This is a genomic window from Thioclava kandeliae, from assembly GCF_040297545.1.
In the GTDB taxonomy this organism is placed as follows: domain Bacteria; phylum Pseudomonadota; class Alphaproteobacteria; order Rhodobacterales; family Rhodobacteraceae; genus Thioclava; species Thioclava kandeliae.
The window spans coordinates 1-92,762 of record NZ_JAYWLC010000015.1 but is presented as its reverse complement, the minus strand read 5'-3'; the positions used below and the strand labels follow the sequence as shown (position 1 = coordinate 92,762).

At 61.7% G+C, this 92,762-nt stretch carries 87 protein-coding genes, 2 tRNA genes and 2 pseudogenes; 47 read left to right on the top strand and 44 right to left on the bottom strand.

All coding sequences use genetic code 11. From position 1 onward, the window contains the following. The 3 genes from lpxK to VSX56_RS15530 all read right to left on the bottom strand — a co-directional run. Window positions 1-539, bottom strand: a 539-nt coding sequence (gene lpxK, locus VSX56_RS15540; RefSeq protein WP_350938460.1) for a tetraacyldisaccharide 4'-kinase, incomplete at its 3' end; no start/stop codon positions are given. Next, on the bottom strand, window positions 539-1,726 hold the full coding sequence (locus tag VSX56_RS15535; protein WP_350938458.1) for a 3-deoxy-D-manno-octulosonic acid transferase: 1,188 nt from the start codon (window positions 1,724-1,726) through the stop codon (window positions 539-541). The genes lpxK and VSX56_RS15535, both read right to left, overlap by 1 nt. Window positions 1,727-1,735: 9 nt before the next feature. Next, window positions 1,736-1,993, bottom strand: coding sequence for a DUF4170 domain-containing protein (locus VSX56_RS15530; RefSeq protein ID WP_339113851.1), 258 nt, complete (start codon window positions 1,991-1,993; stop codon window positions 1,736-1,738). Between the two features lie 117 nt (window positions 1,994-2,110). Between VSX56_RS15530 and zapE the strand changes: the two genes are divergently transcribed. Continuing rightward, entirely contained in the window at window positions 2,111-3,208 is a 1,098-nt protein-coding gene (gene zapE / locus VSX56_RS15525) for a cell division protein ZapE (protein ID WP_350938456.1), read from the top strand. Window position 3,209: 1 nt separating this feature from the next. Then, complete coding sequence (locus tag VSX56_RS15520) at window positions 3,210-4,139, top strand: hypothetical protein (RefSeq protein WP_350938454.1); 930 nt, start codon at window positions 3,210-3,212, stop codon at window positions 4,137-4,139. On the opposite strand, the gene VSX56_RS15515 is transcribed toward VSX56_RS15520, so the two are convergent. The 4 genes from VSX56_RS15515 to VSX56_RS15500 all read right to left on the bottom strand — a co-directional run bounded on the left by VSX56_RS15515 (window position 4,136) and on the right by VSX56_RS15500 (window position 8,610). After that, window positions 4,136-5,173 (bottom strand): LLM class flavin-dependent oxidoreductase, encoded by a 1,038-nt coding sequence (locus tag VSX56_RS15515; RefSeq protein ID WP_350938452.1) that lies wholly within the window; start codon window positions 5,171-5,173, stop codon window positions 4,136-4,138. The genes VSX56_RS15520 and VSX56_RS15515 overlap by 4 nt on opposite strands. A 104-nt stretch (window positions 5,174-5,277) precedes the next feature. Beyond that, window positions 5,278-6,549 carry a bifunctional folylpolyglutamate synthase/dihydrofolate synthase gene (locus VSX56_RS15510; protein ID WP_350938449.1) on the bottom strand — a complete coding sequence of 424 codons (1,272 nt, stop codon included), beginning with the start codon at window positions 6,547-6,549 and terminating at the stop codon, window positions 5,278-5,280. Window positions 6,550-6,683: 134 nt separating this feature from the next. Then, window positions 6,684-7,652 (bottom strand): acetyl-CoA carboxylase, carboxyltransferase subunit beta, encoded by a 969-nt coding sequence (accD, locus tag VSX56_RS15505; protein WP_339113846.1) that lies wholly within the window; start codon window positions 7,650-7,652, stop codon window positions 6,684-6,686. Window positions 7,653-7,725: 73 nt separating this feature from the next. Continuing rightward, window positions 7,726-8,610, bottom strand: a complete 885-nt coding sequence (locus VSX56_RS15500; protein ID WP_350938446.1) for a CPBP family intramembrane glutamic endopeptidase — start codon at window positions 8,608-8,610, stop codon at window positions 7,726-7,728. 142 nt (window positions 8,611-8,752) lie between these two features. Between VSX56_RS15500 and VSX56_RS15495 the strand changes: the two genes are divergently transcribed. Then, on the top strand, window positions 8,753-9,511 hold the full coding sequence (locus tag VSX56_RS15495; protein WP_339113844.1) for a TSUP family transporter: 759 nt from the start codon (window positions 8,753-8,755) through the stop codon (window positions 9,509-9,511). On the opposite strand, the gene VSX56_RS15490 is transcribed toward VSX56_RS15495, so the two are convergent. Continuing rightward, a complete protein-coding gene (locus VSX56_RS15490; RefSeq protein WP_350938444.1) occupies window positions 9,512-11,395 on the bottom strand; it encodes an acyl-CoA synthetase in 1,884 nt (627 codons plus the stop codon). It lies immediately after the preceding gene. Between the two features lie 298 nt (window positions 11,396-11,693). Here VSX56_RS15490 and VSX56_RS15485 point away from each other — a divergent pair, with 298 nt between their 5' ends. Then, window positions 11,694-12,218: an invasion associated locus B family protein gene (locus VSX56_RS15485; RefSeq protein ID WP_339113842.1), complete on the top strand. Its 525-nt coding sequence runs from the start codon at window positions 11,694-11,696 to the stop codon at window positions 12,216-12,218. Here VSX56_RS15485 and VSX56_RS15480 read toward each other — a convergent pair. Then, complete coding sequence (locus VSX56_RS15480; protein WP_350938442.1) at window positions 12,178-13,278, bottom strand: Hint domain-containing protein; 1,101 nt, start codon at window positions 13,276-13,278, stop codon at window positions 12,178-12,180. The two genes, VSX56_RS15485 and VSX56_RS15480, sit on opposite strands and share 41 nt — an antisense overlap. Window positions 13,279-13,492: 214 nt before the next feature. Here VSX56_RS15480 and rlmN point away from each other — a divergent pair, with 214 nt between their 5' ends. The 4 genes from rlmN to VSX56_RS15460 all read left to right on the top strand — a co-directional run bounded on the left by rlmN (window position 13,493) and on the right by VSX56_RS15460 (window position 16,874). Beyond that, complete coding sequence (gene rlmN, locus VSX56_RS15475) at window positions 13,493-14,674, top strand: dual-specificity RNA methyltransferase RlmN (protein WP_350938440.1); 1,182 nt, start codon at window positions 13,493-13,495, stop codon at window positions 14,672-14,674. A gap of 119 nt (window positions 14,675-14,793) precedes the next feature. Beyond that, window positions 14,794-15,123, top strand: coding sequence for a DUF3140 domain-containing protein (locus tag VSX56_RS15470; protein ID WP_339113839.1), 330 nt, complete (start codon window positions 14,794-14,796; stop codon window positions 15,121-15,123). Between the two features lie 63 nt (window positions 15,124-15,186). After that, complete coding sequence (locus VSX56_RS15465; RefSeq protein ID WP_350938437.1) at window positions 15,187-16,161, top strand: amidoligase family protein; 975 nt, start codon at window positions 15,187-15,189, stop codon at window positions 16,159-16,161. Then, window positions 16,158-16,874 (top strand): gamma-glutamyl-gamma-aminobutyrate hydrolase family protein, encoded by a 717-nt coding sequence (locus VSX56_RS15460; protein ID WP_350938435.1) that lies wholly within the window; start codon window positions 16,158-16,160, stop codon window positions 16,872-16,874. The genes VSX56_RS15465 and VSX56_RS15460 overlap by 4 nt, the downstream gene beginning before the upstream one ends. 7 nt (window positions 16,875-16,881) lie before the next feature. On the opposite strand, the gene VSX56_RS15455 is transcribed toward VSX56_RS15460, so the two are convergent. Continuing rightward, window positions 16,882-17,730, bottom strand: a complete 849-nt coding sequence (locus VSX56_RS15455) for an LOG family protein (RefSeq protein WP_350938433.1) — start codon at window positions 17,728-17,730, stop codon at window positions 16,882-16,884. 140 nt (window positions 17,731-17,870) lie between these two features. On the opposite strand from VSX56_RS15455, the gene dapD reads away from it, so the two are divergent. Beyond that, complete coding sequence (gene dapD / locus VSX56_RS15450) at window positions 17,871-18,698, top strand: 2,3,4,5-tetrahydropyridine-2,6-dicarboxylate N-succinyltransferase (protein WP_350938431.1); 828 nt, start codon at window positions 17,871-17,873, stop codon at window positions 18,696-18,698. 75 nt (window positions 18,699-18,773) lie between these two features. Here dapD and VSX56_RS15445 read toward each other — a convergent pair whose 3' ends face one another. Next, window positions 18,774-19,382, bottom strand: coding sequence for a hypothetical protein (locus VSX56_RS15445; RefSeq protein WP_339113834.1), 609 nt, complete (start codon window positions 19,380-19,382; stop codon window positions 18,774-18,776). A gap of 194 nt (window positions 19,383-19,576) precedes the next feature. On the opposite strand from VSX56_RS15445, the gene VSX56_RS15440 reads away from it, so the two are divergent. From VSX56_RS15440 to VSX56_RS15425, 4 genes are all read left to right on the top strand, one after another. Beyond that, complete coding sequence (locus tag VSX56_RS15440) at window positions 19,577-19,828, top strand: GlsB/YeaQ/YmgE family stress response membrane protein (RefSeq protein WP_339113833.1); 252 nt, start codon at window positions 19,577-19,579, stop codon at window positions 19,826-19,828. Between the two features lie 105 nt (window positions 19,829-19,933). Then, complete coding sequence (locus tag VSX56_RS15435) at window positions 19,934-20,317, top strand: DUF8846 family protein (RefSeq protein WP_350938429.1); 384 nt, start codon at window positions 19,934-19,936, stop codon at window positions 20,315-20,317. A 170-nt stretch (window positions 20,318-20,487) separates the two neighbouring features. Beyond that, entirely contained in the window at window positions 20,488-21,720 is a 1,233-nt protein-coding gene (locus VSX56_RS15430; protein WP_339113831.1) for a lytic murein transglycosylase, read from the top strand. Window positions 21,721-21,755: 35 nt separating this feature from the next. After that, the gene (locus tag VSX56_RS15425) at window positions 21,756-22,331 is read left to right on the top strand and encodes a DUF4202 domain-containing protein (protein WP_339113830.1); all 576 of its coding nucleotides are present in this window, start codon (window positions 21,756-21,758) and stop codon (window positions 22,329-22,331) included. A 26-nt stretch (window positions 22,332-22,357) separates the two neighbouring features. Here VSX56_RS15425 and VSX56_RS15420 read toward each other — a convergent pair whose 3' ends face one another. The 4 genes from VSX56_RS15420 to ade all read right to left on the bottom strand — a co-directional run bounded on the left by VSX56_RS15420 (window position 22,358) and on the right by ade (window position 27,071). After that, complete coding sequence (locus tag VSX56_RS15420; protein WP_350938426.1) at window positions 22,358-23,269, bottom strand: DMT family transporter; 912 nt, start codon at window positions 23,267-23,269, stop codon at window positions 22,358-22,360. 76 nt (window positions 23,270-23,345) lie between these two features. Then, on the bottom strand, window positions 23,346-23,633 hold the full coding sequence (locus VSX56_RS15415; RefSeq protein ID WP_339113828.1) for an HU family DNA-binding protein: 288 nt from the start codon (window positions 23,631-23,633) through the stop codon (window positions 23,346-23,348). 172 nt (window positions 23,634-23,805) lie between these two features. Beyond that, window positions 23,806-25,281, bottom strand: coding sequence for an AMP nucleosidase (locus VSX56_RS15410; RefSeq protein ID WP_339113827.1), 1,476 nt, complete (start codon window positions 25,279-25,281; stop codon window positions 23,806-23,808). Next, window positions 25,278-27,071, bottom strand: a complete 1,794-nt coding sequence (gene ade, locus VSX56_RS15405; RefSeq protein WP_350938423.1) for an adenine deaminase — start codon at window positions 27,069-27,071, stop codon at window positions 25,278-25,280. Before ade ends, VSX56_RS15410 begins: the two co-directional genes overlap by 4 nt. Window positions 27,072-27,160: 89 nt before the next feature. On the opposite strand from ade, the gene VSX56_RS15400 reads away from it, so the two are divergent. The 4 genes from VSX56_RS15400 to VSX56_RS15385 all read left to right on the top strand — a co-directional run bounded on the left by VSX56_RS15400 (window position 27,161) and on the right by VSX56_RS15385 (window position 29,785). Next, window positions 27,161-27,463: an Rdx family protein gene (locus VSX56_RS15400; protein ID WP_339113825.1), complete on the top strand. Its 303-nt coding sequence runs from the start codon at window positions 27,161-27,163 to the stop codon at window positions 27,461-27,463. Then, window positions 27,460-28,335, top strand: a complete 876-nt coding sequence (locus tag VSX56_RS15395; RefSeq protein ID WP_339113824.1) for an SDR family oxidoreductase — start codon at window positions 27,460-27,462, stop codon at window positions 28,333-28,335. Before VSX56_RS15400 ends, VSX56_RS15395 begins: the two co-directional genes overlap by 4 nt. A gap of 76 nt (window positions 28,336-28,411) precedes the next feature. Continuing rightward, window positions 28,412-29,107: a phosphatase PAP2 family protein gene (locus tag VSX56_RS15390; RefSeq protein WP_350938421.1), complete on the top strand. Its 696-nt coding sequence runs from the start codon at window positions 28,412-28,414 to the stop codon at window positions 29,105-29,107. A gap of 3 nt (window positions 29,108-29,110) precedes the next feature. Continuing rightward, window positions 29,111-29,785, top strand: coding sequence for an outer membrane protein (locus VSX56_RS15385; RefSeq protein ID WP_350938419.1), 675 nt, complete (start codon window positions 29,111-29,113; stop codon window positions 29,783-29,785). A gap of 30 nt (window positions 29,786-29,815) precedes the next feature. On the opposite strand, the gene VSX56_RS15380 is transcribed toward VSX56_RS15385, so the two are convergent. The 6 genes from VSX56_RS15380 to VSX56_RS15355 all read right to left on the bottom strand — a co-directional run bounded on the left by VSX56_RS15380 (window position 29,816) and on the right by VSX56_RS15355 (window position 37,128). Beyond that, window positions 29,816-31,048 carry an MFS transporter gene (locus VSX56_RS15380; protein WP_339113821.1) on the bottom strand — a complete coding sequence of 411 codons (1,233 nt, stop codon included), beginning with the start codon at window positions 31,046-31,048 and terminating at the stop codon, window positions 29,816-29,818. Between the two features lie 128 nt (window positions 31,049-31,176). After that, window positions 31,177-32,352 (bottom strand): TIGR03862 family flavoprotein, encoded by a 1,176-nt coding sequence (locus tag VSX56_RS15375; RefSeq protein ID WP_350938415.1) that lies wholly within the window; start codon window positions 32,350-32,352, stop codon window positions 31,177-31,179. Continuing rightward, the gene (holA, locus tag VSX56_RS15370; RefSeq protein WP_350938413.1) at window positions 32,349-33,371 is read right to left on the bottom strand and encodes a DNA polymerase III subunit delta; all 1,023 of its coding nucleotides are present in this window, start codon (window positions 33,369-33,371) and stop codon (window positions 32,349-32,351) included. The genes VSX56_RS15375 and holA overlap by 4 nt, the downstream gene beginning before the upstream one ends. Before the next feature lie 30 nt (window positions 33,372-33,401). Beyond that, complete coding sequence (lptE, locus tag VSX56_RS15365) at window positions 33,402-33,899, bottom strand: LPS assembly lipoprotein LptE (RefSeq protein ID WP_339113818.1); 498 nt, start codon at window positions 33,897-33,899, stop codon at window positions 33,402-33,404. Beyond that, on the bottom strand, window positions 33,886-36,441 hold the full coding sequence (gene leuS / locus VSX56_RS15360) for a leucine--tRNA ligase (protein ID WP_350938411.1): 2,556 nt from the start codon (window positions 36,439-36,441) through the stop codon (window positions 33,886-33,888). Before leuS ends, lptE begins: the two co-directional genes overlap by 14 nt. A gap of 150 nt (window positions 36,442-36,591) precedes the next feature. Next, window positions 36,592-37,128 (bottom strand): DUF3576 domain-containing protein, encoded by a 537-nt coding sequence (locus VSX56_RS15355; RefSeq protein ID WP_339113816.1) that lies wholly within the window; start codon window positions 37,126-37,128, stop codon window positions 36,592-36,594. Window positions 37,129-37,454: 326 nt separating this feature from the next. Here VSX56_RS15355 and VSX56_RS15350 point away from each other — a divergent pair, with 326 nt between their 5' ends. Both VSX56_RS15350 and VSX56_RS15345 read left to right on the top strand, forming a co-directional pair. After that, entirely contained in the window at window positions 37,455-38,402 is a 948-nt protein-coding gene (locus VSX56_RS15350) for a porin (protein WP_350938408.1), read from the top strand. A gap of 127 nt (window positions 38,403-38,529) precedes the next feature. Further along, on the top strand, window positions 38,530-39,186 hold the full coding sequence (locus VSX56_RS15345; protein WP_350938406.1) for a YggS family pyridoxal phosphate-dependent enzyme: 657 nt from the start codon (window positions 38,530-38,532) through the stop codon (window positions 39,184-39,186). Here VSX56_RS15345 and VSX56_RS15340 read toward each other — a convergent pair. Beyond that, window positions 39,183-39,686 carry a L,D-transpeptidase family protein gene (locus VSX56_RS15340; RefSeq protein WP_434096045.1) on the bottom strand — a complete coding sequence of 168 codons (504 nt, stop codon included), beginning with the start codon at window positions 39,684-39,686 and terminating at the stop codon, window positions 39,183-39,185. The genes VSX56_RS15345 and VSX56_RS15340 overlap by 4 nt on opposite strands. A gap of 26 nt (window positions 39,687-39,712) precedes the next feature. Next, window positions 39,713-40,786 carry a GTP cyclohydrolase II gene (gene ribA / locus VSX56_RS15335; RefSeq protein ID WP_339113812.1) on the bottom strand — a complete coding sequence of 358 codons (1,074 nt, stop codon included), beginning with the start codon at window positions 40,784-40,786 and terminating at the stop codon, window positions 39,713-39,715. Window positions 40,787-40,970: 184 nt separating this feature from the next. Here ribA and VSX56_RS15330 point away from each other — a divergent pair, with 184 nt between their 5' ends. Beyond that, window positions 40,971-41,657 (top strand): response regulator transcription factor, encoded by a 687-nt coding sequence (locus tag VSX56_RS15330; protein WP_339113811.1) that lies wholly within the window; start codon window positions 40,971-40,973, stop codon window positions 41,655-41,657. Between the two features lie 84 nt (window positions 41,658-41,741). Here VSX56_RS15330 and VSX56_RS15325 read toward each other — a convergent pair whose 3' ends face one another. The 12 genes from VSX56_RS15325 to VSX56_RS15270 form a co-directional block, all read right to left on the bottom strand. Then, a complete protein-coding gene (locus tag VSX56_RS15325; protein WP_350938401.1) occupies window positions 41,742-42,704 on the bottom strand; it encodes a hypothetical protein in 963 nt (320 codons plus the stop codon). Window positions 42,705-42,827: 123 nt separating this feature from the next. Beyond that, window positions 42,828-43,172 carry a DUF3775 domain-containing protein gene (locus VSX56_RS15320; RefSeq protein WP_339113809.1) on the bottom strand — a complete coding sequence of 115 codons (345 nt, stop codon included), beginning with the start codon at window positions 43,170-43,172 and terminating at the stop codon, window positions 42,828-42,830. Window positions 43,173-43,241: 69 nt separating this feature from the next. Continuing rightward, a complete protein-coding gene (locus VSX56_RS15315) occupies window positions 43,242-44,660 on the bottom strand; it encodes a DNA recombination protein RmuC (RefSeq protein WP_350938399.1) in 1,419 nt (472 codons plus the stop codon). A 44-nt stretch (window positions 44,661-44,704) separates the two neighbouring features. Further along, window positions 44,705-46,657 carry a DNA mismatch repair endonuclease MutL gene (gene mutL / locus VSX56_RS15310; RefSeq protein WP_350938396.1) on the bottom strand — a complete coding sequence of 651 codons (1,953 nt, stop codon included), beginning with the start codon at window positions 46,655-46,657 and terminating at the stop codon, window positions 44,705-44,707. An 86-nt stretch (window positions 46,658-46,743) separates the two neighbouring features. Then, window positions 46,744-48,045 carry a M16 family metallopeptidase gene (locus VSX56_RS15305; RefSeq protein WP_350938394.1) on the bottom strand — a complete coding sequence of 434 codons (1,302 nt, stop codon included), beginning with the start codon at window positions 48,043-48,045 and terminating at the stop codon, window positions 46,744-46,746. After that, window positions 48,042-49,382: a M16 family metallopeptidase gene (locus tag VSX56_RS15300; protein WP_339113805.1), complete on the bottom strand. Its 1,341-nt coding sequence runs from the start codon at window positions 49,380-49,382 to the stop codon at window positions 48,042-48,044. Before VSX56_RS15300 ends, VSX56_RS15305 begins: the two co-directional genes overlap by 4 nt. A 126-nt stretch (window positions 49,383-49,508) precedes the next feature. After that, window positions 49,509-50,036: a DUF3035 domain-containing protein gene (locus VSX56_RS15295; protein WP_339113804.1), complete on the bottom strand. Its 528-nt coding sequence runs from the start codon at window positions 50,034-50,036 to the stop codon at window positions 49,509-49,511. Window positions 50,037-50,088: 52 nt separating this feature from the next. After that, on the bottom strand, window positions 50,089-50,583 hold the full coding sequence (lspA, locus tag VSX56_RS15290) for a signal peptidase II (RefSeq protein ID WP_350938391.1): 495 nt from the start codon (window positions 50,581-50,583) through the stop codon (window positions 50,089-50,091). Between the two features lie 91 nt (window positions 50,584-50,674). After that, window positions 50,675-50,917 carry a hypothetical protein gene (locus tag VSX56_RS15285; RefSeq protein WP_350938389.1) on the bottom strand — a complete coding sequence of 81 codons (243 nt, stop codon included), beginning with the start codon at window positions 50,915-50,917 and terminating at the stop codon, window positions 50,675-50,677. A gap of 61 nt (window positions 50,918-50,978) precedes the next feature. Then, complete coding sequence (purH, locus tag VSX56_RS15280) at window positions 50,979-52,565, bottom strand: bifunctional phosphoribosylaminoimidazolecarboxamide formyltransferase/IMP cyclohydrolase (RefSeq protein ID WP_339113801.1); 1,587 nt, start codon at window positions 52,563-52,565, stop codon at window positions 50,979-50,981. Between the two features lie 16 nt (window positions 52,566-52,581). Continuing rightward, complete coding sequence (locus VSX56_RS15275; RefSeq protein ID WP_350938387.1) at window positions 52,582-54,378, bottom strand: heparinase II/III family protein; 1,797 nt, start codon at window positions 54,376-54,378, stop codon at window positions 52,582-52,584. A gap of 134 nt (window positions 54,379-54,512) precedes the next feature. After that, a complete protein-coding gene (locus VSX56_RS15270; protein ID WP_350938385.1) occupies window positions 54,513-55,787 on the bottom strand; it encodes an RsmB/NOP family class I SAM-dependent RNA methyltransferase in 1,275 nt (424 codons plus the stop codon). A gap of 84 nt (window positions 55,788-55,871) precedes the next feature. Between VSX56_RS15270 and VSX56_RS15265 the strand changes: the two genes are divergently transcribed. The 3 genes from VSX56_RS15265 to VSX56_RS15255 all read left to right on the top strand — a co-directional run bounded on the left by VSX56_RS15265 (window position 55,872) and on the right by VSX56_RS15255 (window position 57,808). After that, on the top strand, window positions 55,872-56,141 hold the full coding sequence (locus VSX56_RS15265; protein ID WP_434096044.1) for a DUF1674 domain-containing protein: 270 nt from the start codon (window positions 55,872-55,874) through the stop codon (window positions 56,139-56,141). Between the two features lie 66 nt (window positions 56,142-56,207). Next, the gene (locus VSX56_RS15260) at window positions 56,208-57,320 is read left to right on the top strand and encodes a pyridoxal phosphate-dependent aminotransferase (RefSeq protein ID WP_350938383.1); all 1,113 of its coding nucleotides are present in this window, start codon (window positions 56,208-56,210) and stop codon (window positions 57,318-57,320) included. Between the two features lie 95 nt (window positions 57,321-57,415). Next, window positions 57,416-57,808 (top strand): DUF305 domain-containing protein, encoded by a 393-nt coding sequence (locus VSX56_RS15255; protein WP_339113797.1) that lies wholly within the window; start codon window positions 57,416-57,418, stop codon window positions 57,806-57,808. 5 nt (window positions 57,809-57,813) lie between these two features. On the opposite strand, the gene VSX56_RS15250 is transcribed toward VSX56_RS15255, so the two are convergent. Beyond that, window positions 57,814-59,019, bottom strand: a complete 1,206-nt coding sequence (locus VSX56_RS15250) for a pyridoxal-phosphate-dependent aminotransferase family protein (protein WP_339113796.1) — start codon at window positions 59,017-59,019, stop codon at window positions 57,814-57,816. Between the two features lie 185 nt (window positions 59,020-59,204). Here VSX56_RS15250 and VSX56_RS15245 point away from each other — a divergent pair, with 185 nt between their 5' ends. From VSX56_RS15245 to VSX56_RS15220, 6 genes are all read left to right on the top strand, one after another. After that, window positions 59,205-60,947, top strand: a complete 1,743-nt coding sequence (locus VSX56_RS15245) for an ABC transporter ATP-binding protein (protein ID WP_350938379.1) — start codon at window positions 59,205-59,207, stop codon at window positions 60,945-60,947. A 53-nt stretch (window positions 60,948-61,000) separates the two neighbouring features. After that, complete coding sequence (gene ygfZ, locus VSX56_RS15240; RefSeq protein ID WP_350938377.1) at window positions 61,001-61,735, top strand: CAF17-like 4Fe-4S cluster assembly/insertion protein YgfZ; 735 nt, start codon at window positions 61,001-61,003, stop codon at window positions 61,733-61,735. 316 nt (window positions 61,736-62,051) lie between these two features. Further along, the gene (locus VSX56_RS15235) at window positions 62,052-62,372 is read left to right on the top strand and encodes a DUF6280 family protein (RefSeq protein WP_339113793.1); all 321 of its coding nucleotides are present in this window, start codon (window positions 62,052-62,054) and stop codon (window positions 62,370-62,372) included. A gap of 179 nt (window positions 62,373-62,551) precedes the next feature. After that, window positions 62,552-63,544, top strand: a complete 993-nt coding sequence (locus VSX56_RS15230; RefSeq protein WP_350938374.1) for a DMT family transporter — start codon at window positions 62,552-62,554, stop codon at window positions 63,542-63,544. 70 nt (window positions 63,545-63,614) lie between these two features. Then, window positions 63,615-63,691, top strand: a tRNA-Pro gene (locus VSX56_RS15225). A gap of 348 nt (window positions 63,692-64,039) precedes the next feature. Continuing rightward, entirely contained in the window at window positions 64,040-66,829 is a 2,790-nt protein-coding gene (locus VSX56_RS15220) for a bifunctional aconitate hydratase 2/2-methylisocitrate dehydratase (protein ID WP_350938372.1), read from the top strand. A 135-nt stretch (window positions 66,830-66,964) separates the two neighbouring features. On the opposite strand, the gene VSX56_RS15215 is transcribed toward VSX56_RS15220, so the two are convergent. Further along, window positions 66,965-67,041, bottom strand: a tRNA-Arg gene (locus VSX56_RS15215). Window positions 67,042-67,343: 302 nt separating this feature from the next. Here VSX56_RS15215 and VSX56_RS15210 point away from each other — a divergent pair. After that, on the top strand, window positions 67,344-68,381 hold the full coding sequence (locus tag VSX56_RS15210) for a LacI family DNA-binding transcriptional regulator (protein WP_350938370.1): 1,038 nt from the start codon (window positions 67,344-67,346) through the stop codon (window positions 68,379-68,381). Here VSX56_RS15210 and VSX56_RS15205 read toward each other — a convergent pair whose 3' ends face one another. Both VSX56_RS15205 and VSX56_RS15200 read right to left on the bottom strand, forming a co-directional pair. Beyond that, window positions 68,382-68,966: an HD domain-containing protein gene (locus VSX56_RS15205; RefSeq protein WP_339113778.1), complete on the bottom strand. Its 585-nt coding sequence runs from the start codon at window positions 68,964-68,966 to the stop codon at window positions 68,382-68,384. Next, on the bottom strand, window positions 68,963-69,928 hold the full coding sequence (locus VSX56_RS15200) for a glycosyltransferase family 8 protein (protein WP_350938368.1): 966 nt from the start codon (window positions 69,926-69,928) through the stop codon (window positions 68,963-68,965). The genes VSX56_RS15205 and VSX56_RS15200 overlap by 4 nt, the downstream gene beginning before the upstream one ends. Before the next feature lie 286 nt (window positions 69,929-70,214). Between VSX56_RS15200 and VSX56_RS15195 the strand changes: the two genes are divergently transcribed. The 11 genes from VSX56_RS15195 to VSX56_RS15145 all read left to right on the top strand — a co-directional run bounded on the left by VSX56_RS15195 (window position 70,215) and on the right by VSX56_RS15145 (window position 81,841). After that, window positions 70,215-70,787 (top strand): hypothetical protein, encoded by a 573-nt coding sequence (locus VSX56_RS15195; RefSeq protein ID WP_350938366.1) that lies wholly within the window; start codon window positions 70,215-70,217, stop codon window positions 70,785-70,787. A gap of 88 nt (window positions 70,788-70,875) precedes the next feature. Beyond that, a complete protein-coding gene (ahcY, locus tag VSX56_RS15190; RefSeq protein ID WP_339113775.1) occupies window positions 70,876-72,261 on the top strand; it encodes an adenosylhomocysteinase in 1,386 nt (461 codons plus the stop codon). Between the two features lie 169 nt (window positions 72,262-72,430). Next, on the top strand, window positions 72,431-73,930 hold the full coding sequence (locus tag VSX56_RS15185; RefSeq protein ID WP_350938364.1) for a DUF2125 domain-containing protein: 1,500 nt from the start codon (window positions 72,431-72,433) through the stop codon (window positions 73,928-73,930). A gap of 69 nt (window positions 73,931-73,999) precedes the next feature. Then, entirely contained in the window at window positions 74,000-75,349 is a 1,350-nt protein-coding gene (locus VSX56_RS15180; RefSeq protein ID WP_350938361.1) for a TldD/PmbA family protein, read from the top strand. Beyond that, window positions 75,336-76,124, top strand: a complete 789-nt coding sequence (locus VSX56_RS15175) for a 3'(2'),5'-bisphosphate nucleotidase CysQ (RefSeq protein ID WP_434096043.1) — start codon at window positions 75,336-75,338, stop codon at window positions 76,122-76,124. Before VSX56_RS15180 ends, VSX56_RS15175 begins: the two co-directional genes overlap by 14 nt. A 99-nt stretch (window positions 76,125-76,223) precedes the next feature. Next, the gene (locus VSX56_RS15170; protein ID WP_339113771.1) at window positions 76,224-76,622 is read left to right on the top strand and encodes a hypothetical protein; all 399 of its coding nucleotides are present in this window, start codon (window positions 76,224-76,226) and stop codon (window positions 76,620-76,622) included. A 53-nt stretch (window positions 76,623-76,675) separates the two neighbouring features. Then, window positions 76,676-78,700, top strand: coding sequence for a flagellar biosynthesis protein FlhA (gene flhA, locus VSX56_RS15165; protein ID WP_434096046.1), 2,025 nt, complete (start codon window positions 76,676-76,678; stop codon window positions 78,698-78,700). Further along, entirely contained in the window at window positions 78,697-79,467 is a 771-nt protein-coding gene (locus VSX56_RS15160; RefSeq protein WP_350938355.1) for a flagellar biosynthetic protein FliR, read from the top strand. The genes flhA and VSX56_RS15160 overlap by 4 nt, the downstream gene beginning before the upstream one ends. Further along, window positions 79,464-80,552: a flagellar type III secretion system protein FlhB gene (gene flhB, locus VSX56_RS15155; RefSeq protein WP_339113768.1), complete on the top strand. Its 1,089-nt coding sequence runs from the start codon at window positions 79,464-79,466 to the stop codon at window positions 80,550-80,552. The genes VSX56_RS15160 and flhB overlap by 4 nt, the downstream gene beginning before the upstream one ends. Continuing rightward, window positions 80,549-80,923, top strand: coding sequence for a hypothetical protein (locus VSX56_RS15150; RefSeq protein ID WP_339113767.1), 375 nt, complete (start codon window positions 80,549-80,551; stop codon window positions 80,921-80,923). Before flhB ends, VSX56_RS15150 begins: the two co-directional genes overlap by 4 nt. 366 nt (window positions 80,924-81,289) lie before the next feature. Beyond that, window positions 81,290-81,841: a flavin reductase family protein gene (locus VSX56_RS15145; RefSeq protein WP_350938353.1), complete on the top strand. Its 552-nt coding sequence runs from the start codon at window positions 81,290-81,292 to the stop codon at window positions 81,839-81,841. 52 nt (window positions 81,842-81,893) lie between these two features. Here VSX56_RS15145 and VSX56_RS15140 read toward each other — a convergent pair whose 3' ends face one another. Genes VSX56_RS15140 through VSX56_RS15125 form a run of 4 tightly spaced genes read right to left on the bottom strand, consistent with a single transcriptional unit; the run spans window position 81,894 to window position 85,754 of the window. Then, window positions 81,894-82,481: a PqiC family protein gene (locus tag VSX56_RS15140; protein WP_339113765.1), complete on the bottom strand. Its 588-nt coding sequence runs from the start codon at window positions 82,479-82,481 to the stop codon at window positions 81,894-81,896. Between the two features lie 11 nt (window positions 82,482-82,492). Next, a complete protein-coding gene (locus tag VSX56_RS15135; protein ID WP_339113764.1) occupies window positions 82,493-84,514 on the bottom strand; it encodes a PqiB family protein in 2,022 nt (673 codons plus the stop codon). Beyond that, on the bottom strand, window positions 84,511-85,164 hold the full coding sequence (locus VSX56_RS15130; protein WP_350938350.1) for a paraquat-inducible protein A: 654 nt from the start codon (window positions 85,162-85,164) through the stop codon (window positions 84,511-84,513). The genes VSX56_RS15135 and VSX56_RS15130 overlap by 4 nt, the downstream gene beginning before the upstream one ends. Further along, window positions 85,140-85,754: a paraquat-inducible protein A gene (locus VSX56_RS15125; RefSeq protein ID WP_339113762.1), complete on the bottom strand. Its 615-nt coding sequence runs from the start codon at window positions 85,752-85,754 to the stop codon at window positions 85,140-85,142. Before VSX56_RS15125 ends, VSX56_RS15130 begins: the two co-directional genes overlap by 25 nt. Before the next feature lie 144 nt (window positions 85,755-85,898). Between VSX56_RS15125 and VSX56_RS15120 the strand changes: the two genes are divergently transcribed. The 5 genes from VSX56_RS15120 to VSX56_RS15100 all read left to right on the top strand — a co-directional run bounded on the left by VSX56_RS15120 (window position 85,899) and on the right by VSX56_RS15100 (window position 91,794). Next, the gene (locus VSX56_RS15120) at window positions 85,899-86,741 is read left to right on the top strand and encodes a flagellar motor protein MotB (RefSeq protein WP_339113761.1); all 843 of its coding nucleotides are present in this window, start codon (window positions 85,899-85,901) and stop codon (window positions 86,739-86,741) included. Window positions 86,742-86,868: 127 nt separating this feature from the next. Then, entirely contained in the window at window positions 86,869-88,194 is a 1,326-nt protein-coding gene (locus tag VSX56_RS15115; protein ID WP_339113760.1) for a flagellar hook protein FlgE, read from the top strand. A 33-nt stretch (window positions 88,195-88,227) separates the two neighbouring features. Continuing rightward, window positions 88,228-89,682 (top strand): flagellar hook-associated protein FlgK, encoded by a 1,455-nt coding sequence (gene flgK / locus VSX56_RS15110; protein WP_350938347.1) that lies wholly within the window; start codon window positions 88,228-88,230, stop codon window positions 89,680-89,682. A gap of 1 nt (window position 89,683) precedes the next feature. Further along, window positions 89,684-90,697: a flagellin family protein gene (locus tag VSX56_RS15105; protein ID WP_350938345.1), complete on the top strand. Its 1,014-nt coding sequence runs from the start codon at window positions 89,684-89,686 to the stop codon at window positions 90,695-90,697. Then, window positions 90,697-91,794 (top strand): flagellar basal body P-ring protein FlgI, encoded by a 1,098-nt coding sequence (locus VSX56_RS15100; protein WP_350938343.1) that lies wholly within the window; start codon window positions 90,697-90,699, stop codon window positions 91,792-91,794. Before VSX56_RS15105 ends, VSX56_RS15100 begins: the two co-directional genes overlap by 1 nt. A 69-nt stretch (window positions 91,795-91,863) precedes the next feature. Here the strand turns inward: VSX56_RS15100 and VSX56_RS15095 are convergent. After that, window positions 91,864-92,040 (bottom strand): annotated as a pseudogene (locus VSX56_RS15095) (IS3 family transposase); the annotation flags it as partial. 563 nt (window positions 92,041-92,603) lie between these two features. Here VSX56_RS15095 and VSX56_RS15085 point away from each other — a divergent pair. Next, a pseudogene (locus VSX56_RS15085) lies at window positions 92,604-92,762 on the top strand (IS256 family transposase); the annotation flags it as partial.

Here is a 92,762-nt window from a genome sequence, read left to right as displayed (position 1 = left end):
CCCGCAGATACAGGCTCCCGCAAAGGACCCGCTGGAAGGCAAAGCCCGTTCCCAAAACCTCGACCCGCATCCACGACCACAATGCTCAGATCCTTCACAAGCGCAGGGTTCTGGTGACCGTCATCAAGCACAATCACATCCGCCCCCGCAGCACAGGCCGCAACACCGCCCGCCGCACGGTCCTTCGACACCCAGACAGGCGCGAAGGACGACAACAAAAGGGGCTCATCCCCGACAGCCGATGCATCATGCACACGCGCATCAACCCGCACAGGACCAATCAACCGCCCACCATGCCCGCGAGAAACAATATGCGGTGCGTGACCGAGCGCCTGAAGGAGCTGCACAACCGCCATAACCGTCGGCGTCTTCCCCGTCCCGCCCGCATTGATGTTACCAACGCAGATAACCGGAATATTCAAACGCAACCCCTCACGACAAACGCGACGAGAAGTCGCATAGGCCGTCAGGCAGCCGAGCGGGGACAAAGCAAGTGACAAGACAGAGAGCCTAGACCCCCAGAATAACGGAGCACGCATCAAGGCGATTTCAGACACTGGCACAATGAGGACACAAGATCCTCGAAGGCCCCCGCGCCCGCGGTTTCGATATCCCACGCATTATAGCTCAGGAATGCGGAGCGGTGGGGCGCAAGAAATTCGGTCACCGCTTCGGGGAGATCCTCGGGCTGCTGGAGCCGTTTACTTCCTTGGACTGCCTGCAACGACTGGTAGAGCGCCGGGTATCGCCCCGCCTCCGGCCCGTGTAGAATAGCCGAACCGAGAGACGCCGCCTCGTAGGGCGAGCGCGCACAGCCCGCAGCGGCAAAGCTCCCCCCGAAATAGGTCACCGGCGCAAGGCGGTACCATAGCCCGTAATCCTCAGCGTCATCGGCGATGAAAATCTGCGTATGCTGGTCCGGCTCGCCCTCGAGAGAGCGTCGCGCCACATGCCAGCCCTCCTCCGTGAGACGCTGCGCGAGATCGATCGCGTCGCCGCTGGCTTCGGGAGCAAGGATCAGCAGCAGACGGTGGGCCTGACGTAAAGCCTGTCGATGGGCCGTCAGAACAATCTGCAGCTCGCTTTCGGGAACCGAGGCCGCAAACCATGTCGGACGGTTCTGCAACAGGCCGCCCATCGCCGCAAGTTCCGCCCCAGAACAGGGCAGAGGCGCGGGCGGCAGGGTCAGCGGGCCGCTCGTGATCAGGCGGTTGGGGGGCGCGCCACGCGCGATCAGGCGCAATGTCTCGGGGCGGTCCTGTGCCAGAATAGTATGGAAAAGACGCAACAGACGGCCCGCATAGGGCGCATCCTCGGCACCTGTGCAGGCGGCAAGCATCACCGGAATGCCTGCAGCTTGCGCGCCGGAGATCAATCCGGGCGGCAAGGCACGCCCCAGAAGCAGCACGAGCGCTGGCTTCCACACTCCAAGCGCTGCGTGAATATCGCTGGCGGTATCGGCGGGATCAGGCAGCGGGTGGCAATCGCGCGGGAGCGCCAGGCGCTCGACCAGTGCGGCCGGACCCGTCACCACGAAAGGATGCTCGGGCAGGCGGGTGCTCAGAAGCTGCAGGACAGTTTCGATATCATGCTCGGGGGCGGCCTCCGAGACGCGGATCCAGATCGGCGCTGCCGGGCGGTCTGCGATGGGCGGCAGACGTTCCGGCAGGGCAGAGGGCCGGTTCAGCCCCGATAATTTCAGGTGCAACCAGAGCGGAACCGGCATGATAGGCGATCAGAATCCCAGTTCAGCGGTGGGGGCCGCTTCCATTTCCTCGTCGCGCAGACGGTGAAGATGCGCGATGAAATACCGCATATGGGCGTTGTCCACGGTGCGTTGCGCTTCGGATTTCCAGGCGTTGAAGGCTTCCGCATAATTGGGATAGATCCCGACGATGTGGATATCTTTGACGTCGCGGAATACGGTCTTCTGCGGGTCGATGAGTTCGCCGCCGAAGACGAGATGCAGACGTTGCGTCGGAGATTTGGGCATTTCGATGAACCTCTCTTGTGAGAATGTCGCGACCCTATGCCACATGGCGGGGTTTCTCAAGCTATGGGTTGCATTTGGCCGCTTTTCAAATGCGTGAGCAGGGGCTACCTAATTGGCATGACACAGACACTTACCCAGATCTACGAGGCCCGCGTGGCCGAGGGCGCTCTGCGTGGCGATGACGCGCAGCGGGCCGTTTTGCCGCTTCTGGAGCGCGTTCGCCGCGATCTGGAAACCCCTGCCGCCGCACCGCAGAAAACCGGTTTTTTTGCGAAATTCGCCAAGAAAGCCACGCCCGAGCGGATCAAGGGGCTTTATCTTTGGGGTGGCGTCGGGCGCGGGAAATCCATGCTGATGGATCTCTTCTGCGAGGCGGTAACGGTCCCCAAGCGGCGCGTCCATTTCCATGCCTTCATGCAGGAAGTGCAGAACGATATCGAGAAAGCCCGCAAGGCCAAGGTCGAGGATGCCATCCAGCCGGTCGCGAAACGAATCGCATCCGAGCTGAAGCTGCTGTGTTTCGATGAGATGCAGATCACTGATATTGCAGATGCGATGATCGTGGGGCGCCTGTTCGAGCTGTTGTTTGAGGCCGGTGTCGTCGTGGTGACCACCTCCAACCGCGTGCCCGAAGATCTTTATAAAGATGGCCTCAACCGTCAGCTTTTCCTACCCTTTATCGCGATTTTGCGTGACAGACTGGAAGTTCACGAAATCATCTCGGTCAATGATTACCGTCAGAACCGTCTCTCCGGGAGCCAGGTCTATTTCACGCCCGCAGACCGCGAGGCGAAGGCGCAGATAGATGCGCTCTGGGATGAGCTGACCGGCGGCAATGATGAGCCGCTATCGCTGGCCTATAAGGGGCGCGAAATCACGTTGCCGCATTACCACAATGGTGTGGCGCGCGCGTCCTTCTGGGATCTCTGTGCCGCAAATTTAGGCGCTGGAGATTACCTCGCAATTGCCGAAAATGTTCGTGTTTTGTTTCTTGACGCGATTCCGCGTCTGGATTCATCGAACTTTAACGAGGCTAAGCGTTTTGTAACCATGATCGATGCACTCTACGAGGCAAAGGTCCGGTTGATCGCTTCTGCGGCAACCGAGCCGGAGCACCTCTATAACGAGGGCACCGGCAGTTTCGAATTTGAACGCACCGCCTCCCGTTTGCGCGAAATGCAGGCCGAGGATTGGGGGAAAACCGACGGAGACTGACATGCAGGCCCTAGAGCGCGATATTTCACAGATCGAAGAGATCGAAGCGGTTGCCCGTGATCTGAAACGCGCTCTGGAGCAGTTGCCCGGCTGGGCGGGTACCCGTGTGGAAGAGGTGCTGCGCCTGACGCCCGAACGGGCCGTGGTGGTCATCCGTCGTCGCGACGAATATTTCGTGCTCAAGCAGTTCTTCGGGGAGAAAGGTCCCGCAAGGGCGACGCTGATGGCCGAGGCGCTGGGGCATGCCGCGCATATGCAGGACGGCGCGTATCGGGTCGTGCCGCTGGTGGCCTCATATGCCACACAGGGCATTGTTATCATGGCCCGCACGCCGGGGCTACGGATGGACCGTATTCTGGCGGATGCCGTGTCCGAGACGCGGCTGCGGCTGGTGGGGGCGGCAGGTCACTGGCTGGCGCGCTATACCGAGCCCACCCGTGCCGAGGGGCGCTTCTATGCGACCTTCTGGCTGCGCCAGATCGAGGATCTGCCGCATCGCCATATGCAGGGCGATGCGCGCGAGTTGTCCTTCCAGATCCTCGACAAGATGGCGCGCATGGCACCCGATCTGAACGGGCGCGCGGTAATTCGCGCCCGCAGCCATGGCGATTTCGTTGTCCGTAACCTGAACGTTGCTCCCGATGGCGAAACACTCTGGGGTTTTGATATCGACCGCTATCCGCTGCAACCTGTGGCGCGGGACGCGGCGCGCTTCCTCACTTGGCGGGCGACCGACGGGGTCGGGCATCCAGCAAAAGCAGGGCTGCCCAGGGACGAGGTATCCGCGATGGCCGCAACCGATCTGCTGCCGCAGGAAGAATGGCACGATATCGTGCCATTCTTTGCAGGCGAGACCCTGATCCGGCGTTTTGCCGACCGCATGAGCGACATGGACCGGCTGGTTCCTGTCGCCCGTGCATGGCTGGCTTAAGCGGGCATGTCGGCGAGGATCTCGCGCACGCGCGGGATCACCTGCGTGCCATAAAGCTCGACATTGCGCAGGATGGCCGAGGCTTTCTGCGGACCCGAGCTGTATTTCAGCTGGAACCGGCCCAGCCCGAGCGTAGCAACCGTTGAGGCGATCTTGGAGGCAACAGTTTCGGGGGAGCCCACATAGAGCGAGCCATGCTCGATCTCGCGCAGATAATCCTCGCGCCGCAGCGGCGGCCAGCCGCGCGAGGCGCCGATGGCGGCATGCATCTTCTGATAGCCTTCGAAATAGGTCTCGCGAGCGATCTCGTCGGTTTCGGCCACAAAGCCCGGGCTATGCACACCCACCTCTTTTGGTGTGGTGCCCATTTGCGCATGCGCGCGGCGATAGAGGTCCACAAGCGGTGCAAACCGCGCGGGCGAGCCGCCGATAATCGCGATCAGCAGCGGCAGGTCATGCGCCGCCGCCGAGATGATGCTATCCGGCGAGCCGCCCACACCGCGCCATGTGCGGATCGGCATCTCGGGGCGCGGATGGACCGTGGCGTTCTTCAGGTTCGGACGGAAGCGGCTCTCGAAGCTCACTTTCTCGTCACGGATCAGCTTCACGAACTGCTCGAACTTCTCCTCGAACAGCGCCTCGTAATCATCGAGCGCGAAGCCGAAGAGCGGGAAGCTCTCGGTGAAGGAGCCACGGCCGAGGGTGACCTCGGCGCGGCCCTGCCCGAAGGCGTTCATCGTGGCAAAGCGCTGGAACAGGCGGATCGGGTCATCCGAGCTCAGCACCGTGACCGAGGTCCCGACCCTGATGCGCGAGGTCTGCGCCAGAATGGCGGACATGATCGGCTCGGGGCTCGAGATCGCGAAATCGGGGCGGTGATGTTCGCCCAGACCGATGAAATCCGCGCCTGTTTCTTCGGCCAGAATGCCCTCGGTAACAGTATTGCGGATCACTTGCGCGGGCGACAGGCGCGCGCCGGTATCGTCGGTGGTGATGTCCCCGAAAGTGTCGAGGCCGAGTTCGAGATGGGTCATGGGTTGGCTCCTTCGCTTGGCCGCAATCTATGCAAAAAAGGGGCCGGTCTCCTAGCCCCTCCCAGCGCACAAGCCCTGTTCGGCCCGAGAGATCAGCCGAGAGATCAGCCGTTCTCGCGCAGGATATTGCCCGCCAGATAGAGCGAGCCGCAGATCAGCACGCGGGCCTGCGGGTCTTTGGCGACAATATCTGTCAGGGCCTGCGCCACATTGTCTGCCTCGGCCACATGGCCGAACCCCGCCCGTGTCGCGGCCTCTGCGGTGGCCTGCGAGGGCAGTGTGTTCGCCTCATTGGGGATCGACACGGCGGTCAGGCTTTCGGCGCGCTTGGCCAATGGGCGCAGATAGCCCACAATATCCTTGGTGTTGAGCATGCCGCAGATCAGGTGCGTCGGGCGATTGCCCATCCGGTCGAGCGTCGCAGCGATCATCTCTCCGGCGGCAGGGTTGTGCCCGCCATCGAGCCACAGCTCCGCATCCTGTGCAGCCTCGACCAGCGGGCCGGTCTTCAGGCGTTGCATCCGCGCGGGCCATTCGGCACGGGTGACAGCCGCCTCGCAGGCCGCCTCGTCACAGCCAAGGAACCGCAGCGCTGCCAGAACGGCACCGGCGTTCATCACCTGATGGGGGCCGGGCAGATTGGGCAGCGGCAGATCCAGAAGGCCGGTCTCGTCCTGATAGACGAGCCTGCCGGCTTCCTCGCGCACATGCCAGTGCTGGCCATAGGCCAGAACCGGCGCACCCAGACGCGCCGCGCGGGCCTCGATCACCTCCAGCGCCTCGTCATGCTGCGGGCCTACGATCACCGGCACCCCGCGCTTGATGATACCCGCTTTCTCGCCCGCAATCTCTGCCAGAGTCTCGCCCAGATACTGCTGGTGATCGAGATCCACCGGCGTGATGATCGACAGCGCGGGCGTGATCACATTGGTCGCATCGAGCCGCCCGCCGAGCCCCACCTCCAGCAAGGTGTAATCGGCCTGATGGCGCGAGAAGGCCAGAAACCCCGCGCAGGTGGTGATCTCGAAGAAAGTGATGTTCTCGCCGTTATTCTTGGCCTCGCATTCATCGAGCATGGCCGACAGCTCCGCCTCGGAGATCAGCTCTCCGGCCAGACGGATGCGTTCGTGGAAACGTGCCAGATGCGGCGAGGTATAGGCATGGACGGATTTGCCCGCCGCCTCGAGCCCCGCGCGGATCATGGCCTGGGTGGAGCCCTTGCCATTGGTGCCTGCGATATGGATCGCTGGCGGGATCTTGGTCTGCGGCTCGCCAAGCGCGGTCAGCAGACGCTCCATCCGGTCCAATGTCAGGTCGATGATCTTGGGATGCAGCCCCATCAGACGCTGCAGGATGATATCGGACGTGTCACTCATGGAAGCCCCCTAAGGCATAGGCAATCAGGGTGCGCCAATGGCGCATCCCTGCGCGGGGGCGGGGGCTCGATGCCCGCGGCGCCGCGACCCGCCGATATCGTCACAACTGTGCCGCGTCGCTACGGCACGAACCCTCAGCTTTTGGCTGCGGCTTTGGCAGGTGTCTCGGCAGGGGCCGCCGCTGCAGGCGCGGGCGCCGCCTCGGGGATGTCGGCCTTGATCTCGGGCGCGGGCAGGTCGGCTGCCACAGCAGGCGGCATGTTCATCATCATGCGGATGATGGTGATCAGCTCCTCGCGCAGTTCCTTGCGCGGCGTCACGCGGTCAAGCATGCCGTGATCCAGCAGATATTCGGCGCGCTGGAAGCCCTCGGGCAGCTTCTCGCGGATTGTCTGCTCGATCACGCGGGGACCGGCAAAGCAGATCAGCGCATTGGGTTCGGCAATCTGCACATCGCCCAGCATCGCATAGGAGGCGGTCACACCGCCGGTTGTGGGATGGGTCAGCACGACGATATAGGGCAGGCCCGCCTCGCGCAGCATATCCACGGCCACGGTCGTGCGCGGCATCTGCATCAGCGACAGGATCCCTTCCTGCATCCGCGCGCCACCGGCGGCCGAGAACAGCACCAGCGGGCGGCCCAGTTTCACCGCGCGCTCGGCGGCGGCCACGATGGCATTGCCGACATACATCGACATCGAGCCACCGATGAAGCTGAAATCCTGACCGGCAGCCACAATAGGCGTGCGGCCGATCTCGCCCTCGACGACCAGCATGGCTTCTTTCTCGCCGGTCTTCTTCTGGGCAGATTTCATCCGCTCGGGATATTTCTTCTGGTCCTTGAAATGCAGCGGATCGACGATCGGCTCGGGGACTTTCACCTCGGTGAAGATACCGCCATCAAACAGCGCCTCGAACCGCTTGCGCGGGCTGATCGCCATATGGTGGTTGCAATTCGTGCAGACATTCAGGTTCTGAGCCAGTTCGCGGTGAAACAGCATCGACCCGCATTCCGGACATTTGGTCCAGAGATTTTCCGGCGTGTCCCTACGCGAGAAAAGCGAGTTGATCTTCGGGCGGACGTAGTTCGAGATCCAGTTCATGTCTTTGCGGCCCCTTTGGCTCCTATTGCGGTCCAGATAAGACGGGTCGAACAGAAATGCAATCAACGAGCGTTCAAACCCGCAGGCTGAGCCGGATCAAAAGCCAAGAAACCGTAATTGACGCACCATCGACCAACATAAGCGGGGCGATTGTGTTAAAATCTTGGAGATTTGCGACCACACTGAACAGCGAGATCCCGTCGAGATGGCCGTAATAGCTGATCAGCAGGATCGCCGAGAGGTTATTGACGAAATGGAAGGCCAGCGCTGCCCCCAGATTTCCGGTGCGCGCTGTCAGATCGGCCGCCAGCAGCCCGTAGAACGCCGCCCAGACCACCGGCCAGAAGGACATCGCGCCAAAAGTCGTCCCGTCATAATGAAGCGCCCCGAACAGCAGCGAGGGCAGGCCCATCGTGATCCACAGATTATTGCCCGACCACGCGCCCAGCTGCTGCATCAGATAGCCGCGGAACAGCACTTCCTCGGCGCCGATCTGGAGGAAGACCAGCGGGATGATAAGCGGCCACCAGGGTAATGCCGCCGAAAGCGCTGTGGAATGGCCGACATCGGGGGCCATCGAGGTGAACCATGCCAGAATGATGGTGAGCGCGAGAAGCGGCCAGAAGGCACGACGGAAATCCGACCCCGTGCCCTTACCCAGAAGGCTGCGGGGCGTGCGTTTGCCCAGATATTGCGTGACGGTCATCACGCCCGCCACCAGCGGCAGGAAGCTGCCCAGCAACACTGCCACACCAAAGGGGCTCGAGCCGTTCGCGATCTCCTGCAGCCGGAACATCCGCGCCAGCCCGCTGGTGTGGGCGAGGCTCGTCCCCACCAGTATCGAGGCACCCAGCCCGTAGATCACCACGATCGCGATCAGCCCGATCAGCGTCCGCCACAGGGCACAATGGGCACGGGCCGGTGCAGTGAAGCGGTCAAGAAGCGGGTAATGCGGCACGGTCTATCCGTTCGGTTGAGGTCGTGGCCCAAGCTAAGGGCTGCGCGGGCGGTTGTCACGCTGATCGGTGTGGGGCTTTCTCTTTACATTTACGCGGGTCGGGCAGATGGTCGCGTTCTCGTTACTGCCCTCAGGAGGTCCCATGTTTGAAGTGTCACTCGATCTGGCCATGCTGCTTCTGGGGGCGGCCTTCTTTGCGGGGTTTGTCGATGCCATTGCGGGCGGGGGCGGGCTGATCACCGTGCCGATCCTGATCATGGCGGGGGCCTCGCCGCTTCAGGCGCTCTCCACCAACAAGGTGCAGGGTGTGTTCGGTGCGGCGACCTCGGCGCTTTCCTATGCGGGTTCGGGCCATGTGGACCTGCGCAAACAGTGGAAGGCGGCGCTCCTGTCAGGGGTCGCGGGGCTCGCGGGCGCTATTCTGGTCTCGAAAATTCCGACCGATGGTCTGCGCTATGCGCTGCCGGTGGTGCTGATCGCGATCGCGGCCTTCTTCGCCTTCCGTCCGGGGCTGGGCGACGAGGACCGTGTCGAGCGTATCCGCCCCGCAGCCTTCACCGCCTTTGTCGTGCCGCTGGTCGGTTTCTATGACGGGTTGATCGGTCCGGGGACAGGCAGCTTCTTCATGATCGGGTTCGTCATGCTGGCGGGCTATGGTGTGCTCAAGGCCACAGCCCATACCAAACTGCTCAATTTCGCCTCCAATGTCGGCGGTCTGATCGGCTTTGCCGCGATGGGCGCGCCGTGGTGGGTGATGGGCCTGTCGATGGGCGTGGCACAGATCTTCGGGGCGCGGCTCGGCTCGCACATGGCCATGAAGAATGGCGCGAAACTGATCCGTCCGCTGCTGGTCGCGACCTCGAGCATTCTGGCGCTGAAGCTGATCTGGGATCTCCTCTGATCAGCCCCGATCAAAGGCCATATCATAGGGGAGCGCGAATTCCTCTAGCGTCTGGCGCAGGGCCTCGCGGTCACATCCTGCCTCCGCACGGATGACGGCCACCAGTCCGCGCGTGCGGTCCTGACGCACCTCTGTCACCTTCGCGGCCAATCCGCGCTCGGTCAGCGCGCCCGACAGCACCCGCCCGATCGCCCGACGGCGCAGCTCGGGTTTGTAGATCTTGCCGACAGCGGTCTTGGGCAGTTCGGGCAGGATCTCGATATGTTTCGGGATCGCGGCACGTTCGTGGACATTTGCGCGCAGATAGTCGAGCAACTGCTCCTCGCGGACCTGATGGCCCTCGCAGAGTTCCACATAGACGCAGGGCAACTCGCCCGCAAAGGCATCGGGCTGGCCGATGGCCCCCGCATTGGCGATGGCCGGATGGCGCGCCAGTGGCTCCTCGATCACGGCGGGGTCGATATTATGGCCACCACGGATGATCAGATCCTTGGCGCGACCGGTGATCCACAGATAGCCATCGGCATCGACGCGGCCCAGATCGCCGGTGCGCAGGAAGCCGTCCTCGGTATGATGGGCCTCGCCATTGGGGCAGGTATCGCGCGCGACACCCGGACTGCGCACACAGATCTCGCCGATCTCGTCCACCGCGCATTCGATGATGTCGCCGAATTCCTGACGGCGGATGGAGACATCGGTATAGGGCATCGGGATGCCGATCGAGCCGATCTTCTTCACCCCGTCCGGCGGGTTGACTGACACGAGGCAGGTGGCTTCGGTCAGCCCGTAGCCCTCGGTGATTTCCACGCCGGTGGCGGCGGTGAAACGGTGATACAACTCGCGCGGCATCGGCGCAGAGCCCGAGATCGCAATTCTGAGCGAGGAGATATCGGCATCCACCTTGCGCTGCATCAGCGCCGAGGAGGCCGTGGGCACGGTGATCAGGAAGGTTACCTTCCAGCGCGCGATCAGTTTCCAGAAATTGTCGAAAACGCCTTCGCCACGATAGCCCGCAGGCGTGGGATAAACGATATGCGCCCCGCTCGCGATGGCCGACATCAGCACCGGATAGGCGGCGAAGACATGGAACATCGGCAGCGGGCACAGGAGCACATCCTGCTCGTTGAACAGCATATGCCCGCCCAGCCAGCCGTTATAGACCATCCCCGAGACCCGATGCCGCGCGATCTTGGGTGTGCCGGTGGTGCCGCCCGTGTGGAAGATCGCAGCGATCCGGTCCTCGGACGGGTCCTCGAACTGCAGCGTCGTGGCTTGGTCCGCGCAGGCCGCGTGGAAATCGTGATAGGTCCGGCCTTCGAGCCGCGGCACCTTGGGGCGGATCATCGGCACGACGAGCCGTTTGAACCCGCGCAGATAGCGTGTCAGATCGACCTCGATGATATCGGTCACCTCGGGCGCGTCCTTCAGGGCTTGCGCCACTTTCTGCGCGATATCGGTCTTGGGGAAGGCGCGCAGGGTGATCACCGCGCGGGCGCCCGTCTCGCGCAGCAGGCTCGCGATATGCGCGGGATCAAGGAGCGGGTTGATCGGGAAAACGGTCGCGGCCACGGTGCCTGCCAGAAAGCTGACCACCGCCTCGTTACAATTGGGCAGGATATAGGCCACGCGGTCTTCGGGCCCGAGCCCGCGCGCGCGTAGCAGATTGGCCAGACGGGTGACCTGAGCGTGCAGGCCGGCCCAATCGAGCGTCTCGGCCGGTGCATCGGCCCCGGAGAATAGCTGGAAGGAGATCGCCGGACGGGCGGGATGCGCCTGTGCCGTCTGCGACAGGAAGCGGTAGATGGTGGAAGGTGTCGGGCGCGCCTGCCATGGCATTTCGGCCTCGATCGCGATCCGGTCCTCTATCGTTCTGAAATGTTTCATATCGCGGGGTCCTGCTTGTCGCGCGGAATCTGGGGCCTGAGCCTGAGTGGCGTTGCACCATATGTAGACAATCCGGCGCGGCAAATCCATGATCTCTCGCATCGGCGGGAGAGGCGCATCGAGGGGGATTTGCGGGAGATTTCCAACAATGATGTGAAATCCGGTAACAGGGGCTTTCCTGTCAGGTCAATTCTGCGCTATTATCGCCAGATCGAGTTCAATTACGTTTCGCGCTGAGAATAAAGAGCATAAGCCGTTCTGGCGGAACCGAGGCACCAAGCAGCTGGAGGCTGTATCTATGATGAATTCCGTTCTGCGCAGCACTGTTGCCGCCGCGATGACCTGCGCAGCCATGAGCCTGCCCGCCGTCGCGCAAGAGACGACCAACCGTGTTGCCGCCGAAACCGACTGGAGCGTCTTTGTCGAGGGCAATCCAAAGGAATGCTGGGGCGTGTCTGCCCCCAAGACGACCGTCAACAGCAAGGATGGCCAGCCGGTGCAGGTGCGCCGCGGTGATATCCTCCTGTTCGTGACCTACCGTCCGGGCAAACAGCCCGAGATCTCCTTCATGGGCGGCTACCCGTTCGAGGGCGGCTCGACCGTTGATATGGATGTGGGCGGCAAGAAGTTCACGTTGTTCACCGATGGCGAAGGCGCATGGGCGGGCTCCGCTGATGAGGATAAAAAGATCATCGCTGCGCTGAAAGCCGGTGCCGATGTCACGCTGACCGGCCACTCGGGTCGCGGCACGCAGACCAAGGATACCTTCTCGCTGATGGGCTTTACCGCTGCGATGGGCGAAGCGGAGAGCCGCTGCAAATAAGCGGTTGCTGACTGTGATTTGAAACGGGCCCGTCGAGGCCCGTTTTTTCATGCGCGGTGTCAGGGGCGGCCTTGCTGGCAGCGGGCTGACCTTTGCGTGACTGGCGAAGCAGTCTGCGCGCCTCTCCCGGACGGAGCACGGGGAGGGCGGGCTGCGGAACGGACATGCCGTGCAGCTCGGGATGGGTCTTGATCACTTCTGCGCCCGGAAACAGGCTTTCTACCGTCGCACCATTCACGAAAAGGATGCTGTGTTTCGGTAACAGGATATTCCGCATTTCGACTGCTTTGGCCGTCGAGGTCGCACGGATCTTCTGGTCGGTCCGGCCGGCGTTGCACGCGCGACGGTGGGCACAGTCGCGCAGGGCGCAGATATCGGGATGGCAGCCATGTTTGGCGGCGGTCAGGAAATGCGGCAGATCGGGGTGCGGACCGCTGAGGGCCAGCCTGTGCTGCGGCGAGAGATGGAGCGGATGATAGGGACGATGCGTATCGAAATGGTGTCGCGGCACCCTGACGACCGGATCGCGCCTCGGTCGGAGCAGGCTGGTGCCGATCCAGAGGACCCTTTGCGGCCCGTTATCTTGTGTATCGACCAGATCACCTACGCGTAGGGATGCAATCGGACGGTCCCGCCCGCCCGCACGGATAAAGGCATGACTGTCGATACACAAAATGCTCTGGCTTTGAATATTGTAGCCGACCGGCGCCGCATCGACCACGAGTGCAATGGCGCCGGTCAGATTGGGGGCACCGTCGGGATAGATGAAATAGATTTGTCCGCCCGCATCCTGCGCGATGATCAGATCGACAGCTGTGCCTGTCGGTATGATGACACTCATGAAACTGACGCCGGGCTGGGCCAGCCCCGAACCGATCATGGTCAATGTCTTGCCGCCGGAGATGAAGGTCTCGCCAACGGTCAGCAAATGGTCCTCGTCCGTAAGGGTTTGACCGGTCTGTAGTGCGCCGAAATTGCCCAGAAGGATTGTCTGGTTCGAGCTCATCAGATCATTCAGGACGAGCCCGCCATTATAGGTCTGTTGGGAAACTGTTGGCATCGGTGAGTGATGAACGTCAGGGTTGATGTGGCGTAGGTGAGTCTTCCTTGGGTTGATAATCTTCCTACAAAGATAATGAATGGTTTATGATGCTCGGATACTTTTGCATGTGGCACAGGGCGGCCTTGTAGGGAGCGGGACGCCGCGGCTGCCTTTGGTATTTGTTTTTTTCTGCGAATCCTGTATAGGGGCCACTCATTTTCAGGAAATCGCCATGACCGACGCATCCGCACCGATCACGCAGGACGTGCTGACGATCCCGCGCAAAGACCTCCAATCCGACAAGATCAATCTTGTCGGTCTGACCCGCCCGCAGCTGCGCGCGGCGCTGATCGAGGCTGGCACGCCCGAGAAGCAGGCGAAGATGCGTGAGGGCCAGATCTGGCAATGGGTTTATTACTGGGGTGTGCGCGATTTCCACGCCATGACCAATCTGGCCAAAGCCTATCGCGAGATGCTGGAGGCAAAGTTCGAGATCCGTCTGCCCGAGGTGGTCACGCGCCAGATCTCGGAAGACGGCACCCGTAAATATCTGCTGCGCATTCAGGGCGGGCATGAGGTCGAGGCCGTCTATATCCCCGAAGAGGGCCGCGGCACGCTCTGCGTGTCAAGCCAGGTGGGCTGCACGCTGACCTGCTCGTTCTGCCATACCGGCACGCAGAAACTGGTGCGCAACCTGACTGCAGGCGAGATTGTGGGCCAGCTGATGCTGGTGCGCGATGATCTGGGCGAATGGCCCGAGCAGAACTCGCCGAAAAACGAGCAGCGCCTTGTGTCGAATGTCGTGCTGATGGGCATGGGCGAGCCTCTGTATAACTTCGACAATGTCCGCGATGCGATGAAGGTCGTGATGGATGGTGAGGGGCTCTCGCTCTCGCGCCGCCGGATCACCCTCTCGACCTCGGGTGTGGTGCCGGAGATTGCCAAGACCGCCGAGGAAATCGGCTGTCTTCTGGCGATCAGTTTCCATGCCACCACCGACGAGGTGCGCAACAAGCTGGTGCCGATCAACAAGCGCTGGAATATCGAGACGCTTCTGGATGCGCTGCGGGAGTATCCACGCCTGTCCAATTCGGAACGCATCACCTTCGAATATGTGATGCTGAAGGATGTGAACGATACCGATGCGGATGCGCGCCGTCTGGTGAATCTGATCAAGGGCATTCCTGCCAAGATCAACCTGATCCCGTTCAACGAATGGCCCGGTGCGCCCTATCAACGCTCGGATTGGGAGCGGATCGAGCGTTTTGCCGATATCATCTACAAGGCGGGCTATGCCTCGCCGATCCGAACGCCGCGTGGCGAGGATATCATGGCCGCCTGTGGCCAGCTGAAATCCGCGACCGAGCGGGCCCGCAAATCCCGCAAGGAAATCGAGTCCGAAGCAGGGCTTTGAGCAAAAGGCCGCCCATCGGGGCGGCCTTTTCCGTTCTGTATGAGGGTTGTGTGAACCTGTCAGGAACCGCGCGCGGCAACGCAGCGTTTTGGCCCCATCAATAATGGATGGAGCGGACAATGACGCGGACCGAACAGCGCGATATTCTCGACGATTGGCATGATCTGATGAACATGAGCCCCGCCGAGCTGGAGGCGTGGCTCGAGACCGAGGAAAGCCGCAGTGCCTGTGCGATGGTGGGCCGGAACAGCCAGTTGACCGCGTTGAAGGTGCTGGAGCTGGCACGGTTGAAACCCACCGACCTGACCGCAGCCGAATGGGCCAAGATGCGCGAGATCACCTTCGATATCGAGCGGTCACTTGCCGCAGGCCGCCCTTCGGACGCTGCCGCCCAAACCGCATGGCGTTATGCGCTGATGAATTACGGACATGATCCTCTGCGCTATTGAGGCGTCACATCGGGGGAACATTCCCGTGATCCGCTGCGTTGGCAGTCCATGACGGAGACCCCCATGACCGATGTGACCATTGCCGCCCCCGAACCGTTTGCCCTTTTACCGCAGATGCGGACGCCGGATGGCAAAGCCCGCCGGATCGGGGTGGAGATCGAGTTCTCGGGCCTCGACGAGGCCCGCACCGCGAAACTTGCCGCCGAGTTTTTTGGTGGCGAGGCGCATCAAACGGATGGTGCGGATTGGGACGTGCGTGGCAGCCGGATCGGGGATCTCGAGATCTATCTTGATATCGCTCTGCGCAAAACGCTCTCCGGCCCGTTGCGCGATCTGGGGATGAAGATCGGGCGCGAGGTGGTGCCTGTCGAGATCGTGACCCAGCCGCTGAAGCTCGACCAGATGGCCGAGTTATCGGAGTTCATGTCCATGCTGCGCGAACATGGGGCGCTGGGCAGCGAGGCGAGCGCAGTCTACGGGTTCGGGATCCATTTCAACCCGGCAATTGCCGGGCCAGATCAGGTGGTGCGTCCGCTCCTGGCCTATGCGCTTCTGGAGCCGTGGATGCGCCGCGCCCTGCCGATCGAGACGACGCGGCAGGCGTTGCCCTTTACCGACCGCTATCCCGAAAAACTGGTGCGCCATTTGGTGGAGCTGGGCATGGATGCCAGTCTGCCCGATGTAGTGCGCGCCTATCGTGAGGCCACTCTGTCGCGTAATCACGGGCTGGATATGCTGCCGGTCTTCGTGGAGCTCCATCCCGAGATCATCGCGGCGACGGATGGCAAGGGCGGCACGGTGAAACCGCGCCCCGCCTTCCATTTCCGTCTGCCCGATTGCCGCATTTCCGACCCAGACTGGTCGCTGGATTACGAATGGCGCCGCTGGTGGCTGGTGGAGACGGTGGCCGGTAATGATGCCGTGATGCGCCGGTTGTGCCGTGATTGGGAGAAGGAGCATTCGGGGATGAATTTCCTCGGACTTGGCTGGCCCGAACGGGTTGGCGCGATTTTGCGCGGGGCGGGCCTGATTGCATGAGACGACCGCTGATCGGCGTGACGACCTCGGTGAAAACCGGCTGGCGTGTGTTCCCCTTCATTGCCTTCGGCGTGTGGCTGGCCGGTGGCCGCTCCATCCGCTGGAGCGCGGGCGACGAGGCCGATGCGGCATCGGTGGACGGCGTTATCGTGGGGGGCGGCGATGATATTTCGCCCGAGCTTTACGGGGGCGAGCTGGTCACCACCGCTGTGCTGGATCCTGCGCGCGATGCGCTGGAGGCGGGGCTTGTGGCGCAGGCTTTCGGGCTGGGAAAGCCTGTGCTGGGGATCTGTCGCGGCTCGCAGATGCTGAATGTGGCTCTGGGTGGCAACCTGCATCAGGACGCCTATAGCCATTACGGCGCGCGCAAACATTCGACCCTTCTGCCCAAGAAAGACGTGCAGGTGGTGGACAACACCCGCCTTGCGCAGCTGGCTGGCACGGCGCCGATGCGGGTCAATGCGCTCCATTCCCAAGCGGTAGACCGCTTGGGCGAGGGGCTGGTGGTGGCCGCACGCGACCCCTCGGGCATGGTGCAGGCGATCGAGCGGGTGTCCGAACCCTTTGCCTTGGGTGTGCAGTGGCACCCCGAATACCTTACCTATGCCCGCCGCCAGCGGGCGCTGTTCCGCGCGCTGGTGGCGGCGGCCCGCGCCTGCTGCGAGGACCGCGCCCAGCTCGAGGAGGTCAGCGCCGAGGCGCTGAAACCCTAAGCGGCCATCAGCACTCGCAATCGGGCTGGAACCCGTCAAGCGCCGCCATCGCCTCTTCGGCGGTTTCCACGAAAGTGATCAGATCCAGATCGTCGCGCGCGATGGTGCCGGCCTCGGCCAGCGCCTCCCAGTTGATGATCTTTTTCCAGAACTCCTCGCCAAAGAGGATGAAGGGCACCCGCTTCATGCGTTTGGTCTGGATCAGGGTCAGCGTCTCGAACATCTCGTCGAGCGTGCCGAAACCACCGGGGAAGACGACCACCGCTGCCGCCCGCATCAGGAAATGCATCTTGCGGATCGCGAAATAGTGGAAGTTGAACGAGAGCGAGGGCGTGACATAGGCATTGGGGGCCTGTTCATGCGGTAAGAGGATATTGAGGCCGATGGATTCGCCCCCTGCCTTATGCGCGCCCTTGTTACCGGCCTCCATCACCCCCGGACCGCCGCCGGTGCAGACCACCAGCTCGCGGCCATAGGCCGCCAGCGAGCGGGCGGTGACCAGCTCGGCAAAACGTTCGGCCTCGGCGTAATATTTCGTGAGCTCACCCAGGTAGGGCGTCTTGGCGGTATCCTTCTTCTCGGGCGAGGGGATGCGCGCGCCGCCGAACATTACCACCGTCGAGGTGATCCCGCGCTCGTCCATGACAAGTTCGGGCTTGAGAAGCTCGAGCTGCAGCCGCACGGGGCGCAACTCCTCGCGCATGAGGAAGTCCTTGTCGGTAAAGGCGAGTTTATAGGCAGGCGAGCGTGTCTGCGGCGTGTCCGGCACCCGCTCGGCAAAGTGCGCATCCTCGGCGCTGTCGCGCAGCGTCGAGTTATGGGGCTCTGGAAAGTCGGGGTTGTAATCGGTGGCCATGGGGAACTCCTGTCACTGGTTGCACTGAATCTAGGCGGTTTATGAAGGCTTCGCCAGTGTCGCAGGATAACGGTTTGGCATTGAGAATTTCCAAAACCGCTGGCATTACGTGACCCGAACAGAAATGCTTGGAGAAGACCATGTCGAATGCACAGCTTGAAGCGGCGATCGAAGCCGCTTGGGAGACCCGCGACACGATCACGCCCGCAACCACCGGCGAGACCCGTGAAGCCATCACCGATACCCTCAACGCTCTCGATTCCGGCGCGCTGCGCGTGGCCGAGAAACAGGCAGATGGTAGCTGGCATGTGAACCAGTGGGCGAAGAAAGCCGTGCTGCTGGGCTTCCGTCTGAAAGACATGGAAATCCACGAAGGCGGCCCGCAAGGTGGCACCTGGTGGGACAAGGTCGACAGCAAGTTCAAGGGCTGGGGCGAGGACGAGTTCCGCTCGGCAGGCTTCCGCGCGGTGCCGAACTGTGTCGTGCGCCGCTCGGCCTATATCGCCAAGGGCGTGGTCCTGATGCCCTCCTTCGTGAACCTCGGCGCCTATGTCGATGAAGGCACCATGGTCGACACCTGGGCCACCGTCGGCTCCTGCGCCCAGATCGGGAAAGGCGTGCACCTGTCGGGCGGCGTCGGTATCGGTGGCGTGCTCGAGCCCATGCAGGCCGGCCCGACCATCATCGAGGATAACTGCTTCATCGGTGCGCGGTCCGAGGTTGTCGAGGGCGTGATCGTCCGCGAAGGCTCGGTTCTGGGCATGGGTGTCTATATCGGCCAGTCGACCAAGATCGTGGATCGCGAGACCGGCGAAGTGATGTATGGCGAAGTGCCGCCCTATTCGGTGGTCGTGTCGGGTTCGATGCCGTCGAAAAACGGCGTGCATCTCTACTGCGCGGTTATCGTGAAGCGCGTGGACGAGAAGACCCGCTCGAAAACCGGTGTGAACGAACTGCTGCGCGACTGATCGCGGGACAGCTAACAGAAAAAGGGCTGCTCTGCGGAGCGGCCCTTTTTTAGTGCGGTCGGGGCAGGCAGGCGTTTATTGCGCGCAGCTCCCGATGATCTGGCGCAGACGGATCAGCGCTTCCTCGGCCTTTTGGGCAGAGTCTTCCAGCCCCGCGGCGATATTCTCTTTCAACGACTCGTCCAGCGCTCCGTTCCGGCGCAGCATTTTGGCACCGCATCCGATCACGGTGGTGATATTGGCAAGCGTATGGGCGATCTCTTGCAGATCCTGCTGCGGATCGGGAAGGCTTTCTGCGGTCAGGCGGGTGGCGCATACGAGGATATTGGAGACCGTCTCCTCGCGGTTTTTCAGCGGGATCAGGGTGATGGACCATGAGGTCTCATAGCCCGGACCCTGCCAGACCGTCTCGAACGCGCAGCGCTGGCCCGAGAAGGCCAGATCCACACAGTTGCGGGCCATCTCGCCATCAACGCCCATCAAGACATCACGCCATGCGCGGGAACATTTCTCGACAAAGCCATGGTCGGGCAGGGCCAGACCCTGCCGGTGGGCGGCCACGACCTGCCTCTCGCGGTCGATGATGATCGCACTGGTCAGTGCTGTTTCGGTGGGCAGTGCCTGCAGATGGCCTGACAGTGCCGGAAGAGCCTGATTTTGCGTGAATTCTTCCGTGAAAAGCATATGAGCTTCTCCAATATCGATCATCTCTTGGCCGACAGTATCATTAGAATAGGTCAATCATGCAAGATTTTTGTATATTATAAAGGAGCCCGGGAACGACGCATGCCGATAGTTACAGGTTTTTACGATTTCACGGAACCCGATCTCGGTATGCGGTGTTGTGCCTCCAAACGCATTAAGCATGGAGTAAACACATGGCCGGACTTGGTTGGATTGCCGCAATTATCGTGGGTGGCCTTGCAGGGTGGATCGCTGAGAAGTTGATGCATTCGGATATGGGCCTGCTGATGAACATCGTTCTGGGGATCGTCGGCGCTGTCGTGCTCAACTTCATCCTCGTCGCGATCGTCGGTACCACGCTGGGTGGTTGGATCGGTCAGCTGATCGTGGGTGTCATCGGTGCCTGCATCCTGATCGGCGGTTACCGCATGATCCGCCGCGCATAACCTGCGCCGCACCTCATTGTCTCGGAAGAGCCTGCCCCTCGGGGCAGGTTTTTTCGTTTGACGGCAGGGCGCGCGCTTTCTAAGCGGGAGCAAAGGAGCGCCATCATGCCAGATACCCCCGCCGACAAGCCTGCCGAGAAGCCCGCCGACAAAGCCGGGATCAAAAAGCCCAAACGCCCGCAGGAGGTCTATACTCTGGTCGTCGAGGTCGGGCGCTGTGCCAATGACGGGCTGCCCAAAGGGGCTACCGGCGGCGCACTGATGTGCTTTGCGTCCGGCGTGGACGAGGCCGAGGCGGTGCGTGAAACCGTCGCCATCCTGAAGCAGGCCGAGCTGGCACCGCTTGATGTCAACAGCTATGGAACGCTGGCCGAGCGCGAGGCACAGGGCCATGAGGTGAGCGAGGACGAGCGCGCTCTGATGCAGCGGGCGCTTGACGAGAATTCGGTCATCGTGGCGCAGATGACACCGTTCTACAAAGACAGCTGAGGCGGCGGAAAGCTGCTGGGCTCGAGGAAATTCACACTCGATCACAGCGGCTTCATTGCAACCTATCGGCGGCCTGCTACACTGTAGGGAAGGCGGCGCGAAGCCGCATTTCCGAGCAGATAAAAGGGACGCCCATGTATCGCGCCGCTAAAGTGACTTTGATTTCCCTGATGGCTTTTTCCAGCCTCTCGGCCTGTGCGGGGCCGGTCGAGGTCTCGCCCCGCCCGCTGATGCGCGGGGCCGATCCGGTCGCCGATCCGGTGCCAGATACCGATCCTGCGACACAGGCCCGTTTCGAAGCATGGGTGAACAACTTCCGCGCGCGCGCCCTTTCGAACGGGATCTCGGCCGGGACATGGGATCGCGCCACCCGGGGTATCAAATATAACCCCAAGGTGATCGAGCGCGACCGCTACCAGTCCGAGTTCACCAAGTCGATCTGGGATTATCTCGACAGTGCCGTCTCTGACACCCGTGTGAGCAATGGCCGTGCCGTGCTTTCGGAAAACCGCGCGGCCCTGACCCAGATCGAGGCGCGCTATGGTGTGCCCAAAGAGGTGGTCGTGGCCGTCTGGGGGATGGAATCCAATTATGGCGCCAATCGTGGCAAGATGGCGGTGATCCCGTCTCTGGCGACGCTCGCCTATGACGGGCGCCGCGGCGAGTTCTTTGCCAAGCAGCTGATCGCCGCGCTCCAGATTATCGATGCGGGCGATATCGATGCCGCGCATATGACCGGCTCGTGGGCGGGGGCGATGGGGCATACCCAGTTCATCCCGACCTCCTATCTGACCTATGCGGTCGATTTTACCGGCGATGGCCGCCGCGATATCTGGTCGAGCGATCCCACCGATGCGCTGGCCTCCACCGCCTCCTATCTGGCGAAATCGGGCTGGCAGCGGGGCGTGGAATGGGGGCGCGAAGTGGTTCTGCCCGCAGGCTTCAATTACGGTCTGACCGGCAAGGGCACCCGTAAATCGGCGTCCGAATGGGCGGCGCTGGGTGTGCGTGATGCGAATGGCCGCAGCCTGCCCGATATGGGGCCGACATCGATCATCGTGCCGGCGGGGGCCAAAGGGCCGGCCTTCCTGATCTCGGGCAATTTCCGCGCGATCCTGCGCTACAACAACGCCGATAGCTACGCGCTGGGCGTGAGCCATCTTGCCGACCGTATCGCGGGCAAGGGGCCGTTTGTGCAGGACTGGCCGCGCACCGGCAAACCCCTGACGCAGGCGCAGAAAGTCGAACTGCAGGAGCGCCTGACCGCACGCGGTTTCGATACGCAGGGGACCGATGGCAAGATCGGGGCCAATACCACCGAGGCGATCGTGGCCTATCAACGCTCGGCGGGGCTGTCGCCTGATGGCTATCCCACGCTCGAGCTCTTGCAGACGCTGCGCTAACGCGCTTTCATGGCGGGACCAATCAGGAGCCCGCCATGACATCCTCGCCCGTGACTGCCCCGCTACAGACGGCCTTTGCTGCCATTGATGCCGCGAATGCCCAAGACCCCACCCTTGAGGACGGCCAGCCTGCAGCGTTGCTATATGGCCAGCGCATGAGCGCCGAGCAGGAGGGGCTGTTCCCCGACGCCTCCGACCGTCTGAAGATCGCGGCCCGTGGCCAGCATATCGAGCGCTGGACCCTGCCGCGCAGCGATTATCCCGAAGGCCGCGCCGGATATCTGGAATGGCGCCGCGAGCAGGGCCGCCGCCATGCGGCGCGCGTGGGCGGCATCATGGCCGATGCAGGCTATGGCGAGGAGGATGTGGCGCAGGTCGAGAAGATGCTGCGCAAGGAAGGTCTCAAGCGCGATGCGGAGGTGCAGGCGCTGGAGGATATCATCTGCTTCACCTTCATCCGCCATTATCTGGGCGATTTCGCACAGACGCAGGAGGCCGACCAGCTTCTGTCTATTGTGCAGAAGACCGCCCGCAAGATGTCTCCCGAGGCAAGGGAGAAGGCTCTGGCGGCCTTCGAGATGCCGCCAGCCTTTGCCGAGGCTTTTATATGAAAACCCCGACCGAGCGGACGGCTGCCTCAGGCAGCCGTTTTTTCCTCGATGGTGGGGGTCAGTTTCAGCTGTGACGGGCTGCGCTTGGAATATTGCACCGCAATGATGCCGAGGGTGATGATGATCACCCCGATGAAATCGCTCACGCCCAGCGGCTCGTGCAGGACCACGGCCGCAATGGCCACCCCGAAGAACGGGTTGAGGAAATGGAAGGTCGCGGCCTTCACGGCCCCCATACGCTCCACCAGCAGGAACCAGACGAAGGTCGCGAGCACCCCTGGCACCAGCGCCGTATAGAGGAAGGCCACCACAAGCTGCGGCGTATAGGTGATGACATGCGGCTCGAAGAGCGCCGAGAGGAATGCCAGAGGCACCGCACCCACGAACATCTGTAGCCCCACTGTCATCAGCACATTGCCGCCCGAGGTTGCCCCGCGCACGGCGAGCGTGGCCACGGCGAGCGCCATCGCGCCCGCAAAGCACAAAGCGACGCCCATCGGGCTGACCCCGCCCGAAAGACGCGCCCCCATGATGATGGCAACGCCCGCGATCCCGAGGATCAGACCGGCAAGGCCCAGAGGTTTCATCCGGTCGCGCAGAACGATCCAGCTGAGCCCCGCCACGATCAGCGGCATGGTCGAGGCGATGATCGAGGCGACAGAGGCGCCCACCCATTGCATGGCAATGAAATTGAGCCCCAGATAGATCGCATTCTGGCACAGGCCGAAGATGATGACGCCGCGCCATTGGACCGCCGTCAGCTTCATGCTCTGTCCCATCAGCAGGGCGATGCCGCAGCCCACCACCCCAGACACGAGGAACCGGGCGGCCAGCGCCGCCATCGGGGGCGCTTCGGTGACAATTATCCGCGCCGAGGTAAAGGCCGAGGACCACATCAGGGCAAAAGCCAGCCCCATCAGAATTGCCCGAATATCCATGCTCTATCCATTCCAAACAGAAAGGGGGCCGCGCGATAACCGGCGACCCCCTTCGAGATGTCGTTTATCGACCCGATCAGACGTTGACCGAATCCTTCAGCGCTTTCGCGATGGTGACTTTAACCTGACGGTCAGCCGCTTTGGTCATGGTCTCGCCGGTTGCGGGATTGCGGACCTGACGCTCGGGGCGGTCTTTGCACATGAACTTGCCCAGACCCGGAAGGGTAACTGCACCACCTTCGGAAACTTCTTTGGTCACGATTTCGCTGATCGCGTCCAGAGCTGCCGATGCAGTTTTCTTATCCGCACCCATGGTTTCTGCCAGCGCGGTTACCAGCTGGGTTTTGGTCATCGGTTTCGACATCAAATATTCCTCTTTGTCGCCCCGCTTTTGCGGGATCAATTATCAGGCGCGAAAATCGCTCGTGGGCCTTGTAACACACGGTTTTCAGGCCGCCTGCAAGAGGTTTTCGGATCCCGCGCGCGAAAAATCGCGCGCGGGCCATGAATTTTGCATGATCGAAGGCAGGGCCGCTTCAGAGGAAGGCGGTTTCCTCGAAACTGCGCAATTTCCGGCTATGGATACGCGAGAGCGGCATATCCGAGATCAGTTCCATTGCGCGCACCCCGATCTGCAGGTGGTTGGCCACCTGTGTGCGGTAGAATTCGGTCGCCATCCCGGGCAGTTTCAGCTCGCCATGCAGCGGCTTGTCGGAGACGCATAGAAGCGTGCCATAGGGCACACGGAAGCGGAACCCGTTGGCGGCGATCGTGGCGCTTTCCATGTCGAGCGCCACCGCGCGGGACTGGCTGAGCCTTTGTACGGGGCCGGTCTGGTCACGCAGCTCCCAGTTACGGTTGTCGATGCTCGCCACGGTGCCGGTGCGCATGATACGCTTCAGCTCGTAGCCTTCGAGCTTGGTCACCTCGGCCACCGCATCCTGTAGCGCAACCTGTATTTCTGCCAGCGGCGGGATCGGCACCCAGAGCGGGAGATCGTCATCAAGGACGTGATCCTCGCGCAGATAGGCATGGGCCAATACGAAATCGCCCAGTTTCTGCGAGTTGCGCAGCCCCGCGCAATGGCCCACCATCAGCCAGGCATGCGGGCGCAGCACGGCGATATGGTCGGTCGCGGTTTTGGCGTTCGATGGCCCCACCCCGATATTGACCAGCGTGATCCCCTGACCATCGGGTTTCTTCATGTGGTAGGTGGGCATCTGCGGCAGTTTGGCCAGACCCGGGATCTCGCCCTGTGGATCGGTGATCTCGAAATTGCCGGGGGCGACAAAGCTCGTATAGCCCGAGGACGGATCGGACAGTTTCTCGCGCGCCATCTTCTCGAACTCGTCCACATAGAACTGGTAGTTGGTGAACAGCACATGGTTCTGGAAATGGTCGGCGGCGGTGGCGGTGTAATGCGAGAGCCGCGCCAGAGAATAATCCACACGCTGGGCCGTGAACGGCGCCAGAGGTTTGGTGCCATCGGGGCCGATGGTGAAGGTGCCGTTGACGATATCATCGTTCATATTGGCCAGATCGGGCACGTCGAAGACGTCACGCAGCGAGAAATCCAGCGCGCCTTCCTGCGGGATCGTGACATCGGGGCGCGAGGCCACCGCGAAATGCACCGGCATCGCGGTATCGGACGGGCCGACCTGCACCTTGATGTCGTGATTGCGGATCATCAGGTCCAGTTGCTGGGTCAGATAGTTGCGAAAGAGATCGGGCCGGGTGATCGTGGTGGCGAAGGTGCCCGGCACCGGCACATGGCCGAAGCTCAACCGGCTGTCATGCTTGAGATGCGAGGCCACGGTAATCCGGACCTCCGGATAATAGGCGCGGTAACGCATGCCGGCCCTGCCGCTTTCGAGCGTGGCGTTGAACTTCTCGAGGAGAAAGCTTGTGGCCTCGTCATAAAGCGCCTCGACACGGGCCACGGCAGCGGCGGCATCGTCAAAGAGTTCAGGCTCCGCAGAGGCCGGCATCTGGATTTCTAGGCGCTCACTCATTCAAAAAGCTCCGTCAGTTCGAATTTCGTCACATCCACAAGGCCAAGGTCAGAGATCCGGATCTCGGGGATCACGACAAGGGCCAGCAGGCTGTGCTGCATATAGGCGTTATTGAGGGTGCAGCCACATTCCGCCATGGCCTGCACCATCGCATCGGCACGCTTGGCCACGGTGGCGGCCGGATCATCCGACATCAGCCCCGCAATGGGCAGTGGCACCGAGGCCAGTTCGGCGCCATCCTTCCAGACGGAAATCCCGCCGCCCATCTCGCCCAAGCGGTTCGCGCAAAGGGCCATCATCTCGCGGTCGGTGCCCACCACGATCATATGGTGGCTGTCATGGGCCACGGTGGAGCCCATCGCCATCCGCCCCGTATAGCCGAAGCCCGAGACAAAGCCGTTGGTCACCTTTCCGGTGGCGCGGTGCCGCTCGACCAGCGCGATCTGGGCGACCTCGCCATGCGCCTCCACGCGGCCCTCGGTGACGGGCAGGGTGGCGGTCAGTGCCTTGGTCGGCGCCTGGTTTTCCACAACCCCGATCACGCGGGCGGTGACCTCATTGGCGCCCTCGGGAGCGGTGATGATGAAATCATCGGCCTCGAGCCGTTTGCCGAGCTTCACCGTCTGGCGTGCCGCAGGCGGCCAGTCGTAATGCGGGCACTCGACCATCAGCTTGCCATCCATCGCCACGGTCTGGCCGCGGGCGATGACATGGTCTACCGGCAGGGTCTTCAGATCCGAGGACAGGATGATATCGGCACGCCGCCCGGGCGTGATCGAGCCCAGCTCGCGTTCCAGCCCGAAATGGGTGGCGGTGTTGATTGTGCACATCTGCAGCGCCACCAGAGGATCTGCCCCGCACTCCACCGCATGACGGTAGACGCGGTTCATATGGCCCTCGTTCACCAGAGTGCCCGAATGGCAGTCATCGGTGCACAGGATGAAGTTGCGCGGATCCAGACCTTTCTCGGTGATCGCCGTAATCTGGCTTTCCACATCATACCAGGCGCTGCCCAGCCGCACCATCGCGCGCATTCCCTGTCGCATGCGGGCAATGGCATCGGCCTCGCAGGTGCCCTCGTGGTCGTCGGCAGGGCCACCCGCCACATAGGCGCGGAAAGGCGCCCCCAGATCGGGCGAGGCATAATGCCCACCTACCGTTTTGCCCGCCTCTTGGGTTGCGGCGATCTCGGCCAGCATCTTGGGGTCGGCATTCACCACGCCTGGGAAATTCATCATCTCGCCGAGGCCCACGATGCCCGGCCATGTCATGGCCTCGGCCACATCCTCGGGCGAGATCTCGAAACCCGTGGTCTCGAGCCCCGGAGCCGAGGGCGCGCAGGAGGGCATCTGGGTGAAGATGTTTACCGGCTGCAGGGCCGCCTCGTCATGCATCATCCGCACGCCCTGAAGGCCCAGCACATTGGCGATTTCGTGCGGGTCGGTGAACATGGTGGTGGTGCCATGCGGGATCACGGCTGCGGCAAATTCGGCAGGCGTCAGCATCCCGCTCTCGATATGCATATGCGCGTCGCAAAGCCCGGGCAGCATGAAGCGCCCCTCGGCCTCGATCACCTCCGTTTCAGGGCCTATGCAGGCTGTCAGATCGGGGGCTATGGCCGCAATGCGGCCATCGGCAATCGCGATATCGTGGCCGTCCAGCACCTCGCGGGTGTGGACATTGACCCATTTGCCCTGACGGATCACCAGATCGGCGGGCGCGCGCCCGGCGGCGACGGCGATCAGGCGCGTGGCGGCTTCGGGCCATGTTTTCAGTGTGTTCATATCCATGTCCCACTGTGCATTCGGATTTGATACAACGCAAGATGGTGCGAACATCGCGCGTTGTTTTGACGTTTCGTCCGCGCTACATCTTGCACATGACACAGATGCGAAAACCCAAGATCTCGATCACATATTGCACCGGTTGCAACTGGCTTTTGCGGGCCGGATGGATGGCGCAGGAACTTCTGCAGACCTTCACCGAGGATCTGGGCGAGGTAGCGCTGGTGCCCGGCTATGGCGGGGTCTACGAGATCCGGCTGGAGGGCGAGCTGATCTGGGAACGCAAGCGCGATGGCGGCTTCCCCGAACCCAAGGAGATCAAGCGCCGCATCCGCGACGTGATCTTCCCCGGGCGTGATCTGGGCCATATCGACAAACACAGCGAGGCAAAGCCATGAAAACCCTTCTTTCCATCGGCCATGGCTATTCGGCCCGTGCCATCGCGCCTGCGCTCATCGAGAATGGCTGGACGGTCTATGGCACTGTCCGCACGGAAGAAAGCGCGGCTCTGGCCGAGGCGCAGGGGGTGAAGCCGATTATCTGGACCGCGCCTGATGATCCGTCGGTGCTGCCTTTGGCGGAGGTCACGCATATCCTGTCCTCGGTCGCGCCCGAGCGGGGCGAGGACCAGATGGACCCCGTTCTGGCCTGTGCCGCGATGGAGATCGCCCATGCGCCGATGCTTGAATGGATGGGCTATCTGTCCACCATCGGGGTCTATGGCGACCGTGAGGGCGGCTGGGTCGATGAGTATTCCGAGCGCACGCCCTCGACCGCGCGGGGCCGCGCAAGGCTGCAGGCCGAGGAGATGTGGACACGTCTGGGCCAGATCGCCGATATTCCGGTGAACCTGTTCCGGCTGGCGGGGATCTATGGTCCGGGCCGGGGGCCGTTTGAAAAAGTGCGTCAGGGCAAAGCGCGGATTGTCGACAAGCCCGGACAGGTGTTCTCGCGCATCCATGTCGAGGATATCGCGCAGGTGGTCCATGCCGCGATCATGCGCCGCGATCTGTCGGGGGCGTGGAATGTCTGCGATGATTGCCCCATCGATCCGGGCGAGGTGCTGGCCTATGCTGCCGAGCTGCTGGGCATGCCCAAGCCGCCGGTCGTGGCCTTTGATGAAGCCTCCATGTCGCCCATGGCGCGCAGCTTCTATTCCGAATCGCGTCGGGTGAAGAATGACCGGATCAAGGACGAGCTGGGCGTGACGCTGAAATATCCCGATTACAAAACGGGGCTGAAGGCGCTGCTGGAACAGTCCGAAGGATAAGTTTCAGGCGCCTGTCATCTGGCTGTAAGGTTGGTTTTGAAAACTCTCCACAACGTCCTTCGTTGTGGAGACCTCCATGATCCTCTCGCCTTTGCGCTTCTCGGCCCTGTCATGGGGGCGTAGCCGTCTGCACGCCCGCCGCGCGCCTTTTCTGGTGATGGTGGTGCTGGCGCTTGTCGTGGCGCTCAGCCTGCCCGAGCCGCGGCGCTACGGGGATCACCTGCAGATCGCCCTGCCGGTTCTGGCGCTGGGCTGCGAGATCGCCAATGGCAATGGTTGGGAATATCTGGGCCGCTATGCGGTGCTCTTTGCCGGTATCCACGGGTCGAAACGCTCTCTCGGGGATATTCCGCTCAACACGCGGCCCAATGGCAAGCCCTATGGCTTCCCCTCGGGCCATACCGCCACCGCGACGTTCGGCGCAGCGAGCCTCGTAAACAGCTGCCTGCTGTCGAGCCCCGTGGCCAAAGGCGCGGTCATTCTGGCGGCGGCCTTTACCGGCGCGAGCCGCATCCAGTCGCATAACCATGACATCTGGCAGGTTCTGGCAGGTGCGATCTGGGGGATCTTCTGTAACGGGGCCTTCCGGCGTGACAGCTTCATGCGGCGCGGGATCGCGCGCGGGCTGCGGGCTATGGGGCGCGGTATCACGCGGGGTGGCAAGGTGGTGGCGCGGGGCAGCCGCCGTTGGCTCCGGCTGCAGGTCGGGTTGGGTGTCGAGTCCCTGTCGCGCAAGCGTCTCCAGATCAGGAAAGCAGAAAAGGTAATCTGATCCATGCGACGACATAGCGTCATGGCCGGCCTCCTCATGGCCGGTTTTTCCATATCCGCACCGGCGCTGGCCGAGACGGAGATCTCGCTCTATTCGGGCGCTCAATCGGCGCCGCGTTCGGGGGTCGCTATCTCGGACCATATCGATCTGGGCGACCGCTACATCACCGCAGGTTGGGAGGGGAGATCCTTCAGCAAACCCTATTATTGGGGCGCGCGGGTGACCCGCTGGGAAAATCCGAATTTCGGCTGGGGTGCGGAGTTCACCCATACCAAGGTCTATGCCGATAAGGACACGCTCGCTAAGGCGGGCATGTCGCATTTCGAGTTCTCGGATGGCGAGAATATCGCGACGATCAATGCCATGTATCGCTGGCCCGGCCTCTGGCGTGATCTCTGGCGGCCCGAGATCACGCCCTATGTGCTGGGCGGGATCGGGATCTCCGTGCCGCATGTGGAGACGGTGACGGCGCATGACCGCACATGGGGCTATCAGCTGGGTGGTCCTGCGATACGGCTGGGGGCAGGGGTGAGCTATGCCATCAGCACGAACTGGTCGGCCTTTGGCGAATACCAGATGACATGGTCGCGCAATGATGTGGAGTTCGATACCGGCGGCAGCCTGAAGACCGATATCATCACCAATGCGGTGAATATCGGGGTGAGTTACCGGTTTTAAGAAAGCCCCGCGTGAGGCGGGGCTTTCTTTTTAGGCGGATTGCAGGTTCAGCGGGCGCTCGCGCACGGGGAGGTGGATGATGGCCGACAAAAGCCCGACCCCCACGCCCACCCACCACACGGCGGTGTAATTGCCATACATGTCGTAGAACCTGCCGCCGAGCCAGACACCCAGAAACGCGCCCAGCTGGTGGCTGAAGAACACCACCCCGTAAAGCGTGCCCATATAGCGCAGCCCGTAGATCTGGGCGACGAGCCCCGAGGTGAGCGGCACCGTGGCCAGCCATAGTGCACCCATCACCAGCGAGAAGATCAGCACGCTGGCGGGAGTGATGGGCAGGAGGATGAAGGCACCTGCCGCGATGGTCCGGCCCAGATAGACGGCGGCGAGCAGATATTTCTTTGACCAACGATGGCCCGCCCAGCCTGCGAATACGGTGCCTGCGATATTGGCCAGACCGATCACGGCGATGGAGACGGCACCAAGCGCCGAGGTGGTCTCGATCCCGAGATTGGCGAGCATCGAGCCCGGAGCGATAGCGCCGCACATCTCGGTGACCATGGCGGGGAAATGCGCGGTGATGAAGCCCAGCTGGTAGCCGCAGGAGAAGAAGCCGATGAAAATCAGCGAATAGCTCGGGTCGCGGAAGGCCCGCCCCAGCACTTGCCCCATGCTCTCGCTCGGGCCGGGGCTGGCGGCTTCGGGGGCGCGCAGCATGGGCAGCAGCGACAGGGTGGCAAGGATCATCAGCGCGAAGATCAGGAAGACACTCTGCCAGCTCATATAGGCCAGAAGGATCTCGGCCAGAGGCGCGCCAAAGACCTGCCCTGCCGAGCCTGCCGCGGTGGCGATACCAAGCGTCAGCGAGCGGTTCTTGTCGGAGCTGGCGCGCCCGACGATGGCAAGGATGACGCCGAAGCCCGTGCCTGCGATGCCGAAGCCCACCAGCGTCTCGAGGAACTGGTGTTGCAGCGGCGTGGTGGCGAAGGACGAGAAGACGAGCCCCCCTGCATAAAGGAAGGCGCCCAGAATGATGGCGCGGCGGTCCCCGAAACGCTCGGCAATGGCGCCGAAGATCGGCTGGCCGATGCCCCAGAACAGATTCTGGATGGCGATCGCCAGCGAGAATTCCGCGCGGGGCCAGTCGAATTCCTCGGCAATCGGGATCTGGAAGACCCCGAAGCTTGCGCGGATGGCGAAGCTGAGCATCAAGATCACGGCGGATCCGACGAGGATCGGGGTGAAAAGGCGTTGGTTATGCATGGTGGCTCCTGTCTTGCGGACAGGTTTGGCAGATCGCATGATCGCGTCAAGCGGCGGCTTGTGATGGATACAATCGAAAGGGGCGCTGCCCCTCTGGCCCGTTCCGGGCCATTCACCCCGGGATATTTCTAGACGCTGGAAGAGAGGCGCTCTGCGGCGGCCCGTCCTGCCGCGAAGCCCGTGGCAAAGCAGGCGGTCAGCAGATAGCCACCTGTGGGGGCCTCCCAGTCGAGCATCTCGCCCGCCGCGAAAATACCGGGCAGGGCGCGGAGTTCGAGATCGGAGGTCAGGGCGCGGGCGCTGATGCCGCCTGCGGTGGAGATGGCTTCCTCGATCGGGAAAGGGGCGCCCAGGGGCACGGGGAGATGTTTCAGCAGCGCCGCGAGGGCTTCGGGGTCCTGTGGCAGCGGGCGGGCCCATTCGTTGAGCAGAGCCAGTTTCACGGGATCGAGCCTTGTGGCCTTGCGCAGATGGTTCGAGAGGCTCTCCTTGCCGCGGGGACGGGCGAGGCGGTCTGTCAGCGTGGCGATGTCGGTATCGGGCAGGAGGTTGAGAGCGAGCGGGTAGCCGTTGCGCAGTTTGGACGAGATCTCGTAGATCCCGCCGCCCTCGAAGCCACGGGCGGAGAGGATACATTCCGCGCGCAGGCTCTGCGCTCCGACCAGAAAGGCAATGGATTTGAGCGGCTTGCCGAAATGGGGCTGCATATGGGGTGACCATGCAACATGGAAGCCCATATTGGCAGGGCGGAAGGGGGCGAGGTCTATGTCCTTGATCGCAAGCAGGCCCGCCCAATGACCGGTGGAGCCAAGGCGGGGCCAGGAGGCACCGCCCAGAGCGAGCACGCAGACCTTGGCGTCAACGGGCTGCGGCCCTTCGGGCGTGTCGAAGAGGAAGGCGCGGCCCTCCCATCCGGTCCAGTGCCAGCGGGTGTGGCGCTGGACGCCGAGCGCGTCGAGGCGGGAGAGCCATGCGCGCAGGAAGGGCGAGGCTTTCATGCCGGTCGGGAAAACGCGGCCGCTCGAGCCGGTGAAGATATCGATACCCAGATCGCGGGCGAAGTCCTGCATTTGGGCGCTTCCGAAAGCGGTCACATAAGGGTGGATCCACGTTTCGGGATACTGCGCGGCAAGGGCCTCGGGCGGTTCGTCCTTGGTGAGGTTCAGCCCCGATTTTCCCGCCATCAGGAATTTGCGCGCAGGTGTGGGCATGGCATCGGCCAGAATGACCTTATGGCCCGCACGGGCGATCTGTTCGGCGGCCATCAGCCCTGCGGGGCCTGCGCCGATCACGAGCGCGGTCATCGTCTGGCCATCATCGAGAGCCGCAGGAAGGCGCGTTCGATCAGTGCCATCTGCGGCGCGCGCGAGGCCGAGCGAAGCGTGAGGTCGGTCTCGATCAGGATCTGGAGGGCCTCCTCGAGGCGGAAAATGCCCCAGCTTTGCGCCTGTCTCTGCATCCGGTCGCGGCGCGGGCCGAAAATCGGCGGGCGCATCTTGGCGATACCTGCTCCCGGACCACCCGGATCGGAGGCCGCGGCATGGAGCGCGCGGAAATGGCGTAGCGCCTGGATGGCGAGCGCCACCGGCTGGATGCCCTGACCGGTGAGACGGGTCATCATCGGCCCGAGCTCGTTGGCACGCCCTTCTGCCACGATATTGAGCAGATCATCGGTGCCTGCCTCGATCGTGGCGGGCGCACAGGCATGGATATCGGCGGGCGTCACCGGCGTGTTCTCGCCATGCATATAGAGCGCGAGCTTGTCCACCGTTTGCCGGAAATCCCCCGGATCGAGGGCACGGGCGAGATTGTGCAGATCGGTTGTCGCCTCGGGCGTCATCTGGGCGATGCCCGCGCGTTTGAGAATATCCTCGATTTCCTCGCGCGAGGGCGGGTCATCATAGATGCCGATGGCATAGGCGTTCTGGTGGGTCTCGAAAACCTTGCGCAGCTTGGATTTGGCGGTGAGCGAGCCGGCGGTGACGATGATCTGCGCATCGCCGCCATGCCAGTCCTTTACCGCCCCCGCGATGGTATCGGCCAGCCCGTCGGTCGCCTGCTCGACAAAGACCGCGCGCGGGCCCGGGAAAAAGCCCACGGCCTTCACCGCATCTGCCAGCATCGCACCATCACGGCGCAGCTCGGAGGCCTCGATCCGCGTAAGCCGCATCTCCTCCTCGGCCGTGGGGCCAAGGAGCGCCTTGATCACCTCCTGCCGCCGCAGGGCCACCCGCATCGCATCGGCCCCGAAAATCAGGAGCCCCATACGGTCGGGGTCGGGCTTGGCAAAATAGCGCGTGGCGGCAATGCCGGTGAGTTTCATGCCGGTCTCTCTATCAGCCTTGTCAGAGGCCTATTCGGGAAGCGATCCGGCCTGTGCCAGAAGGCGTGTCACGGTCTGGTCGGCCAGAATGGTCATCAGCCGTTTATGGGCATCGCGCTCGGCGGTCTGGGTGGCCACGATCGTGCCGGTGGCCGACCAGCTGGTGAAGGAGGCCACGCGGCCCGTCAGCAGCACCGCATTGCTGGCAGTGTCGTAGAGCCGGTAGGTGGCCGTGCCGTTGAGCGAATAGCGGTTGGTGACGTCATCGCGGCTGATCGCCTGATCCATCACATCGGTCGTGATGGTGTAGGACAGCCGGTAGCGCGGGGAGGTGGCGGGATTGAGCCGCTCCGAGATGCGCCGGACATAGGCGAAATCATCCGTCGTTTGCGGGGCATCCACCTCGACGCCGGACAACAGCTTGGCCCCGCCGCCCTTGGGCCCATAGGCGGGGGTAAAACCGCAAGCGGCGAGTGCGGGGGCGGCAAGCGCCCCCAGCAGGAAGGTTCGGCGGTTAGATGACCACATTGACGATACGCCCCGGAACAACGATCAGTTTCTTGGGCTGACCACCGGCCAGCGCCTTTTGCACATGCTCGTCTGCCAGAACCAGTTTTTCAACCTCGTCTTTGGGCATATCCTTCGGCACGCTCAGTTCCGAGCGGCGTTTGCCATTGATCTGGATCGGCAGGGTGACATTGTCATCCACCACCAGTGCCGGATCGGCCTTGGGCCATGCGGCTTTGACAACGAAGCCCTCGCCGCCCATCAGCGCCCAGATATCCTCGGCCAAGTGGGGCACCATCGGCGACATCAGCTGGGCGGTCAGCTTCATGGCCTCACGGCGCGCGGCGTTGGAGGCGTTCGTCTTCGACAGGGTATTGGCCTGTTCGTAGAGTTTCGCGATGGCCTTGTTGAAGGCGAAGCCCTCAATGGATTTTGTGATCTCGTCGATGGCCTTATGGGTCGCGCGCAGCAGATCCTCGTCGGCTTTCGCGTCACCATCAACCCCTTCGGCAATGTCATTGGCGATGCGCCAGACACGGGCCAGGAACTTCGAGGCCGCTTCCGCACCCGCAGCCGTCCATTCGACATCACGCTCGGGCGGGCTGTCGGACATGACGAACCAGCGCGCGGTATCGGCGCCGAAATCGCGGATGATATTCATCGGGTCCACGACATTGTTCTTCGATTTCGACATCTTGGCCGAGGGCACCACGGTGACCTTTTCGCCGGTGGCCTTCACATAGGTGCCATCTTCACGCTCCTCGACCTGTTCGGGATAGTGATAGACAGGGCGTCCATCGGCACCGGTGGTCTTGAAGATCGCATGCGTCACCATGCCTTGGGTGAACAGCGCGTTGAAGGGCTCGCGGGCGCTGTCGGGCAGGTGGCCCGTCTCGTTCATCGCACGGGCGAAGAAGCGCGAATAGAGCAGGTGCAGGATCGCATGCTCGATGCCGCCGATATACTGGTCGACATTCATCCAGTATTTGGTCTCGTCGGTGGTGGGCGTATCGGCGCGCGCGCAAGTGAAGCGCGAGTAATACCACGAGCTGTCCACGAAGGTGTCCATCGTGTCGGTCTCGCGCTTGGCCGCCGTGCCACATTTCGGGCAGGCGCAATCGCGCCATGTCGGGTGACGGTCCAGCGGGTTGCCGGGCACATCAAAAGTGACGTCATCGGGCAGGCGGACGGGCAGGTTGGCCTTCGATTCGGGAACCACGCCGCAAGTCGGGCAATGGACAACCGGAATCGGGCAGCCCCAATAGCGCTGGCGCGACAGGCCCCAGTCGCGGAGGCGGAATTTGGTCACGCCTTTGCCGAAGCCCTTGTCTTCCGCAACCTTGATGGCAGCCGCCACAGCTTCTTCACCAGTCTGGACTTCGGCGCCCGCGAAACCGCGGATGTAGCGGACCTTCTCGGTCTTGGCGGGCACGAAGGCCTCGGTCAGCGCCGTCTCTTCCGCGCCCTCGGCTGCGAAGACCGGCGTGATTGGCAAGCTGTATTTGGTGGCAAACTCGAAATCGCGCTCGTCATGGGCAGGGCAGCCGAAGATCGCGCCGGTGCCATAATCCATCAGGATGAAATTCGCGACCCAGACCGGCAGTTCCCAATTGGGGTCCAGCGGGTGTTTCACGCGGATGCCGGTATCGCGGCCCAGCTTCTCGGCGGTCTCGATCGCTTCTTCGGTGGTGCCGCCCTTGCGGCACTCGGCGAGGAAAGCGGCAAATTCGGGGTTGCCCTTCTCCAGCTCTTTCGCCAGCGGGTGATCGGGCGAGATCCCCACAAAGCCCGCACCCATCAGCGTATCGGGGCGGGTGGTATAGCACTCGATGGTTTCAAAACCCGCAGGCGCGTTCAGCGTCTCGAAGCCGAATTCCAGACCCTGCGACTTGCCGATCCAGTTGGCCTGCATCAGGCGCACCTTCTCGGGCCAGTCCTTCAGATTATCGAGGCTGTCCAGGAGATCGCCGGCCATATCGGAGATCTTGAAGAACCATTGCGTCAGTTCCTTACGCTCGACATCTGCGCCCGAGCGCCAGCCCTTGCCGTCGATCACCTGCTCGTTGGCCAGAACCGTCATATCGACCGGATCCCAGTTCACGATGGCGTTCTTGCGGTAAACCAGACCCTTTTCGAGCATATCAAGGAACATCGCTTGCTGCTGGCCGTAATATTCGGGGTCGCAGGTCGCAAATTCGCGCGTCCAGTCCAGCGAGAAGCCCAAGGGGCGCAGCTGGCCCTTCATCGTCTCGATATTGGCATAGGTCCAGTCCTTGGGGTGACCGCCCGAAGCCATCGCCGCATTCTCGGCTGGCATCCCGAAGGCATCCCAGCCCATCGGGTGCAGCACGGCCAGACCGCAGCTCATTTTGTAGCGGGCAACCACATCCCCCATGGTGTAGTTGCGCACATGGCCCATATGGATGCGCCCCGACGGATAGGGGAACATCTCGAGCACATAGTATTTCTCTTTATCGGCATCCGGCTTGGCGGTGAACACACCGGCCTCCGCCCATGCGTCTTGCCATTTCTGTTCGGATTGGCCCGGTGCGTATTGCGCCATGTCTCGCCCCTTGAGCTGCGAATAACTGTCTTTGGGTGCTTGCTACACTGTCCACAGGGCCAAGGTCCAGACAGCTTGGGGAGAAAGCATGGCTGCAATGCAAAACGCCCGACACTGTGGCCGGGCGTCTGTCGGGGATGTCGGGAAGCTTTACAGCTTCGAATCGGCCACACGGATCTGGCGGGCACGGGTCAGGATCGCATCCTCGACCGCCTGCACCGTTTGCGCCGAGACCGCGCCGCCGCGGCTTTCCAGCGAGACTTTCAGCGAGCGCGCATCGAGAGCCGGATCGGTCACATGGATCGTGGCGCGGTAAGCGCGCCCACCACCCGGAGGGGTGCCATAGCCCGTCACGATCACGCCGGTGAAGGGATCGACCGACTGGATCGGCAGGAAGTCGAGCACTTCGAGGCTGGCTTGCCAGATGTATTTATTGACCTCGACGGTCACATTCGGGTCGTCATTGTTCTTGAACAGATCGAACAGGGTCGAACGGGCACCACGATCTGCGGGGTCGGTGCGCACTTCGGTTCCGACATCACCACTGATATGCGATTCCGAGGCTACATCGCGATAGCCACCTTCGGGCGCGTTTTTCTGATTCCATGCAATGCCTTGGCCGCAAGCCGCCAGAGACAGGATAAGGCCGCCGAGTGCCGTCATACGGATGGTCTTTTGGATCGTCATCAAAACGCTGCCCCCTGATCGCCTGCCACGCACTCTATATACATGTGCAGGATCTAGTATCGTCCAATGATTTTGTCCTTATCTTATGGGTCATGGGCGGACAAGGCATTTCCCCGCAATCATTTGTCATCTGGCGGTGGTCCCGCGGCGGGGATCCGCCCGATGGCTCGCAAACGGGGTGTGGCAAGAGTGCACCACGAAAATGTGCCTGTGCTCACGGGGCTTTGCTTTTCGTTGCAATGCGGACTGGGGGAGGCGAAAAGACTGCATACCCAATTCGGATTTCCCTGAGTTGGGATTGACCTTAGAGACAATGAGGGAAAACGATGAAAAAGGTTCTCTTCGCGACGACCGCTCTGGTCCTGTCCGCAGGCGTCGCAGCAGCAGAAGTTTCGCTTTCGGGCGACGGCCGTATGGGTGTTGTCTATGACGGCGACAACGCAAACTTCAACTCGCGCGCTCGTGTGAAATTCACCCTGTCGGGCGAATCCGACTCGGGTCTGGCCTTCGGCGGCGCATTCCGCGTTGACCAAGAAGACGAAAACGGCGGTTCGGCTTCGCAAGGCGCAGCTGGTTCGGTCTTCGTTTCGGGCGCCTTCGGCCGCGTTGAAATGGGTGACGTTGTTGGCGCACCGGAAGCTCTGTTCGGCGACTTCTACGAAGTTGGTTACACCGACCTCGACGTCGATGGCGGCAACGACATTCTGTACCTGACCGGCGACAGCGCGAACTTCACCGAAAACAATAACCCGGAACTGCTGTACACCTACTCGACCGGCCCGGTCTCGCTGGCAGCATCGTTCTCGGATGGCACCAACCCCTCCGCTCCGACCGATGGTCAAGAGATGGCAGTCGCTGGTGCGTACACCTGGACCAACTACACCTTCGGCGCAGGCTACGAGTACATCGACGGCGGCGACACCGGTGTTGACGCTGGCCAAGTTGACCTCGCAATGGTTGCCGCTCTCGGCGCGACCAACGTGAAAGTCTTCTACGCAACCGGTACGCAAGACTCGACGCTGGACAACAACTTCGGCATCGGCGCTGACTACACCATGGACGCATGGACCTTCGGTGGCTACGTTCAGTACGTTGACCTTGATGGCGCGACCTTCGCAGATTACGGCGACGCAGCAGCAGACAACGCTGTTTGGTACGGCGTTGGCGCTTCCTACGACCTGGGCGGCGGTCTGTCGGTCAAAGGCGGTATCGCTGATAACGACCTGAAGAACTCCGACATGGTTGCTGACCTCGGCATGAAGTTCTCGTTCTAATCCTTTCAGGATCTGAACCGGACTACGGAAGAGCGGGCCTTGTGCCCGCTCTTTTGCATTTGGGCTTTGCCTTTTGGCGCTGCACATGGTGTTTTGCCCCCGAACCTATCCGGGAAAGGGCAAGATCATGGGGCTTGAAGAGATTATCGAGCGGATCGCCACCGCAGAGAAACGCGCAGGCCGCGCGCTTGGCTCGGCCAAGCTGATCGCGGTGTCCAAGGTCCAGCCGCCAGAGCGCGTCGAGGCAGTGCTGGAACAGGGCCATCGTCTGTTTGGCGAGAATTACGTCCAGGAAGCACAGGGCAAATGGCCGGCATGGCGCGAGGCCTATCCCGATGTGCGGGTGGAAATGATCGGCCCGCTGCAATCGAACAAGGCGAAACTGGCGGTGGAGCTGTTCGAGGCGATCCATTCGGTGGACCGCATGTCGCTGGCGAAAAAGCTCGCCGGTCTGGCGCAGGAGCGTGGCCAGACGCCCGATCTTTTCGTGCAGGTGAATACGGGGCGCGAGCCGCAAAAGGCCGGTATCCTGCCCGAGGATCTGGACGGGTTCATCAAGGATCTGATCGCGATGGACCTCCCCGTGCAGGGGCTGATGTGCATCCCGCCCGAGAGCGAGCCCGCCCGCCCGCATTTCGATGCACTGGCCGAGATGGCGCGCCGCAACGGGCTGTGGGGCCTGTCGATGGGCATGTCATCGGATTTCGAAGAGGCGATTGCCGCAGGGGCCACCCATGTGCGCGTCGGCTCGGCCATTTTTGGCGCGCGCGACTATAAGGTCTAGGCCTTATCGCGTTGTTTCGCAGTGCGAATTTGCGGATAACAGGCAAGGGGCGGGATCAGAAGTGTCTCGCCCTGTTGCACAGTCCGCGCCAGCCAGATCAGGTGATCGCGCCGGAACGCCAGACATCCCGCCGTGGGATAGCCCGCACGGCGGCGCTGATGCAGGAAAATGGCCGAGCCTTTGCCCGCCTCCGCCTGCGGGTAGTTCCAGCTGGTCAGCAGGATGATATCGTAAAGCGGATCAGCACGGCGCAGGACCTCGTGGCCAGTCCCGAAGGGCGCGCGGACCTGCTGGTTATAGGCGGGATGATCTGACGCATCACACCACAGATCGCGCGGGCCTATAGGCGTGGCCCAGGGCTGGGGGACGGCCATCCGGTCGGCGCGGTAGCGCATGCCCATGATCTGCAGCGCGGCAATCGGGGTCGCACCATCGCCCTCGCGTTTGTTGACCGACAGCCCGCCGCGCCCGATCTCCACCGGCAGGGTCCGCCCGCGCATCAAAAGCCCCGCAGGCGTGAGGCGCATCACAGGATATGCCCCGATTTGGCGGCTTTGGTGGCCAGATAATTGGCGTTGAAGCGGCTCATGCCCACCTTCAGCGGCACCCGCTCGACCACCTCTATTCCGTGGCTTTGCAGCATATCGACCTTCTTGGGATTGTTGGTCAGCAGGCGGGTCTTGCTGAAGCCGAGCCGTTTCAGAAGTGCCGCGCCGATGCGGAAATCACGCTCGTCATCCTCGAAGCCCAAGCGGTGATTGGCATCGACTGTGTCGAATCCCTGATCCTGCAGCGAATAGGCGCGCATCTTGTTGGCCAGCCCGATCCCGCGCCCTTCCTGATTGAGATAGAGCAGAACACCCGCCCCGTTCTCGCCCATCTGGCGCAGGGCGGCATCGAGCTGCGGGCCGCAATCGCATTTGAGCGAGCCTAGCACATCGCCGGTGAAACAGGCCGAATGGAGCCGCGCGAGCACGGGCTTTGCACGGTCTGGCGAGCCGATCTCGATGGCGTAATGTTCCTCGGCGCCGTTATCGGGGCGGAACACATGCACGCGGCCTGCCTCGGAGGCCCGCATCGGCACCCGCGCGGCGGATACCGGCGCGAAACGGGCTTCGGCTGCGAGGTTTTCCATCGCTTCTGCGCTCTCCAGGCGCGTCAGCCCGTCGGGCGCTTGCGCCACGCTGACCAGCAGCGCCGAGGGCAGAAGCTGTGCCGATTTAACCAGCTGGATCGCCGTGCGGGCAATCTGTGCATCGCCTTCGCGCAGGGTTTTGAGCGGGCCTTTCATCGGGGTCGCCAGATCATCCGCCGGATCGGCGATGGCACGCAGCCAGCGCAGATCGGCATCTGCGGGCACCCAGACGCGGGCGAGATCCTCGTCATAGACGCGGGCCTTGAGCGTCTCGGCCCGCCATGAGGTGATCGCAAGCGTCAGTGGACCCAGCTCCCGCATCGCCGCAAGGCGCGCCGGATCGAGCGTCTCGACCGAAGCGGCGAGCGTCGTGTCATCAAGCACGACCGGCAGGCCCATACGCAGATCGGCGCGGGCGCGGTTGAGTCGTTCGGCAGGCGAGGGGCATAGAGAACCGGTCATCATGCGGAACTGATAGCCAAGCCTGAAACAAATTGAAACATATCTTGGCGTTTCGACACGTCCGCGTGAGAAAGATTTCACCCCCCTTGTCGTTTTGTCACTTCGGAACAATGTCTAACCCGAGCAACACGAGACTTGGCGGTGCCGCGACCCTTTCGGGGGCCTGTCCGCCGGAACGGAGGCATGAATGTCAGGTTTGAAGAAAATCCTTTTGGTCGATGACGACACCGATCTGCGCGAGGCACTGGCCGAGCAACTGGTCGCCACGGAGGATTTCGATGTATTCGAGGCCGGCACCGGCGCGGAAGCGGTCGAGAAGGCGAAAGCCGGACTGTATGATCTGGTCCTTCTGGATGTGGGTCTGCCCGATACCGATGGCCGCGAGCTGTGCAAGAAGCTGCGCAAGCAAGGCGTGAAATGTCCGATCCTGATGCTGACCGGCCATGACACCGACGCCGATACAATTCTCGGTCTCGACTCGGGCGCCAATGACTACATCACCAAACCGTTCAAGTTCCCCGTGCTTCTGGCCCGCCTGCGCGCCCAGCTTCGCACGCATGAACAGTCGGAGGATGCTGTTTTCCAGCTCGGCCCATATACTTTCAAACCCTCGCTCAAGCTGCTTGTCGACGATAAGGACAAGAAGATCCGCCTGACCGAGAAAGAGACCAATATCCTCAAATTCCTCTATCGGGCCCCCGATGGTGTGGTGCCGCGCGATATCCTGCTGCATGAGGTCTGGGGCTATAATGCGGGCGTCACCACCCATACGCTTGAAACCCATATCTACCGCCTGCGCCAGAAGATCGAGCCCGATCCCACCAATGCGCGCCTGCTGGTGACCGAATCCGGTGGCTACCGTCTGGCCGCCTGAGCCTTCGCCTTCCTCTTATTGTCTCTAAGGGAAATCTACGGCGAAACGGCCCTACCCCTCGTGGGGTGGGGCCATTTTATATGGTTACTTGGCCATACCCAAAGTCATATCCATGCACAGCGGTGCGTTGAGCGGCGTGCCTGCCGCGCGGATCGTGCGCAACTTGGCCTTATAGGCCGCGGCCATGGGCAGGGCAGGGATCAGCGGTGTGATGACAGCCATCGCATCGGGGGTGCCGATCTCGCGATCGATCTCGTCGATGATCTGGTCCGGCGGCGTTTCGGGGGCGAGGTTGAGCCGCCACATCGCCATCTCCAGCATGGTCGCCGGGCGGCGTGCCTCGAAGGCGCTGCCCAGACTGTTGCTTGTGCCGTTATCGGGCGGTTCGATCGCACCCATGCGGTTGGCGGCGACATCGGCGGCTTGTGCCGCAGCAAAGACCTCCAGTGCCTGACGGAAACCCTTGCCCGCATCAAAGGTATAGAGTTGCGAGAATTGCGGCACGTCGCAATAGCCCAACTGGTCGGGATCGGCACCGGTCTGGGCCATCCATGCGGTCAGGAGCGGAAGACCTTCCCGTGGGAGCGGACTGAATTTCGCCTGGCCCAGCTCGGTGGTCAGGGTGAAGCCGCCCGCCGCGTTGCCTGCCACTTTCGCACCGTTCATCCGGCGGATGAGGGGCTCGAAATAGAGCTTCTGGTCGGCGGTCGGATCGCCTGACTTGCGGTTGGCATCGCTCGGCTTGTCATCACGGGTCACGTTGCGGTCGGTCACCTTCAGCGTGCCGTCCTTCTCGCTATAACGCAGCTTCAGCCCGTCCCAAAGCATGTCGCAATAATCGGTGTCGCGGCAGGCCGTGGCATCGGGGGGCGTGATCGACGCATAGGTCACCGTGATCGTCGTTCCGTCGACCTGCAGATGGATATAGCGCGGATCGGTCTTCTCGGTATCGAGAATCGGGGTCGCCAGAAGATAGCCGCCATCAGGCAGGGCATGGGCCATATCGGCCCAGAGCAAAGCAGGAATCAGACAGAAAAGCGCACGCATGCCAAAGATCCGGAAGAACTCCTTCTTTCGTAGCCTGCGCCGCGTTCGCTGCGCAAGGCCGCAACGCAGATAAAACGTTTCATGCCCGCCAATATTATAACCGGACGGCGTATCCTGTGGCGATCAGACCGTGGGATAGGCTTCGGCTTCGGCCTCTTCCAGATCGATCCCCAGCGCCTCTGCCCCGAGTTCCAGATGTTCGGCCAGAAGAGGGTTGTCCAGAAGATACTCGGCCGTCGGAACAGAGGCTTCGGTCCGCGCCATTTCGATCGCGTCCTCGAGGTCTTCGGCGTCATAGGTGTCGCGTCCGATCCACATGATCGCGGTCAGGTCGGCCTGCTCGTCCTCGTTCATGGCGGCAATGAAGCCCTTCAGCTCACGCGCCTTGCCGCTGCCGGGGATATCGGCATCGAATTTACGCGCGCGAAGGATAACAGTGGCAAGTTTGGATGGGGATAGCGTCAGCATGGGTTTGTCCTCCATATGGGTCAAGTGTCGCGCTATCTCCAGCATCGGGCAAGTAAAATCAGCGGGCCCCTAATCTTGCGACGTATCGTCAGCCAGAAGCGGCGAGGACAGGGTGCGCGGATGCGCCTCGACGAAGGTGGGGCTCTCCAAGGTGCTCTCCTCGGGCACTACGCCCATCACCTCGAAGCGCCGCGCCGCCGGCAGGACCCGCCCCTCGAGCGAGCCCACGGCCTTGTTATAGCGGTCCACCGATTGCGTCAGCGCGCGGCCTATCCCGTCCACATGGGTGCCAAAGACCTTCAGCCGGTCATACAGATCGCGAGCGGTTTTCTGCACCTCCAAGGCGTTACGCGCCATACGCTCCTGCTGCCAGCCATAGGCGATGGCCTTGACCAGCGCCATCAGCGTGGTGGGCGTGGCAATCAGCACCTTCTGCGCGAAGGCGTAATCGATCAAACTGGGATCGGCTTCGGCCGCCGCCGATACGAAGGTCTCGCCAGGGATGAACATCACCACGAAATCGGGCGTTCCCTCGATCTGGGACTGGTAGGATTTGGAGGCCAGCTGCTTCACATGGGTACGGATATGGCTGGCATGGCGGGCCAGCTGGGCCGCCTGCTGGTCTGGTGTCTCGGCATCGAGCGCATCCAGATAGGCCTCGAGCGGCGTCTTGGCATCCACCACGATCGAGCGCCCGCCCGGAATATGCACCACCGCATCGGGGCGGCGCGCGCCGTCATCGGTCGCCAGATGCTGCTCCAGATGGAAATCGACATTTTCCGTCATTCCCGCCATCTCGAAGACCTGTTTCAGCTGCATCTCGCCCCAGCGGCCACGGGTCTTGGGCGCGCGCAGAGCCTGCACCAGCTTGCGGGTTTCCATCCCCAGATGGGCCTGCCCCTCGGCCAGCGCCTTCACCTGGTTATGGATCGCGCCATAAGCCTCGCCACGGGCCTTTTCCAGCTCGGCGATCTTGGTGCCCATCTCGCCCAGACGCTGGTCGAGCGGTTTTACCAGATGCTCTATCGCGGCGCGGCGACGATCGAGCTCCTCCTGCGCGCCCTGGCTGTGGGTCTGGAACCGCTCCGAAACAAGCTTCAGGAACGCTTCCGAGTTCTGCTGCAACACACCCGAGGCCACATGCGAGAACCGGTCCTCGATCTCGCGCTTCATGCCGCGCAGCTCCTCGAGCCGCGCCTCATGCTCGCGCTTGAGCGAGTGGAAGGCCTGCTCGGCCTGCACACGGTGGCGGTATTCGCCTTCCAGCCGCGCACGGGTCTGGCGCAGCTCGTCCATGACTTCCGGCAGACGCTGGGAATTGGCTTCCTCGACCAGAAGCGCCTCGCGCATCCGCCGCGCCTCGCCTTCCCATGCGCGGGTCTGCACGAGCGAGGCTTCCGCACGGCCCGCGCGGCGCAGGGTCGCCACCAGCGCCAAAAACAGCAGGGCCGCCAATGCGGCCAGCCCGAGAAGGAGAGGATCGTTCATCAAATGTTCCAAAGGCGGTGTCCGTTACACATAAAGGCCGGAGATCAGGTGCGGCCGAAAAGCCGCTCGATATCCGAAAGCTTCAACTCGACATAGGTGGGGCGGCCATGATTGCATTGACCGGAATGGGGCGTGGCCTCCATCTCGCGCAGGAGCGCGTTCATCTCCTCGGCGCGCATCTGACGCCCCGAGCGGATGGAGCCGTGACAGGCCATGCGCGACAGAACCGCCTCGATCTTGGCCTGCACCAGCTGGCTATCGCCCAGATCGGAAAGCTCATCCAGCACATCACGCAGCATCGCCTCGGCATTGATCTCGCCCAGAATCGCGGGGGTCTCGCGCACGGCAATGGCGCTGCCACCAAATTCCTCGATGCTCAGGCCCAGTTTGGACAAGGTATCGGCATGGTCCAGCAGAAGCGCCGCATCCCCTGCCGACAGCTCGACGATCTCGGGGATCAGGAGCGCCTGTGCGGGCACGCCGTTTTCGGCCATCTGGCGCTTGAGGCGCTCATAGACGAGCCGCTCATGGGCGGCATGCTGGTCTACGATCACCATCCCGCGCTCGGTTTGGGCCACGATGTAATTCTCGTGGAGCTGCGCACGGGCCGCCCCCAAGGGGCGGGCGGTCAGATCGGGGGCGGCGGGCGCGGTTTCAAACCGTGCCGAGGGGGTATCATAGGCAGGCTGCGCCTCGTGGAAGGCCGTGGTTTCCGCGAAGCCTTCTTGTGGGGGGGAGGGACAGGCTGGCGCAGGGTAGGCGGGCGCGGGACGGAAATCGGGCGCTTGGGCGGCATAGGCGGCGCGGGTCGCGCCCATGCTGGGCCGGTCCATCTGGTAGATGCGGGCAAAGGTCTGCTGCGCCGCCGGTTCTGGTCGTGCTTCGGGCCGGAAGGCCGCCAAAGTCGCATCGGCCACGGTGGTCGAGGCGCGATGCCCCGCCCCCCCCAGCGCCGCCCGCAGCCCCGAGACGATCAGCCCGCGCACCACTTGGGATTCGCGAAAGCGCACCTCCGCCTTGGCAGGGTGCACGTTCACATCAACCCGCTCGGGATCACAGCTGATAAACAGCGCCGCCGCCGGATGCCGCTCGCGCGAGAGGAAATCCATATAGGCTGCGCGCAAGGCGCCGATCAGCATCTTGTCGCGCACGGGGCGGTTATTGACGAACAGGAACTGTTCCACCGCGGCACCACGCGAATAGGTGGGCAGCGCCGCATAGCCCGTCAGCCGCACCCCCTCGCGCTCGGCGTCGATCGGGATCGCATTATCGGCAAATTCGCGGCCGATCACGCGGGCCAGCCGCATCCCCAGCGCATCGAACATCTCGCCCTGTTCGGCATCGAACCGGAAGATCTCGCGCTCGCGCTTGCCATCGGTGACATCGCGCAGGGTGAAGCTGATCTTGGGTTCGGCCATCGCCAGACGCTTCATCACATCCGAGATCGCCTGCGCCTCGGCACGGTCGGTGCGCATGAATTTCAGCCGCGCGGGGGTCGCGTAGAAGAGATCACGCAGCTCGACGACGGTGCCGCGGTTCAGTGCGGCCGGTTTCACGGCCCCGATCTGCCCGCCATTCACGGTGATGGTGGCCGCGTCAAACCCTTCGGCGCGCGAGGTGATGGTCAGCCGCCCGACCGATCCCAGCGAGGGCAGCGCCTCGCCACGGAAACCGAAGGTGTGGATGTTCAGCAGATCCGATCCGTCGATCTTGGAGGTGGCATGGCGCGAGAGCGCCAGCGGCAGATCCTCGGCAGTCATGCCACAGCCATTATCGGTGATGCGGATCATCGTTTTGCCGCCATCGGCATAAGCGACATCCACCCGCGTGGCGCCCGCATCGATGGCGTTTTCCACCAGTTCTTTCACGGCGGAGGACGGGCGCTCGACCACCTCGCCTGCCGCGATGCGGTTGGCGGCGGCGTCATCAAGCTGCCGGATGACGGGGCGCATAGAATGCGTAACGGGGGGATGCATATTGGGGGTGTCGAGCGTCATGCCACCAGACCTAGCATAAATGAAGCCCGTCCGAAACGGGTCCGGACGGGCTTTTCTGTGGATATCTGGCAAGCGGGTGTCGGGGCCTACTCGAGCCCTGTGGGTTTGCCCACAACCACGAATCGCAGATCATCGGCCTTCAACAGGCGCTTGGCGACACGGGCCACATCGTCCTTGGTCACCGCGTCGATCTTGGCATTGCGGGTGTTGATATAATCGGCGGGCATGTCAGAAAGCTGCATCCCCGCGAGAATCCCCGCGATCTGGCCATTCCCATCGAAGCGCAGCGGGTAAGCGCCGGTCAGATAGGTCTTGGCATCGGTGAGTTCCTTATCGGTGATATCACCGGTGGCGGCCTTGGCCCATTGATCCTTCACCACCTCGATCGCCTCGGCGGTCTTGTCATTGGCCGAGGAGAACCCGCCCTGCCATGTCTTGGCCAGATCCTGATCGACGAGATAGGTGTAGATACCATAGGTCAGCCCGCGCTTCTCGCGCACCTCGTCCATCAGCCGCGAGGAGAACCCGCCCGCACCGAGGATCTGGTTGAGCACGAAGGCCGCGAAGAAATCGGGATCGTCCATACCGATACCCGCCTGACCGAAGACCACCACCGATTGCGGTGTGTCGAAATCGACGACTGTGGTGCCACCGGTCAGTGCGAGTTTGGCGGGGGCAGGCATATCGGCACCCGTGGCGGGCAGATCGCCCAGAAGATGGTCCAGCATCGGGCCCAGCTGGGCGGCGGTGATATCGCCAACAGCCGAAACCACCATGCGGTCTTTCGCCATCACGCGGGCTTTCGCGTCGAACATATCCTCGCGGGTCAGTGCCGCCACGCTATCGGCCGTGCCGTTGATCGAGCTGCCATAGGGATGGTCGCCAAACGCCTCATGGGCGAAGGTCTTGGAGGCGAGAGCGTTCGGATCCTGCGCGTTGGAGGCGATGATGGCCTGCACCTGACCGCGCACACGATCCACCGCCGACTGGTCGAAGCGCGGATTGATCAACGCCTGCCGCAGCAGATCCACCGCCTGATCGCGGTTCTCGCTGAGCATCCGCGCACTGATGGTCAGCGTGTCATCGCCCACATCAAAACCGAAATTGGCCGCCAGCCCCTCTTCGGCGGCGGCAAAATCCTGCGCCGACATATCGCCCGCGCCCTCTTCGAGCGTGGCGGTCATCAGATTGATCTCGCCGCGTTTGTTGGGCGCATCGAGGCTCGCGCCGCCCTTGAAACTGATGCGCAGCGCGGTGAAGGGGATGTCATGCGCCTCGACGAGCCATGCCTTGATGCCGCCCTCCGAGGTCACCTGCTGGATGTCGAGCGCACGGGCAGGCACCGAAAGGGTCAGCGCGAAAAGACCTGCAAGCAAAAGCCGGATCATTGTTGGGGTGCCTCCGATGCCGCAGGTTTGTCGAGATAGCCGGTCACGGCGTTGCGCTTCACGAGCACGTCCTTGGCCGCTGTCATGACATCCTCGGGGGTGACAGCCTCCAGCACGTCAGGCCAGTCCTGCACATCCTCGATCGAGAAGCCCTGCGCGAGCGCGGAACCGTAGCGTTGGGCCATGCCCTGAACGTCATCCTCTGCATAGATCTCGCTGGCATGGATCTGGGTCTTGATCCGCTGGAACTGGTCGGGATCGATCCCGTTGGCCATGAACTCGGCCAGCGCCTTGTCGAGCGCGGCTTCCGCCTCGGGCAGTGTGACATCGGCGGCAGGCACGACCGACAGGCCGAAGGTCGTCTTGTCCACAGACAGCCCGTTATACCACGCATTGACGAAGATCGCCTCGCCGGTGCCGAAGATCAGCTTGCGTCCCAGCACGGAGGTCTGCGAATTGCCGCCCAGGAGATCGGCCAAGACGGTCAGGGCCGCGGCTTCCTTTTGGTCGCCCGGATTGCGTTCGGGGGCCAGATAACTGCGCGTGAGCGAGGGTTGGGCCACACGCGGATCGCGGAAGTCGATCTTGCGCTCGGCCAGCTGGGTGGGCTCTTGCGGGCGCACACGCGGCGGCAGATCCGGATTGGCGGGGATCGGGCCGTAATATTTCTCGGCCAACGTCTTCACCTCCTCGGGAGTGACATCGCCCGCCACTACCAGAACGGCGTTATTGGGCGCGTAATAGCGGTGATACCATGCCAGCGCATCCTCACGGGTCAGCCCTTCCATCTCGGCACGCCAGCCGATGATCGGGGTGCCATAGGGCGAGTTCTGGTATTGCGCGGCATTCACCTGTTCCGAGAATAGCGCCTGCGGATTGCTATCGGTGCGCTGCGAGCGTTCCTCGAGGATCACCTGACGTTCGGTCTTCCAGTCATCGGGCGAGATCTGCAGATGCTGCATGCGGTCCGCTTCCATCTTCATCACCAACTCCAGCCGGTCGGAGGCGATGCGTTGGTAATAGGCGGTGTAATCATCGCTGGTGAAGGCGTTATCCGAGCCGCCATTGGCGGAGACGGTCTTCGACAGTTCGCCCGGCGCCATTGTGTCGGTGCCTTTGAACATCAGATGTTCGAGATAATGCGCGATCCCCGATTTTCCGGCCACCTCATCGGCGGCGCCCACCTTGTACCAGACCATCTGGACAACGGCAGGGGCGCGGTGATCCTCGATCACTACGGTCTGTAACCCGTTCTCCAGAGTGAAAGAACTGACCTCGGCCGAGACAGCGGGAAAAGCTGTCAGGGCAAAGGCAGCAGCAAGCCATGCGCGCACCATCGGGACCTCAAACGTTTTGCGCTACATTGTAGACAGAACCGTTCCGTCGCAAGCGGATTGACGGTGAGTTGATGGATAACTCACCCGAATAACGCAGAAATTACGATATTTGCAGCGTGGACGTCGCTATTGCGCGGCCTGAGCCGTTCCCGAAGGTGGGGCCGAAGGCGTTGCAACATTCAGGCGACGCCAGCGTTCCAGCTCGGTTTCCTGATTGAGGGCCATCGGCGCATAGGCTTTGTAATACAGGGTCTTGCCGGTAATGCGGTCCAGAAGGCGGCCACGGTGATCCTTGCGGTAGTCCAGATCGGCGGCGGCCAGTTCCTGACGGATCGACGGATCTGTGCCTTTGCGTGCCGCATAGCTGACAAGCGCACCATCGGAGTTGCCACGCGCATTCGGATTGCCGCCAAGAGCCGCGATCGCATCGGCTTCGGGTGTGGGGTCAACCAGATTGGACCCGCCCGGCGTGGGCGGCGGCAGGGTATTGAGATCCGTGGGCATCTGGAGCGCTTTGGTCGGCACAATGGCAAACTCGTCCGGCCCGGGCCGGTTGGTGCGCAGGTTCATCAGTTCGGGGACAGTCGAGCTGCCACAGGCGCTCAACAGAAGAAGCCCCGAAAGGGCGATCCCGAGATTTGATGCTGCCGACATTGGCCACTCCCTCATCGATACTGCCTCGTCATAACCTAAACTCCAGCGGGCGTCACGCCCCTTTGGCCGGTCCTTTTTTTCCGCGCGGATCATTGCCCGTGAAAAGGGCGAGCCCCACCGCCCCGACGAAAATCGCGATATCGGCGACATTGAAAGAAAACGGGTTCTGCCAGCCGGGCAGGGAGGTGTTGATGAAATCGGCCACCGCGCCATAGGCGATACGGTCGATGACATTTCCCAGCGCGCCTCCGATAAGTAACCCCGCCGAGACCTGCACCAGCGGACGCTGCGGCTTGCGCGCGATCCAGATGCCGACCCATGCGGCAATCACCAGCGCCAGCGCGATCAGGATAAGGCGGGTATAATCGGTATCGCCCGAAAACAGACCGAAATTCACGCCCCTGTTCCAAGCCATACGGAAATTCAGGAAGGGCGGCAGCACGTCGATGGCCAGTCGCTGGTCGAGCTGCATCAGATGCACCACGATGTATTTCGATGCCTGATCCAGAACCAGAATAACAAAGGCCCAAAGAGCTGCCAGACGCATAGGTGATCCCTTTTCCAATTACCCCCCTATGCCCTGAAAGCGGGGATGGGGCAAGGCACCCCGCGGGGCGATGGCGTTTTGGTGATGAGGATCAACCCTCTTCGGGGGGAGCGTCTTTGGGGGCACTGCGTTTGAACAGCACCACGCTCAGCCCGATGCCCAGGACGCACAGGATAAGCGGCGCGATCATGAAGAGGACCGAGAGCGCCAAGGCGGTTTCATGCGTGCAGGTGGTATTGGCGCAGGTCAGGCTGACCAGCAGCGGCGCGAAGACGAGACTGATGAGCCCCATGAGGGCGCTGATCACAAGGAGGATGATGGCGAAAGCGCGCATGGCGGATCGTCTTTTTGGAAGTGGAAACGGGCGGGCCGCGATGGCCCGCCCGAATGCAGGTTCAGTGGCGGAAGTGGCGCATGCCGGTGAAGACCATCGCCAGACCGCGCTCGTTGGCGGCGTCGATGACCTCCTGGTCACGCATCGAGCCACCCGGCTGGATGATCGCGGTGGCGCCGGCCTCTGCCGCGGTGATGAGACCATCCGCGAAGGGGAAGAACGCATCCGAGGCGACAACCGAGCCGATGGTCGGGGTCTTGTCGAAGCCGCAGGCCTCCATCATGTCCTCGGCTTTGCGCGCGGCGATGCGGGTGCTGTCCACGCGGCTCATCTGGCCTGCGCCCACGCCCACGGTCGCGCCGTCCTTGACATAGATGATCGCGTTCGACTTGACGTGTTTCGCGACTTTCCATGCAAACAGAAGGTCTTGCAGTTCCTGCTCCGACGGCTTGCGCTCGGTCACGACCTTCAGATCGTCGAGCGTGATGATGCCATTGTCCTTGTCCTGCACCAGAAGGCCACCGGCCACCTGACGGTAGGTGGTGATCGGCGCATAGACATCCGGCAGGCCGCCGGTTTCCAGAAGGCGCACGTTCTTTTTCTTGGCGATGACCTCTTTGGCCGCGTCATCGACCTTCGGTGCGATGATGACCTCGGAGAAGATCTTGGTGATCTCTTCGGCGGTCTCGGCATCGAGCGTCTGGTTCAGCGCGATGATGCCACCGAAGGCCGAGGTGCGGTCGCAATCGAACGCGCGTTTATAGGCTTCGATTACCGTTTCGCCTGTGGCCACGCCACAGGGGTTTGCGTGTTTGATGATCGCAACGGCCGGTTTTTCGGTGCCGAATTCCGAGACCAGCTCGAAGGCCGCATCGGTGTCGTTGATGTTGTTATAGGACAGTTCCTTGCCCTGCAGCTGCTTGGCCGTGGCCACACCCGGACGGTTCGAGCCATCGAGGTAGAAGGCCGCCTGCTGGTGCGGGTTCTCGCCATAGCGCAGGGTCTGCGCGATGGTGCCAGCGAAGGCGCGACGACGCGGGGTGGTCTCGCCAATGGCGCCGGCCATCCATGTGCTGACCGCCGCATCATAGGCCGCGGTGCGGGCATAGGCGATCTGCGCCAGTTTCTGACGGAAGGGCAGGGTGGTCGCGCCGTCATTCTCGTCCAGTTCTTTCAGGACCGCATCGTAATCTTCCACATCGACCACGGTCGCCACGAACCCGTGGTTCTTGGCCGCCGCACGGATCATCGCCGGACCGCCGATATCGATATTCTCGATGCAGTCGTCATACTCCGCGCCTTTGGCAACGGTCGCCTCGAACGGGTAGAGGTTCACCACCAGAAGGTCGATATTCAGGATATCGTGTTCCTTCATCGCGGCGAGATGCTCGTCATTGTCGCGCAGTGCCAGCAGGCCGCCATGGACCTTGGGGTGCAGCGTCTTCACGCGGCCATCCATCATCTCGGGGAAGCCGGTGACTTCGGAGACATCGCGCACCGACATGCCTGCTTCGCGCAGGGCCTTGGCGGTGCCGCCGGTGGAGAGGAGCTCGACGCCGCGGGCGGACAGCGCGCGGGCAAAATCGATCAGGCCGGTCTTGTCGGAGACCGAGATAAGGGCACGGGTGAGCGGAACGGAACGGGTCACGGGCAGCTTCCTTGGATCAGGTGTCGGAATCGTCGCGATCCGCACCAGATTGCAGGTCGCGTATGCCCGCCGACCTATCCTGTGCCTTCGTGAAGGTCCAGCTAATCTGACATTTTTCGTCCAAAAGACGGCCTGAAAGCACGATCTGCTGCGTCGCGCGGGGCCTCAGCCGCCCTTTTTCAAGAAAAACGGAGGGCTCGAGCGCCAGTTCGAGCTGTTCGTCGTGGCGGAATACCCAGATTTCGCCCGATTTCAGCACGACGGAAACCGCATGACCGCCCATATCCAGCGTGGCATCCGCATCTGGATGCAGGTGGAAGCGGATCTGGTAGGGGATGCCGTGCAGCCCCTCGCGCTCGAGAATGGTCAGCAGGCGCTTTTGCCCCTGCGGTGTGGCCGAGCTGAGCGAGTCGAGCCCCTCGAGCAATTTGCCATCGGTCGAGAGCGAGAGCCTGCGCAGGTGGGTCAGCCCGTGGGTAGGGCTATAGCCGTCATGGCCTGCGGTCCAGCTCTGGCCGCTATCCTCGTCGCGCACCGCCCAGACCAGTTCGGGCGTCTCTTCCAGCCAGTGATGCGGGCTGCGCCCGAAGCTGCGCTCGGGGCCGAGGCGCGAGGAGGAATACTCCACAAGCGCCAGTGTCGAATGGCTGGGGGTCGCCCGCCCCGCACGGTGCCAGTCGCGTCCGAACTGCGCCCCCGAGCCGCAATTGACGATGATGGGCCTGCGCCGCGAGGTCAGCTCGAAGGCCAGTGTCGAGGCATGGGCATCGCTGGAGGCGGGGCCCTTGGGCGGCTTGTCGGCATCCATGATCAGCGTCGTGCCGCCGCCATGCAGGCGCGCAAATCCCATTGCGAGGTTGCCGGTCGGCCCCTGTCGCAGGCCGGTTTCCACAAGGGTCTGGTCGATCCGGTCGGGCAGACCCGCCTCGCCGCCATGGAAGCGCGCCAGCCCGCCATCGGCATGGCGCAGCGCGCGCAGGGTGGGGGTGATCCGCTCGATGGCCGACAGATGGGGGGCGGAGGGGGTGCCGCCGGTCGTCTCGATCGCGGCCTTCGCCCAGTTGAGCAGCGTCAGCACCTCCAGCAGCTCTTCGGGGTTGCGCGTGGCGATCCCGCCTTCGATGTCGATCTGGGTGGCGCATTCGGCGGCTAGCCCTGCAAGCGCCTGCGCACTATGGCCCTGCATGCCGGTCAGCGAGAGCGAGGCATAGATCAGTCCCGTCAGTGCCTCGAAACGCGGTAATCCGGGAGGTGCGGCTTTCCAGCGCTTGGCCAGATAGGTCGTCTGCGCGCCCAGAGCGGCAAAGAACGCATCGGCCTTGGGTTTGTCCTGCGCATGAAGGATCATCAGCGCGTTATTGATCCAGCGGATGACGCGGCGGCCAGTGAGGTCGGGTTGCCAGCCCGCGCCGGTGCCACGGCCATAGCGGTCGATCCAGCCAAAGACCCAGTCCTGCGCCCGTGCGCGTGCGGTGCGATCGCCCACGGCGGCCAGATCATCCAGCCAGCCGAAGCCGTGCAGCTCTTCCTCGAAGGCCGGATCGGGCATGGCCAGATCCCATGGGCTGCGGTCGCGCCCCTCGATCAGGAACCCTGCCAGCAGGAAATTCCCGCCGATCAGCTGGCGTCCGCGTGCGAGCGAGCCGATGGTGCGGGGCTCGGGCTGCGAGGTGAAGCCGGTGGCCGCCGCCCCGCGCGCGGCGCGACGTGCGGCCAGCGCGTTCAGCGTCTGCCCGAGGCGCGCCCGTTTCTGCCCGCGCGGAACGGAAGAGGAGGATGGCTTTGTGCGGGGACGGGAAGTGCTCTTGGCCAAGGTGCTGTCGCTCGATCTGGATTGGCTGAATATGGCGCCGTTCGGAGGCAATATGCGCGAGTATGCGCCGCGCGGCACGCTGTGCCAAGAGTATCACGCCCGCCTGACGCCGGAGGTGGGCGTGATGATGCCTGTTATTGCGGCCGCCGCCGGAGGGTGGCAATGTAGAACCCGTCCATCCCGCCCTTGTCGGCCCAGTAATCGGGACGCAGGCGCAACCCGCCTTCCTCGGTGATCCATGCGGGGTCAATGCCGTCGATGGTCACGGGCACCACCTCCCAGTCGGGATGGCGCTCCAGCGCGCGGCGGATCTGGGTCTCGCCCTCTTCGGGCAGAAGCGAGCAGGTCACATAGGTCAGGCGGCCTTCTGGCGCGAGCCAGCCCATCGCCCGTTCGAGGATCTCTTCCTGCAGCGCGAAAAGCCCCTTGATCGAGGTGCTGTCCTTGATGGCGGGAAGCTCGGGATGGCGGCGGATGGTGCCGGTGGCCGAGCATGGGGCATCAAGCAGGATCGCATCGAAGGGCGCCTCGGGCTCCCAGCCCAGCGCATCGGCGGCGATCACGGTGGCCGTCAGTTTGCACCGCTCGAGGTTCTCGTGCAGGCGCTGCAACCGGCGTTCGGACAGATCGAGCGCGGTTACCTCCGCCCCCATTGCCGCAAGCTGCATGGTCTTACCGCCCGGCGCTGCGCACAAATCGAGAACGCGCATCCCTGCGCTGGGCGCGAGAGCCTTGGCGGCGAGAGAGGCGGCTGCATCCTGCACCCACCAGTCCCCTTCCGCAAAGCCGGGCAGGTCGCGGATCTGGCCGGGCTGATGCAGACGCACCGAGCCCGTGGGCAGGACCTCGCCCTCCAGCCGCTCGGCCCAGTCGGCGGGGTTTTCCTTCACGGAGATATCCACAGGGGCGGGGCGCTGATGGGCCTCTTCCATCTTCTGCACCGTGACCTTGCCATAGGACGACATGAGCCGCCCGCGCAGCCAGCCCGGCAGCTGGCCATAGGGCAGGGTCTCCCAGCGTGCTGTATCCTCGGCCACCTTGCGCAGCACTGCGTTTACCAGCCCCGCGAAGCTGTCGGTGCGCTTGCCGCCCGATTTGCACAGCGTGACGGCCGCATCGACCACCCCATGCGCGGCGCCCCCTTCGGCACAGAGTTCCACCGTTGCCAGACGTAAGAGCGCCATGATGTCGGGGGTGGGCTTGCGGCGCAGGAAGGGCTTGAGCATCTTGTCGGCCCGTTCCATGTGGCGCAGGGTCGAGGTGGCGAGCCTTTGGGCGCGGGCTTTCTCGCCGGGGCTGAGCCCATCGAGCGCGTCCATCGCGATCTGGTCGGCCGGCGACAGATGGTCTTCTAATACACCAACAATCAGGCCAAGGGCCGCGCGACGGGCAGGATCGGGTTTTGCCATGGCTGGCCTCCGGCTTGTGAGGATCGATTTCGCGGCCTATATCAGATGCGTCCCTAAGACAACTCTCATGACAGGAGGTGCCCCATGACAGACGACGTCACTCCGCCCACCGCGCCCAAGCCCGATCTGCCGCCCACGACCCCGCCGATGCCGGAACCGGATCTGCCCACCCCGCCGCCGCCCATGCCCCAGCCCGACCTGCCGCCCGCCGCGCAGCGTGCGCTGGCCGAGGCCGAAGAGCGCCGGCGTCTGGCCAAGGGCGAGGCGCTGCCGACCGAACTGGGGGGGCGCGACGGCCCCGAACCCGTGCGGTATGGCGATTGGGAGAAGAAGGGGATCGCGGTCGATTTCTGATCCGGTTCCGATGTGGCACGTCCGGCGGGGCTTGCGCTTGCCCGCCAAACTGCTAGCCATTTGTGCATGACACATCCTCGCTATACCCGCATCGTCTCTTCCCTGCCTGCCTCGGTGCCTTTTGTGGGCCCCGAAACGCTTGAACGCGAGCGTGGCGCACCCTTTGCCGCCCGTCTTGGCGCGAATGAGAATGGCTTCGGCCCGTCTCCGCGGGCAATTGCGGCAATGGCCGCAGAGGCAGGCGAGGTCTGGAAATATGGCGATAGCACCAGCCTCGAGCTGCGTCAGGCGCTGGCCGCCCATCATGACCGCCCCGAGACCACCATTGTGGTGGGCGAGGGTGTGGACGGGCTTCTGGGCAGCCTCGTGCGGCTGATCATCGAGGCGGGCGATGCCGTGGTGACCTCGGCGGGCGCTTATCCGACGTTCAATTTCCATGTCGAAGGCTTTGGCGGTGTGCTGCATAAAGTGCCCTACAAGGACGATCACGAAGACCCGCAGGCGCTGGTTGCCAAGGCGCGTGAGGTGGGCGCGAAGCTCATCTACATCGCCAATCCCGATAATCCGATGGGCACATGGAATACGGGTGCCGCCATCGAGGCGATGATCGAAGAGATCCCCGAGGGCTGCCTTCTGGTGCTCGACGAGGCCTATATCGAGATGGCCCCCGATGAGGCCGTCCCGCAGGTCGCGGTTGAAGATCCGCGGGTGATCCGTATGCGGACATTCTCCAAACATTACGGGCTGGCAGGCGCGCGGATCGGTTATGCGATGGGCGCAGAGCCGCTGATCGCGCAATTCGAGAAGATCCGCAATCATTTCGGCGTGAACCGGATCGCCCAGGCGGGTGCCTTGGCGGCGCTGAATGACACCACATGGTCGGCCTTCATGAAACGCCTGATCGGTGGCGCGCGGGACCGGATTGCGGAGATCGCCGCCCTGAACGGGCTGATCGCGCTGCCGTCGGCCACCAATTTCGTGGCCATTGATTGCGGGCGCGACGGGGCCTATGCCCGTGCGGTGCTTGCAGAATTGGCCAAGGCCGATGTGTTCGTGCGGATGCCGGGTGTGGCGCCTCAGGATCGCTGTATCCGCATTTCCTGCGGGCCGGATGCCGAGCTGGATCTGCTGGCCAAGGCTCTTCCCGGCGCGCTGGAGCGGGCGGCATCGGCGCTGTAACACGGGCTTTACGTCACGACGCTCTCGCCGAGCAGTGATTTGTGCCGGCGCGGGTTCGGGCCCACATTCGGATGAACCGAGAAGGGAGATCCGAAATGAGCCGTATCCACACAGTCGCGCTCCTGAGCCCCTTGGCCTTTGCCTTGTCCTTCGGGGCCTATGCCGGGGACGCAACCTATCCACAGATCTCGCAGGCGGCGATGGCCACGGCTGACGCCTCGCCTGCGACAGCCGCCTTCCAGCAGGCGCGTGCCCGCATGGTGCGCAACCAGCCACAAGGGTTTAGTGGGAATGTCGATCTGGATTTCGTCCGCCAGATGATCCCGCAGAAGAAAAGCGAGATCGCGATGGCCGAGGTCGTGCGCGACTATGGCGAGGATCCCGCCGTGCGTCAGCGGGCGGGGCAGATGATCAAGGACCAGCAGGCCGATCTGGCATGGCTGCAGAGCTGGATGGCGGCCAATAGCCGCCAAGCCGAGAACAAATAAGCCGCTTAGCGGCTATGGCGGGCGATGACTGCCGCCGCCGCTGCCACACCGCCTGTCCCGTGCGGAATATCGAGGGCCTGTAGCCCTGCTTCCATCGAGGCGATCACCCCCAGCACCATATGCGTGTTCACATGGCCCATATGGGCGACCCGCAGGAAGCTGTCGATCTCGGGCGTGCCTGGCTCTGCCATGCCAAGCCCGATCCCCAAGGTCACACCGGCCTCATTCTCCAGCCATTTGCGCAGGCGTTGGGCATTGCCTCCGCCGAAGCGCGCCGCCGTCACCGAATGGCTGCGCAGGGACGGGTCCGCCACGTTGAGCGCGATATCATGCCCGCCCGCCGACCACGCGTCGAACGCCGCCCAGAGCGCTTCCGACAGGGCCGCATGCCGCGCCCAGACGTTCTCCAGCCCTTCCTCGGCGATCATATCGAGGCTCTCGCGCAGCCCGAACATATGGTGGGTTGGCGAGGTGCCCCCGAAATACTCGTAGACGAATTTCGGGAAGAGGCGCGGTGTCCAGTCCCAGTAGGGAGTGCGCAGATCCGCCGATTTTCCCGCCTCGACCGCTTTGTCGGAGGCGAAGAGGAAGCCGAGACCGGGCGGGACCATCAGCCCCTTCTGGCTGGCGGAGATCATGATATCCACGCCCCAGTCATCCATGCGGAATTCGTCGCAGGCAAGCGAGGCGATGCAGTCCACGGCCAGAAGGGCGGGATGGCCTGCCGCATCGATCGCCGCGCGCATCGCGGGGATGTCGTTGCGGATCGAGGTGGCGGTATCCATATGGGTGACGAAGACGGCCTTGATCTTGTGATCCGTATCGGCACGCAGCGCGGCTTCGAGCTGGCCTGCATCGGCGGGCGCCTTCAGGCCGAAATCCAGCACCTCGACATTGATTCCCATCCGGCGCGCATAATCGGCCCAGCCATGGCCGAACCGGCCTGTCGCCATCACCAGTGCCGTATCCCCGCGCGAGAAGAGATTGGTATTTACCGCTTCCCACAGCCCGTGGCCGTTCGAGATATAGATCCCGCAATGGTATTGGGTCAGCGCGACCTTCTTGAGATCACGCACAAGATCTGCGGCCAGCACCTCGATCTCGCCCTCGTAGATATTGGGGGCAGCCCGGTGCATGGCGCGCAGGACGCGGTCGGGCATGGCGGAGGGGCCGGGAATGGCAAGGTAGGTGCGGCCGTTTGCAAGGCTCATCGGGTGTCTCCCTTTTGTTGGCCTATCGGTAGGAAACCGATCCGGCGGGGTCAATCCGTGCGAATGTGAGCATACAAAACTCCGATCGCTTGCGGTGCAAAACTGCCTAATAGGGAGGCGAACTTGCAGGACCCCCGAGCACTGGGGTAGAACCGCGCCACAAAGCCTCTCGCGCAGGAGCCCAAATGGCCAAGCCCAATATCTATACATCGCGCCATATGGTTGGCCGGATCTGGCGTGAATATCTGCGCTCCCATACGGGCTGGATGGCGATCGCGCTGGTTCTGATGGTCATCGAAGGCTCGACTCTGGGTGCGCTCAGTTGGCTGTTGCAGCCTCTCTTCGACAAGGTGTTCTCCGGCGAACAGCCCGGCCTGATCTACTGGGCGGGGGGCGCGGTCTTCGCGCTTTTCCTCGTGCGGGCTGTTACCTCGATCGCCTCGAAGACGATCATGACCAAGATCTCGCAATCCACCTCCACCGCGATGCAGGTCGATCTGGTGGCGCATGTTCTGCGGCTCGACCAGTCCTTCTATCAGGTCAATCCGCCCGGTGCGCTGATCGAGCGTATCCAAGGCGATACACGGGCGGTGCAGGACATCTGGAAAGCCTTCATCACCGGCGCGGGGCGCGATGCGATCTCGCTTGTCGGGCTCATGGTTGTTGCGCTCAATGTGGATGTGGTGTGGACTCTGGTCGCGATGGTGGGCTTCCCGCTGCTGGTCGCGCCCGCGGTGATGGCGCAGCGCTATGTGCGGCGTAAATCCATGCAAATGCGTGACAGTTCGAGCCAGCGTGCAACGCGGCTGGACGAGATGTTCCACGGGATCAATGCGGTAAAGCTGAACCGGATCGAGGACCAGCAGACGGGACGGTTCCGCGAGTTGGTGAACCTGATCATGGGCCAGCAGATCAAGATGGCTGCCATCAAGGCGCTGATCCCCGCAATGGTGGATATCGTGACGGGGCTGGGGTTCTTCGCCGTGCTGGTGGTGGCGGGGCATGGCATCCTGTCGGGTCAACGGACCGTGGGCGAGTTCATGTCGTTTTTCACCGCGATGACGCTGACCTTCCAGCCGATCCGCCGTCTGGCGGCGGGGACCGGCGCATGGCAAACGGCGGCGGCGAGCCTCGAACGGGTCTATACCCTGTTTGACCTACAGCCTCATGTGGCCACGCCGACGGCACCCGAACCCATGCCCGAGGCGCTGGATATGGTGCTGGACGATGTGACCCTGTCCTATGGGACGACGCAGGTGCTGCACGGGCTGAGCTTTACCGCGAAAGAGGGGCAGACCACCGCGCTTGTTGGGCCATCGGGGGCGGGCAAGAGCACCGTCTTCGCGCTCCTTACGCGGCTTCTGGACGCGGATGGCGGCACGATCAAACTGGGCGGCGCCGATATCCGCCGGCTGGATCTGGGCGAGTTGCGGCAGATGTTTTCAACGGTGGCGCAGGATGCGGCGCTCTTTGACGAGACGATCCGCGAGAATGTGGTTCTGGGACAGGATGTGCCCGCAGCCCGTCTGCAGCAGGCTCTGGACGGGGCCTATGTGACCGAATTCACTCGCGATCTGCCCGATGGAATTGACACGCATGCCGGGCCGCGCGGCTCGGCGCTGTCGGGTGGGCAGCGGCAGCGGGTGGCGATCGCGCGTGCGATCCTGCGTGACGCGCCGATCCTTCTGTTGGACGAGGCGACATCGGCGCTCGATACCGCGTCCGAGAAACGGGTGTCCGAGGCGCTGGACCGGCTGTCGGTGGGGCGCACCACGCTGGTGATCGCGCACAGGCTCTCGACGGTGCGGAATGCCGACAAGATCGTCGTGATCCGTGAGGGGCGCGTCGAGGATGAGGGCACCCATGACGAGCTTCTGGCGCGGGGCGGCACCTATGCCGAGCTTTGCGCCATGCAGCTGGTCGAGTGAGAACATGGACGCAGGCGCCCCGCGCGCCTATATCGGGCACAAAGGAGAGCATCATGAGCCAGCGTAGTATCTACAAGATCAGTGGTCCCGAGCGCGAACATTTCCTGCAAGGTCTGGTCAGCAATGACGTCTCCCGCCTGAAAGACGGGGCGGTCTATGCGGCACTCCTGTCGCCGCAGGGCAAATATCTGGCCGATTTCCTATTGGTGCCATGGGATGATGCGATCCTGCTGGATATTGATGCCAGCATCGCGCCCGCCACGATGCGCCGCCTTGCGATGTATAAGCTGCGCGCGAAGGCAGAGATCGAGGAAACGGAGCTGAAGGTCTATCGCGGCACCTCCGCGCCCGCGCCCGAGGGCGCGGTCATGGATCCGCGTCATCCCGCGCTTGGCTGGCGTCTCTATGGCGAGGCCGAGGGGGATGATGGCAGCGATTTCGACGCGATCCGTGTCGCGCATTGCATCCCCGAGACAGGGATCGAGCTGACGCCCGATACCTTTATCCTCGAGGCCGGTTTCGAGCGCCTGCATGGCGTCGATTTCCGCAAGGGGTGCTATGTGGGGCAGGAGGTCACTGCGCGGATGAAGCACAAGACCGAGTTGCGTAAGGGGCTTGTCTGTGTGGAGGTGACCGGCGCGGCTGCACCGGGCACCGAGATCCGCGCGGGGGAGAAGCCTGCAGGCATACTTTTCACACAGGCGGGCGGCAAGGGAATCGCCTATCTGCGCTTTGATCGCGCGGGCGAGGCGATGCAGGCGGGCGATGCGGTGGTCCGATATTCCTGAAACGGGACTATCTGGCCGGAGCAGGACCGGAATCCCCGGAAATATCACCCTCACTTATCTGTGAGATGGGGGCGTTGTGTTCGGGGCACAGGTGAAAGTTAAATGGTTAACGCCTGCCCTAATGTGACCATACTTATCAAAACTACTAGATGTTGTGTCGCGTAGCTAAAATTCTACACTATTCATACGGGCGAATTCAAGGTATTCGCTTTATGCATGTCAGGTATGATTTGAAGGGCATATCGAATCGTATGCTAAGCGGCCTACATGACCGTCACGCCCGGAAACGCAAGAGCAATAATACAAGGACGGAATAATGCGCGATTTCGTGGATGGCTCCGCATTCAACTATGAACAAGGTCAACGCGCACGGAAGCTGTTTGCTGCCGTCGTTCTGGCGGCTCTGGATGATGCGATTGCCGACGACAAGAAATACGGAAACGGCCCTGAGCAGATCGCTCGTTGGGCACGCTCGCGCGATGGCCGCGAGGTTCTGTCCTGTGCCGGTATCGACCCAAATGAGCGGGTTGTTGGCGGCCTGATGGAATTTGTTTCCAAAGGTATTCGCACCTCGGTGGCGCTGTCGCGCGAGGAAAGCGAACGCCGTATGGCAGCGGAAGAAGCCGAAGCTGCATGATCTGCGGGCCGGTCAGCCGGCCCATCGATCCTACCCCAAAAGACCCCGGCGGTTCAGACGCCGGGGTCTTTTGTCTTTCCGTGGGCCCAATCTGCTTAAAACGCCACGGATCGCGATTTGACGCTTGAAACGTGCCCGAGGCCCGCTAGCCTGTCCCTGAGGAACACGAGGGGGGTGGAATGTCGGAAAAATCCAATCTGAAAGGCGCGCTATACGGTCTTCTGGCCATGGCGATCTATGCGTCGCATGATGCGATTGTGAAGGGGCTGGGCGGGAAGTTTTCGGCCATTCAGATCGTCTTTGTCGCCGCCCTTCTGAGCTTTCCGATCATTTCCTTCATCATGCTTTCGGACAAGAAGGCGGGGCACTTGCGCCCGCTCTATCCGGGCTGGGTTGTTCTGCGCTCCGTCTGCATGATCGTTGCGGGTGTGGCGGCCTTCTATGCCTTCTCCACTCTGCCATTGGCGCAGGTCTACCCGATCCTCTTTGCCACACCGCTTCTGGTGACGATCCTGTCGATCCCGATGCTGGGCGAGACGGTGCGTCTGCGCCGCTGGGCAGCCATCGGGGTGGGGCTTCTGGGGGTGCTCATTGTGGTGCGCCCCGGACAGTCGGATCTGGAGCTGGGGCATCTGGCGGCGGTCGTGGCCTCCTTCTGCACGGCCATGGCCTCGGTCATCGTGCGCAAAGTGGGCTCGGAAGAGCGGTCTATCGTGCTGCTCATCTATCCGATGATGGGCAATTTCCTCGCGATGGGCGCGGCCCTTCCCCTCGTCTATGTGCCGATGGAGATTAGCGAATTCGCCCTGATGGGCCTGATCGCCCTCTTCGGGCTGATCGCGAGCTTCATTACCATTCTCGCCTATCGCGAGGGCGAGGCGGTCATTGTGGCTCCCATGCAATATAGCCAGATCATCTGGGCTGTTATCTTCGGTTATCTCTTCTTCGGCGAGGGCGTGGATGCGGCAACGGTCATCGGGGCGGGCGTCGTCATTGCCTCGGGCGTCTATATGGTGCTGCGCGAGAAGTCCTCGGGCACTTCCGAGAACAAGCCGATCACCAACACCCGTCACCGCCTCGAGATGCCCTACGCGCCGCGCTCCTCGCTCTTCGGGCGTATCCTGAAACGGTCCTCCATCCCGCTGACGGAGCGCTCCGCGCGGGTGCGTTAAACAAAATGGGTTCCGGGCACGATTTCCTCTTGATCTTGCTTGGGCGGAGCGATACATCCCCGCCCACGGTCGGAGCGTAGCGCAGCCTGGTAGCGCACCTGCTTCGGGAGCAGGGGGTCGGAGGTTCGAATCCTCTCGCTCCGACCATTTTCCCGAATATCCATCAGTTGTTGGCGTCTTCCTGAGCTATGTCACGTCCGCATGGGCACTTGGATATTTTACGCCTCGGGCCGGCTGTCAGCGCCCGCTTTTCGGGCGTCGGCCGGATTGGCTTTCCGCTTCCTTTTATCTTGATTCAGATTGCGCAGGCATTGCGCTAGGATGGCTTGCAGAAAAACTGTAAACCTCTTCAGGATAGTGTGTGGCGTAGCAACTGCCACCTTGTAACTCAAACTTGCTTGGTATACATCGGCATACTAAAGGCTTGTGGCGACTCGGCAGGTGTTTAGCGGCCAGCGTTCAAGCGTGAAACGATAGCGACATCTAGGGACCGTCATGAGCTTGTACACAGACTACCTAACCGAGATCGAAACCCGTAAAGGCGAAGGCCTGCACCCCAAGCCCATCGACGATGGTGCGCTGGTGGCGGAGCTTATCGAGCAGATCAAGGACGAGGGCAACGCCTACCGCGAAGACTCGCTGAAGTTCTTCATCTACAACACCTTGCCGGGCACGACGCCGGCTGCGGGTGTGAAGGCGAAGTTCCTCAAGGAAATCATTCTGGGCGAGGCCAAAGTCGCCGAGATCACCCCCGATTTCGCTTTCGAGCTACTGTCGCACATGAAGGGCGGCCCGTCGATGGAAGTGCTGCTGGATCTGGCGCTTGGCGCGGATGCCGACATTGCCGCCAAAGCGGGCGAGGTCCTGAAGACGCAGGTCTTCCTCTATGATGCCGATATGGCGCGGCTGGCCGATGCCTATAAGGCGGGTAACACCGTCGCCAAGGATGTTCTGGAAAGCTATGCCAAAGCCGAGTTTTTCACCAAGCTCCCCGATATCGAGGAAGAAGTGAAGCTCGTCACTTATATCGCCGCCGAAGGCGATATTTCGACGGACCTTCTGTCGCCGGGCAATCAGGCGCATTCGCGCTCGGACCGCGAGCTGCACGGCAAGTGCATGATCTCGGAGACCGCGCAGAAGGAGATCGAGGCGCTCAAGCTTCAGCACCCCGACAAGCGCGTCATGCTGATCGCGGAAAAGGGCACCATGGGTGTGGGCTCCTCGCGTATGTCGGGCGTCAACAACGTGGCGCTGTGGACCGGTAAGCCGACCTCGCCCTACGTTCCCTTCGTGAACTACGCGCCGGTTGTTGCCGGCACCAACGGCATCTCGCCGATCTTCCTGACCACCGTTGGCGTGACCGGCGGGATCGGCCTCGACCTGAAGAACTGGGTCAAGAAAACCGACGCCGATGGCAAGCCGGTTCTGAACAACGAGGGCAACCCCGTTCTGGAACAGAAATACTCGGTCGCCACCGGCACTGTTCTGAAAATCGATACCAAGGCCAAAAAGCTGCTGAGCGAGGATGGCGAAGAGCTGGTGGATGTGTCCTCCGCCTTCACCGCGCCGAAGGTCGAGTTCATGAAGGCGGGCAGCTCCTATGCTGTGGTCTTCGGTAAGAAGCTACAGACGTTTGCGGCAGAAACGCTGGGCGTTGAGGCGGCTCCGGTCTTCGCGCCCTCGAAAGAAGTCTCGATCGAGGGGCAGGGCCTGACGGCTGTGGAAAAAATCTTCAACGCCAATGCCGTGGGTGTGGAAAAGGGCAAGACCCTGCATGCCGGTTCGGATGTGCGCGTGAAGGTCAATATCGTTGGTTCGCAAGACACCACCGGCCTGATGACCGCGCAGGAACTGGAATCGATGGCCGCGACCGTGATCTCGCCGGTTGTGGATGGCGCCTATCAGTCGGGCTGCCACACTGCGTCTGTCTGGGATAAAAAAGCGCAAGCCAACATTCCGAAGCTCATGTCCTTCATGAACAACTTCGGCGTTGTCACCGCGCGTGACCCCAAAGGCGAATACCACGCCATGACCGACGTTATCCATAAAGTGCTGAACGACATCACCGTCAGCGACTGGGATATCATCGTCGGCGGCGACAGCCACACCCGTATGTCCAAAGGCGTGGCCTTCGGGGCGGATTCGGGCACTGTGGCGCTGGCGCTGGCCACCGGCGAAGCCACCATGCCGATCCCTGAATCGGTCAAGGTGACCTTCAAGGGCCAGATGAAAGATTACATGGACTTCCGCGATGTGGTGCACGCCACCCAGGCGCAGATGCTCCAGCAATTCGGCGATAACGTCTTCCAGGGCCGCATCATCGAAGTGCATATCGGCACGCTTCTGGCCGACCAGGCCTTCACCTTCACCGACTGGACGGCAGAGATGAAGGCGAAAGCCTCGATCTGTATCTCCAACGATGACGTGCTGATCGGCTCGCTGGAACTGGCGAAATCGCGCATCCAGGTCATGATCAACAAGGGCATGGATAACGAGGCCAAGACCCTGCAAGGTCTGATCGACAAGGCCGATAAGCGTATCGCCGAGATCCAGTCGGGCGCGAAACCGGCCCTGAAACCCGACGCCAATGCGAAATATTTCGCGGAAGTCGTCGTGGATCTGGACCTGATCGACGAGCCGATGATCGCCGACCCCGATGTGAACAACGCCGATGTCTCGCGCCGCTACACCCACGACACTATCCGTCCGGTCTCCTATTACGGTGCCGAGAAAAAGGTCGATCTGGGCTTTGTCGGCTCGTGCATGGTGCATAAGGGCGATATGAAGATCGTGGCGCAGATGCTCAAGAACCTCGAGAAGGAAAAGGGCAAGGTCGAGTTCAATGCCCCTCTCGTGGTGGCCGCGCCGACCTATAACATCATCGACGAGCTGAAAGCCGAAGGTGACTGGGATATCCTGCAGAAATATTCGGGCTTCGAGTTCGACGATCTCTTCCCGAAAGCCGAAGCGCGCAAGGAATACGAGAATATCATGTATCTCGAGCGCCCCGGCTGTAACCTCTGCATGGGCAACCAGGAGAAAGCCGCGAAAGGTGATACTGTTCTGGCTACCTCGACCCGCCTGTTCCAGGGTCGTGTCGTGGAAGACAGCGCCGAGAAGAAGGGCGAGTCGCTTCTGGCATCGACCCCTGTCGTGGTTCTGTCGGCAATCCTTGGCCGCACGCCCACCCTCGACGAATACAAGAAAGCCGTCGAAGGTATCGACCTGACCAAATTCGCGCCGCCGCTGGAAAAACCGGCCGATGCGAAATCGGTCCATTTCTAAGGCCGGACCTGCGGGAACGGATTGTGTGAAAGGGCGGAGCTACGGCTCCGCCCTTTTTACATGCGCGATCAATAGCCATCGTAAGGCGATCGCGGTGAAGCGGTGTGATGGGATGAGTGTGAGGAAGAGGGAAGTTGGTGACCCCGACAGGATTTGAACCTGTAACCTGCCCCTTAGGAGGGGGCTGCTCTATCCAGTTGAGCCACGGGGCCCCGATTGTTCTGAGGCAGGGACTTGATGCCCTGAAACAGGTGCCGGTTTCAAGCCTATTTCCACGGCGGTCTTCGCAGGATGTGCTGAACAGGTAGGGGAAAAATGAAAAGAGGAAGCGAATTGGCCCACCGCTTCCTCTTTGCTTCAGCATACCCGCGATCGGAGTCTACACGCGGTTTTGCCTATATCAGTCAGGGCTTTTAGAGTCTTCGCCCTTCCTGTTATCGCTAACATAGCGCGGCTGTTGCCCTTGCGCAAGACAAATATTTGGCGCTAACAAGAATAAACAGCTTTTGAGGACATGCCCGTGACCAGAACGCCCAATGATACGCGACGCCCGCTGACCCTGCGCGATGTGTCCGAAGCCTCCGGCGTGTCCGAGATGACGGTCAGCCGTGTGCTGCGCAATCGTGGCGATGTCTCGGCCAGCACGCGGGCGCGGGTTCTGGAGGCGGCCAAGAGCCTTGGCTATGTGCCCAACAAGATCGCGGGTGCGCTTGCCTCGCAACGGGTCAATCTTGTGGGGGTGATCATCCCGTCCCTCGGCAATCTCGTTTTCCCCGAGGTGCTTGCGGGGATTTCCGACGGGCTCGAGGGCAGCGGCCTGCAACCTGTTGTGGGCGTGACCGATTATTCGCCCGAGAAAGAGGAAAGCGTTCTTTACGAGATGCTGTCTTGGCGCCCGTCAGGGGTGATCATCGCGGGGCTCGAGCATAGCGAGGCGGCACAGGCGATGCTGGAAAACGCCGGCATTCCGGTGGTCGAGATCATGGATGCCGATGGCGAGGGCGTTGATTCCGTTGTGGGGATCTCGCATCGCCGCGCAGGGCTGCAGATGGCCGAGGCGATCGTTGCGGCAGGCTACAAGAAGATCGGCTTCCTTGGCTCCAAGATGCCCGAGGACCACCGCGCACGGAAGCGTTTCGAAGGCTTCAAGGAAGGGCTCGCCGCAGCGGGTCTCGCAATCTCGGATGAGGAATTCTATGGCGGTGGCTCGGCGCTCGCCAAGGGGCGCGAGATGACCCAGGCCATCCTGACACGCTCGCCCGATCTCGATTTCCTCTATTACTCGAACGACATGATCGGGGCAGGCGGCATGCTCTGGTGCCTTGATAACGGCTATGACGTGCCGGGTCAGATCGGGATGGCGGGGTTCAACGGGTTGCGTCTTCTTGATGGATTCTCGCGCCGTCTGGCGACGATGGATTCCTGCCGCCGCGAGATCGGGCTGAAGGCGGCCGAGATCATTGCCGGCGTGCCCCATAGCGGGATGATCGGCGGCGAGAAAATCGTGCTGGAGCCGGTGCTGCAGCCCGGCGATACGATCCGCAAAGCCTGATTAGAACGCCTCGAGCAGGCTGTTATGGCGCGCGACAAACGCCTCGCGCGTCTCGCGCGGCGGGCGTAGCTGGAGCCGGAGCTGTTCTGCCAGCGCGGGTTTGACCTTGCCGAAGATCTTGTCGGCCTCTTCCGTGGAAAAGCCGGCAATCCGCTCTGCCTCGAGCCGTGCCGAGACGATATCGGCCCGCTTGATCTGGCGCTTGAGCTGCTGGCTGATCTGCGCGGGCAGGCCGAAGCGCAGATGGATCGCCGCTGTCAGCCGAGCATCAAGCATGCCGTAATCCTGCCCTATTGCCGCTTTCACCGGCGAAATCATATCGCCCAGCACATATTCGGGCGCATCATGCAGAAGGGCGGCGAGCCGCTCTCTGGGCGGTGCCTTGGGATAGAGAAGTCCGAAGATCTCCTCGACGAGGATGGAATGCTCGGCCACCGAATAGGCCCAGTCCCCCATGGTTTGCCCGTTCCAGCGCGCCACGAAGGACAGCCCGTGGGCAATATCCTCGATCTCGATATCCACAGGTGTCGGGTCCAAGAGATCCAGCCTGCGCCCCGAGAGCATCCTTTGCCATGCGCGTTTCATTTGATCACCGTCAGATCGGTGGGGAAGCGGGCAAGATAGCGGGCGATCGCCTTCGAGGAGAGAAGATGCTTGATCAGCATCTTGCGCATGCGCGCACCATCAGGGGGCAGCTGCGCCTCGGGGATGTGGCAATCGCCATGCTCGGGGAAATGGGTGCGGATGAAGCGGCTGTAATGCTGGCGGAAGCGGGGCGGGAATTGCCCGTCCTTGTCCTTCCACGGTTTGGAATTTCCGATGAAATGGATGACATTCGGCCCCTGCACATCGCAGAAGAACCGCGCCGCCCAGCTATATTGCCAGTTCCAGAACGGGCTGAGTTCGGCCCAGTTGCCCTGTAGCACGGAATTATAAAGGTTCTGGTCGTGGCGGATCATCCGCGGGGCTTCGCGGCGCCCCAGATCCAGACAGGCCTCCAGAAGCCCGCTCGCGATATAGTTGGCCACATCCATCAATAGGACACCGGCGTTGAAATAGGGCGCAGCCGGCAGACCGAGTCGCTTGAACTGGGTCGCGCGGCGACCCGGGCTGCGCCACTGGATATTGTCGCGCACGGCCCCCAGAGGCCGGTCGCCCAGATCGGCCGCCATCAGCGCCGAGAAATCCCCGCCCTGCACATAGATATCGGAATCCATATAGAGGATGCGCTCATAGTCGTCGGCCAGCGCCTGCGGCAGCGCGAGGCGCAGATAGACGTCATGGCTTTTGCCCGCGTCCAGCCGGAGTCCCTCGAACATCGTGCCGATATCGACCTTCAGCAAACGGATGCCCAAATGTGCAAGGCTCTCGGGGATGGTGACGGGACGCTCGTTGAAGGCGATGCAGATATCGAAATCATGGGTCGGCGTCGAGTGCAGGATCTGCTCTGCCGCGAGCGCCGCGTAAGGCAGATAGCCATTGTCACAGCAGAAGATGATGGCTTTGCGATGGGTTGCGGGCCGGTTGGCGTTTACCTTTATTGTCACTATTTTCTCCCGCAGGCCCTATGACGTTAACGTCACTTAACCCATTTAAAATCACTCGGGCCCTATGGTCGATCCAAGCGCCGGGCGGCTGATGGCTCCCATCGGGCTGGTCGGGATTATCAGGTTTTTACACGCTAGGGGAAGACCTCTTCCACGCGGCGCATATGTGGCGCTGCGGGAGAGCTTTGTGCCTGATTCAGGCCGGATATGACGTCAAACCAGCAATTCGGGAACAAATACGGACACGGCGCGTTGAGGTCACGAACAGGACGTAAGGAGGAACATCATGCGCCTCGGCCCGAAGAAAATTGCAGCACTCACCGCCGCTTCCGCTCTTGCGGTGGCACTTCCCGTTACGGTCGCCATGTCCAAGGTCAATGGCATAGGCCCGATCGAGATGGAGATTCCGCAGATCGGAACGGCAGCAGCGCAGGCCGAGCCAGCAACTGCACATGATGTTCAGGATGTTGCCTATCAGGGTGATATGGGGGAGGCCGATATGGGCCGCCCGATGGATGGTCCGATGGGGCCGATCTATGGCAATGGCGATCTGTCGCTCTTTGACGAGATCCAGCAGATCGGCGATGATCAGGTCACCAATGTTCCATATTGCGACCAGCCGGTCACGCTCGACGCGACCCTCAACCATGATTTCGCCGAGAATATGCGCATGGAACGCAAGATTGGCGATCAACGCTCGATTGAGTTCTGGGCCTCCGATGTGATGGGCACATGGACTGCCATCTACAATCGCGCGGATGGTGTGGCCTGCGTGCTGTCCTCGGGTATGGATTGGGAGCGTGGAGACAGCCCCGTTGCTATGCTCGAAAGCGCCGAAATTCTTCCCGTTAAGGGATAAGTGACCACGTTAATTGTCGGCGTTCAATTGCCGAAAGCCAGCCTGAGTGCTAGGTAGGCTTCCAACAGATATAAGTTGGGAGCCGACCATGGCTGATTATGCGATCAAGGACATCGCTCTGGCACCGTACGGGCGCAAAGAGCTGGACATTGCTGAAACCGAAATGCCGGGCCTGATGGCCTGCCGTAGCGAATTTGGCGCATCCAAGCCGCTCAAGGGCGCGCGTATCGTCGGGTCGCTCCATATGACCATTCAGACAGCCGTGCTGATCGAGACCCTTGTGGCTCTTGGCGCGGATGTCCGCTGGGCTTCGTGCAACATCTTCTCGACCCAAGATCACGCGGCAGCGGCCATTGCCGAGTCCGGTGTTCCGGTCTTTGCCGTCAAAGGCCAGTCGCTGGAAGAGCACTGGGATTATCTTGACCGCTCCTTCCAGTTCCCTGAAGGCGCCAATATGATCCTCGATGATGGTGGTGACGCGACGCTCTACGTTCTGCTTGGCGCGCGCGCCGAGGCGGGCGAGGACATCATTCCCGTGCCGCAATCGGAAGAGGAAGCCGTTATCAAGGCGCAAATCAAAAAGCGTATGGAGCAATCCCCGGGCTGGTTCACCAAGACCCGCGACGCGATCAAGGGTGTGTCGGAAGAGACCACCACCGGCGTGCACCGCCTCTATGATCTGCACAAGAAGGGCCAGCTTCCCTTCCCCGCGATCAATGTCAACGACTCCGTCACCAAGTCGAAATTCGACAATAAATACGGCTGTAAGGAATCGCTCGTGGACGGCATCCGCCGCGCGACCGATGTGATGATGGCGGGTAAGGTCGCTGTTGTCTGCGGTTATGGCGATGTGGGTAAAGGATCGGCAGCCTCGCTGCGTGGTGCAGGTGCCCGCGTGAAGGTGACCGAAGTCGACCCGATCTGCGCGCTTCAGGCCGCGATGGACGGGTTCGAGGTCGTGCTGCTGGAAGACGTGATCGCTGATGTGGATATCGTCATCACCACCACCGGCAACAAGGACATTGTCCGCATCGAGCATATGCGCGAGATGAAGGATATGGCGATCCTCGGCAATATCGGTCACTTCGATAACGAGATCCAGGTTGCGGCTCTGAAGAACCACAAATGGACCAATATCAAGGAACAGGTGGATATGATCGAGATGCCCTCGGGCAACCGTATCATCCTTCTGTCCGAAGGCCGCTTGCTGAACCTCGGGAACGCGACCGGTCACCCGTCCTTCGTGATGTCGGCCTCCTTCACCAACCAGGTTCTGGCGCAGATCGAGCTGTGGACAAAGGGCGAGGACTATCAGCCGGGCGTCTACATCCTGCCCAAGGCGCTCGACGAGAAGGTCGCCCGTCTGCATCTGGCGCGGATTGGCGTGAAGCTGACCGAACTGAAGCCCGATCAGGCCGAATATATCGGTGTAACGGTAGAGGGCCCCTATAAGCCCGAGCATTACCGTTACTGATCTATCGATCAGATGATCCCGAAGCCCCGGTTCGCGCCGGGGCTTTTTCTTTGGAGGCAAACGACGCCGTGTAACAACGAGAAGATGATCGGTCCGGTCGGGCGGACGGGGTTGACGCGGCGGGCGGCAGGCTGGATTGTGGGCGAAATTTCGTTGAAGGGGGCTTTTGATGGCTCGGATTACTGGGGTTGCGGTGACCGCGACCTGTCTGGCAATGATCGGCAGCGCCGGTTTCGCGGATGTGACGGCGCAGGATGTTTGGGACAATGTGCAGGATCTCTATCGCGGCATGGGCTTCGAGGTCTCTGCCCAATCCGTGACGCCGACCGAAAAGGGCCTGACGGTCTCCGGCATCACCCTTGCGCGCGATAACAACGTGACGGATGAGGTGAAAACCTCCAACAGCTTTACGGTTCCGCAGATCGAATTCATCGAGATCGGTGACGGGCGTGTGCGCGTGGATGTGTCCGACCAGATCAAGGGTGTGGGCAAAACCGTAGGCGGTGATGGCAAGGATCTCGTCAGCTCCACGACCGAGTTCGATCTGACGGGCGATGATATCGTGGCCTCTGGCGACCCGAAGAATGTGCATTACCAGATGGGGCTCGAGGCGTTGACGCTGGGGATGCGCCAGACCGTCCACCAGCCCGAGGCCGATTTTCCGACCGATCTGACCTTCGGGCTGACCGGTGTGAAGGGGGATTATACCGTCGATCTGCGCGAGGGCTCGCAGCAGACGGGCAGCTATCATATCGACAGCGCCTCGCTGAACGGCAAAGGCACCGATCCGGCCGGTGGCAGCTTCACCGTTTCGGGCGGGGCACAACAGATCGATAGCAAGATGGCAACGGCGATCCCTGCCGGTGTGAAACTCGAAGCCGTAGGGGCCTATGGCGCGCCCGGTGTGTCGAGCCAGCTCGATAGCACGACCGGCCCGATCAAACTCGATCTGGAGACCCAGTCCGAGGATGGCGATGCCAAGATCCATTTCGCGGCCGATCATGGCAGCCAGACTGTCAGTATGATGGATGGCACTGCTCGCTATCATGCCGTTGGTGACGCGATCAAAATGGATGTGCTGGCCCCCAATATGCCCTTCGAGGCATCCTTCGGGCTTGACTATGCGGAAGGCGGGCTGAGCTTCCCAACGACCAAAGGCGATGCACTCAAGCCTTTCGGGGTGGATCTGGCCCTGAAAGGTGTGACGCTTGATGACCAGATCTGGCGGATGCTGGACCCGCAGGGCAAGCTGCCCCATGATCCGGCGCAGCTGGAGCTGAAGCTTTCGGGCCATGCCAAGGTCAATCAGGACCTCTTCGACGAGAATTTCGGCCAGCTGCCGGTCTCGCCGGGCGAATTGCGCGATCTCAATCTCGATCTGCTGCATCTCAATGCGGTGGGGCTCGACCTGACGGGCAATGGTGCGGTGACCTTCGATGGCGCCTCGGCGATGCCGTGGCCTGTGGGTAAGGTGCATCTGGCGCTGAGCGGGGCCAAGGGTCTGATGGGCACGCTGACCGAGATGGGGCTTCTACCGCAGGATCAGGCAATGTTTGCCCAGATGATTCTCGGGCTATATGCAAAACCAACCGGCGACGATGCGATGGAGACCGATCTGGAATTTACCCAAGACGGGCATATTCTGGCAAACGGCCAAACTATCCAGTAAGAGCAATCAAACTCGTGTGAGTCGCCCGGCCCGCGCCGGGCGTCTTGCCATCTGACGGAAGGAGATCCCATGTCTGGTACCGATCTTAGCGATCTGACAGCCCGGCTTCTGGACGCGGCCAAGAAGGCCGGTGCGGAAGCTGCGGATGCAATGGCGGTGGATGGCACGGCCGTGTCCATCGACGTGCGGCAGGGGGCTCTGGAACAGGCCGAGCGCGCCGAGGGCGTGGAGATCGGTCTGCGTGTGCTGATCGGCGGGCGTCAGGCCTGCGTGTCGGCCTCCGATATTTCCGACCGGACCATTGGCGATATGGCCGAGCGCGCCGTCACCATGGCCCGTATCGCGCCCGAAGACCCCTATGCGGGGCTTGCCGACCCCTCGCAACTGGCGCGTGATTGGGATCTGGCGGCGTTGGAATTGAATGATCCGTCCGAAGACCCGAGCGCGCAGGCGCTGGAAGAGGATGCGCTGCGTCTGGAGGCGGCGGCCCTGGGCGTGGAGGGCATCACGCAGGTCTCGGCGGCCTCGGCCTCCTTCACCCGCCAGCGTGTCGAGCTGGCCGCGAGCAACGGTTTCTCGGGCGGCTATGCGCGCTCCTCGCGCGGGCTGTCGGGCGTGGCGATCTCGGGCGAGGGCCTGAAGATGGAGCGTGATTACGCCGGTGAAAGCCGCATTTTCCAATCCGATCTGCCGAGCCCCGAAGAGGTTGGCCGTCTGGCTGCCGAACGCACGGTGGCCCGCCAGAACCCGCGCCGCCCCAAAACCGGCGCCTATCCGGTGATGATCGACGAGCGGGTCTCGTCGAGCCTGATCTCGCATCTTCTCTCGGCGGTGAACGGGTCGTCGGTGGCGCGTGGATCGTCATGGCTGCGGGGCGCGATGGGCGAGCAGGTTCTGCCCGAGGGGATGTCGATCCTCGAGGATCCGCATCGTGTGCGCGTGCAGGGCTCGCGCCCCTTCGATGCCGAGGGTCTGCCGACCCGTAAACGGGTGATCGTCGAGAACGGGATCCTGAAAAGCTGGACGCTGGATCTGGCGACGGCGCGCAAGCTGGGGCTGGAAAGCACCGGCAATGCCTCGCGCGGACTGTCCTCGGCGCCGGGGCCGGCGGCGGGCAATATCGCCCTGACCCAAGGCACGAAATCGCAAAGCGAGCTTTTGGCCGAGATGGGCACCGGGCTTCTGGTGACCTCCTTCATCGGTGCGACGATCAACCCCAATACGGGCGATTATTCGCGTGGGGCCAGCGGGTTCTGGATCGAGAACGGGCAGATCGTCTATCCGGTGAATGAATGCACCATCGCGGGCAATCTGCGCGATATGCTGAAAGGGATTGTGGCGGCGAATGACGCGCGCGCCCATCTGAGCCATGTGGTTCCGTCGCTTCTGGTCGAGGGGTTGACGCTTGCCGGTGAGTAACTATCAAGACGACCTGCAGCTGTTGGAAGACGTCGCCCGCGAGGCGGGGGATCTGTCGCTGCGATACTGGAAGCAGTCGCCCGAGGCGTGGAACAAGCCTGCCGATGCGGGCCCCGTGTCCGAGGCCGATCTGGCGGTGAACGACTTCCTCGAAGCGCGGTTGCGGGGCGCGCGGCCCGATTACGGCTGGCTTTCGGAAGAAAGCGTGGACAGCACCGAGCGGCTTGAAAACGAACGTGTTTTTATCATCGATCCGATTGATGGCACACGGGCATTCCTCAATGAAGATCCGGGCTTCGGACAGGCGATTGCGGTGGTCGAGAACGGGCGCGTGGTGGCGGGCGTGGTGCATATGCCGGCCCTTGCGCTGACCTATACCGCGACAGCCGATGGCCCTGCGCTTCTCAACGGGACGCCGATCCGGCCAAGCAACGCGACGCGGATCCGCGGCGCGACCGTGCTGACCTCGAAATTCAGCGATGATCCGGGGATCTGGCTGAACGGGTTCCCGGGCTACAAGCGCTCTTTGCGGCCGTCGATGGCATGGCGGCTCTGTCTGGTGGCCGAAGGCCGGTTCGATGCGACGATTTCCATGCGGAAATCCTGGGAATGGGACGTGGCCGCAGCCAGTCTGATTGCCGAGCGGGCAGGGGTCACCGTGACCAACCGTCTGGGCGAGCCCTTCGGGTTCAACCGCCCTGAATGTCAGGAAGACGGGCTGGTTGTTGCGCCGCCCGAGCTGCATGCGGATTTCATGGCACAGCTGCGGAACTGACATCCTATAAAACTTTAATAAAAGTCGCTGGTTACCAATTGCTAACGATTTCGGCCTAGCGTCCCACAAAGCAAGAATTGCGTTTGCGGGGCGAATCCCATGGTTGAATTCCGGCGGCTGGTGGCTGTCTTTTTACTCGGTCTCCTCGGGCTCTCGTCCGGGGCTTTTGCGGAGGATGCGCCGCTCTCGGCATTGCGTGCCGATCTGATGTCGGTCTGGAACGATCCGGCATCCTCGGATGACCCCGATGCATTGCCGGATCTTCCGCAGATGCCGGAGATCGCGCAGCTTCCCGATGGCAGCGTGCTGCGGGCCGACAGGCAGGCGGAAGAGCCTCCCGAGCCCCGGATCAATACCTATCCTTTCTTCCAGCAGGGCACGGCAGCCTCTTCGACCGCTGCGGGGAGCCTTTTTGCCATCGCACCGCCGATGATGGAGCCGATGGAGGATATCTCCGCCGGTAGCGATGATCTCGAGATTGCGGAGGAGCAGCCGTGAAACTCACCATCGCGCAGATCTTCCAGCCGACGATCCTTTTGGCCCTCGCCCTGATGGCGGTCATCGTTATGATGATCCTTCCGGTGCCGTCATGGGTGCTGGATCTGGGGCTGGCGGTATCCTTTGCCATCGCCATCCTGATTTTCACCGTGACGCTGTTCATCGAGCGGCCGCTCGATTTCTCGTCCTTCCCGACGGTCCTGCTGACATCGATGATGCTGCGGCTCTCGCTCAACGTCTCCTCGACCAAACTGATCATCGGGCAGGGTCATACCGGCACCGGCGCCGCAGGCGGCGTGATCGAGGGCTTTGCGAACTTCATCATGGGCGGCTCGGTCCTGATCGGCCTTGTGGTATTCTGCGTGATCCTGATCGTGAACTTCATCGTGATCACCAAGGGCGCGGGCCGGATGGCCGAGGTGGGCGCCCGTTTCGCACTCGACGCGATGCCGGGCAAGCAGCTGGCCATTGATGCCGATATGAGCGCCGGTGCTATCGATCACGCCGAGGCGCGCGCACGGCGCGAGCGCGAGCAGAAGGAGACGACCTTCTTCGGCTCGCTCGATGGGGCCTCGAAATTCGTGAAGGGCGATGCGGTTGCGGGTCTGATGATCACGCTGTTGAACATGATCGTCGGCCTGACCATCGGCATGGCGGTGCACGGGATGCCGCTGATGAGCGCGCTCGAAACCTACGCGATCCTGACCGTGGGCGATGGTCTGGTCAGCCAGATCCCCGCCGTCATCATCTCCATCGCCACCGCGATCCTTTTGTCGCGTGGCGGCGCAAGCGGCACGGCCGATAGCGATCTGTTCGGCCAGCTCTCGAAATATCCGCCGGCGCTGATCACCGTGGGAGTGCTGATGGCGCTCTTCGCTCTGGTGCCGGGCCTGCCCTTCACGCCCTTCATGCTGGGGGCTGCCGCGCTGGGAGGTTCGGCCTTCTACCTGCACAAGAAAACCCGCAAAGAGGAGGCGAAGGCCGCAATGCGCGTGCCGCCGCCCGAACCCAAGAAGAAAAAATCCATGGGTGATGTGCTGGATGTGGATGATATCCATGTCGAGTTCTCCGCCGATCTGGTGGCGATGGCGCTTGATCCTGCCACCGGCCTTGATGTGCGGATCAACAATATGCGCAACCATGTGGCCTCGAGTTTCGGGCTTATCCTGCCCGAGATCCGGCTGACCGACGATTCCACACTGGCGTCCGGTGAATACCGTATCCGTATTCAGGGGGTCGAGCAGGCGCGTGACAGGCTCTATCCGGAAAAGGTGCTGGCGCTTCTGGCCGATAATGCCGAACTGCTGCCCAAGGGTGAGAATGTGCGCGAGCCGGTCTATGGCGCGCCCGCGCGCTGGGTGCCGCAGGATGCACAGGAAGAAGCGGCGCTCAGCGGGTCGACGGTGGTGAGCCCGACCGAGGTGCTGGCGACCCATCTCCTCGAGGTTATCAAATCGAATTTCGGCCGTCTGATGACGCTCAGGGCGCTTCGCCGGTTGCTCGAGGAGGTGGGCAATCTCAGCGATCCGGCACGAGGCGAGGCCAACCGCCGTATCCTCGACGAGCTGGTTCCCGACAAGGTGTCCATCGACATGCTTCTGGCCGTTCTGCGGCTGCTCCTGGAAGAGCGGGTGTCGATCCGCAATCTCCTCCTGATCGTCGAGGCGATCGCCGAGGCTCGGGGCATGTCCTCGCCCGAGATGATCACCGAGCATGTGCGCCAGCGTCTGGGCTTCCAGCTTGTGGCCGAATACCGGCGAGAGGATGGCACGCTGCCGCTTCTGCAGCTGGCCCCCGAATGGGAAGAGACCTTCAGTGCCTATCAGCTGCCGGACAATAACGGGAATGGCGATATCGCGCTGCCGCCCGAGAAATTCTCGCGGCTGGTCAATAACATCGCCGAACGGATCGCGCGGGTGGGCGAGCAGGGCGTGTTCCCGGCCATCGTGACCTCGGCGCGCCGGCGGCGCTATATCAAGACCGTGCTCGGAGCAAAGGGCATTGCCGCGCCTGTTCTGTCCTTCGAGGAAATCGGTCTGGATGCGAAACCCGCAATGCTCGGGGTGGTGCCGGTATGATCGATCTTGCCGCGCAGGTGCTGGATCTGACCCATCAGGGCTTCATGATCGCGTTTGCCGTGTTCCTGCGGGTGGGGGCAATGGTCTCGGTCATGCCGGGCTTCGGTGAGAGCTACCTGACGACCCGCGTGAAACTGGCGATGGCGCTGGCCTTCACGGCAGTTGTGGCCCCCGCGGTCAGCCCCGATCTGATGGGCCTGCCGCATGAGAACGGTCTGGATGTTATCCTGCCTGAGACCGCGATCGGGCTGCTGATCGGGGTGATCATGCGGATGTTCATGTATGCGCTGCAGACCGCAGGAATGATCATCGCGCAGGCCACGTCGCTTGCGCAGATGTTCGGCATGGGCGGTGAATCCCAGCCGGCGGTGGGCTTCATGCTGTCGATGGCGGGGGTGGCGCTGGCCTTTGCGATGGGGCTGCATGTGCAAGCGGCCGAGCTGATGATCGGGTCCTATCAGGCCTTCCCTTTCGCGCAGTTTCCGGCCCCCGATCTGGTGCGTGACTGGGGCGTGGCAGGGGTGGCAAAAGCTTTCCGTCTGGCCTTCTCCATTGCCATGCCCTTTGTGGTTCTGGGGCTCGTCTATAACGCCGCGCTCGGGGTCATCAACCGCGCCATGCCGCAGCTGATGGTGGCGATGGTCGGCGCTCCCGCCATCACTCTGGGCGGGATCCTCCTCATGGCGGTTGCGCTCCCCACGGGGCTGGTTGTCTGGCGTGAGGCCTTCGGTGATTTCCTCTTCAATCCCCTGTCGGTGATGCGATGAGCGGGGATTCAGACGAAAGTGAAAAGGAATACGAGGCCACACAGCAGAAGCTGGATCGGGCCCGCGAGAAGGGCGACCTTGTCAAATCCGCCGAGATGACCGTTGCGGCCTCTTATGCTGGCGTGCTGCTGGCATCCTATGCGTTCGGGGGCAATACGCTGATGACGCTTGGCTCCCGCCTGATGGATTTTCTGGGCAAGGCCGATATGCTGCAGGAGCAGATGGACTCGGGGGCCTCGACCGTTGCCGGAGCCATTCTGGGTGAGGTGGTGACGCCGCTGGTGATGTGGTTCATCGTGCCGATGGTGCTCGTTCTGGCGGCCTTGCTGGTTCAGAAGGCGATCGTCTTCGCACCGGACAAGCTGATGCCGAAAGGCAGCCGCATCAACCCGCTTGCCAATGCCAAGCAGAAATTCGGGCCGACGGGGCTGTTCGAATTCGTGAAAAGCTTCGTGAAGCTGGTGGTTGTCTCGGTTCTACTCGGTTGGTTTATCTCGCGCCATATCAACCGGATACTGATCTCGCAGCGGGTTGGCGTTGACCTGGCCACCAAAGACCTGATGCATATCATCCTCGAGTTTCTGGCGCTTGTGACGCTTCTGGCGGTGGTCATCAGCACGATCGACTATCTCTGGCAACGCTACGAGTTCCTGAAACGCCAGAAGATGACCCGCAAGGAACTGATGGACGAGATGAAATCGGCCGAGGGCGACCCGCATATGAAGGCACAGCGCCGTCAGCGGGGGGTCGAGATCGCGATGAACCAGATGATGGGTGAAGTGCCGAAGGCCGATGTGGTTCTGGTCAACCCGACCCATTATGCCGTCGCGCTCAAATGGGACCGCGCGGCCAAGCGTGCGCCGGTCTGCATCGCCAAAGGGGTGGATGATATCGCGCTGAAGATCCGCGAGATCGCCGCCGAGAACAATATTCCGATCCATCGCGATCCGCCGACCACGCGCGCGCTTTACGCGACGCTCGATATCGGGGACGAGATCAAGACCGAGCATTACAAGCCGGTGGCAGCGGCGATCCGCTTTGCGGACAAGATGCGCCAGCGCGCGCGGCAGAGGAGGGGCGCATGAGCCAGCAGGGATATTCACGGATGATCGCTATTGCAGCGATGATGAAAGACGTCGAACTGGGGAAGCTGGCGCGGCTGAAACAGGCACAGGACTTGCTGGCAATGAAACAGGGCGAGATCAACGCTTCGGCCAGCACTGCTCTGCGTCAGCCGGTGCAGGATATGACCGATCTGAAGATGATCGAATCCTATCGCTCCTGGGCGGGCCGCAAGGTGGCCGCGCTGGAGAAGGAAAAGCGCGGCATGGATGCGCAGGTCGAACAAGCGCGCCAGCGTTCGGCGCGGCGCTTCGGCCAGCACATGGCGCTGACCCGGATCGACGAACAGCTCCGCGATCAGGCAAAGATCGAGAAGCTGCGTAAACAGGAGTGACGCTATCGGGGAGGGAGGAGAGCTGTCTGACCGGTTTCGGGGGAGGAGGACCGGCTTCGATCAGACAGCTCTATGGGTGCCTTTGCAGGAACCTGAAGGAAGGAAGCATATATTCCGTATCTCCACTCTCCGCGATTTCGCGACTTTCCTCAAAGCCTAAGGGGGGATTATCAGAGAAAACGGGGTTAAAGTAATCAAATGAACAAAAAATATGCACCTTTTCCGCGCATGGTCCAAAATGCGGGCCGTCTGCAGTTGCAGCGGGCAGAAGCGGCCCCTGTCCGTGTCACGGCAGGGTGATACAAAGGGTTGCACCGCCGAGAGGACGAGTTATCTGTTGCTCAGCGGCAAACAGACGGGATCACAATGACGGAAAGCGATAGAATAGACGCAGCGATTGGGGCCGCCGAAGAGAGCGGCAACCTCCAGCTGGCAGATCCGGCGGATATCCGGTCGCTGCGAACGGCTCTGGGGCGCTTTGCGACGGGCGTGACCGTGGTCACCGCGCGCCGCGACGAGCCGGAGGCTGCGCCTTTAGGGATCGTGGCCAATAGTTTCGCCTCCGTGTCGCTCGATCCGCCGCTTGTGCTGTGGTCTCCGGCGCGGGCCTCGGTGAGGCATGCGCATTTCACCGCCGCCAAGGCCTTCTCGATCCATGTGCTGCATGACGGGCAGGCCGATCTGATCTCGCGCTTCGGGCGCGACGGGAAGGGTTTCGACGGGCTGCCGCATGAGTTCAATGCCGAGAATGTGCCGGTTCTGGACAGCTATCATGCGCGTTTCGACTGTATGACAGAGACGATGCATGAGGGCGGCGACCATACGATCATTATCGGACGCGTCCTGCGCTTTGCCAGCGGAACGGGTGAGCCGATGCTCTTTGCCCATGGCAAATTCGGCAAATTCGAAAGCCTGTGAGGACGATTTCTCCGTAAAAAAGGCCCCGATTTCGGGGCCTTTTCTTTTTGGGCTATTTGAGTTGGGCGATCTGTGCCGCCAGCTGGCTGAGAGCGGCACTCTGGGTGCGGGCGATCAGACCAGGATCGGCATCCTTGCCGGTGGGGCCATTCATTGGCACCGCGATGGCGAAACGGTGCACCGTGTCCCCGCCCGAGGCGGAATAGCTGGCGGGCGAGACATAATAGACCCCGTCCAAGTGCACGGCCCCATCGGCTGCGGCGATGAACCGTTCCACACGCACCTCGATCCGGCGCTGCGGTTCCGAGGCCAGCGGCCAGGGTTCCGCCACGACGGTGGCGCCCGACATCTCGGAGATCTGGCGTGCCAGCGCCAGCGTCATCGACCGGCGCGGCGCATCTGCCCAGATATTGTCGGGGCTCGAGCGCAGCGCGCCATCTGCCGTCTGGAAGGCGATCTCCTGACCCGAGGCGTAATCGGGCAGGGAGATCTCGCGCAGCTCGGCGCGGCCCAGACGGTCGGGAAGCGTGTCCTTGGCCGTGGGCGGATCGATGGCATATTGCGCCGTATCCAGCGGGTTGGAGCAGGCCGCAAGCGCCACAAGCGCGGCGGCGATGCACGATAGGGTCGTTGGTTTCATCACATTCATCCTCAGCGCCCCGTAATGAAGGCTTGCGGGTTACGTTCGATCATGCGCGCCAGCGAGCCGACCGCATCGATCGTGCGGCGGAGGTCGCGCAGCGTGTCCATGACCTGCGAGTTGAAGGTAGAGCGATCTCCATAGGCGCCCACCAGACCTTGCGCCTGCGTCGTCAGATCCTGCAACTGTTTGGTCAGCGCGGGCAGACGATCGGTCGCCGACTGGATCGAACCTGCTGCATCCTGTGCCGCGGTCAGCGTGCCGTTGAGTTTCTCGGCAACACCGCCCTCCCGTAGCTCGCGCAGCAACTGTGCCAGCTGGTTGAGCGTATCGGAGAGGTTCTGCGGCAGATCTTCGGCGCCCTGACTGTTCAGCATCTTGCGCAGATCGCCCAGAATACCGTCGACCTTGTCGCCGATCTCGCCCAGCGGCATCTCGGAGATCCGTTGTGCTGCCTTGTCGGCGGAGGCCAGCGTATCGTTGAGCCCGTCGATCTGGGTCATCACGCTGTCTGCCGCTTTCGAGACGTTGTCGATGGCATCCGAGGCTTTTTTGCCGGTGTCGTTGGCGTTCAGATCGTTCACGAGGCTGCGGATCTCGCCCAGCGTGCCGGCAAGCTCGTCGGGGATCTGTTTGGTGCGATCCTGACCAGCAATGGCGGTAATCGACTGGAACATCTGCGTGGCCGAGGTCATCAGTTCCTCGATCGGCAGGCTCTCGACCCGCTTGAACACGCCTTCCGCCGAGGTGGCCAGCGAGTTGGCCGTCTGTGGTGCGGTCGGGATGGTCGGGTAGGGCGAGGCGGAGGTGTCCATCTCCGCTTGCGGCCGGTCCGGCACATCGGTCAGCTCGACCACGAGCGTCTGGCCCAGCAGACCGCTGCCGGTGATGCGGGCGCGTAGGCCGTTGGCGACTTCGTTCTGCAGGAACTGCGTGACGATGTCGTTATCGGTGTTGCGCTCCAGACCCAGACGTTCGGGCGAGAGCGAGATAACCACCTGCTGGCGCGCATATTTGGTGCCAAGACTATCCTCGTCGACCTTGATCGACAGGTCGGTGACCTCACCCGCTTCGACGCCTCGGAACTCGACCTTGGTGCCGATCTCGATGCCCTGCACCGGCTCGTCGAAGAGCAGCGTATAGCGGGCCGGCTCGAAGAACTCGCCGCCGAAGATGGAGTTGCGGGCCTCGTTCTCGTCGCTGAAGAGGCGATAGGGGAAGCCGTTCTGGATGAAGCTGCCGCCCGTGGCCAGAGTATCGAATTCGACCCCGCCCTGCACGATGGAGGCGAGCGAGCGCATGTTGACCGAGACACCGCTGGTGCCGAGATTGACCGAAATACCCGAGGCGTCCCAGAACCGCGTCGTGGTGGTCAGGCGCGAGTTATAGGGTTTGTTAATGAAGGCATCGATCAGCACGCCGCTGCCGCCCTCGTCCAGACGCAGGTTCTGGATCTTGCCGACGGTGAGGCCGCGATAGATGACCGGCGCGCCCTCGGCGAGCCCGCCCGCATCGCGCGCGCGCAGGATGATCTGGGTGCCCGAATTGGGGTCTTCGGTCACCGGGGCCTTGTCGAGACCTTCGAATTCGCTCTGGGCACCGTTGGGTTTGTTATCCCAATATCCTTGAATGAAGCCCCCCGAGAGGACGGTGTCGAGCCGCGAGATCCCCTGTGCCGAGAATTCCGGTTTGACGATCCAGAAGCGTGCATCCTTGTCGATATATTTCGAGACATCGCTATGGACGCGGATCCCCACGCGAACACCACTGAGATCATTGGTGAAACCCACGGACTCAACGGTGCCGACCGTCACTTCACGGTATTTCAGAACGGTCTCCCCGGCCGTGATGCCTGTGGCATCCTTGAAATCGACATAGATCAGCGCGCCCCTGTCGGAATAGGTATGCCATGCGACATAGCCCGTGACGAGCAGCGCGAAAATCGGCACCAGCCAGATTAGTGACAGGCGGGCCCAGAGGGGTTTCTTGGCCTGCGTTTTCTGCAGGTCGGCGGGTTTGGGAACTTCGGTCATTCGGAACTGGGTCTTTCTACGCTACGCCAGATCAGGCGTGGATCGAAACTTTGGGCCGAGAGCATGGTGAATGCCACGGACAGGGCAAAGGCGGCGGCCGCCGAGCCCGGATGGATGGAGGCCACGAAGCCCAGCTGGACGAGGGCGGAGAGGATCGCCACAACGAAGACGTCGATCATCGACCAGCGGCCGATGAACTCCACAATCTCGTAGAGAACGAGCCGCTTGTGCCCGTCCGAGGAGGCATTCGGCTGTGCCGTGCCGGATTTCACCGAGAGGGCCAGATAGGCGACGGCAATGAATTTCGCGATCGGGATACAGACCGAGGCGACAAAGACGATGGCCGCGATGCCGTAACTATGGTGGCCGACAAGCGTCAGCACCCCCCCGATGATGGTGGAGGGCGTATCCGAACCAAGGAATTTCGTGTGCATGATCGGGTAGATATTGGCGGGGATATAGGCGATGAGCCCCGCCCACCAATAGGCCCAGACCTTGTCGAGGGATTTGAGACTGACCGGATGCAGTCTCGCACCGCAGCGCTCGCAACGGGCATGGTCCTCGGGCCAGACACGGCCACATTGACGGCACCCGATCAGCCCTGCATCCGTCGCAGACAGATATCTCAGTTCTTCCCGATGGCGTCCCATATTACCCACTTGCTCATAAAGCTGTTTTTCAGCGCCATAACGATGATCAGCGCGCAGAAGGCCCAGAAGGCGGGCCCGAAGGAGATGGTGGCCAGGCCACCGACTTTGACAAGTGCGACAGCCGTACCGATGATGAAGATCTCGGCCATGGACCATGGCTGCAGACGCTCGGCCAGACGGAAAATGCCGCGGGCCTTTGGCCATGGCTTATGTCCGAAGCTGAGCGGCAGCAGGACATAGATCAACGCGCCGAAGCGGAAGACGGGAACCCCGATAATCACCCCCACCGTCGCGGCCGAAAGGAGGGCGAACCAGCCGCCCGAGAAGGCGGCTGCGGCGCCGAGGACGGAGCTTTCATGCGAGAGCCCGCGCGTGGAAATTTCGAGAAACGGAAAGCAGAATGCCGCAACCATCAGGATCATGGCGGTAAAGGACAGTGCGACGACATGCAGGAAGGACCGATGGCGCGGAGCGATCAGCAACGTGCCGCAGCAGGCACAGGTCGCGCGTTCATTCTCCTCGAGGTCAGAGAGATGGTGCAGCGTATCACAATGCGGGCAAGCCATCAGCTTGCTGTGATCTTCCGTCATATTCATATCGGGTAATTTAGCTGAGTGGGGCGCGCATACAAGCGCACGACTTCGAGTGAGGCTTAAATACCACGCATTTTAAACGTTAAACAGTGTTTAATTGTGCTCTGTTAGAACCAACTCGGGTGAAAACGAGGTGGTGGCATGAGCTCTGGTGATAATCAGGCCCCGATTATTATTAAACGTAAGAAGGTGTCTGGCGGTGGCGGGCATCACGGCGGCGCATGGAAGGTCGCTTATGCGGATTTCGTGACCGCGATGATGGCGTTCTTCCTTCTGATGTGGCTGTTGAACGCGACAACCGAGAAACAGCGCAAAGGGATCGCGGATTATTTCAACCCGACGATTGCCGTAAACCGGATTTCCGGCGGCGGAGATGGTTCCTTCGGCGGCGATTCCGTTTTCTCCGAGGAGACGATTGCCCAGATGGGCACCGGCGCATCGATGAACCTTCCAACCGAGCAGCGTCAGGCCAAAGGCCAGAACGGTTCGGAGGCGAAGGATGAAAGCGATTCTGCCGAATTCGACCAGGTCGCGGCCAAGATCGAGGAAGCGTTGATGGGTGTGGGCGGCGAGTCCATGGTCACCGACCAGTTGGCCAAGCATATCGTGACGAAGGTCACCGATGAGGGGCTCATTGTCGAATTCTTCGATCTTGTCGACGAGCCGCTTTTCGCGCCCGAAACAGGAACACCTGAACCGATTCTCGAAGAGCTGGTCGCCATGGTTTCTCGTGTCTTTACGCTTGTGCCCAACGAGGTAGCAATTAACGGGTTTACCCGTTCCTACCCGGAAATGCTCAGAACAAATCCTGTCTGGGATCTTTCGACAGAGCGGGTGCAGCAGGTGCGGAAGCTTCTGCAGCAGGACGGCTTTGAAACAAAAAGAATCCAACGGGTTACAGGATTCGCAGACCGTAAGCCTGCCAGTGATATTCCGATGTCGATCCGGAATAACCGGCTGGAAATCATCCTTTTGCGTAACTGATCTGGCGCCTCCTCGCTCCGGTGAGGAGGCAATTTCAGTAAGAATTTTATTCGTTAGGGTGATCTTAAGAGGGCTAAGGCAAATCTGCTGGAGATCGAACGACACGTAGCAGCAGAAAGGCGCATAAATGTCGATTTCCTCCTCGCTTAATGCAGGCGTTGCCGGCCTGGCAGCGAACTCTACCAAGCTCTCGGCAATCTCGGACAACATCGCCAACTCGTCGACCTACGGGTACAAGCGCGTAAATACCGAGTTCGAAAGCATGGTCATTTCTTCAACCGCGGGCTCTTATAGCGCCGGGGGTGTGACCGCCACGACCAACCGCCTGATCGATGAACGTGCGAGCCTTGTCAGCACGTCGAATGCACTTGATTTGGCCGTGACTGGCCGCGGCTTCCTTCCGGTGACCACGGCGACGGCTGTCGAGAACGGAACTGAAGACCAGACCTTGATGATGACAACGACCGGCTCGTTCTCGACCGATGAGGACGGTATCCTGCGGACTGAATCCGGCTTGGTTCTGCTTGGCTGGCCCGCAACTGCAGACGGGACTATCCCGAGCTATCCGCGCGATTCGACGGCAGGTCTCGAACCGATCGTCATCAATCCGAACCAGACGGCGGGTGACCCCACGACCGAAATCAATATGGGCGTGAACCTTCCGGCCGTTGATACCGAAGCCGATGCGACGGGTGAAGCCCAGACGCTGTCGGTTGAGTATTACGGCAACCTCGGCACTTCCGAGACGCTGGAGGTGACCTTCACCCCCACCGTGCCTTCTGCAGGCGCCTCGAACGAATGGACGATGGAAATCCGTGATTCGGCGATTGATACCAGCACGGATCCTGATGCGAATATCGTGGGAACCTACACGCTGCAATTTGCGGATGACCGGATCAATGGCGGGACGCTGTCCGATGTGACGCGCACCTCGACCGCGGGCACCGATTGGGACGCGACGACCGGTATTATCACGGTCGAAGTTGAAGGTGGCCCGATCGAGATCAACTTGGGCACGCAATATGGCACGAACGGCCTGACGCAGCTGTCCGATACGTTCTCGCCGTCTTCGGTGACCCGCGACGGTTCGCCGGTAGGCAGCCTGACCTCGGTCGAGGTTGACGAGAACGGGTATGTGAATGCGACCTATGACACCGGCTTCATTCGCACGATCTACCAGATCCCGATGGTAGATGTGCCGAATGCCAATGGTTTGACCGCACTCGATAGCCAGACCTTCCAGGTTTCGGGCGAATCGGGCGGCTTCTTCCTGTGGAATGCAGGGGACGGCCCGACCGGCGGCATCGAGGGGTATGCCCGTGAAGGGTCCGCCGTTGATGTGGCCAAAGAACTGACGGACCTGATCCAGACGCAGCGTGCCTATTCGTCCAATGCGAAGGTCATCCAGACCGTGGACGAGATGCTGCAAGAAACCACCAATATCAAACGCTGATCTTGAGATAATTCATCTCTGAGGAGACAGAAGATGTCACTTTCCGCTGCCTTTACCAACGCGCTTTCGGGGCTGACCGTCTCGAGCAAGATGGCCCAAGTCGTCTCGTCCAACGTTGCGAATGCAATGACGGAAGGGTACGGGCGGCGGACTGTCGAAACCTCGGCTGTCTCCTCTGGCGGTGTTGGATATGGTGTGAAAATAGACGGGATTTCCCGTCAGGTGAACGAAAGCCTGCTTCAGGACCGCCGTCTTGCGGATGCTGCGGCTGGTGAAGCAAGCGTAACCGCCGATTTCTATGCGTCGGTCGAGGATATGATTGGTGATCCGACCGACGCCAATTCTCTTTCGGCAAAGATGGCAAGCTTTGAATCTGCGCTGGTCGAGGCTGCGAGCTCGCCCGATAGCACAGGTCGTTTGACGACGGTGGTCAACACCGCAAAGGCCGTCGCCGAGCAGTTGAATTCGATGTCGGATGAAATCAACGACATCCGTCTGAGTGCGGATAAGCAGATCGCTAACCAAGTCGATCTTTTGAATACCACTCTGAACCAAGTCGATGATCTGAACGACGAGATTCTAAAGGCTACGACGAATGGCCGTGATGCGACGGCCTTGATGGACGAGCGCCAGGCTTTGATCGACCAGATTTCAGAAATTGTCCCTCTCGAAATCAAAGAGCGCGATAATGGTCAGGTAGCCATCTATACTTCCAACGGCGCAACTTTGCTTGACGGCAAGGTCTACGAGGTTGGATTTACCGAAACCGGCCGGATGGCCGCGAATTTCTCTTTAGAGGGCGGTACGCTCTCTGGTCTGACTGTGAACGGCAAAGAAATTAACACGACGGAGGATGGGGCACTTGGTGGTGGCACGCTCTCGGCGCTTTTCGCAGTGCGAGACGAATTGGCACCGGCTGCACAGGAACAGCTCGATACCGTGGCAAGAGACCTGATCGAACGTTTGAGCTCTTCCGATGTCGACACGACGATCACAACGGGAAGCGCTGGCTTCTTTACCGATTCTGGCTCGGCCTTCGATACCGCTGACGAGTTGGGAATTGCAGGCAGAATCGAGGTCAACGCTGCAATTGACCCTTCTGAAGGAGGAGAAGTCTGGCGTGTCCGTGACGGTATCTACGCGACGACGGCAGGCGACGTGGGTGATAGTACGATCCTCAATAATATCGCAGATGCCTTGAGTGCGACCCGCGCAGCCTCTTCGTCAGCATTTGGTGGCAGTAGCTATTCCGCCTCCGGTCTGATGTCAGAATTGTTGTCGAACTACTCAACGGCCCGTCAAAGCGCTGAATTGACAGAAAGTTACACTACCGCCAAGCAGGAGGCTTTGGTCGAGGAAGAGCTTTCCAACGGGGTCGATACAGATCAGGAGCTGCAATCGCTACTTGTGATCGAGCAATCCTATGCTGCTAACGCAAAAGTAATGCAAACGCTGGATAGTCTAATGCAAGAACTACTGGATCTCTGACATGAGCTATTATTCCGTTGGCGATATGGCGCAGGCCTATTCACTGCGTAAGCACAATACGAGCCTCAAGACACTGGTGACGACTCTTAGTGAAGAGGCGACCACTGGCCTGAAGTCGGATGTTGGGAGGGCGGTCAGCGGGGATTATACCCAACTTTCTGCTATCTCGCGCAGCTTGGATAACCTTGAATCCTATAGTCTGGCGACGACTGAGATCTCCCTGACAGCAGAGATGATGCAGAACTCCTTGGAAACGATCCAAGACTATGCAATCTCTCTTGGACCGGAGTTGATCTCAATCGGATCCTCGGGAGATCAGACCTCTGTCGAAACGCTCTCGGCGCAAGGCGAAAGCAGCCTTTCGATGATCGTCTCATCTTTGAATTCGTCTGTCGCTGGCCGTTTTGTCTTCAGCGGTGCCGCGATCGACACTCCGGCCGTCGTGAGCGCGGACGAAATGTATGAGCAGGTAATGGCTTACATCGGTGGGGACACCACGAGCGACGGAATCATTGCAGCTGTGAATGCATTCTTTGACGCGCCCGCCGGTGGCGGCGGATATCTCGATCAATCTTATCTTGGTTCTGACAATAGTCAGGGTGCTGTACGTATATCCGAAAATGAAACCGTTCAATTGGATCTCACCGCAGCCGCATCGGAGATCCGGGAGTCTCTGAAGGGTGCTATGCTGGCACGTATCGCTGCAAACGACGATAATGCTTTGGATCTCTCCACCCGGTCTGCTCTACTTGTTGAGGGGGGGACCGTGCTCACCGCGACTTCAGTGAACATTTCTACGACACGCGGAAAGGTGGGCGCGATTGAGGAAACAATTGCCAATACTGCTACGCGGAACGACGCTGAAGCAAGCAGCCTTGAGATTGCACGCAATAACCTGATTACGGCCGAGCCGTATGAGACATCGACGGCTCTGATTGCAGCTCAGACGCAACTCGAAACGCTCTACGAAATCACATCGCGTCTTTCTCAACTCACGCTGGCGGACTATATCTAATGCGCATCATCTTCGCTTTGTTACTGATTGTCATGCCCGTTGTTTCTTGGGCGTCCCCTATTCGCATTAAGGATTTGGTCGAGTTTGACGGTGTTAGAGGTAATGACATCGTCGGTTACGGTCTGGTCGTCGGTCTCAACGGGACCGGTGACGGTCTACGTAACGCGCCTTTCACTGAAGAAATTATGACGAATGTTCTCGAGAGATTGGGCGTTAACGTTACCGGAGAAACGTCGCGGCCGAAAAACGTCGCTGCTGTTCTGGTAACAGCCGAATTACCTCCGTTCTCCCGTGCTGGAAGTTCGATCGATGTGACTGTCTCTGCTATTGGCGATGCGACCAGTCTTTTGGGGGGGACGCTCATTATGACGCCGCTGAAGGCCGCGGATGGCGAGATCTATGCTGTGGCCCAAGGTGAAATTATTGCGGGTGGTGCAACTGCTCAAGGTGATGCAGCAACGGTTACGCAAGGTGTTCCGACATCTGGTTCCATTCCATCCGGTGCGCATGTTGAACGCGAAATTGCTTTCGAGTTCAATAGTCTAGATCGACTTAGGCTTGCGTTGCGTACGCCCGATTTTACAACCGCCAGCCGAATTGAAAGCGTGATAAATAGCGCTTTTGGACGCAATGTCGCAGCGATGCAGGATTCGGGGACCGTTGCACTTGATGTCGGTTTGACAGGCCAGCGCTCTACAGCACATGTGATGAGCCGGATAGAAAATCTCGAGGTAGAGCCGGAACAGCGAGCACGGGTTGTCGTTGATCAGCGCTCTGGCACAATCGTTATGGGCGAAAACGTTCGCATTTCCCGTGTTGCCGTTAGTCAGGGCAATCTTACTTTGAGAGTGCAAGAGGCTCCTGTAGCCGTTCAGCCGAATCCATTCGCAGAAGGTCAAACTGTCGTAGTTCCACGCACCGAGGCATCTATCACGGAAGAACCAGGTATTCAGATGGCCGAAGTACCAAGCGGAAATTCACTCTCCGAAGTCGTGGCAGGGCTGAATGCATTGGGAGTTTCGCCTCGCGATATGATCGACATTTTAAAGAGCATCAATGCTGCTGGAGCATTGCATGCAGAATTTGTCGTCAACTAGGCTGAGAGGGAGAGGAATTGTTATGTCAGGTCAACCGCGCTGGGTTTGCCGGAGGCTGATTTTCGTTAGTCACGCGGCCATGCCTTCAATTTCCAGAGCTGCATAGAGATTGGTCTCCGCCTTCGCGGGCGGAAGCTTCCCGATTTGCTCGAGCAGACGGCGGTTATTAAACCCGTCGCCCCATTCCAGCGTGGCGTATTTGACGGCTTCGAAGCTCAGCAACGGACCACGCCGGGGAATGATCTCATTGACCTGCCCCCTGCTGGTGCCTTATTCATAACGAGAGTCTCCAGATTGGATCTCGGCATATGGCTTCGTCGTCTGGCGCAAGTGCGCCGAGCGTGGAGCCCTCAAATTGCGTAGCACCGGATCCGGTGAACGCTGAACCTCATTTCAGTCATCCTTCGATCCGCACTGACAATCCGGCACCCCCGCCGCTCCGAGAGCGTGAGGCAGGCGCTCAGATGCGCGATCGCCTCGCGCTTCACGACAGGCGTAAGCACTTTATTGAAACCATTTCTTTCATTGCTGCGAGATCGAGCATCTGTTCGGCCAAAAGGTTCTTTGTAAGCGTCGCCTCGACCTCACGTTGCGGATGATGGTCCCGGATGCGAGGTGATTTCCATCTCATGATGGGGAGTGCGTTTCGCAATGTTAGCTACAACTTCGTTTCCCAAATCGCTGAGCGTCGAGATCTACGCGTCAGGTCACCGCGATCGTGTCCCACGGGGTGGTGTAGCTCAGGTGGCTATCGGGTTTCTTAGTAAGGTCGGGTTGCTAGACTCAATCTGATCCAAGGATGACACCCGATGACCAAACCTATGATGGACCTTCGCGCGCTTGTCGAACAGAGCGGCGATGCAGATTTACTGCGTGAGATGATTGGCTTTGCCGCCGAGCGACTAATGGAGCTCGAGGTTGGCGCCAAGACCGGCGCGGACTATGGCGAGAAGAGTGCCGAACGACTG

Excerpts from the sequence above, each read along its gene's own strand:
- VSX56_RS15535 (WP_350938458.1), bottom strand. The coding sequence starts at position 1,726 with ATGCCGGTTCCGCTCTGGTTGCACCTGAAATTATCGGGGCTGAACCGG.
- VSX56_RS15530 (WP_339113851.1), bottom strand. The coding sequence starts at position 1,993 with ATGCCCAAATCTCCGACGCAACGTCTGCATCTCGTCTTCGGCGGCGAA.
- zapE (WP_350938456.1), top strand. The coding sequence starts at position 2,111 with ATGACACAGACACTTACCCAGATCTACGAGGCCCGCGTGGCCGAGGGC.
- VSX56_RS15520 (WP_350938454.1), top strand. The coding sequence starts at position 3,210 with ATGCAGGCCCTAGAGCGCGATATTTCACAGATCGAAGAGATCGAAGCG.
- VSX56_RS15515 (WP_350938452.1), bottom strand. The coding sequence starts at position 5,173 with ATGACCCATCTCGAACTCGGCCTCGACACTTTCGGGGACATCACCACC.
- VSX56_RS15510 (WP_350938449.1), bottom strand. The coding sequence starts at position 6,549 with ATGAGTGACACGTCCGATATCATCCTGCAGCGTCTGATGGGGCTGCAT.
- accD (WP_339113846.1), bottom strand. The coding sequence starts at position 7,652 with ATGAACTGGATCTCGAACTACGTCCGCCCGAAGATCAACTCGCTTTTC.
- VSX56_RS15495 (WP_339113844.1), top strand. The coding sequence starts at position 8,753 with ATGTTTGAAGTGTCACTCGATCTGGCCATGCTGCTTCTGGGGGCGGCC.
- VSX56_RS15490 (WP_350938444.1), bottom strand. The coding sequence starts at position 11,395 with ATGAAACATTTCAGAACGATAGAGGACCGGATCGCGATCGAGGCCGAA.
- VSX56_RS15485 (WP_339113842.1), top strand. The coding sequence starts at position 11,694 with ATGATGAATTCCGTTCTGCGCAGCACTGTTGCCGCCGCGATGACCTGC.
- VSX56_RS15480 (WP_350938442.1), bottom strand. The coding sequence starts at position 13,278 with ATGCCAACAGTTTCCCAACAGACCTATAATGGCGGGCTCGTCCTGAAT.
- rlmN (WP_350938440.1), top strand. The coding sequence starts at position 13,493 with ATGACCGACGCATCCGCACCGATCACGCAGGACGTGCTGACGATCCCG.
- VSX56_RS15470 (WP_339113839.1), top strand. The coding sequence starts at position 14,794 with ATGACGCGGACCGAACAGCGCGATATTCTCGACGATTGGCATGATCTG.
- VSX56_RS15465 (WP_350938437.1), top strand. The coding sequence starts at position 15,187 with ATGACCGATGTGACCATTGCCGCCCCCGAACCGTTTGCCCTTTTACCG.
- VSX56_RS15460 (WP_350938435.1), top strand. The coding sequence starts at position 16,158 with ATGAGACGACCGCTGATCGGCGTGACGACCTCGGTGAAAACCGGCTGG.
- VSX56_RS15455 (WP_350938433.1), bottom strand. The coding sequence starts at position 17,730 with ATGGCCACCGATTACAACCCCGACTTTCCAGAGCCCCATAACTCGACG.
- dapD (WP_350938431.1), top strand. The coding sequence starts at position 17,871 with ATGTCGAATGCACAGCTTGAAGCGGCGATCGAAGCCGCTTGGGAGACC.
- VSX56_RS15445 (WP_339113834.1), bottom strand. The coding sequence starts at position 19,382 with ATGCTTTTCACGGAAGAATTCACGCAAAATCAGGCTCTTCCGGCACTG.
- VSX56_RS15440 (WP_339113833.1), top strand. The coding sequence starts at position 19,577 with ATGGCCGGACTTGGTTGGATTGCCGCAATTATCGTGGGTGGCCTTGCA.
- VSX56_RS15435 (WP_350938429.1), top strand. The coding sequence starts at position 19,934 with ATGCCAGATACCCCCGCCGACAAGCCTGCCGAGAAGCCCGCCGACAAA.
- VSX56_RS15430 (WP_339113831.1), top strand. The coding sequence starts at position 20,488 with ATGGCTTTTTCCAGCCTCTCGGCCTGTGCGGGGCCGGTCGAGGTCTCG.
- VSX56_RS15425 (WP_339113830.1), top strand. The coding sequence starts at position 21,756 with ATGACATCCTCGCCCGTGACTGCCCCGCTACAGACGGCCTTTGCTGCC.
- VSX56_RS15420 (WP_350938426.1), bottom strand. The coding sequence starts at position 23,269 with ATGGATATTCGGGCAATTCTGATGGGGCTGGCTTTTGCCCTGATGTGG.
- VSX56_RS15415 (WP_339113828.1), bottom strand. The coding sequence starts at position 23,633 with ATGTCGAAACCGATGACCAAAACCCAGCTGGTAACCGCGCTGGCAGAA.
- VSX56_RS15410 (WP_339113827.1), bottom strand. The coding sequence starts at position 25,281 with ATGAGTGAGCGCCTAGAAATCCAGATGCCGGCCTCTGCGGAGCCTGAA.
- ade (WP_350938423.1), bottom strand. The coding sequence starts at position 27,071 with ATGGATATGAACACACTGAAAACATGGCCCGAAGCCGCCACGCGCCTG.
- VSX56_RS15400 (WP_339113825.1), top strand. The coding sequence starts at position 27,161 with ATGACACAGATGCGAAAACCCAAGATCTCGATCACATATTGCACCGGT.
- VSX56_RS15395 (WP_339113824.1), top strand. The coding sequence starts at position 27,460 with ATGAAAACCCTTCTTTCCATCGGCCATGGCTATTCGGCCCGTGCCATC.
- VSX56_RS15390 (WP_350938421.1), top strand. The coding sequence starts at position 28,412 with ATGATCCTCTCGCCTTTGCGCTTCTCGGCCCTGTCATGGGGGCGTAGC.
- VSX56_RS15385 (WP_350938419.1), top strand. The coding sequence starts at position 29,111 with ATGCGACGACATAGCGTCATGGCCGGCCTCCTCATGGCCGGTTTTTCC.
- VSX56_RS15380 (WP_339113821.1), bottom strand. The coding sequence starts at position 31,048 with ATGCATAACCAACGCCTTTTCACCCCGATCCTCGTCGGATCCGCCGTG.
- VSX56_RS15375 (WP_350938415.1), bottom strand. The coding sequence starts at position 32,352 with ATGACCGCGCTCGTGATCGGCGCAGGCCCCGCAGGGCTGATGGCCGCC.
- holA (WP_350938413.1), bottom strand. The coding sequence starts at position 33,371 with ATGAAACTCACCGGCATTGCCGCCACGCGCTATTTTGCCAAGCCCGAC.
- lptE (WP_339113818.1), bottom strand. The coding sequence starts at position 33,899 with ATGTGGTCATCTAACCGCCGAACCTTCCTGCTGGGGGCGCTTGCCGCC.
- leuS (WP_350938411.1), bottom strand. The coding sequence starts at position 36,441 with ATGGCGCAATACGCACCGGGCCAATCCGAACAGAAATGGCAAGACGCA.
- VSX56_RS15355 (WP_339113816.1), bottom strand. The coding sequence starts at position 37,128 with ATGACGATCCAAAAGACCATCCGTATGACGGCACTCGGCGGCCTTATC.
- VSX56_RS15350 (WP_350938408.1), top strand. The coding sequence starts at position 37,455 with ATGAAAAAGGTTCTCTTCGCGACGACCGCTCTGGTCCTGTCCGCAGGC.
- VSX56_RS15345 (WP_350938406.1), top strand. The coding sequence starts at position 38,530 with ATGGGGCTTGAAGAGATTATCGAGCGGATCGCCACCGCAGAGAAACGC.
- VSX56_RS15340 (WP_434096045.1), bottom strand. The coding sequence starts at position 39,686 with ATGCGCGGGCGGACCCTGCCGGTGGAGATCGGGCGCGGCGGGCTGTCG.
- ribA (WP_339113812.1), bottom strand. The coding sequence starts at position 40,786 with ATGATGACCGGTTCTCTATGCCCCTCGCCTGCCGAACGACTCAACCGC.
- VSX56_RS15330 (WP_339113811.1), top strand. The coding sequence starts at position 40,971 with ATGTCAGGTTTGAAGAAAATCCTTTTGGTCGATGACGACACCGATCTG.
- VSX56_RS15325 (WP_350938401.1), bottom strand. The coding sequence starts at position 42,704 with ATGCGTGCGCTTTTCTGTCTGATTCCTGCTTTGCTCTGGGCCGATATG.
- VSX56_RS15320 (WP_339113809.1), bottom strand. The coding sequence starts at position 43,172 with ATGCTGACGCTATCCCCATCCAAACTTGCCACTGTTATCCTTCGCGCG.
- VSX56_RS15315 (WP_350938399.1), bottom strand. The coding sequence starts at position 44,660 with ATGAACGATCCTCTCCTTCTCGGGCTGGCCGCATTGGCGGCCCTGCTG.
- mutL (WP_350938396.1), bottom strand. The coding sequence starts at position 46,657 with ATGACGCTCGACACCCCCAATATGCATCCCCCCGTTACGCATTCTATG.
- VSX56_RS15305 (WP_350938394.1), bottom strand. The coding sequence starts at position 48,045 with ATGATCCGGCTTTTGCTTGCAGGTCTTTTCGCGCTGACCCTTTCGGTG.
- VSX56_RS15300 (WP_339113805.1), bottom strand. The coding sequence starts at position 49,382 with ATGGTGCGCGCATGGCTTGCTGCTGCCTTTGCCCTGACAGCTTTTCCC.
- VSX56_RS15295 (WP_339113804.1), bottom strand. The coding sequence starts at position 50,036 with ATGTCGGCAGCATCAAATCTCGGGATCGCCCTTTCGGGGCTTCTTCTG.
- lspA (WP_350938391.1), bottom strand. The coding sequence starts at position 50,583 with ATGCGTCTGGCAGCTCTTTGGGCCTTTGTTATTCTGGTTCTGGATCAG.
- VSX56_RS15285 (WP_350938389.1), bottom strand. The coding sequence starts at position 50,917 with ATGCGCGCTTTCGCCATCATCCTCCTTGTGATCAGCGCCCTCATGGGG.
- VSX56_RS15270 (WP_350938385.1), bottom strand. The coding sequence starts at position 55,787 with ATGGCAAAACCCGATCCTGCCCGTCGCGCGGCCCTTGGCCTGATTGTT.
- VSX56_RS15265 (WP_434096044.1), top strand. The coding sequence starts at position 55,872 with ATGACAGACGACGTCACTCCGCCCACCGCGCCCAAGCCCGATCTGCCG.
- VSX56_RS15260 (WP_350938383.1), top strand. The coding sequence starts at position 56,208 with ATGACACATCCTCGCTATACCCGCATCGTCTCTTCCCTGCCTGCCTCG.
- VSX56_RS15255 (WP_339113797.1), top strand. The coding sequence starts at position 57,416 with ATGAGCCGTATCCACACAGTCGCGCTCCTGAGCCCCTTGGCCTTTGCC.
- VSX56_RS15250 (WP_339113796.1), bottom strand. The coding sequence starts at position 59,019 with ATGAGCCTTGCAAACGGCCGCACCTACCTTGCCATTCCCGGCCCCTCC.
- VSX56_RS15245 (WP_350938379.1), top strand. The coding sequence starts at position 59,205 with ATGGCCAAGCCCAATATCTATACATCGCGCCATATGGTTGGCCGGATC.
- ygfZ (WP_350938377.1), top strand. The coding sequence starts at position 61,001 with ATGAGCCAGCGTAGTATCTACAAGATCAGTGGTCCCGAGCGCGAACAT.
- VSX56_RS15235 (WP_339113793.1), top strand. The coding sequence starts at position 62,052 with ATGCGCGATTTCGTGGATGGCTCCGCATTCAACTATGAACAAGGTCAA.
- VSX56_RS15230 (WP_350938374.1), top strand. The coding sequence starts at position 62,552 with ATGTCGGAAAAATCCAATCTGAAAGGCGCGCTATACGGTCTTCTGGCC.
- VSX56_RS15220 (WP_350938372.1), top strand. The coding sequence starts at position 64,040 with ATGAGCTTGTACACAGACTACCTAACCGAGATCGAAACCCGTAAAGGC.
- VSX56_RS15210 (WP_350938370.1), top strand. The coding sequence starts at position 67,344 with ATGCCCGTGACCAGAACGCCCAATGATACGCGACGCCCGCTGACCCTG.
- VSX56_RS15205 (WP_339113778.1), bottom strand. The coding sequence starts at position 68,966 with ATGAAACGCGCATGGCAAAGGATGCTCTCGGGGCGCAGGCTGGATCTC.
- VSX56_RS15195 (WP_350938366.1), top strand. The coding sequence starts at position 70,215 with ATGCGCCTCGGCCCGAAGAAAATTGCAGCACTCACCGCCGCTTCCGCT.
- ahcY (WP_339113775.1), top strand. The coding sequence starts at position 70,876 with ATGGCTGATTATGCGATCAAGGACATCGCTCTGGCACCGTACGGGCGC.
- VSX56_RS15185 (WP_350938364.1), top strand. The coding sequence starts at position 72,431 with ATGGCTCGGATTACTGGGGTTGCGGTGACCGCGACCTGTCTGGCAATG.
- VSX56_RS15180 (WP_350938361.1), top strand. The coding sequence starts at position 74,000 with ATGTCTGGTACCGATCTTAGCGATCTGACAGCCCGGCTTCTGGACGCG.
- VSX56_RS15170 (WP_339113771.1), top strand. The coding sequence starts at position 76,224 with ATGGTTGAATTCCGGCGGCTGGTGGCTGTCTTTTTACTCGGTCTCCTC.
- flhA (WP_434096046.1), top strand. The coding sequence starts at position 76,676 with ATGGCGGTCATCGTTATGATGATCCTTCCGGTGCCGTCATGGGTGCTG.
- VSX56_RS15160 (WP_350938355.1), top strand. The coding sequence starts at position 78,697 with ATGATCGATCTTGCCGCGCAGGTGCTGGATCTGACCCATCAGGGCTTC.
- flhB (WP_339113768.1), top strand. The coding sequence starts at position 79,464 with ATGAGCGGGGATTCAGACGAAAGTGAAAAGGAATACGAGGCCACACAG.
- VSX56_RS15150 (WP_339113767.1), top strand. The coding sequence starts at position 80,549 with ATGAGCCAGCAGGGATATTCACGGATGATCGCTATTGCAGCGATGATG.
- VSX56_RS15145 (WP_350938353.1), top strand. The coding sequence starts at position 81,290 with ATGACGGAAAGCGATAGAATAGACGCAGCGATTGGGGCCGCCGAAGAG.
- VSX56_RS15140 (WP_339113765.1), bottom strand. The coding sequence starts at position 82,481 with ATGAAACCAACGACCCTATCGTGCATCGCCGCCGCGCTTGTGGCGCTT.
- VSX56_RS15135 (WP_339113764.1), bottom strand. The coding sequence starts at position 84,514 with ATGACCGAAGTTCCCAAACCCGCCGACCTGCAGAAAACGCAGGCCAAG.
- VSX56_RS15130 (WP_350938350.1), bottom strand. The coding sequence starts at position 85,164 with ATGGGACGCCATCGGGAAGAACTGAGATATCTGTCTGCGACGGATGCA.
- VSX56_RS15125 (WP_339113762.1), bottom strand. The coding sequence starts at position 85,754 with ATGACGGAAGATCACAGCAAGCTGATGGCTTGCCCGCATTGTGATACG.
- VSX56_RS15120 (WP_339113761.1), top strand. The coding sequence starts at position 85,899 with ATGAGCTCTGGTGATAATCAGGCCCCGATTATTATTAAACGTAAGAAG.
- VSX56_RS15115 (WP_339113760.1), top strand. The coding sequence starts at position 86,869 with ATGTCGATTTCCTCCTCGCTTAATGCAGGCGTTGCCGGCCTGGCAGCG.
- flgK (WP_350938347.1), top strand. The coding sequence starts at position 88,228 with ATGTCACTTTCCGCTGCCTTTACCAACGCGCTTTCGGGGCTGACCGTC.
- VSX56_RS15105 (WP_350938345.1), top strand. The coding sequence starts at position 89,684 with ATGAGCTATTATTCCGTTGGCGATATGGCGCAGGCCTATTCACTGCGT.
- VSX56_RS15100 (WP_350938343.1), top strand. The coding sequence starts at position 90,697 with ATGCGCATCATCTTCGCTTTGTTACTGATTGTCATGCCCGTTGTTTCT.